The sequence below is a fragment of the Aliiroseovarius sp. xm-d-517 genome, assembly GCF_013283135.1.
Classification (GTDB): domain Bacteria; phylum Pseudomonadota; class Alphaproteobacteria; order Rhodobacterales; family Rhodobacteraceae; genus Aliiroseovarius; species Aliiroseovarius crassostreae.
In genome coordinates, this window is record NZ_WBXT01000001.1 from 2,387,672 (window position 1) to 2,502,353 (window position 114,682).

The window sequence follows — 114,682 nt, forward strand, 5'->3', positions numbered from 1 at the left end:
GCCTACCGGTACGAGGGGCAGCAGCCAATCGGCCAACTCAGGGTCGGTCATATCCAGAACGCCGGCGAAGATGGGATTCTTCTTCGCGATATCATTGGCGCATTTTGCGAGCGTTTTGGTCGCCGCAATCCCGACCCGAACGGGTACGCCAACGCGGCGCAGCACATCTCGGCGTAGTGCCTTCGCATGGATTACGCGGTCCTTGAACCCGCTGAAATCGAGAAAGCATTCATCGATCGAATAGATCTCGACGTTCGGTGTGTAGTCTTCATAGACCTCGACCACACGGCGGCTGATATCCCCATAAAGCGTATAGTTCGATGAAAACACCCGAACCCCATGTGCTGCGATCTTGTCACGCAGCAGGTGCAGCGGCTCGCCCATTTTGATGCCCAGCGCTTTCGCCTCATCGCTGCGTGCCACAGCGCAGCCATCGTTGTTTGACAGAACGATGACCGGGACGCCGTTCAGGCTTGGATCAAAAATTCGCTCGGCGCTCACATAGAAATTAGCGCTGTCGCTGATGGCTATGGCTCGCATTACGCCAGGTCATAGCGCCGCACGACGCCCGCAATGACGCCCCAGATCTCACTGTTTTCTGTGAGCTCAATGTCGGGAAAGGCTTCTTGGCTGTTGGCGGGCGACAAGAAGTATTTGCCATCCCTCTTGCGCAGTATTTTGGCGGTGACTGCGCCATCTACGACTGCGAGAACTGCACGGCCGAGACGGCGTTTTCCGGCTCGATCAACAGCAATTATATCGCCATCACGAATTCCAACATCCCATAGACAGTCGCCCTCAACACGCCACCAAAAAGTCGATGTGGGATGCCGTACGACCCAAGCGATGGGATCAATCTCGTCCTCGAGGTCGTCCCCGGCCGGCGAGGGGAAGCCCGCGCTGACCAGGGGCAGGTGGATGGGTATGGTTTGCCCAGATGCGAAAATGGGCGCTTCTATCGGATAGACGGGCATGCACGGTTCCCTCTTGTTCGCTGTTTGTTCTCATAGGTCGCGCATTTAGGTATGTGAGTCAAGCGGTGACAGCGTCCGTAGATGGAGGTGTGTGTGGTTAGGCAGATGTTAGCGTGGTTGTTCGGTAGAGCCTCTATGTCAGCGTAGGCGTTCAAAGTCGTTCGCATCCAGGTTGAGGCGTATGCCCAGAGTTCCGCTACCATCTTTCACAGGACGTTTGTGCAAGCCAATATTGAGACCAGTGATCTCTGTGTATGCAGCACATGCTTTTGCAATCCTGCTTACAAGCCATTCTTGCGTCTCGTAATGACCATCACGCGCCAATCGGTCAATCTCTGCAATTAATGGATCATAATCAAAAACGTGGGTCATTCCGTCTTCTGACACGAGCACTTTTTCTGCAGCGATCGATAAGGTCATATCTAGGATATGGGCCTCCGGAATCGTGTCATTTTCGCCGTAAGTTCCAATGGCTGCTTGCAGCACCAAGCCTTTCAGTTCGATTGTGGCGGTGGCTACCAATTGAATGCTCCTTGAGTTTTTAAGCCTGCTCCTGGCGCGAAACGGTCAGGCAAAAAGTTGTTATTTTGATGATGCGTTAAGGTGATCTTAGGCGGGTTTGTTTCGGCTTCCAAGGTCGCTGTGCCGGCAGGGGGGCGGCTATTTCAACTTCCCGCAGCATATTCCCGATTTGTAGGCCTTTTTGGATCCATTCCAGCGCCTTCCACCAGTCGTTATACGCTCGTCTCGCCGCTGCAATCTGCTCTGGATGGGGCGAATAAGTAACGGGACAGGCCCGCACCTCCATGGTCCGCCACTTCCCTTTCACCAACACGCGCTCGGCCCCAACGACAATGCTGACAGCGCGATCCCCGTGGCGGTTCCGTTTGATGTCCACTGGAACGCAGCGTGGCACAGCCCCCGGCATCCAATCCGGCGTGAGCCCAGCGCGCGCGAGCTCGGCCACCCGGACGGCCATGCGCTTGCCACCGAGGTTGTCAGGGATCCCGGCTACGGTGGCCGCTATGACCTCAGCTTCCTCGTGGGTGGAGGTGCCCATCTTGTACTGGCCGCCATCGATTTTGCAGCCCAGAACTGCGCGTTGCATGAGGACATATTCGAGGCCGAACCCAAACCCCTGGCCGCGCTCTGGATCAGGTGGTTCGGGCAGCTCAAGCTGAGCGCATTCGGTGCGAAAGGCCCATTCCAGCGCCTGCTGTACAGTCATCACGCGCTTTTGGCGCCCATTGCGGGATTGGAGCCCCCCTTTATGCGGTGAGGCGGGCGGACGCCCGTGGAGTTTGCGATCAATCCGGCTCATAGCACCCCCCGCATCCGCAGTTGGTCATGGGTCACCAGTCCTCGCTCCAGCATGGCTTGGCACATGGCGGTGCTGATCATGCTGGTTGGCAAGTAGCCGTCGCCCTTCACTCGGTCTGCATAGAATGCTGCCAGCTCGTCGATGCTGGGAGCCGGCGCTGAAGTCGCCTTTCCCCGCCGCCCTTTTCCGTCCTGGCCCTTGGATCTGTTCGAAGCCGCTTTTGGCTGCGCCTTACGCTGGGCTGTGCGCTGCATGACGCGGTCCAGCGCCTTGGGTCCGTCAGGGGGCTCAGGGTGGTCGTGCCGGGAGTTTTCAGCAGTCTCGAGGATTTCGATCTCGGTCAGCCCAAGATCGTCAATCCATCGCTTTACATGCTCTCGGGGTGGCCAACCCTGCCACCAGCCAGGAAGACGCCCGGCAGGATCGAAGCCCAGCACTTTGAGCAGCTTTCCAAAAAAATCATCAAAAGCCGTTTCGCGCGCTCGCGCGTCCTCCTCCTCCTTTACTGGTTTACTTAAAGGTTCCCTTACAGGGTTAGTCTCCGAATTTCGGAGATGGCTTTGGCGATTTTTCGGAGATGGAACTGCCCCAAATTCGGAGTTGGCTCCGTCTCCGAATTCTGGACACGGCTCGGCGTCATTTTCCCAGTCTGTGCCTTGCGGGCCGTCTCCGATTTCTGGAGATGGGTCTTGTGGGTCGATCATTTCAAACCCCAAGATGTAGCGTGTGGCTTGGCGGCGCTTGGTTCGATGATCTTTGCATTGAATGCGCTGAATGAGCCCGAGCTCTTCCAGCTTCTTGAGGTGATCGTTGAGCGAAGAGATCGACATTTCGGCGTCCTCGGCCAGACGGACCTGCGTCGGAAAACAGCCAAAGTCTGGATTGTGGCGATCGCACAGATGCCAGAGAACGATTTTCGTCGCAGGCTTCAGCCCCCGCTGCTGTATCGCCCAGTTGGTGGCGGCATGGCTCATGGCGCAGCCCTCCGACCTGGAGCGGCCACGCGCGTTGTTAGGCCATGATCCGCCAGCGCGCCCAGCGCATCGTCCAACGACTGCACCAGCGCCCAGCCAAAGCCTTGCGCCTTCATGGCATCACGAAACGCTTCCTGCGCTGGGCTGAGCCGCCCCTTGGGGGATTTCAGCTCAAGAAACAGTACGCGGCCGTCACATAGGATGACCAGGTCGGCAAAGCCGGGATGGACACCCATGCCGACCAAGATCGCCTGCCGCTTTGCGCCACGCGGGCCGGCCTCGGTCACCTCATTGGCGCAGTGATGGATGATGGCGCTCTTGGGGAGAGCAAAGCGCAGCGCGGTTACGACAGCGCGCTGCAGGTCTGCTTCTGGAGTTCCGCGGCGCTTCATGTGCGGTCCTCCCTATCTGGTGCGGGCAGCCGCCCGGGCGTTTTGGCGTCGAGGACGACAAGCAGGATACGTGCGTCCTCGCGCTCCTCAGGGGTTTCACCATGCTGAACCAACACATTGCAGGCGAGCCGAACGAGATAGTCTGAATGGTGAACCATATCGGCGACCACCATTCGCGCTTCGCGCCGACGCTCCTCAATCCACTCCTGGCGGACACGGTCCCGGGCGCTGGGCTTGCGGAAGGGAAGGGGGATGCTCATCGGCGTGACCCCGCACGGCGCGGTGCAGGGGCTTCCTGCAGCATCAACCATTCCTGCACGGCATCTCGGCGATAATAGATCTTCCGGCCGGCGCGTACGCAGGGCGGGCCGAAACGGATCTTCTCCCAGCGGTGTAGGGTTTCGACGGTGACCCCGAGCTCAAGGGCGAGGTCGAGGCGGCTGATCCAACCGCTCATAACGCGCTGGGGGTTACTGGATCGGGGGGCATTTCCAATGTCTGGCATCTGGGTTCTCCTGAGTTTGGCCCGGCAAGGGCAGAGTTCAGGTGTTCAGAAGCGCAGAGCGGAAAGGGTGGCGGGAAGGCAGAAACCGGCGGTGATGCGCCAATTGGCTGCCGGTTATTGATTTCATTGAGGTTTTACGGTTTTGGCGCCGGTCGAGTTTGCGGCGCAGGGCGTTGCAGAAGCCGAGCAAATTGGCTGGAGAAGAGTCGTGACGGCCCAAAATCGGCCAATTTACAAGATTTCGCCGTGTTCCAGCGGGTTTCACGGGCGTTCAAAGGTATTCGCCGAACCGGCAAGGGGTCGGGACCCTTGCCGGTCATTGATTTTAAACGGAATTTACAAAATCAGGCCCATTTTTAGGAGCAAGATGGCCTTCAGTGCGCGCTTTGGGGCGCGAGATCGAGACCGCTGGCCCACAGATTCGCCCAGCGCGATGGACGCTGCCCGGCATTTTCTTCCATGTTTTCAACGACCGGCAGGGTTTTGGCGCATCACCGCCGGTCACCGCCTATGTGCCGCCCAAAGCCTCATGCTTCGCTTGATAAGCCTGCGCATCTACGCCTGTGTCATGCGCATGAAGGAGGTGTGAATATGGTCAACAGATTGCGATTAAATGATAAAACGGTGCGTGAGCAGATCCCGGAAGAGGATCGGGCCTACCAGGTTTTCGATACGGAGATACGGGGGCTTTCCATCCGCGTGATGCCCTCAGGCGAGCGCTCCTTCGTGATGGATTACCGCTTTGCCGGACGGCAGCGCCGCATGGCGATTGGACGCTGGCCCGAATGGAGTGTCACCGCGGCCCGAGAACGCGCCCGAGACCTGCGCCGCCTGATCGATGAGGGCACAGATCCGATGGAGGAACGCGACACGCTGCGAGAGGCGCCCCGTTTCAACGACATGATCGAGCGGTATTTGATCGAGCATGCCTCAACGCTGACGCCTTTGAGCGCGTCCGATCATAAATCTTTCCTGACCAAGCTCGTCGCACCGCATTGGGGCAACAAGCTGGTCACGGAGATCACGCCACATGATGTGACAAAGCTTTTGAACCTGATTGCAGAGGGCAGGGCGCGGCCATCGAAGGCGAAGCCGAACAATCGTGCGCGCAAGCTGCAAGGGCGCAAGCCCACGCCGGTGCGCGCCAACCGCGTTGGCGAAGTACTGCGTAAGATGTTCAATCTCGCCATCCAATGGGGCTGGCGCACGGACAATCCTGCCGCCGGATTCAAAAAACGCGTCGAGACGGCGCGCGAACGCTTTCTCTCCCATGACGAAATCGGCCGACTGGCTGAGGTGCTGGATGCGGCCGAAGATCAACGTGCGGCGGGCATCATCCGCATCTGTATGCTGACAGGCTCCCGCGTTGGAGAGGTGCGACAGGCGAAGTTCGAGCAATTCAATCTGGAACTGGGGATTTGGTCAAAGCCCGCTGCCACCACCAAGCAGCGCAAGATCCACCGGGTGCCGATTTCCGCTGACGTCGCGGCGATCGTGCGCCAACGGGCGCTTGTGGTACCCAAGGGCAATCCATGGCTTTTCCCGGGCGATGTGCCGGGACAGCCCGTCAAAGAAATCCGCCGGTTTTGGGTGAAGGTGCAGCGCGAGGCAGACCTGCCGGATGTGCGCATCCATGACCTGCGCCATACATTCGCCTCGCTCTTGGTCAGCGGCGGCGCTTCACTGGAAATGATCGGCAAGCTTCTCGGCCACAGCCAAATGCAGACGACCCTGCGTTATGCGCATTTGATGGACTCGCCGCTGCGCGCCGGGGTTGATGCCGTGGCCGGCATGTTCCGGCCACGCCCGAAGATTGTGCATGACGCGGATGCCGAGAAAGAGGCAAAGCGGGCTTGAAAGCTGGGGCCTGCTTACTTCTCGCCGCGCATGGCGCGCCAGAAGGGGCGCAAGCGACGCCGAATGGTGCTCTCGTCGGGGATTTCCCCGTTCTCGGCCACATCGGCGAACCAGTCCTGAAGATAACCGATCAGTTCGGCCTGGGTCTCTGGAATGCCATGTTCGTGGACGCGCTTCAGCAGGGCCACATACATGCCTTCCCAGTCGTAGGGCGAGAGCGCGCCGGTGCCGCCGCCAATGCGGCGCAGCAGGTCATATTCGTCTTCGAACCGAAGCACGTCCTGACCGGTGATCAACAGGTCCGCGATGGACACCTCGACCCCATCTGCGGGCTCGGTGACGTAGCACCACTCTTCGGAGTGCTCGGGCTTGATCCGCTGCAGCTTGATGACCGTGGGGCCGGTGCCCGCGCGGCGAAAGAGGGGCAGCATGTCCATCGGCGAAATCGTGATCTTACCAGAGACCTTCTCATCGCCGCAGATCGCGAGAGAAACCCCTGTGATGATGTCCAGCTTGCCCTCGCTGGCCCAGCCGCCAATGTCGGCGATCGTGCAGCCCCATCGGGATGCGGTTTCGTGCAGGGTGAAGAATGCTCTTTGAGGTAGTGCCATGTGGGCTCCAGTTCTGATGTCGAGGTAAGACAGCGGGCGGCCTGGCAAGTTGCTGACGCCGCCCAAGTGGCAGCGAGGCAGAAACTCCGGGGTGCTGGCCGCATGAAGCTGCACCCCCGCACTCATGCTCATGCGGCGACTGCCAAATTCTCCAATCGATCGGCATCCTTAGGACGAATCGTCCTCTCTCGGGTTATAACCCAGGCACTACGTCAAGAACTGTCGGGGATGCGCGCCATGTCGTTCCAAAAGGCACAAGACCTGTTGAAGCTCGCTGGCATGTCGGCCAGCCGGCACGGCGGCATCACTGTAAAGGAGGTCGCCGAAGCGTTCAGCGTGAATGAGCGGACCGCCCAGCGCATGATTGCTGCCCTGAAAGATGTCTTCCCAAGTATCTCGCATCAGACGGACAGCCAGCGCCGCCGACGGTGGAAGCTGCGCGACACCAGCATGCTCGGCATGCAAGGGCTCTACCGCCGGGAACTCGTCGCGCTCGAGGCCAGCATCACGCGGGCTGAGCGGGAGGGCGCGCATATGGAAGTGGAGGCGCTACGGTCCCTGCGGGACCGCTTGGTGGCAACCTTGCCGTCAGCGCAGGCCCGGAGCATGGAGGTGGATGCTGAGGCGATCCTCGAGGCCAAAGGCTATGCCTGCCGCCCAGGCCCAAAGGTCAAAACCTCTCCGGCTGTGCTGAACATCGTTTCGGCTGCCCTCAGAGGGCCGTTCCGGCTCATCATCCGGTACCAGGGGGCGCAGGATGCTAAGCCGCGCAAGCGCGTGATCGAGCCCTATGGAGTCTTGCTCGGCACACGGCATTACTTGATTGCCCGTGATACGGCCAAGGATCACAATCTGCGTCGCTTCCGCTTGGATCGCATAGAAAAGGCCGAGATCACCAACGACTGGTTCGAAAAGGACAAGGACTTCGATCTTGAGGCCTATTCGGCGCGGTCATTCGGGTCGTTTCACTCAGACGACGAGTTCAGCCGGGTCGTGTGGCGGTTCAGCCCAGCGGCCGCGGCTACGGCCCGGGAGTTTGAATTCCATCCCAAGCAAGACATGATCGACTTGGAGGATGGCGGGTTGCTGGTAAGCTTCGAGGCCAGCGGGCTGGTGGAGATGGCCTGGCATTTGGCCAAATGGGGGAGGGAGGTTGAGGTGCTTGAGCCTCGGGAGCTGCGTGAGACGGTAGCAGGATACCGGAATGCTTCCGTTCAAGTATTGCCATGATGCAGGGTCTACCACGGTCCGCGAAGGAGCTTCTATACTCGATGATGAGGGCGGAAAGCGGTCGTTCGCTGCGACCGCAAGTTCGCTCTTTGGCAATTAGTCAAGTATCAGTTTGTTTAGATATAGGCTCTTAGTGCAGCACGTGGCGTATGTCACAATGCAAACTTGTCATGACTCAATCACCGCGGCGGTGACGATTATCTCGACCCTAAGGTCTGCATCGGCCAGCTTGGCTTCGCCGCATGCGCGCGCCGGGGCAGATCCTCGTGGCACCCAAGCATCCCAAACGGCGTTCATTTCGTCGAAGTCAGCCATGTCCGCCAGCCAGACGATCGCCTGCAATATATGATCACGCGAAGAACCTGCTTCGCGGAGCAACCTATCGACGCGGCCAAGGCAATCTTCGGTCTGCTCGGCAACGGTGGCACCATCGCCGACCTGTCCGCAGAGATAGACGACCCCATTGTGCTTGACGATTCTACTCATGCGCTGATTGGTCTGGTGGCGTTCGATCATGGTCATATTCTTTCAGCTGTAGGAAGGGCGACCGCATCGGATGAAGCAGTCGTCGCGCGGCGGGTTAGATGGCGCAGATAGCGGCGTTCGATGCTGCGGAAGATCCATGTGATGCAAAGAACGATCAGGAAATAAAGCACAGCGGCGGTGATGAAGCCTTCGTAGGCGAGATAATAGCGCCCGTTGAGCCAGCGCCCGACGCCGAGGATGTCTTGAAGCGTGATCGTGCTGGCAATGACCGATCCGTGCAGCATGAAGATGACCTCGTTTGAATAAGCCGGGATCGCGCGGCGAAAGGCCGAGGGCAGAATGATACGACGCATGCGCGAACGATAGGAATGCCCCGTGGCGATGGCTGCCTCGACCTCGCCCTTGGGCGTATCTGCGATGGCGCCGCGCAGTAGCTCGGTCGTGTAAGCTGCAGTGTTGAGCGTGAAGGCGATGAGTGCGCACCACCAAGCCGACGACAGGATTGGGTCCCAGAGAAAGCTCTGGCGGATCACCTCGAACTGCCCGACGCCGTAGTAGATGAGATAGGTCTGCACCAGAAGCGGCGTGCCTCTGAATACATAGGTGTAACCTTGGACGAGCGGGTTAAGGACCGCATGCCCTGAAGCGCGGGCAATCGCCATAGGGATCGACAACAGTCCACCCAGCACAAGCGACAAGAAGGTCAGATTGAGCGTCACCCAGACGCCATAGAGGAAGCGGTCGAAGTTAGCAGCAATGAGGGCAACATCGAGTGGAATATAGGTCAGCACAGTTTCCATGATCACGCCCTCACCACGCCACGGTTGTAATGACGCTCCAGCGCGCGCAGAGCTAAATCGGAGACGCCGGTCAGCAGCAGATAGATAACAAAGGCCGCCGCCATGAAGGTGAAAAGCTGGCCGGTCGAGCGGCCGGCGGTGAAGGCATTGTAAACCAGATCCTGAAGCCCGATGACCGACACCAGCGCCGTGGTCTTGAGCTGCACCAACCAGTTGTTGGTGAAGCCCGGCAGTGCAAAGCGGATCATCTGGGGCCAGATGATATGGCGAAAAATCAGCGATCTGCGCATTCCGCAGCTGATCCCCGCCTCGATCTGGCCACGGGGAATGGCCATGATGGCGCCGCGAAACGTTTCGGTGAAATAGGCGCCGAAGATCACCCCGATGGTGCCCGCACCAGCCGCGAACTGGCTGACCTCCACATAGCCCCAAAGCCCGGTTGCCGCGCCGAGATTGTTAAGGGTCACCTGTCCGCCGAAGAACACCAGCAAGATCAGCACCAGATCGGGCACGCCGCGCACGACGGTCGTATAGGCGCCGGCCAGCCGCTGCGCCGCGCGATTGGATGAGAGTTTTGCCCAAGCGCCCAGCAGGCCGAAGATCAGCGCGATCACCAGCGATGTCAACGCCAGCTTGATGGTCATGATCGTGCCGTCGATCAATTGGTCTTGGTAGTCCAAGAGCAGGTTCATCGCGTGTCCTCCGTTGGATCATCAGGGCGGCGCTCTGCCGCCCCAAAGCAAAGCTTGTTCTTCAGGTCATTGCCCTTCAGGGCGACCGCCGTAGATGTCGAAGGGGAAGTATTTGTCGTTTATCTCGGCATAGGTGCCGTTCTCGCGGAGCGCAGTGATGGCCTCGCTGAAGTCTTCACGCAGCTTATCCTCACCCTTGCGCACGGCGATGCCAACGCCTTCACCGTAGCAGTCGACATCGGTGTGATCGCCGCCGAGAAAGGCGTAGTCCGCGCCTTCATCGGAACTCAGGAAGCTCTCCTGCGCGATAAGACTGTCGGACAGCTGTGCGTCCACCCGGCCAAGCGCCAAGTCACGAAACACTTCGTCCTGAGAGCCATAGAGCACGATCTCGGCCTCGGGGAACATCTTCTCGGCGTAGCACTGGTGAGTGGCACCGCGCTGGACACCGATGCGCTTGCCGGCCAGTCCATCGGGAGTGCCTTCGAAACCGGCACCCTTCGGGGCAACCAGTCGCGCCGGGGTCTGGTAGTATTTTTCGGAGAAATCGATCTGGCGCTTGCGCTCTTCGGTGATCGACATGGAGGCGACGATGGCATCGAACTTGCGCGCCTTCAGGGCCGGGATCATGCCGTCCCACTCCTGCTCGACCAGCTCGCATTCGCGCTGCATTTCGGCGCAGAGCGCTTTGGCAATGTCGATGTCAAAGCCCACCAGCGTGCCATCGGACTCTTTGGAGGAGAACGGAGGGTAGGCCCCCTCGACGCCGATGCGCAGCGTGTCTTGGGCGGCAAGCGGTAAGGCGATGGCGGCCAGTGCGGCGGCCGCGACGGTGCTCAGGATGGTTCTACGAAACATGGTTTGGTCCTCTCTGTGGTTGGTCAGTTCATGCGTGACAAGAACGCTTGAAACTCGGGGGTTTGCGGGTTGGAAAACAGCTCTGCCGGCGGACCCGCTTCGCAGACCTCGCCCTGATGCAGGAACACGGTTCGAGTGGAGACATCGCGGGCAAAGCCCATCTCATGGGTCACCACAAGCATGGTGCGGCCTTCTTCGGCCAGATCCCGCATGACGCCCAAGACCTCGCCAACCAGTTCGGGGTCCAGGGCCGAGGTCGGCTCGTCGAATAACATCACGTCGGGGTCCATCGCCAGCGCCCGGGCGATCGCCACCCGTTGCTGCTGGCCACCGGAAAGATGCGCCGGGTAGTAGTCCGCCCGGTCAGACAGACCTACCTTTGCAAGCAGGGCCTCGGCTTTCCCGCGCGCCTCGGTTTTCGAGATACCTTGAACGTAAAGCGGGCCCTCCATGATGTTGTCCATCACGGTCATATGCGACCAGAGATTGAAGCCCTGAAATACCATCGCCAAACGGGCGCGCATGCCCTCGACCTGCCGCAGGTCTGCCGGGACGATCTCGCCCCGGCGGTTCTTCGTCATGCGCATCTGTTCGCCGCGCAGCCAGACCTCACCGGAATTCGGGGTCTCAAGCAGGTTGATGCAGCGTAGGAACGTGCTCTTTCCTGAACCAGAGGCACCGAGGATCGCGATGACCTCGCCTTTCTGTGCCTCGAGCGAGATACCCTTAATGACCTCGTGGGAGCCGAAGCTCTTGTGCAAATCCTTGATTTTCAGGGCGGCGGGAGCGCTCATGCCGGGTCCTCCTTGATGGGTGAAAGTGCGGCCATTTCGCCCAAGGCGATCGGCTTGATCGGGCTGCGCGCGCGCGGCGGCGTGATCGGGTGGTTGCCCTTCGCTTCGGCGCTCAGGAGACCGCGTAGGGTGGCGTCGCACATGCGGCCCTGACAGGGCCCCATGCCGCAACGCAAAGAGGTCTTGATCTGCCGGTGCCCGTGAGGACCTTCGCCTATCGCCTGACGGACAGCGCCGGCGGAAACCTCCTCGCAGCGGCAAACAATCGTGTCGTCTGCCGGGGCGAGGATCTCTGCCGGGGGAGCATAGGCGGCATCAAGAAACGGGCGGATGGCTCGGGCGCGGAACAGGGCGGCTCGCGGGCTCGCCGCACGCTGGTCGCGCGCATCGGCGTCGCATTTGCCAAGCTGACGCAGGATGTTCAGCGCCGTCAGTTCACCCGCCGCCGCGGCGGCTTCCGCCCCTCCGATTCCGGCGCCGTCGCCTGCGGTATGCAGACCGGGTTGATTGGTGGCGCCCCAGCGGTCGCATTCGGGTTGGTAGGCGCCCTGATCCTTGTTCCAGCTGTGCGAAATACCCGCCGCCCGCGTGATATGCGTTCCCGGCACCACCCCTTGGTGGGTCAGCAGCAGGCCGCAGATGAGAGATTGTGCCTCTCCCGCGGCGCGGAAGGAAAAGCGGATATCACCGCTCCTCTCCGCAGTAGCTCGGAAGTCCGAAGCAGCCGTATAGCGCGGCACGCCCGCCCGGCGGATCTTCGCGATCAGGCCCAGTCCCTTCAGCAGGGTCGCCGCCCCGAACATCGCCCGGGGCAGATGCCGCATCGCGCCGAGCAGTCCGCGGGTGGTCTGTGTTTCGACAAGCGCCTGCGGCGCGCAGCCGGCGTCAATCATCTGTGCCGCGACGAGGTAGAGCAACGGTCCCGAGCCTGCGAGCACGGCATTTTGGGGGAGCATGCCGGCGGTTTTCATCAATATCTGTGCTGCACCAGCGGGCATGACGCCCGGAAGCGTCCAGCCCGGAAAGGGCACCGGACGTTCCTGCGCGCCGGTCGCAAGTAGCACATGAGCCGCCGAGGATGTCTGGCTCGCCCCGCCGCGCGACCACGTAACCCGCGGCCCCTTGTCCACCTTCCAAACGGTCGCGCCTGACAGCAACTCGATGTTCGGATGTTCAAGCGCCTCAACAAGGCCCGCCCCCTGCGCATAGGCCGTGCCGAGCCAACTACGGCGGCCCTGGTTCTGCGCGACGTTGCGGTAAATTTGCCCACCGGCCTGCGGCTGTTCATCCAGCATCAGCACCCGAAGTCCGCTGCGCGCCGCCACAGCGGCCGCTGACATGCCCGCCGGTCCGGCCCCGATGACGATGAGGTCCACATCAGTCATGTTGGCCGCCGTTCAGGCTGCGCAGACCCAACTGGCGCCGCACTACCATCCCTTCGCGCACCGGCGTCATGCATGCCTGGGTATTAGGCGTGCCATTAACGTTCACGAGGCAGTCGAAACAGATGCCCATCATGCAAAACGCCGTGCGCGGCGCGCCCTGTGCGGTTTGCCGCGTCCAATCTCCCGAATGCGCCAACAGCGCTGCCGCCAGCGTCACACCGGCGGGGGCCGTGACCGGCAGATCGTCAAGGTAAAATTGCACGCAGTCTCCCGTGTCAGGCAGCGTGCGAAAGCGCGAAGCGACGCTCATCGAAAGCCTCCATATCAGGGGTGGGAGATGTGTTCAGAATCCATTCGGCAAGGACGCTGGCGTGCAGAGGTGCGAGCGTGACACCGCTGTGACAGGTCACAAGAAAGGCGCCAGGGTGCGCCGCAGACTTGGCATAGACGGGGTAGCCGTCAGGAGACATTACCCGCAGCGCGCCCCAAGCGCGGACGACCCGCACGCCTTCAAGCGCGGGGAACACGGTCACCGCATGGCGCGCGAGGCCTGCCATGACGTCAAGGCTCTCGCTGTCGTCCATCCCTGTTTCCGCCTTGGTGCCACCGATCTGGATACCACCTTCGTCGACCTGACGGATGGTGCTGGAAAGGAACGGCAACCGATCCCCAAGTTTTTCGGTAATCAGGAGCTCGCCACGTTGCGGCCTTACCTGAGTCTCAAACCCGAGCCCCCTGGCCAAAGCGGTTGAGCCAAGTCCGGCGCAGAGCACAACAATCTCGGCCCCAAGGGATTGACCATTCGCCAAGGTAAGCAAGAAGCCACCGTCCGGCTGTGGCGTGATCGTGGAAACTGTCGCGCCCATGGTCACGCATCCGCCCAAGACATGCACGGAACAGCGGAGGGCCCGAAGAAAGCGAAGCGGGTTCACATGTCCGTCACGGGGCGAAAAACTCGCTCCGACGACTTTCGGCCCGATGCCCCCCAATTGACTGCGCAGGTCATCTCCGGTCAGAATTTCAAAGCTGGCACGGTCGTTTAGGTGGGCGGCTTGCTGTTCAAGCTGCGCTGCAAAACCGGCCATCTCGGCTGAATCGGTAAAGAACTCATACCCACCCGACTGATCCAAAGCCACATCAATGCCCGAAAGCTCCTTCAGCTGGCGCGCAAAACCCGGCCAGGCGGCCAGCGCATCCATCGTCCAGTTCGCATAGGGCGCGAAATTCCAGCCCTTGCCCTGTCCCCAGATAAGCCCGAAGTTCCCTTGCGAAGCCCGCGCGTCCCCGTCAGCACCGTCCAGCACCCGCACTCGCCTTCCGGCCGAAAGCAGACCGAGCGCGACAGATAGGCCGACAAGGCCGCCGCCGACGATTGTGATTTCAGGGTCGCTGTGCTGCATGTGATTCCTCCGAGTCCAAGATCGCAGGGTTGATCACATAAGAATAATCGTAATATTTTCATTATTCATTCTCTGAGGTTATATATCACCATGATCGGCCGGCTCACACATCGACAAATTGAAGCCTTCCGCGCTGTGATGGAGACCGGCAAGGTCACCTCCGCCGCGCAGGTGCTTGGGACGACACAGCCCTCTGTCAGCAAGCTTATTGCAGATCTGGAGCATGCGGCCGGTTTCGGGATGTTTGAGCGCCAGGGGCGGCAGGTCGTGCCCACTCCGGAAGCCCGGGCGCTCTATGAAGAGGTCGAGCGATCTTTTGTCGGCATGGCGGAAATTTCACGGGTGATCGAAGATATCCGAGATTTCCGGACAGGTAGCTTGCTCATCGCCGGAATGCCGGCCCTCGCGCTGAAGTTCCTTCCCGATGTTATCGCCGAGTTTATCGCCGAAGAGCCGGGCATCGCCGTGTCACTACGCACGCGCAGTTCCCAAGCGGTGCTACGCCATCTCAGTTCGCAACAGTTCGACCTCGGCTTTGCAGCTCTGGATAATGATCATCCCGCCGTTCTGCGCCGTCCGCTGTTTACGGGGGCAATGCTGGCTGTGCTTCCGCCCGGACATGAGCTTGAACGAAAAACCGTGCTTGAGCCTAAGGACTTCGATCAACGGCCCTTCATCGCACTTGGGGCAGAAATTGGCACACGGTCGGAGACAGATGCCTTTCTATCACTTCGCGACGTCCGCCCCCGGATTGTCGCCGAAGCGCAATTGTCCGCTTCGATTTGCGAGATGGTCGCGGCAGGCGCGGGAGTTTCGATCGTGGAGCCAGTGACTGCGAGACATTTTGCCGAACTCGGACGCTGCGTCGTGCGACCACTGTCACCGGCCCAGCCCTTTCGCTACGATCTGCTGCTTCCCGCGACCCGTCAGCCTTCACGCGTCGCCGGCCAATTCTTGAGGTTGGTGAACGCACGTTTCGAGGCATTTCCTCGCACTCAATTTTAGTCACCTGGGCAATAGGTGTTGCGTTGGCACCCCGCGAATATGAACTCATAAACTTGATCGCTGCACTGCGGCAGCGCATGGTGTAGCGAAAGGCCGGTATGGGCCGAAAACGATTATCTTCCCATCGGTCGAACGATCATCATGTCAACGCCATGTCAACGAACGTACGTCATTTTTTAAGTGTGAGACACGGTGGATGTTGGCCGATGTAAGCGAGTTTCAGGGCTGAAAATTTGTGAATTCAAAGGGTTGCCGCCTATGCTCTTGAAATTATTAAGTTATTGGAATCGCTCAATAATGGGCTCATAACCTGAAGGTCGTAGGTTCAAATCCTACTCCCGCAACCAAATACTGACATTGGTCAGACATAAGAAGGTCGCTCTTTGGGCGACCTTCTTTGTTTTGGGGATCAGAGGGTGAGAGCTGCTGGTGGGATTTGTTCAGGCGGCGTGCTTTCTACAAGGCAAGACAGCAAACGTTCCAATGCCGGGGCCATTTCCTCTTCGCAACAGCTGCAGAACCCCAGGATCAAGCCATTGAGGTCGCACTGTTCAGCCACATATGCGGACAAGGCCTGAACCTTAACCCCCTTTTCCTCAGCGCGTTTGGCAATTCCGCGGTCCCTGAATTCGGACCTCAGCTGAAAAACAATCTGCATCCCGGCGTGATGATCCGCAAATGACCCAAAGCCCGAGAAATCCCGGCGCAGGCGCTCCAGAAGGAACTGCCGACGATCGCCATATGTGCGCCGAACACGTCGCAAGTGCCGGTAAAACTCTCCCGAGGTCATGAATTCTGCAAGCGCCTGTTGCGGCATATAGCTGGCGTGGTGTCCAAACCGTCTCAGTGTTTCACGAAATTGCGGAAGCAGCTCTTTTGGAGAGATGACGTAGCCAAGGCGCAAAGTGTTTGAGAAGATCTTTGAAAAACTGCCGACATAGATCGTGCGGTTCAGGCAATCGAACCCGGCCATCGCCGGTATTGGTCGGCCTGCATAGCGGAACTCACTGTCATAATCGTCTTCGATAATCCAGGAATCGGCGGCTTTGGCCCAGGACAAAAAGGCAAGCCGACGATGGGGCGACATGGCCCCTCCAAGGGGATATTGATGGGAGGGGGTCAAAACGGCCAGACGGGCAGGGGGATCAAGGTCAGGCAGTTGAGCGCCCTGATCATCCAGCGGAAGGTTCTGTATGGACAGCCCGTGTTCATGAGCAAAATGGCGCAAGGGCGGGTAGCCTGGACTTTCCAGCCCGATCTTGTCACCTCGTGAGGTCAGGGTGCGCAGGCAGATCTCCAACGCGTCGGTTGAGCCGGCGGTTATAAAGATCTGGTCAGGAGAGGCAGCTATGCCCCGCCATTCCGAAACATGTGCTGCGATGGCCGCGCGCAAATCGTGATTGCCAAAGTGATCCCCGCCCAACAGCATCGCTTCGGGATTTGCCCGACAGACGCGCGCCACCGCTTTGGCCCATTGCCGATGTGGAAACAGGCGCATGTCTGGCTGCCCGGCTGCAAATGGCATGGGGGTGCGCTTGGATTGTGTGACCGGCGGAGCGGGCTGCGGAACATGATGCGGGTTGGAGGGCGCGGTCGGTGTGGCCCGGCTCAGCTCAACCTCCCCCAACGCACAGACGCGATAGGCAGACCCCTGTCGGCTGCTGACATATCCCTCAGCGATCAGCTGTTCATATGCGGTCACAACGGTTGAACGCGACACGCCCAACTCGGTTGCAAACGCGCGGGTCGGCGGAAGGGCGGTTCCTTCCACCAAGGCACCGGAAATGGCGCGTCTACGGATTTCTGCGCAGATTTGTTCAAAGACCGGTGTTTTGGAACTGCGGTCTAATGCGAACCCTAACCAGGCTGTGTCTTGCATATTGGTCCGTTGGTATCATTCACTTCTTGATAATAGGATCAAACCAAACTTCGCGCAAACTTGCCGGGCATCCGGTTCGAACGGGGCTGGCTTTACCCGATGTGTTCCGACCGCCGGACATCGACGTAGGTTTCGTGATAGCAGGCCCCATCTTCAATATCGGTGCGCTGATCGGCCGGGATCAGGGCATTGACGGTCAGGCCGGTTTGCGACGTGGCGCGCCAGGTGCCTTTGGGGGAGTAAAGCACGCCGGGAAGCGTGGCATCTGTCACCTTCAGGGTTAGCGTGACCTCTGCCCGATGGTTGAACACGCTCAGAAGCTCTCCGTCTTGTAACCCGCGCTGTGCGGCGTCTGAGGGATGCATTTCGACCTGCTCGGGCCCGCGCGAGGCATCCAGCCCGCCAAAGGTGGAGTTGGTGCGCTTGTCCGAACTGGGGCTGATCAACACAAATGGAAGATCTTGCGCGCATGGGTCATACCGCGGCACGCCAAACCCGAACCGATCCTCAAGATCCCGGCTGAACAGTTCGATCTTGCCAGAGGTGGTTTGTGGCGTGACCGTCTGGCACATGATCATATCGTCCCCAGCGTCGGTGCGCATTTCAAGTGCGCGGTCGGTCGGAAGGGCGCTGCCCTTTGTTCCCTGAAGCAGTGGATGCTCCGAGAGGAGAGCCTCATCCATCAACTGTTGATCGCTGGCCTTGAAAACCGGGTCATCATAGCCAAAGCGGGCCGCAAGCCGTCTGAAAATCTCGGTGTTTGGAAGGGCTTCCCCGATAGGGGGGATGACCGGCTCCGCACGTTGCAGGTAGTTTTGCCCATATGCGCCGAAAAGATCGTCATGTTCGAAATGTGTGGCGGCAGGCAGGATGACATCACACAGGGCCATGCTATCAGTCATGGTCACGTCACACCCGGCCAGAAACAGATCTTCGCGCATAAGGCCCCTGATAAGGTTGGACTGATCAGGATGTGTTGCAACCGGGTTGTGGTTGTAGATCATTGCAGCGGTGATTGGCGGGTCGAGCGTCTTGTCCTGTAGGGCAGCACCCAGATCAACGATATTGAGCACCCGCGTGCCGGGTTTCAGCAGATGGTTCCCGTGAAGGCGGCTTTGGTTTTTCGGTGTCGCGAGGCCTGACTTGGCAACAACCCCGGCCCCCAGGCGCCCGTGATGGCCGGTAAGCGCGTTCAGGGCCATGGCGGCGCGAAGACCCGAGCCGCCCGACCGCCCCCGCTCGATGCCATTGCCAAGCGCGCAAGCCATGTTTCGTGCGGCTTTCATCATGTCGATGACGGTCTGAAATTCACGGGCTGGAATGCCACAGATCTCTTCCATCCTCTCGATCGAATAGGTGCGGGCCTGAGCCAGATAGCGGTCGCCCCCGTCCACCCATTGTGAGATGAAGTCAAAATCCAGCGCCGCCTGACGCTCCAATTCGGCAGCCAGAGCCATGGCAAAGACGACATCGGTATTCGGTCGGATCTGGATATGCAGATCACATTGTTCAGCGATTTTGGTCCGCTTGGGGTCAATGACCACCAGTTTGCCCCCACTTGCCCGCATCTTTTTCAATAGGGGTGCAAGGTGCAGGTTCGACACCGTGACATTGTTGCCCCAGACCAGAACCAGATCGGAATGCAGCACTTGTTCCGGTGGCATTCCGGGGGCGTTGCCAAACAGGCTGGCATAGGCCCCACCACGCACACCGCCACACAGGGGGCCGCGGTTCAGCAAGGTGGCCCCCATGTGATAAAAGAACCGCCGGTCCATTGAGCCTCCGGCAAGCTCTCCATGGGGGCCGGCATAGTTGAAGGGCAGGATGGTTTCCGGGCCATGCCGGGCGATAGCTTGCGTAAACCCGTCATGGATCAGGTCAAGTGCTGCGTCCCAGGTGATCGGTTCAAATTTGCCCTGTCCACGCGCCCCCACGCGCCGTAACGGGTGGGTCAGGCGCGCGGTTCCATGCACAAACTCGGGATAATACCGTGCCACCTTGTTGCAGATCACGCCATCCGTATAGGGATTTGCTTTTGATCCTTTAACGCCAAGCAAAATGCCCCCCTGAACCCTGGCTGACAGGCTGCAGGTGTCAGGGCAGTCCAATGGGCAGACGCTGGGGAGGGATAGGGTATCGGTTTGTCGGGACATGGGGAACCTCTAAAGAACAAAGACCCCATGACGCTACCCACGAAAGGGTGGCCCAGAAAGCGCCAAAACCCAACCAAACAACCATACCAATTCACGTGTCCTGTGGCGTGAAGCCCCTAGGCAGATACCATCCGGGATCAGTTCAGATCCTTCAGGAGGCGCGAATGCGTTTTCGCCTCTGCCACGGCCTCGGCGAGGGTGGCAATGCCCCGAGATTGCAGCATTGCCAGCATCTTGCACAGGACCTCTGCCGTGGCATGGGCATCGCCCAAGGCGGTGTGACGCAGCTCGGGCGGGATGACCACATCCAGACGTTCACACAAGGCATCCAGCGTGTGAACTTCCGTGCGGCCAAACAGAACGGCAGACAGAAGAACGGTGTCGAGGATCGGGTGGTTCCAGTCCAGCCCCGCTTCCTTTTCGTGATTGTGCAAAAAGGCCATGTCAAACGGGGCGTTATGGGCGACCAGAACGGCACCTGACGCAAAGCTGTAGAGCTTTTGTATGGCTGGAATCACGGTGGGAGCGCCGGTGACCATTGCGTCGCTGATCCCATGCACTTTTGTTGACGCTGCTGGAATTGGCCGCTCTGGATCAACCAGCATGTCAATCTGCTCACCGGGGACGATTTTGGACTTCATCACGCGCACGGCCCCGATCTGCACGATCTCATCTTTGTGCGGCTGCAACCCGGTGGTTTCGGTATCAAACACCACAAAGGTCAGATCGTTCAGGTTGGCTGTCCACAGATCGCCTGTGGCTTCGGACTGCATGAGTTCAAAGTCGAACACCACCGGACGGGCTGCGTCTGGTGAGAAATCGGCGTGGGTATCGTCAATCACCAGCATGTATCCATCACCGCTGTCGAGCGGTTTGATCCGCACGTCAAAATGAAACTGGAAATGTGCGGAACGATCCGAGAAGCCCTGCTCATTGCCGGTTTCCAGCATCTTCTCATAGGCCTCCATAAAGGGACCTTTCTGGAAATACTCAAAGATCGAGGCGTTCAGGCGGGGCGGGGAAACCTGTGACAGGATGCCCGCCGCCTGGCTGTCATAAAGAACAATCTGGTGGTTGGGGTTGACCAGCACCATGGCCACGGGAATTTCCGACAGAAGCGCGGTCAGCCTGGCCTTGTCCGCATTCAGGCGGGCCGTTTCATGGGCGACCGCACTGGCCTGATCCATGGTCGAGGTCGAGAGCTGTCTGGTGACGCTTTCCGTGGCTTCGACCAGATCACCAAGATAGCGCCCGTCATGTTTGTCGATACCGCCCGCCTTGGCGTGAACTTTTGCGCGCAGATTGGCGGCCAGCCGCTCGATCGGGCGGGCGATGTTCTCATCAAACAGGAACCAGATCCCCGTGATGATGGCCAATTGCGAAAACAGGGCGACGACACCTGCAAAGGTAAAGGCCGATGCGGTGCCAAACTCGTCTGCACGCCGGTAGCCCAGATAAAGTGCCCCAAAGGTTGCCATGATCACCGCCAGGGCCAGAAACGCGAAGAACAGGAAATTCCTGAAACGTAGTGACAGGCGGTGAAGCGGTTTCATGGATCAGCCTCCCTTGTGGCAGATATTGGACAGGAGCGGGTCCGTCATGTCGACCGAAACCCAGTCAACGCCGCTGAGACTTCCGTCATCCCCAATTGTGATTGCGTCACTTAGCGGCGCGCGGGTATTGGCGGCACAATCAATCAGGACCGGGACCTTGTTCGGTGCCGACCATCGGCCAAGAAACAGGGTATCGACCACGCGCAGGTTGGGCTGGTCGGGATGGGTGCGTTCGGAAAACGTGTCGACAACGACAAAGCGGTCGATAAAGGGCGTGACATAGGTCCAGGGGCGATAGGCCACCCGGTTTTCGCTCTCCATGATGACCGTCAGCCCCTCCGGCAGCGAGTCCACCGTGCGCCCATACCAAGCATACTCATTTGCGATGGTTGCAGCGAGCATCGCCAGCCCCGCCGCAACGGGCATGACCCATTTCGGCAGTCGGCCGCGAATTGTATGGTTCACGGCCATCACAATCCCGGCCATGGCAAGACCGGCAAACACGGTGGCGATTGATTCAAAAAACATGCGTTTCTGTCCGTCCTTGCATTTTATCCAAGTGTGCCCCGGCCATGCCCGATTGAGCTTTGCAGCGATTTCACCACCACAAACGCATCCCTTAGGTGGCTGCGCTCGAAATCTGAAAGGTCAGAGGGGGTGAGGAAATTGTCAGGGGCATCGCCGGCCCGGATCTGTGCGGCCTGATGTTCCAGCCGGGTGTCGGCGATCAGGTCATAGGCATCCAGCAGATCACTGCCGCCAGAGGAGCTCAGCACGCCAGCGCGCTGGGCCGCCTCCAGGCGCGCGCGGGTGTTCACTTCGCTCAGCTTTCCCTGAAGCGCATAGATCCGCCCCAGATCGACAACCGGCACAACACCATTATGTTTCAGATCCAGCTGGTTCTTGTGCTCCCCCGAGCGGATCGTGGCAAACCCGCGCAACAGGCCAAGGGGGGGCGTGTGTTTCAGGCTGTTCGAAATCATATGCGCCACAAAGATCGAGTTCTTGGCGGCCAGCTCCAATGTTGTTTTCTGAAGACCATCAAACAGCGTGTCATCACCGCCGATTGCGCGCAGATCGAACATCACCGAGGCAAGCATCTGTGCCTCGGGGTCGGGTTTGTTGATCCACCCGGTGAAATAGCTTTTCCACACGGATAATGGCTGACACCAGCGCGGATTGGTCGCCATCATATCGCCCGGACAATAGACATACCCGCAGGTATCCAGACCATCACAGACAAAACGGGCAAGTTGGGCGAAATAGCCGTCGCGGTCAGCCTCTGTCACATCGTCATGCAGGATCAGGCAATTGTCCTGATCGCTGACCCCTGTCTGCTCCTGACGTCCCTGACTGCCGCAGGCAAGCCAGAGATACGGCACAGGAGGAGGGCCCAGCTTGTCTTCGGCCAGCGTCAGCAAACGTCTGGTGACGGTATCCGCCACATCTGTGATCAGCCGGGTCACAATCTGGTGCGACAGGCCCGACCCAACCAGCTGAACCAGCAGCCGCGGGATGCGGGCGGTGATGTGCTTCATGTCCTCAGCAGAGTGCGCCACGGCAATCTCGCGCACCAGTTCGGCAGAGCTGACGGTTTGGAACCGGGTCAGGTCGGTCTGGGTGACGATTCCCACCAGCTTGTCCGCCTCGACAATCGGCACATGGCCCACGCGTTTTTCCATCATCAGGTGCAGAACATCCGATCCGATGGCGTTGGGGCTGAGGGTGATCGGGTCTTGCGCCATGATATCGGACACGGGACCGGAAATGTCACGGGCCTCGGCGACCACGCGATGGGCAATATCGCGGGTGGTGACGATGCCGGTCAGGGTCTGGTCATCAAGCACGCAGACCGAGGAAATCTTATGTTCGCCCATTTTCCGCGCCACGGCCTGAATGCTTTGATCCGGCGCGCAGGTGATCGGGTTCGGGGCCATCAGGCTGTCAACCGTGACGGTGGACAGGTTGTTCGGCTCATCTTTCTGTCCACGATTGCGGTCAAAGAAGCGGCGGACTGACATGTGGGCACCGTGCAGGTCCCAAAACGTTTCCGTGGGCAGCAGCAGAAGCGTGCTGTCGCTTTCCGCCATGGCACGGGTCACAGCCTGTCCATCCCGCAAAAGCCCGCGCTCACCAAATGAGTTTCGCAGATGCAGGTGGCTGATCAGCCCGCCATTTTCATCCCGGACTTCGACGTCACCTTCATGGATGATGTAAATCCCGCCCAACGTATCCCCGACGTCATAGATGACCTCGTCCTTGGCATAGGAGCGCGCCACCATGGCGGGCACAAGCGACTGCAGGGCCTCAGCCGGGAGGCTGTCATAGGGGTGTACGGATTTCAGGAAACGGTGGATCTGATCAGGAGAAAGCGGCATGGGTCAGCCTTTGAAATTCTTGTTGCCGTCAAAGGTTTACACCCTTTGGGGCAAAAGGGAAGAAGGCCGCCCCAAGAGGCGGCCTTCGACGTAGTTTTTAGTGGTCTGCAGCAGCAGCGCCTGCCCCTTTCGGGATGCGGACGTTTTCCACCAGTTCGTTGATCTCGGCCGGAATGGCTTCCGACGATTTCGATACCAGGAAGGCCACAATGAAGTTGATCATCGCGCCAACAGCACCGAACGAGGTCGACTTGATGGTGCCCAACAGCGGGTCAGCATCCGAGAACGAGTTGGTGCCCGGGATGAAGAACCAGCCTTTGTGCAGGAAGATGTAGATCAGGGTCACAACCAGACCGGCCAGCATGCCAGCCACGGCGCCTTTGTTGTTCACCTTGGTGAAGATCCCCATCATCAGAGCCGGGAAGATCGACGCAGCAGCCAGACCGAAGGCCAGAGCCACGGTTTGTGCGGCGAAGCCCGGAGGGTTCAGACCCAGATAGGTTGCAACTGCGATGGCCACAGCCATGGCAATACGCGCCGACATCAGCTCGCCTTTTTCCGAAATATTCGGGCTGATCGCACCTTTGATCAGGTCATGCGACACGGCCGACGAGATTGCGAGCAGAAGACCCGCAGCGGTCGACAGAGCAGCAGCCAGACCACCGGCAGCCACCAGAGCAATCACCCAACCCGGCAGGTTGGCGATTTCCGGGTTGGCCAGAACCAGGATGTCGCGGTTGAACTTGACCAGTTCATTTTCGCTACCCAGACCAGCGGCTTCCATGGCGGCAACCTTCTCGGGGTTCTTGTCGTTGAAGTAGGCAATTTTGCCGTCGCCGTTTTTGTCTTCCCAGTTCAGAAGACCAGTCTTCTGCCAGGTTGCCATCCAGGCATAACGCTCGTCGGTTTCCATCATCTCAACCGAAACAGGCTCAGACGAGGTGCCGTTCGGCCACATCATGTCCGAGATGTTCAGACGTGCCATGGCACCAACAGCCGGAGCGGTCAGGTAGAGCAGCGCGATGAACACCAGGGTCCAACCAGCCGACCAACGGGCCGAAGACACGGTGGGAACGGTGAAGAAGCGCATGATCACGTGCGGCAGGCCGGCGGTACCGATCATCAGCGACAGGGTGAACAGAACCATGTTCAGCGTGTCAGCATGGTGGGCGGTATATTCCTTGAAGCCCAGCTCGGTCACGATCTGGTCAAGCTTCATCAGAAGCGGTTCACCCGAAGCAGCGTGGTCGCCGAACAGGCCCAGGGCCGGGATCGGGTTGCCAGTCAGCTGCAGCGAGATGAAGATCGCCGGGATGGTGTAGGCGATGATCAGAACGCAGTATTGGGCCACCTGGGTGTAGGTCACACCCTTCATGCCGCCAAACACGGCATAGGCGAACACAACAGCAGCACCGATCAGAAGGCCGGTGGTGTTGTCCACTTCCAGGAAGCGGCCAAAGGCCACCCCAACGCCGGTCATCTGGCCGATCACGTAGGTGGTCGACGCCACGATCAGACAGATCACGGCCACCAGACGTGCGGTGGGCGAATAGAAGCGATCACCAATGAATTCCGACACGGTGAACTTGCCGAACTTGCGCAGGTAAGGCGCCAGCATCAGGGCAAGCAGCACGTAGCCGCCGGTCCAACCCATCAGGAAGGACGAGTTGTCATAGCCGGTGAAGGCGATCAGACCCGCCATCGAGATGAATGATGCCGCTGACATCCAGTCAGCGCCGGTTGCCATGCCGTTGACGACGGGGTGAACCCCCTGGCCAGCCGCATAGAATTCAGATGTCGAGCCCGCGCGGGCCCATACAGCAATACCGATGTAAAGCGCAAAGCTTGCACCGATAAAGATCCAGTTGAGTACAAACTGATCCATGTGTCCCTCTATCCCTCTTATTCGTCCACGCCGTGTTCGGCGTCGAGTTTGTTCATGCGCCAGGCGTAGAAAAAGATCAGCGCCAGGAACACAAGGATCGAACCCTGCTGGGCGAACCAGAAGCCCAGATCAGTTCCGCCGACGGCAATGCCGCTCAGCATTGGGCGCAGCAGAATGCCGAACCCGAAAGAGACCAGCGCCCAAATTACGAGGCTGATCTGAATGATGCGAATATTGGCTTTCCAATACGCGTTGTTGGATGAGTTGTCAGACATGAAGCCTCCTCCCTCTTCTCCGTTCAGAAAAGCGATATCCTCCTGATATCGCCGGTTTCCCTTAGCGTGTTGCCGATGTGACAATCTCGCTCAGGGTGCCTGCGATTTCGTCGATTGCTCCCATGGCATCGACTTTTTGCAGGCAGTTGGCCGCGTCATAATACGCAACCAGCGGTGCCGTTTGTGCGTGGTAGGCCGTCAGGCGGCTTGCCACGGTTTCGGCATTATCGTCGGCCCGGCGTTTCATGTCCGTGCCGCCGCATTTGTCGCAGACACCGTCTTTGACGGGCTGCTTGAATGTGTCGTGATAGCCTTCGCCGCACCCTGCGCAGGTGTAGCGACCGGAAATGCGCGTGACCATGTCGTCATCGTTCACTTCAAGGCTGATGGCTGCGTTGATACGCTGCCCGGTTTCCGACAGCAGCGCGTCCAGCGCTTCGGCCTGAACCGTTGTGCGGGGGAAGCCATCCAGGATCACACCTTTGGCGCAATCGGCTTCGCCCAGCCGGTCGCGCAGGATATTGATGACGATCTCGTCGGAGACCAGCTCGCCAGCTTCCATCACGGCTTTTGCAGCCTTGCCCGCGTCGGTGCCAGCCGCCACAGCGGCCCGCAGCAGATCACCGGTCGACAGCTGCACCAGACCATATTTCTCCTCAAGCATCCGCGCTTGCGTGCCTTTGCCGGCCCCGGGGGGGCCGAGCAGGATCAGGACAGGAGCAGCGGATTGGGTATTCATGCCGTCCATCTGATCAATCCTTGTTCATGCGGTTGTCGATCAACTCGTCAACCACAGTCGGGTCGGCAAGGGTCGAGGTGTCACCCAGTGCGCCATAGTCGTTCTCGGCGATCTTGCGCAGAATACGGCGCATGATCTTGCCGGACCGGGTTTTCGGCAGGCCTGGGGCCCATTGGATCAGATCGGGGCTGGCGATCGGGCCGATTTCGGTGCGCACCCAGGTACGTAGCTCTTTGCGCAGCTCTTCGGTCGGCTCGACACCGTTCATCAGGGTGACGTAGCAATAGATGCCCTGACCCTTGATATCATGCGGATAGCCAACCACGGCGGCTTCGGCCACGGCCTCATGTGCCACCAGCGCGCTTTCCACCTCGGCGGTGCCCATACGGTGGCCGGACACGTTGATCACGTCGTCCACACGGCCAGTGATCCAATAGTCACCATCTTCGTCACGGCGGCAGCCGTCACCTGCGAAATAGTAGTTCTTGTAGTCCGAGAAATAGGTCTTCTCGAACCGTTCATGATCACCCCAGACGGTGCGCATCTGGCCCGGCCAGCTGTCCTTCATGCACAGAACGCCCTCGGTCGGGTATTCGTGGATTTCTTCGCCCGAAGTGGGTTCCAGAACCACCGGCTGCACACCGAAGAACGGTTTCATCGCGGCACCCGGCTTGGCGGCATGTGCGCCCGGCAGCGGGGTCATCATGTGACCACCGGTTTCGGTCTGCCACCAGGTGTCAACAATCGGGCAGTTCCCCTTGCCGACGACCTCGTGATACCAGGTCCAGGCTTCCGGATTGATCGGTTCGCCCACGGTGCCCAGCACCTTCAGGTCGCTCAGGTCGCATTTCTCGACAAACTCATTGCCTTGACCCATCAGCGCACGCAGCGCGGTCGGAGCGGTGTAGAACTGGTTGACCTTGTGCTTTTCACAAACCTGCCAGAAGCGGCTTGCGTCCGGATAGGTCGGGGTGCCTTCGAACATCACGGTGGTCGCGCCATTGGCCAGCGGGCCATAGACGATATAGCTGTGACCGGTCACCCAGCCCACATCAGCGGTACACCAGTAGATGTCACCATCATGGTAGTCAAAGGTGATCTCGTGGGTCATCGAAGCCCAGACAAGATAGCCGCCCGAGCAATGCACAACGCCTTTCGGCTGGCCGGTTGAACCCGAGGTATAGAGGATGAACAGCGGATCTTCGGCATTCATTTCCGCAGGCGGGCAATCGGCGGATGCGGTTTCCACCAGCGCGTTGTAATCGTGGTCACGACCATCAACCCAGGTCACGTCGCCACCGGTGCGGCGCACCACCAGCATCTGCGGGTTGTTTTCAGCGTGATCCAGGGCAAGGTCGGCATTGGCCTTGAGGGGGGTCTTGCGACCGCCGCGCGGTGCGAAATCTGCGGTAATGACCAGCTTGGCTTCGCAGCCATCAATCCGGGCGGCCAGCGCGTCAGGCGAGAAACCGGCGAAGACGATCGAGTGGATTGCGCCGATCCGGGCACAGGCCAGCATCGCATAGGCAGCTTCGGGGATCATCGGAAGATACAGGATCACCCGGTCGCCTTTGCCCACCCCAAGATCCTTGAGGATATTGGCCATCCGGCTGACATGTCCGTGCAGCTCGCGATAGGTGATATGCTGGGCTTCTTCGGTCGGCTCATCCGGCTCAAAGATGATCGCGGTCTGATCGCCACGGGTTTCCAGGTGGCGATCAACGCAGTTGGCCGAGACGTTCAGCGTGCCGTCCTCAAACCATTTGATCGAGACATTGCCCGGCGCGTAGCTTGTGTTCTTTACAACCGAAAATGGTTTGATCCAGTCGATGCGCTTGCCGTGCTCGCCCCAGAAGGCGTCCGGGTCATTGACCGATGCGGCATACATCTCGTCATATTTGGCTGCATCGACATGGGCGTTAGCAACGAAATCCGAATTTGGTGCAAATACTTGCTTTGTAACGTCGTCCAAGGACATGGTCTCCTCCGGTAATCTCTCTTTCTGTATTTGCGCGCAAAGTGATTTACTTTGCAAATACAGCCCTCCTGTCGCGGAAAATACTGTTGTAACCCGATGTGTAGCAACAGTTTTTTGGTAAATTTATTTCCATTTCAAGTGTGAATTTTGTAAATTCCTTTAACTGTGAAATAAAAAGGGATGTGTTCTTAACGTAATGTCAGGTGTTGCACCGGATCCCGGCCGGGACATCTGGGGGCAAGCTTTTTGTTTTGGGTCCTGAAAATGTCAAAAGAAACGGGGGTGGCTGCGCGATTTACAGGGCGGATTTCGAAAATTCAGGCCAAATTATCTGGGGATTCGTCCGGGTTGATTGATTGGAGCAACCAGCCACAGAAAGCCTGAACGTCAGGGTTTGTGTTGTTGTGATCTGGCGCAACGGCATAAAAGCTGCGGCTCAGTGGCAGACGATGGGGCAATGGGCAGATGACGTGCCCCCGGTCCAGAAAGTCACGGGCAAAATCTTCGGCGACAATAACCGCCCCTGACCCGGTGGTCAGAACCTGAAGGGCCATCAGCGAACTATCGACCTTCATGATGGGAGGGGTGTGTGGACAGGGCCGTCCCAGCAGGGTCGCCATCTGCCCCCAGTCGGTTTCTGATCCGATGATGTGGATGGCCCGTTCAGCCAGTTTGTCAAACCCTTCGGAGGGGGCGAGGTTCTGTGCCAGATCCGGGGTGCAGACCAGGATCCCGAACCGATGCCCAAGAGGCCGGATGTCCCGTTCGGCCCAATCCCCGTGACCATATCGAATTTCCAGATCCACCGGTTCTTTGCCCGCAGCAGGCGTCCAGACACTGGTGCTGACTTGCAGGTCGATATCCGGGTGGTCTTTTTGAAATGCGCCAAGGCGCGGGGCAAGGATCAGGGTGGCAAAGCTGATCGAGGCCCGTATGCGGAGCGGACGTTTGGCAGGCCGGGCAAATAACCCATTTGTCGCCTCCTGCATATCGGTAAAGGATTTACGGATCGGTTGAGCATAGGCGTGACCAATATCGGTCAGGGCAACACCGCGGGGCAGGCGGGTGAACAGCGGGGCACCAAGATGTTGTTCCAGCAACCTGATTTGCTGGCTGATCGCAGCCGGGGTAAGGTTCAGCTCCTGTGCGGCGCTGGTAAAACTGCCAAGACGGGCGGCCGCTTCGAAACTGCGCAACCAGATCATATGCGGTAATATTGTCATGCCAGTGCCTGGGTTGGAGATATAAGCATTAAATATAGTTTAGGCAAAGGCGTCAAAACCATTGTTTGAATTGTGGCTTTGCTTGGCTTCTCATGATCTTGACGCCAGCCAGATGGTTTTGGGGAATGGAATTTGATGTTGTCATTGTCGGGGCCGGCAGCGCGGGATGCGTTCTGGTTGAGCGCCTCAGTGCGGAGGGTGCGCTCAGCGTGCTTGTTTTGGAAGCGGGCGGAGAGGCACGCAATCCCTGGATCAAACTGCCGGTGGGATATGCGCGGACATTTGCAGAGCCTCGTTTGAACTGGGGATATGTGGCATCGGCTGATCAGGGCCTTGCCGGGCGTCAGGCTTACTGGCCGCGTGGACGGGTGATTGGTGGGTCCGGTTCGATCAATGCCATGGCCTATGTGCGGGGGCTGCCGCGGGATTTTGCAGATTGGGAACAGGCTGGCGCTGTGGGGTGGGGCTGGGACACGGTCCGCCGCAGCTATGACCTGATGGAAACTCGTGTGACCAGAGACCAAAACGGGCGGATGTTGCTGACGGGATCGGGGCCGGTTTTTGTGTCCGACCTCAGCCGGGACATGCATCCTTTCAGCAACCATTTCCTGCAGGCGGCAATGGAAATGGGCTGGCCGGTTGTTGATGACATGAATGAGGTCGAAACGGAGGGAGTGGGGCGGTATCGAAGCTCGGTATGGAAAGGCAGGCGCTGGTCGGCGGTGGATGCCTTTCTCAATCCTGCCCGAAAACGGCCAAATGTCAGGGTTATTTCGGGCGCCATGGTTGAACGTATTTCGGTAAAGGAAGGTCGGGCGAACGGCGTTTATTTCCTCTCGAAGGGTCAGCGCCAGTTTGCGCACGCGCGTGCCAGCGTGATCCTGAGTGCAGGGGCCATCAATTCGCCCCAGTTGCTACAGCTTTCCGGCATCGGGCCCGGTGACCTCTTGCAAAGGGTTGGTGTTGAGGTTGTGAAAGATCATCCCGGCGTGGGGGCCGGGTTGCAGGATCATCTGGCGATCACCCATCATTTTGCCGCGACCAAACCGACGCTCAACAACCGTCTTGGGTCGTTTGTGGGACTGGGCATTGCGGCGCTGCAATATGCCCTGACGCGTGGTGGTGCGCTGAGTGTGCCGGTCAATCAGGTGGGGGGATATATCCGGGACAGATCGGGGGCCGGACAATCCACTTTTCAGCTGTATTGCAACCCGGCCACCTATTCGATCCCCGAGAACGGCAAACCGAAAATGGGCCGTGATCCGGGGTTTATTCTATCGGTGCAGCCCTGTCGTCCGACCAGCCGTGGACATATCCAGATCACCTCTGCCGACCCCCGATCTCCGCCCCGGATATCGCCCTGTTCCCTCTCGACCCCGCACGATGTGACCGACGCCATTCTGGCCTCGCAGCTGCTGAAGACACTGGCGAGCACGCCGACGATGAAAACGGTCACCAAGGCCAGATATGAACCGGACCTGCTGACGATGACGGAACAGGAGATGCTGGAGAACTTCCGGCAACGGGCCGGCACGGTGTTTCACCCCTGTGGAACCTGTGCAATGGGTAAGGATGATGGCCTTTCTGTGCTGGACCCTCGCCTGCGGGTGCGCGGTTTGCGCGGTTTGCGGGTGGTTGATGCCTCGGCCTTTCCAAACATCACGTCGGGCAACACCAATGCGCCGACCATGATGCTGGCATATCGGGCGTCTGAGCTGATTTTTCGGGACCTGTGCCGTAGAGAGGAATGAACCATGCAGCTTGATAAAATTGAAACCTTTGTCGTGGGCAACCCGCCACCGCGCCATGGGGGGCGCTATTTTATCCTGCTGCGCCTGACCACCAGATGTGGTGTGACCGGTGTGGGTGAGATTTATAACGCAACCTTTGGTCCAGACCTGTGCGCGGCCATGGCGCAGGACATGTTCGGGCGTCACTTCCATGGGTCCGATCCACATCATATTGAGCACATGTGGCGATCAGCATATGGCGCTGGCTACTCGGCCCGCCCGGATATCACCATCATGGGGGTTCTCAGTGGGCTGGAGATGGCCTGTTGGGATATCATAGGTAAAGCCGCTGATAAGCCCGTCTACGACCTTCTCGGCGGCAAGATACATGACAGGTTGCGCAGCTATACCTATCTGTACCCGCCGGAAGGGGATGTTTACCCGGATGAGACCCAGCCCAACGTCTATAACAATCCCGATCTTGCGGCCGAAGCGGCGCTGAAGATGGTCGAGCAGGGATTTACGGCGGTCAAGTTTGATCCCGCTGGCCCGTATTCAATTTATGATGGGCGCCAGCCCCGTCTGGAAGATCTCGAGCGGAGTGAGATGTTTTGCAGACGGATCCGTGAAGCGGTGGGGACGCGTGCGGACCTGCTCTTTGGAACCCACGGGCAGTTTACCGTGTCGGGTGCCAAGCGGTTGGCGCGGCGGCTGGAAACCTATGATCCGCTCTGGTTCGAAGAACCTGTCCCCCCGGAAAACCCAGCCGACATGGCCGAAGTGGCGCGTTTTACGTCCATTCCGGTTGCGGCAGGGGAACGCCTTTGCAGCAAGCATGAATTCGCCCGGCTTCTGGAAACAGGGGCTGCGTCGATCCTTCAGATGAACCTGGGACGCGTGGGCGGCATCCTTGAAGCAAAGAAAATTGCCGCAATGGCAGAGACCCGACAGGCCCAGATTGCACCGCATCTGTATTGTGGCCCCGTGGTGGCCGCGGCGAATATCCAGATCGCAACCTGTAGTCCCAATTTCCTGATTTTGGAAAGTATCGGGCGTTTTGACGTGCCCTATACCGATGTGATCTTGGGGGGGATCGTTTGGCAGGACGGCTATGTCATTCCGCCCAGCTCTCCGGGACTGGGGGTGGAACTGGACGATGCGGCGATTGCAGCAATGCCCTATAACGGTCAGGCGCTGCATCTGGAGCCGCGGACAAGCCCCGTGCAGGTTTGACGTATCAGAAGTAACTTCGGACCAGCGCCCCGGAAATCAGCGTCCAACCATCGGCTACGACAAAAAAGGCAAGCTTGAACGGCAGGGACACGATGGCTGGTGGTACCATCATCATCCCCATTGACATCAGGATGGCTGCGACAACCAGGTCAATGATGAGGAATGGTAGAAACACCAGAAAACCGATCTGAAAAGCGCGTTCCACTTCGGACAGAAGGAAGGACGGCACAAGGATCGACAAGGGGGATGAGGCTGCCAGCTCTCCCGTTTCATCAGGGCGCAGTGAAGCAAGATGTTGGAACGTGTCGGGGTCGATCCGGTTTGCCATGAAACCGCGAAAGGGTTCCAGCGCGGCATTGAATGCGGGCTCCAATGCCATTTCACCCGTCGTGTAGGGTTCCGCCCCAAGGCGCCAGGCTTCGTTGAACACCGGCTCCATCACAAAGTAAGTCAGGAAAAGGGCCAGGCTGATGATCAGCATGTTGGGGGGGGATTGCTGCAACCCGATGGCCTGACGCAGAATTGACAGCACGGTCACGATGAACGGGAAACAGGTGACCATGATTGCCAGTCCGGGAACCAGACTGAGCAATGTGATGAGAATCATCAGTTGGATGGAACGGGTTGCAAGCGATCCATCGTCGCCAAGGCTGATGGCGATATCCTGTGCGGACAATGATGTTGGAAGCGCCAGCATCATGGTTAACAGGACAGCCCATGCAAATCCCTTGTGAATGGTCCGAGCTGGGGTCATCGTCAGAGACCGGTTGAGAGATCGGCAACTTCCGTCAATCGGACCGCAAGCTGGCCCGACCCTTCGCCACCAACTTCTTCCAACTCGCCACGGGCGATCAACTTGTCCCCGACATAAAGCTCAACCGGATCTTCGAGCTTTTTGTCCAGTTGCAGGATGCTGTCGTTTTTCAATCGCAGCAATTCGTGCACTGTTGGTCGGGCTTTGCCGACAGAAATCATGATTTCAATAGGCACCTGGGTGAAGGGGCTCGTCTGAGCTGTGTTTTGAGTGTCATCAGCCATTTTGTTTTGCCTTTTCGTTGATTTGATACAGACCCGAAATTGCCTCTCCGATCCGGTGTATGGCACCACTCAGGTCGATCTGTTTTTCAGTGGCCCCCATGCGGATGTAGACTTGCCCTTCGGCAAGTGTCTCTTCTTCAATAAGCTCAATGGGGACCGAGGTATTTTGCGACAGCAATGCTTCGAGCATGTCCCGCCCACCAGGGTAAATGACGACCTGCATGGGAGAATCTGCCGCATCTGCGGCCAGCGGCAGGATTTCTTCTACGATGGCATGGCCGATTGTGTCAGAGACAAGGCTGGGAAGGACCTTCTCGACCATGTTGGCCAAAAGGGGTTCCAGTGATTTCATGATATGACTGCGAGCCTCGTGAAAGGTAAAGCCGAGATCCTGTAAGTTGCGCGCAAACTCGGCACTGATCTGGGACTTGTCTTCGTCACCTGCTCGGATGGCGTCATCCCAACCCGCCTGATAGCCCACTTCATATCCTTCCAGCCGCGCTTTCTCCAGATCTGCCGCTGTTGGGTTTGCAGCGGGTGTGGATGCCGGATTGATTGGTTGCGGACCGGAGAGGGGCGTGTCGAAATCTTGGAGCGGAAAAATCGGCGGCATCAGACAGTCTCCTCATCCATCCAACCCCGGAGGATTTCGAGGGTTTCACTTTGCCGTTCTTCGATCAGATTGCGCAGGCGTTTAACCGGATCATCGGACCTGCCAAGGGGGTCTTCGTCGAAGTCGATGTCGGAAACTGTCGCCATTTGTGGCGCCGGAAATTCCCCGTCATCAATTTCACCCGATAGCGACGGCATATCCGAAAAATCGGTATTGAACTGAATTGGGGCGGGAGCCAGCATGTCCGATGGGGCTTCTGCTGCAGGGGAGGGCTGTTGACCTCCGGCCAGCTGGGGGCCGGGCAGGGCGCCCGCTGAGGGCGTATTCTCCAACGCGCCCTTTGAATTGGCGAGGATCGGCCTGATTACAAACAGCCCGAGAATGAGGGCCACAACGGCCAGAACGGCAAGTTGAATGATGGACATGAGGTCAAATTCGACGCCTTGCATCAAGGACGACGTCACCTCAGTGCCCGCCTCCGAAACCGGCTCGAACTCCATGGTTTTAATGGTAATCGTATCGCCGCGGGACTGATCAAAGCCGATGGCGGAGGCCACCAGGTCGCGCAGGCTGTTCAGCTCTTCCTCCGAGCGCGGCTGCCAGATTGTTTCACCCGCCTCATTCACGCTACGCAGCCCATCGACCAGAACGGCCACGGTTATACGTTTGGTGGCACCAGGGTTGCGGATAATCTCACGGGTTGTTTCTGATACCTCATAATTGATCCGCTCCCGTGTCTCACTGTTTTGGGCTGAGGATGAGGCCCCCGCGCTGCCCTCCCCGTCTGGAAGGTTGGATGCAACGGTCACGCTGCCATTCCCACTGTCAGAGCTCTGACTGGAATTTTCCTGGGTCTCGGTGGAAATCGCGACGCGGCTGTTGGGGTCGAATGTTTTTTCCAGTATCGATTCGCGTTCTGTCGCCGTTTCCAGGCTCAGCTCAACCACCGCATTCCCAAGGCCCACACGCGCTTCCAGAAGGTGTTGAATATTGGCCTTCATTTCCTCGGCGCGATTTCCGACAGAGGATTGTGCGGTTTCAGTTTCATCCCCTGCGGTTATCAGACCTCCGCGGCTGTCGATGATGGAAACATCTTCCGGGGACATGCCCGGCACTGCAGATGACACAAGGTATTTGAATGCCTTCGCCTGTGCCGAAGAAATGGTGCCGGACGTGCTGCTCAAGGTCACCGACCCGGTTGGCTTCGCGCGCCGCCGCAAACCCTGTTGGACAGATTGGGCAATGTGAACCCGCGCGCTTTGGACAAAGGGGCTGGAGACGATGGTGCGTGCCAATTCGCCTTCTTTTGCACGCCAATAGGCGGCATCAAACATCTGAGAGGTCGTCCCAAAGCCGGACAACCCATCAAGCAACTCATATCCTTTGGCTGAATTTGACGGCAACCCTTCGCTGGCGAGGGTCATTCGTAACCCGTCACGTTGAGAGGCATTGACATAGATTGCGCCGTTGCGGACCTCAAAGCTGGCAGACTGTGCCTCTAACGCCTTGATCACTTCACCAGCGGCACCCGGTTCCAGCCCCGCGTATAAAAGACTCATCGACGGCTTGCTGGCCATACGTGAAATGCCAAGCACGGCAGCAAACATTGCCAAGGTCGCCAGAACGACAATCACTTTTTTACGCATGTCCAGTGCAGACCAGACAGTTTGGATCTGTTGCAAGACGTAACTCCTTCTTCGAGCGGGCTTCTGCCCCCGTCATGCCAACAGTTTTCTACGACCAGCCTTAACAATCGGTTAGTGCCCGCCGGTCTATAACGATTCGTAGAAAATAAATCTGGTGATGAGATGGCAGAAGCTGAAGAACCGGTAGACGGCGAAGAAGATGCGCCGAAGAAAAAATCCAAAAAGGGCCTGATCATCGGGCTGATCCTTTCACTTGTGCTGGGAGGGGGAGGGTTTTTTGCCGTTTATTCCGGCATGATTCTCGCTCCGTCCACTGAGGAAGAGATGGTCGAAGAGGCGGAGATGGTGCTCGATCTGCCCAGCGTATCTTATGTCGAACTGGATCCGCTGGTCATTTCCCTTGGCACATCCGGTAGCAACAAACACCTGAGATTTCGTGGTTCCCTCGAGGTGGATCCGGCCTATGCCGAAGATGTGGTTCAAGTGCGCCCCAGGGTGCTGGATGTTCTCAACACCTATCTCAGGGCCGTTGAGATGTCTGATCTGGAAGACCCCAGCATGCTTGTCAAATTACGCGCCCAGATGTTGCGGCGCATCCAGCTTGTAACAGGAGAAGGGCGGGTGCGAGACCTGCTGATTCTCGAGTTTGTTTTGAACTGATTTCCGGAGGGACAAGAAATGGACCTTATAGCAGATGTACTTTTGGCGGCTGGCGCGATTGGTGCGGCGATCTATTGCATTGTCCTGGCGCGTCGTCTGAAGCGGTTTAACAATCTGCAGAACGGGATGGGGGGGGCGGTTGCCGTCTTGTCCGCGCAGGTGGACGATATGACAAAGACCCTGGAAAAAGCGCAATTGGCGGCAGGTGCAAGCGCTGCTCAGCTGTCTGATTTGACCCAACGGGCCGAGGCTGCATCGCGTAAACTTGAGCTTATGATGGCAAGTCTTCATGACCTTCCTGACGCGATGCCCCCAGTTGCACAATCCTCATCTGCCGAACCGGAACCAGATCCCATACCCGAGCCCAGGGCATCTGACATTCCGATGTTTCTAAGTCATCGCCATAACCGCATGGAGGCCGCAGAGTGATGTTTGGTCGAAAGAAAAAGGCGGCCTCCATCCCTCCGCAGCGAAAGAAAGCGGCGGGCCGAGGTGTTTTATGGGTAATTGCTGTTTTGTTCCTGTCATCAGGGATGCTGCGCCTTGGCGAGCACGGGGTTGCAGTTGCCAAGGAAGTGGGGGCGCTCGCGGGTAAGGTTGCCCATGATGACAAAGGGGGCGAGGTCTGCGAGACGGAAGAGGATATTGCGCATGTTTTGGGGCTTCTGCGGGAGCGGGAAACCGTTCTGGAAGAGCGGGAAAAAAACCTCGAAAGCCGACTGCAGGTTTTGAAGGCGGCTGAAGAACAGATCGAAAAGAAAATGTCGGCCCTTGTGGATGCTGAGGAGGCTTTGAAATCGACAATGGCCTTGGCAGATGGTGCTGCCGAAAGGGACCTGACCCAGTTGACTCAGGTCTATGAAAACATGAAACCCAAGCAAGCTATCCCACTGTTTTCACAAATGGACCCTCAGTTTGCGGCAGGTTTCTTAGGCCGTATGAGGTCCGAAGTTGCAGCACAGATCATGGCTGGGTTGGAGCCGCAAAAATCATATGCCATCAGCGTAATTTTGGCAGGGCGTAACTCAAATGTCCCAACCAACTAAGATCTGCGCACGGTTTATTAATGGACGTTTGCCATGTTCTCGGTGTCGGGACCAGTTTTGTGGAGACAGTTGAATGATTGGTATCATTGGCATTGCCCTGATTTTTATCATGGTGTTCGGTGGTTATTTGGCCGCTGGCGGAAAAATGGGGATTATTCTGAAATCTCTACCCTTCGAATTTACCATGATTGGGGGGGCGGCGGCTGGCGCTTTTGTCATCTCAAATGATGTGCCGGCGATCAAACATACGCTCAAAGATGTCGGAAAGGTTTTCAAAGGGCCAAAATGGGTACATGAGGATTACCGTGATCTGCTGTGCCTGCTTTTCGAACTGATCCGCCAGGCCCGCCAGAATGCGGTTGCGCTGGAAGAGCATATCGAAAACCCCGAGGAAAGTGCCATCTTCAACCGTTATCCCAAAATCCTGGGTGACAAGGAGGCCATCGAACTCATCTGCGACACGCTGAGATCGGCATCCATGAATTACGATGATCCGCATCAGGTGGAAGAGGTGCTTGAAAAGCGGATGGAGGCGAATTTGCACCACGCATTGCACGGCAGTCATGCGCTGCAATCGGTTGCGGATGGGTTGCCTGCACTGGGGATCGTGGCGGCGGTATTGGGGGTTATCAAAACCATGGGTTCCATTGATCAGCCACCTGAGATCCTTGGGAAAATGATTGGGGGCGCGCTTGTTGGGACATTTCTGGGGGTGTTTCTCGCTTATGGTCTTGTAGCACCATTTTCCTCGAAGGTTAAAACCGTGGTGGAAGAGGATTCTCACTTCTACCAACTGATCCGTGAGGTGCTTGTTGCGAATCTCTACAATCACTCAGTCAATATCTGTATCGAAGTCGGACGCCAGAACACTCCAGGTCATTGCCGCCCAAGCTACTCGGAGCTTGAAGAAGCGTTGAAGGAAGTCAAGAAAGCGGCGGCGTGATGAAACAACTTTGGGTAATGATGATCGTGTTATTGACGGTGCAGCCTGGCATTGCTCAGGATTTGGCCGTTCGGTCAGGTGAGCATGATCAATTCACACGTCTTGTGGTCTATACCCAGCAACCTTCGGGTTGGAAATTCGGCCGCGTGCCTGGGGGGTATGAGCTAAGGCTGGCCACAGATGGTGTTGGTTTTGATTTGTCCCGGGCATTCAACTTGATCCCCAGATCACGCATCAAAAATCTCGAAGACCGGGGAAGGGGCACGCTGTTTCTGGACATTGATTGCCAATGCTATGCGGATGTTTTCATTGCCTCTGGGGGCCAAATTGTTGTCGATATCCGATCCGGAAAACCGGGAGAAGAGAGTGCCAAATATGAAGCCTTTCTGGATCAGCTACCACTGCAGGTTTCTCCCGGGACAGAAAATAGCGCAATCGCCCGGTTAGGCCTGCCTTTATTTCCCAGACCCCAGTCGGATCTGGCAAAATATCTGCAACCAGAGAATGAGAAACTGGAGGAAACACAGGGAAGTTCAGAGCAAGATGAACCGCTCTTGTCCGATGAACATATTCGTGATGATCAGAGTGAAGTGGTGTCCCCCGAAGAACGAGTAATGCAGACCGAGCTTGCACTGATTGAGCAAATTGGGCGCGCTGCTGCACAGGGATTGGTTGATGCCAATCTTTCCACACTGGAAGCAGAAGTGGATAGAATAACGCGCCCAATCAAAGCTCAGGAACCCGAAGAAACCGCCCCGGTTCCAGACCTGCAACCGGTTCGGACGATTGATGCCAATGATCACATCGCGGTGCAGACCTCTATTGACCGAGAAACGAGCCTGCGGAAGTCGGAAGTCCTGTCTACACAAGAGGGTTTTGCCTGTATCCCCGATACCGAATACGACATTGCAACCTGGGGCGGAGATATCAGAAATGGCGCGGAACTCGCCAAATACGCGTCTTTGATATTAGGGGAGTTTGATCGGCCAAATCCCGACATGTTAAATGCCTATATTCGCCACCAACTGTATCTGACCTTTGGTGCTGAGGCGATGCTCCTTGCAAACGAGTTTCCTCAGGCGGTGGGGCGGCCGGAAATTATTCAACAGATTGCAGAAATCATGGACTGGCACAAATCGGCGAGCTTTGGTGAATTCGCACCACAAATGGGCTGTGACGGCAAAACTGCGCTGTGGGCTGCTCTTGCACAACCGGAGTTTCGTCCAGGGCAAGAGATTAATCAAAAGGCGATTATTTTGTCATTTTCTGAATTGCCTTTGCATTTGCGCCGCCATCTTGGCCCGGACTTGGCACATAAATTTCTGACATTTGGGGATATGGGCACCGCCAACGCCCTGCGCAATCTCCTGGATCGTGCTGAAGGGGACCATGGCCCAGGTTTCAATCTCTTGGAGGCGCGTCTCGCATTGCAATCTGGGGGGGTTGAAAATGCTGAACATACGCTCACGCAACTCGTTAACGAAGACTCAGATATAGCTCCGGTTGCAGCCTTAGAATTTGTGAACTCCCGCATTGCTCAGGACCAGCCTATCCCCGAAAGATATTTGGAAATTCTCTCCACTTATGCTTTCGAACAAAGAGACCTGCCCCTGGGTGCTGATCTAAAATCTGCAGAGATCAGGGCGCGGGTCATGGCGTCTGATTTTAGTGAAGCTTTTGCCCAGATGAAAATGGCGCAAAAAGAAAATCTGTTTGACGACGAAGAGCTTGGAAATTTGCAGCAATTCGTGTTTTCAAAGCTAGAGAAGAACGGCTCGGATGCTCAGTTTTTAAGATATGTTTCGGGAGCATCTTCAGTCTTGGGTTCCCTTGGTGAAGGCCTGAAAACATCTCTGTCTGCACGGTTGTCTAACTTGGGGTTCTCGTCACAGGCAAGAGCCCTCTTGAACACGGCAACCGTGGTTCCCGATCCTTCACGCCGGTTGGTTTACGCAACAATTGCACTATTGGAGGGGAAGTCTGAGGTGGCGCTTGGTTATCTAGCTGGGCTGGAAACGCCAGAGGCAAACCTGTTGCGCGCGCGAGCATGGGAAGCTTCGGGTGATTTTGACGCAGCGGCAGAAATATATCGAACTCTGGGCGAGACTGAAAAGCAGATCAAAGCAGAACTGCGTGGGGGGAATTGGGGCGGCCTTTCACAGTCTGGTCCTGCGGCGTTGCAAGACATGGGGCGCCTTATATCTGCCTCGTCGACACAAGGTCTGGATCAAAACGTCGGCTCGCTGGCGCGCAATGCCAGCATTTTGACGGAAAGTGCAGCGATGCGGACAACAATCGAAAACCTGCTCACGGAATTGCCGCATCCCTAATGTGATTACGTTTTGTAAATACATGACCGCTACGTTGGGGTTAACCAACATCGGCAAGAAGTGCGCGAAAAATGACAAGAAATGTCAATAGCCTCAAGAAGGTTAAAATGTTTATTGGGAATACTGCCAGCAAGGTGGCTTTCCTACTGATTTTCAGCTCTTTACAGGTCCAGGCTGAAGGGGATGACTCTTACATTTGCGACCAGATTGCAGCAGCTGCATCAGCGCAAACCGGCGTTCCCATTTCTGTCCTGAAGGCAATCTCCCTTACGGAAACCGGTCGGAAAAGGGGGGGGGCGATGCGACCATGGCCCTGGACAGTTAATATGGAGGGGAAAGGGGTTTGGTTTGACACTGAAGATGAGGCCAAATCCTATGTTTTCAAACACTTTAAGCGAGGCGCGCGTAGCTTTGATGTCGGGTGTTTCCAGATAAATTATAAATGGCACCACCAGAACTTTAGCTCTTTGGAGGAGATGTTTGATCCGCTTGCCAATGGATTATATGCGGCAAAATTTCTCAATGATCTCTTCGTGGAAAAAGGAAATTGGCGGGATGCGGCAGGCGCTTATCACTCGCGCACTCCGAAATACGCAGATAAGTATAAAGCACGGTTTTCAAAGTTCCGATCTCGGTTTGCGGCGCAGGACAAAAACCCACCAGTTCTGGCTCTCGCAGATGCGGGAGACCTAACCGTAGCCCCCCCCCCTATCCCCGAATTGTCATTGGCGCCGCGCGTCAATAATTTCCCACTTTTGCAAACAGGAACTGGCACAAAATCACTCGGTTCTCTGGTCCCAGCCGGCCGGGGGATGATCAGGCCCTTTTTCTCAAACGGTAACGGGTAACCAATCATGACCTTTAGCCTGTCAGAGATTTTCAAACCCACCATTTTGCTCGCATTGGCTTTGATGGCTATCATCGTAATGATGATTTTGCCAATGCCCGCTTGGGTGTTGGATATCGGGCTGGCCACGTCATTTGCCTTGGCCATCTTGATGTTCACGGTGACCCTGTTTATCGAGCGGCCTTTGGATTTTTCCGCATTTCCCACCGTCCTTCTGGCCTCGTTGATGTTGCGCCTTTCGATGAATGTCTCATCGACAAAACTAATTATCGGTCAAGGGCACACCGGGACGTCCGCTGCTGGTGATGTGATCGAAGGGTTCGCCAATTTCGTCATGGGCGGAAGTGTATTTCTCGGGCTGGTGGTATTCTGCGTTCTCCTGATCGTTAATTTTATTGTCATCACCAAGGGTGCGACCCGCATGGCTGAAGTCGGGGCGCGGTTTGCATTGGATGGAATGCCCGGTAAACAGTTGGCCATTGATAGCGATATGTCCGCCGGGGCAATCGACCATGCTGAAGCCAAGGCGCGCCGGGAAAAAGAGCAGGCAGAAACCACGTTTTTTGGGTCACTTGATGGTGCGTCCAAGTTTGTGAAGGGGGATGCCATTGCTGGCCTGCTGATCACACTTCTGAACATCGTGATGGGGTTGGTGATCGGAGTGGCGATCCATGGTATGGATCTGGGGCGTGCGTTTGAAACTTACGCGATCCTGACGGTTGGTGATGGGCTGGTCAGCCAGATCCCTGCCGTGATCATTTCCATCGCTTCGGCATTGCTTTTGGCACGGGGTGGGGCGACAGGCTCCACCGATCTCGCCCTGTTTTCGCAATTGGGTGGCTATCCTGCCGCCTTGGGAACGGTTGCCGTTTTGATGGCGTTGTTTGCTCTTGTGCCGGGGTTGCCGTTTTTACCCTTTGTTTCCGGGGCGATTGCGCTCGGCATTGCCGCCTGGCTTGCCCACCGCAAACAACTTGAAAAGGCGCAAAAGATCCAGTCGGAAGAGGTGCTTGAGGCTGATGAGAAAAAAGAAGAGAGCATCGGTGATATTCTTGATCTTGACGACATCCACGTTGCGTTCGCGCCGGACCTCATCCCGATGGTGCTTGATCCTGCGACCGGGCTGGATGCCCGGATCAACAATATGCGAAGCCATGTGGCGGGTGCTTTTGGGCTTATCCTACCCGAAATTCGCCTGACAGATGACGGATCCCTCCAACCGGGAGGGTATGTCATTAAAATTCAAGGTGTTATCCAGGCTGTCGACCGTTTGGAAATGGATAGGGTCCTGATGATCCTCAGCGGGACCGAGATTGATCTTCCTGATGGGGATGATGTGCGCGAGCCGGTTTATGGCGCTCCTGCAAGGTGGATCAACGCGGATGATCAGGAAGATGCCGCCTTGCAGGGGGGCACAATTGTCAGCCCGACAGAGGTTCTGGCGACACATTTACTGGAAGTGATCAAACGCAACTTCCCGCGGCTGCTCACGCTCAAGGCGTTGCGCCGGCTGATGGATGAATTTGTCAACCTGTCCGATCCTGTGCGGGCCGAAGCCAATAGGCGGCTTCTGGATGAGCTTGTGCCGGAAAAAGTGCCTCTGGATCTTTTGCTATCGGTCCTGCGCCTGCTGTTGGAAGAGCGGGTTTCCATTCGAAACCTTCCGTTGATCCTGGAAAGCATCGCTGAGGCCCGCCCGATGTTGCCAACACCAGAAAGCATTTGTGAACATGTCCGCCACCGTCTCGGGTTTCAATTGGTCTCGGAGTTGAAACGTCCAGATGGCACCATTCCCCTCGTGCAGCTTGCACCGGAATGGGAGGAGCGGTTCTCGACCTATCAGATCGAGAGTGATCGTGGACCACAGGATGTCGCCTTGCCGCCGGATGAGTTCAATCGGCTTGCCACCTCAATCGCTGACCGTATTGCCAAGGCAGGAGAAACTGGGATCTATCCTGCCCTGGTGACGTCCACCCGCCGCAGACGCTTTTTGAAAACCGTCATGGTGGCAAAAGGAATTGCCAATCCGGTTCTGTCTTTTGAAGAGATAGGCACTGAGGCCCGCCCGTCGCTGGTGGGAATGGTGCCAGTGTGAGTTTTCAACTGGCAGAGCTGTTGGGGTTCGGGCAATCTGCGCTGATTGTTGGATTTTTTGTGTTCTTGCGCGTGGGTGCCGCAATGGCGCTTTTGCCAGCCTTTGGTGAACGATCAGTGCCGGAACGCGTGCGGCTCTTTCTGGGGTTTGCCTTTACCTTGATTGTGGCACCTGCCAGCGCCCTGCAGATTGAAACCGCGCTTGCCGATCCTATGCGTGCCAGTGCAATGGTATTTTCAGAGCCGATTGCCGGACTGGTTCTGGGCGGAGCGGTGCGCCTGTTTATCTTGGCACTGCAAATAGCGGGCAGTATGGCGGCGCAATCCACGTCGTTGGCGCAGATTTTTGGTGGGGCAAACTCGGATCCTCAGCCTGCGATTGGCCATGTGTTGCTTGTTTCTGGTCTGGCCCTGGCGGTGATGCTGGGCCTGCATGTGCGGTTGGCTGAACTGTTCATCCTGTCTTATGAAGTCATGCCGGCAGGGCAGTTTGTTGCGGGCGATATTCTCAGCCAATGGGCCTTGGATCTTGTGGCCCGGATTTTCGGTTTGGCCTTCACACTGGCGGCCCCCTTCCTGATTGCATCATTGATTTACAACGTGGCGCTGGGTGTCATAAACCGTGCGATGCCCCAGCTGATGGTAGCGTTTGTTGGGGCGCCAGCGATTACAGCGGGCGGCCTGATTTTGCTGTTTGTTTGTGCGCCGCTTTTGCTGCCTTTATGGGTGGATGCCTTGGTTGCATTTCTTGACCGGCCATTTGGGGAACCGTGATGGCAGATGGTGAAGACGACGATAAGCAACATGAGGCGACACAGAAGAAGCTGGATGATGCCCGCAAACGTGGCGAGGTGCCGCGTTCTCAGGACCTCACGACAACTGCCGCTTTTGGGGGAGTGTTGATTGTAGGTGCTGCGCTTGGCGCGCGTAGTTTGGAGGCATTGGGAACCTTCCTCGCAAACCTGCTTGCACGTGCCGATACCTTTTCGATGGATCTGTTCAATGGCGGTGGCCCCACCGGCATTGGTACGTTGCTATTGGGTGTCTCACGAAACATGGCGCCGTGGTTTGCAATACCTGCGTTGGCGGCAATACTTCTGACCATTGCCACCAGAAGTTTTGTTGTGGCTCCAGAAAAGCTCAAACCAAAGCTTTCAAAGATCTCGCCACTGTCCAACGCGAAAAACAAGTTTGGGCGCAACGGGCTGTTTGAGTTCGCGAAGAGCTTCACCAAGCTATTGATTTATTCGGTCATTCTCGGGGTTTTCCTTTTTGCGAAGCTGCCCCAGATTGTCGGGACGCTTTACCTGACGCCTGCGATGGCAACAGCCACTTTGCTTGACCTGTCGATGCAGTTTTTTGCCCTGGTTTGTGTGGTCATGCTGGCAATCGGCGGCGTGGACTACTTGTGGCAGTGGCAGGAACATCTTCGCAAGAACCGGATGTCGCATAAAGAGCTGATGGATGAGGTCAAGCAGAATGAGGGTGATCCGCATGTGAAAGGGCAGCGTCGGCAGAAGGGGTATGAAATAGCGATGAACCAGATGCTGGCGGATGTGCCTGATGCGGATGTCGTGATTGTGAACCCGACCCATTATGCCATTGCGCTGAGGTGGTCTCGTCTGCCCGGTGAAGCGCCTGTCTGTGTCGCCAAAGGGGTGGATGAGATTGCGGCGCGCATTCGTGAAGTTGCGCAAGAGGCAGGGGTGCCGATCCATCGGGATCCGCCAACAGCGCGCGCGATACATGCTTCGGTCGAAATTGGACAAGAGATTTTGCCGGAGCAGTACCAGGCTGTTGCGGCGGCAGTTCGGTTTGCAGAAGCGATGCGCAAACGGGCCCGTGCGTTTGGAGGTCGCAAATGAAGAAGCAACTTCAGCAACTTGGCGAGGTGTCGAACATGATCCTCGATCTCAAACTGGCGGATCTTCAAACGGTGGCACAGCAGATTGGTGCCCTGCAGGCTGAAAACCACAAGGTAAGGCAGGATCAGGAAAGGCGTGCTCATGAGTTAGGTCAGACCGAGGCGCCAGACCTTGCTCAATATGCCGGTCAGGATGAGCGATGGAACGCCTGGGTGCAGACCAAGATAAAAGCCCGGAATATCGAACTGGCGAAACTCAGTGCGGAGCGGGAGGACAGAATGGCGGCTGCCCGCACCGCAATGGGAAGAGCCGAAGTCATCAAATCCCTTTTGAGAAAAAATCAATCATAGCCGCGCAAGGAAAAATGGGGGCCGCGTTTCCGGCGACCCCCAAATCGTTTTCTGGATCAAACGGCTTCGATCTGCCGGGTGGTGGTTGCCAAAGACACGGTTCCGGAACCGAAATCACTGACAGGAATTTTAAGGTCAACTGACCCGTTGGCGGCGGCACTCATGGCTGCAAGCGGCACTGGTTGCATCGACACCCCTGCGAACCAGACCTTATGGGCCGCGCCCGTATCGGGATGCCCTGCAAACCCGCCTGATCGGTTGGAGTAGTTGGCCTGCCAGAACACGCGAACATAGGTCGTGCCGGGAGCGAAGTTGAAGGGGGCGTTTGTTCCAGATGTGTCAATTCCGCCAATATGGGCAGATGCATCATACCAGCTGTCCACCGCCGGGATGTAATCACCTTCCAGAACCACGTTCTTGTCGTTGCCAATACCGCTATTGGCAATTGACGTGCCCGCGGGCCAGATCCCCGAAGGATCGTCGGGGTTGCCCAGGCTTGCGGGCAGCGGCTGGTTCAGTGTGACGACATGGGTGGTTTTATTGACCTGTCCCAGATCAAACAGACCAGCTTCAACAAGACGAGAGTAATGCGCATATCCCCGACCGTTGCTGTCCTTGTAGCCGAAAATAATCACCCCCTGCTGGTTGGCATCTGCGCTGCTTTCATTCCATCCGGCGGAATTTGTCAGGGTGATGGTGGTGTCGCCCGGCTGGAGCGGTGCGGCCAGAGTGGTCAGGCTGTCGGTGCCACCATGATAATAGCGCATGTGATGTTTGCTTTCGATCACGTTCTGGTCGGCATCCAGACATGTCAGGCCCATATATTGCTGGTGTCGTTCGCCCTCGGAATAGCCGGACCAGTCACCCGCTACGCTTTCTTGTCGAACATAGGCCCCAAGGCGATAGGCGCGGTTTGGATCAACCGCGATCAGCTCACTCATCGCAATCGGCCCGACATGATGACCGGTAAAACAGACTGCGCCGCGCAGATCCGGGGTGCTTTGCCCGTCAAAAACCAGCTCTGCGGGGAAATTGTAGGCATTTCCAAGCCCACATCCGCCGTTCGTCACCAGATCGGTGCCGCGCGCCAGGGCATATCCAGAGGTGATCAGATCTCCGGTCAGAGCTGCTGGGGCAAGGCCGCTCACTCCTGAGGGAAAGCTGATGGATCCCGTGGCGCTGTCCGCGACAAGGGCCTGGTGAAACGAACTGCCATCCGCGCTGACCTTGATTTCAAAATTGTCAGACCCGGTTGTGCCCATTTCTGCGCGACCCGACCAGTTGGTCTGGAACAGAAGGCTGGCAGTGTCTCCGCTTGAGGCCTTGTTCACTTTGATCTGGTGGCCGTTGCCTTCGTTGTTGAACAGCGACGCCGGGGATGACACGGACAGGCGGTTGGTGGGGTTGGCGGAGGCGTTGACACCAACCAGCGGCAGGTTTTGGGTGTCGGGTGTGGTGCTCAGCTCAACCCAGTTGGCGCCATCAAAAACCTGCGGTTTGGCTGTATCTTCCACGAATGAGATCCAGCCCGTAGCCGGAGACAGGAAAACCCAGGCATTTTCTTCGAAAACTGCGATGTTGCCGGTCTGTCCGGCCCAATCACCAGTGGCGCCTGAGGGAATGATAAACCGTTGGCCGTTCTCGGGAGAACCGGGTGGGGTGGCAGAGCTTGCGCTGGTTACGCTCAGTTGAACGACGGCATCCAGTCGGCGCATCCCCTCATTATGGGTGACATGCTTTTGGGCTTGTGAAGCTTGAATATATGGCAGGGACAAGTTGGCGGAAAAGGACATAGCACCCTCGAATTGCGGAAAATCGAAGGGAGTATCGTCACCAGATTGTTAAGTTCAGGGCAAAGCAGCGTACGGTGGGCAGGGTGCGCAACGGGTATTCAGTTGGAAATGGAGGGAAACAGCAGCACAGGGTCGCCTTCTTTCCAGGGGGTATACTTGGCCATCACGTTGAGAAGGCGCTGACTATTGATGAAACTGTCCAGCCATTCCCGCGTCGAGGCGTCTGCTTCGCGATCAAAGCGCGGTTTGTCGATCATGGCGAACTGGCGCAGAAACGGCAGGATCGCAAAATCCGCCAAACTTGGGGTGGCGCCAAATAGCCAGGTATTTTTTTCCAGCGACTCGGTCAGCTCATCGATGATTTCCATGGCGCGAGCGCGCTCTGCCTCCGGGTCGCGATCCGGGTGCCGCACGACATATTTTGTATGATCCAGTGCCTTTTTGAAGGGGCCGTCAAACCGGGCAATCAGGGGGTGACCCTCCTGTGGCATTTGCAGCAGACCTTCCGGGTCTGACTGATCCAAAGCCCATTTCATAATGTCCAGGCTTTCGTCAATCACCCCGTCTTCCGTGACCAGACAGGGGACCGTGGCGCTGGGCGACTTGGCCAGAAATGCAGGGGGTTTCTCACGCAAGAGGATTTCACGCAGCTCGACCTGGATGCCGGCGCTGGCAATCGCGAGGCGGGCGCGAATAGCATAGGGGCAACGTCGAAAGGAATAGAGGAGCGGGCGCATTTATTGACCTTTGAAGACGGCCGGGCGCCGCTCCAGCAGGGCGTTGACGGCTTCGTCATGGTCTTCTGTCTGGTGGCATTCCCCCTGATAGATGGCGGCCAGTTCCAGCAGCTGATCCAGACGCAGGTTCATCCCCTCGCGTAAAAGGCGTTTGTTCAGACGGAGTTGCTGCGGAGGATTATAGGCGATGCGCTGGGCTAGAGACCTGGCTTCGGGCAGAAGGTCCTCGGCGGTGGTCACCTTGCTGACCAGCCCCCAATCCGCCGCAAGCTGGGCTGAGATAGGCTCCCCGGTAAATGTCATTTCTGCCGCGCGGGATAGCCCGATCTGTCTGGGCAGCAACCATGCTCCTCCATCACCGGCAATCAGGCCAACGCGGGCAAAATTCTCGGCAAAGACGGCGTTGTCCGAGCACAAACGGATGTCGCACATGCAGGTCAGATCGCAGCCTGCCCCATAGGCCGGACCGTTCACGGCGGCGATCATGGGCACTTCGCAGTCCCAGACTGCACGGGCCACTTTCTGGATGCCCGATTTATAGGCGTTGCGGATCTCCAACGCGTTGCCCGCAAAGATTGAACTGCGATCCCGCATGTCTTTGAGGTTGCCGCCTGAGGAAAACGCCTTTCCCGCGCCTGTCAGAATTGCGCATCGGATCGACATGTCCCCGTTGATTTTCGCCATGGCTCTGATAATGGCGTCCATCATTTCCTGATCGGTCAGGGCGTTGCGGGTTTCCGGGGCGTTCAGGGTCAGGGTTGCCACATGGCCGTCCTGTTCGAATAGGAGTTTGTCGCTCATCTCGGTCCTCATGGATTGTGGGATCGGTTTAGACCGCTGAGCCCGGTTTCGCAAAATGTAACGCTGCGGCTTTCGGTGCAGGGGGAGGCTGTGAAATTGTTTTGGCAGAAAAAGCAAAACACGTTAAGAAAAACCGGGTGAGCTGATGGTACGGTGTGCCTTGCGAAAGGAATGTGACGATGGATTGCGAAATGGCTGCGGACAATGAGCGCCCCTGGAAGCCCGCGGTTGCCAAAGGGTTGCGGCTGCGCTGCCCGAAATGTGGCAAGGGTAAGCTGTTGCACTCCTATCTCAAGGTGAATGACCAATGTGCAGAATGCGGTGAGGAATTGTTCCACCAGCGTGCGGACGATGGCCCGGCCTATCTGACCATCCTGATCGTTGGCCACATTTTGGGGTTTGCCCTGCACTTCATCTACACGCAGTTCAAACCTGAACCGCTGTTTTTTGCCCTTTGGCTTTCGGCGATCGCGGTTGTTTCGTCGCTTTTGCTTCTGCCGCGGATGAAGGGGTTGATGGTGGCGTATCAATGGTCACAGCGCATGCACGGATTTGGCAAAACCCCCTGATCACAGGTTTTGCGAGGGGCGTAGAATCGATCAATACCTGTTGAAACGTGGGTTTCAGAGGGTTTGGGGAGAATCAGTTGCCCTTTGCCAGTATCCTCAATGCTGCTTGGCCTGTTTTTGAGGGAATGCCTTATACAAGTATATGAAATTATGAATAAATAACCCTCTGACAGGATATCCATACTAATCAAATGAACTGGCATTCTGCGAAAAATAGCCTTTTTTGACTAACCTTTTAGACAAGTTGTCGAACGCATATCACCGTCTAAACTATTAATTATTGTTAAGTATCTTAGCCATTTTAAGGCCAATCGATATTTCGAGATAGGGTTTGTCCTGTCAAGAAGTCGCTGCTGTCAAACGATTTTAGGGAGATGGTATATGTTTCGTGGGGAGAATAGCGCGTTTGCGTCGAAAGATTACGTTTCAGAGGAAGCAACCCAACCAAGCGTTGCTTTTGTCGGGAGCTCTTTGAGTTTCTCAGATCAGATTATTCGGATTGCCAATATCGAATTTGAAGGGGTTGCGTTCAAACGATATGATACGATCGCCGATTTCAGGGCTTCCAATGCCGCCCAGGGAAACCTGATTGCGGTCATCGTGGAAGAAGCCCTTGCCGGTCAACTGGGTGATCTTCTGGAAATGTTCCAAGAGCTGGAAGCAACATGTCAGGTTGTCCTCGGCTATCGGGATGCCAAGCTGGCGGTTTCCGTTTTTCAGAAACTATCCGGGCAGGGGGATCAATGCGAGGTCAGCTATTTGCCCATGGGGTTGCAGTTTGACATCTGGCTGTCAGTTCTGCGCCTGCTGCTATGTGGCGGGAAATTCATTCCGGTTGAGATGGTGGCGGATATGTCCGGCGGACCGGAAGACAGTCTGCGGATTGCACATGCTGATGCCGGTCTTTCCGAGTGGACCGAAAGGGAACGGGAAGTTCTGGCTCTTGTGTCCGAGGGCAAGCCCAATAAAACCATCGCAACCGAGCTTGATCTTTCCGAGCATACAATCAAGCTTCATATCCACCATGTGATCAACAAGCTTGGCGTGCGCAATCGGACCGAAGCGGCGATCCTGTTTCTGGGGGGTGGACGGGCAGCGTGATGGCGTGCCCGTCACGACTGTCCCGCAACCCGGAAGCGAATTGGGGGATGGCGCGCAAGATACCTAAAGCGTTTAGGACGAGCGAAGCATCCGAGGCTGTTTTTTAACCGCGACGCCGCTTGGAAAGTGCCAGGCTCAAGGCGTCGATAGCGATTTGCTCGGCACCTTCGATATGGCTGATGGATGGCATGATGGTTCCCTCAAACCCTCCCATCTTCAAAGCTGCGGGAACGTCCAATCGCACATGGTCACCCTTCATGGCAAAGAACGGCAAACAGATTGCGCCGGGTCCCAGGGCCTTGGCCTTATCGCCGATTGATGGCTCCTGTTCCAGAAAGCCAAGTTCGATCGTGAGGTCTGGCAACTCAGCCTGTAGCCGGTCTGTGAACAGGCGGGCCGAGGCCGCAGGGGCGTCACCAAATGCCGACCCATGGGCCACTACCAGCAACTTGTCCGATCCGGTTGCGGCCAGTTCTTTGCGGACATTTTCCGCGGCTACTTTTGGCAGGGACGAAGCCAGACCGTAGGGGGGCATGATGCTGACCACGATCCCAAGCGCCGCTTCTGAAATCCGTTTGATCAGAGCGGTGCGCACGAACCAGCCATCTGCCATGAAAAGGGGGTAAATGACCCCTCCATCTTCCATTTGTGCAAGCTGCGCCTCCAGCTTTCCGGGGGCTGCCAAAGTGGCCGAACGGATCACATGATCCGGGAGAGCCGCCTGGATAACGGCTGCATATTCCGCCAGCGCCTGTTCCGCCGGTTCCGGGTCCGAGGGCTGGCCGTGTGAAACGATCAGCGCCTCGATCGGTGCTTGGTCTTCATCAGTGGCTGGTGCCTTCGGAGAAGGTGATTTTGTTCCAGACATTATATTTCCCTGATGGTTTGCGCATGGGCAGGCGGTTTACGATTTCCAGCGTCTTTGCGTCATAGATCAATACTTCGCCTTTGTCTTCCCAAACTGACACCAGCGCGTGGCTGCCATCCTTGGTGAACTCAACATGGGCCACGGTCGCGCCGGGGACAGGTTGAAGCGTTTTGACGATCTCAAGCGTTTCCTTGTCGATGATATGCATCTTGTCCTTGTTGGGGCCAAAGAACACATCCGCCCAGACATAAGGCGAGTTTTCATGGCTGCGCATGAAGAACCCGGGTCCTTCCGTCTTGATCTGCTTCACGGTCTCCCAGCTTTCCATGTCGATGACAGACACGGTTCCATCTCGTAGATGTGGGGTGGCCATCACGGTTCGGTCCCCGCGTTTCCAGGTGATGCCAGATCCGAGATGCGGCATGCCGGGCAGGTCAAGATCAGCGACTTTCTGGCCAATCACCAGATCGATCACCAACCCGCCGGTCCCTTCGCGCGATGCGCCCATCACGTATTCGTAAGATTGGTCAAAGAAGAAATCATCCAGGAAATCCGGTGTGGTGATCCGGCGGATGGGAAATCTGGTTTCCTGTGGAACCGGGCCTTCGATCTTCCAGTCATGGGCAAGCCCACCGGCAAAATAGTTCATGTCCGGGTATTCTGCATAGGACACTTCCCAGATTTCCGGCACGTCCTTCAGCGCCAGAACGAAACTTTCGCGGGGGGGGGCCTGATAGACGGCAGACACGCGCGAAGGGGTTCCATCCTTGCCCACGACCTCATGCACCTCGGCCACTGACAGGTCTTCGGTCGACAGGATGGTCAGTGAATTGGGCAGGTAGCTGGCCACCGCAAGCCATTTCCCGTCGCCCGACATGGCGATGTTGCGACTGTTCAGGCCTGCCCGAACCCGGCCGACCTCCTGCAAAGACCAGATGTCATATTTCTGCACCCAGCCATCGCGTGACATGATGAAAACATAATGCCCATCCGGGCTGAATTTCGGTCCGCCATGCACGGCGAAAGGTGTGGCGAAACGATCAAGCCGTTCAAAGGTATCGCCATCCAGAACCGACACGTGGTGATCACCGGTTTCCACCGCCAGCGTGATGTTCATCGGATCGGATTTCCAGACCGGCGCAGGGGCGGCCACATAGTCTTCGTTCATCACGCGGCTTGCCATGATCTCGGCTTTGCCCCAGGGCGGGATCTCATCCAGCGGAGATTTGAGGTATTCCGCCAGCGCCTTGATCTGCTCATCCGACAGGTCTTCGCCAAAACCGGGCATCTGGGTGGCAACACGTCCTTCGCGGATGACCGCTTCGATTTTTGGTCCCCTCATGCGCTTGAGCGTTTCCGGGATCAAGGCGGGGCCAGCGGCGCCAAGACGGTTTTCCAGATGGCAATCGGCACAGTATTCCTTGTAATCCGCGACCGGATCGGCGCTTGCGGTGCCACTCAGCACCAATGCCCCGAGACCGACCAGCCAGGCGCGTGAGCGTTTAAAAGAACTGATGTTTCGGATCATTGCTCTTTCCTCGGAACGGAGTGGTTTCAAGACGTTCGGCATCGGCCACGCCGATCTCGTCATTTGTAAGGTAACAGGCGGGGTCTTCCGCCCAGGGATCACCGGTCACCTGCAGGGCGCGAATGCGGGTGTTGCCGCCGCAGATATCCTTGATCTTGCACGCGCCGCAACGTCCCTTGAGCGGACGCGGGCGGGTGCGCAATGTGGCCAACATCTGGTCATCGCTGGTCCACCATTCGGAAAACTTCTTCTTCTTCACATTCCCAATGGTGTAATCGGACCAGTAGGTGTCGGGGTGCACATATCCCAGATAGTCGATATTGGCGACGCCCAGACCAGAGGAGTTCCCCCCCCAGGCGGTCAGGTGTTCGCGCAGATTGGCCACCTTGTCGGCGTCAAACCGCTCCTCTGCCCATTGCAGGAAATAGCCCGCATCGGCGTCATTGTTGCCGGTCACGATGTCCAGGGGCTTGTCTTCCGACACGGCCTGCCAGGCGCGTTCCAGCAGCATGTCCAACCCTTTGCGGGTCATCTGGTGATGCGCATCTTCGCCACGGTGCTTGTCGCCCCGCCCGGCGTAAACCAGGTGCGAGAGGTAAAACTTGTCCACCCCTTCGTCGTCACAAAGCTTCAGCAGATCTGGCAGGTGGTGCTGGGTGCCTTCGGTCAGGCAAAAACGCAGCCCCACCTTCACGCCGCGCTTCTTCAGCTCGCGCACACCGCGCACGGCGGCATCATAGGCGCCGTTCACACCGCGGAACCAGTCATTTGTCTCACCGATCCCGTCGATCGAGATACCTACATAGTCAAACCCGATCTCGGCCACCTTGTCGGCGGTTTCGCCAAAAATCTTGGTGCCGTTTGTCGACAGCGCCAGCACACGTACCTTGTCGCGCGCGGCTTTCGCCAGCGGGAACAGGTAGGGGCTGTCGAGCGGCTCGCCGCCTGAAAGGATCAGCGCGGGGACCTTGAAATCACCCAGGTCGTCCAGCACGTTCATCGCCTGCGCTTCATCGAGTTCGCCGGGGAAATTCACATCCGCCGACACGGTATAGCAGTGACGACACCGCAGGTTACACCGGCGGGTCAGGTTCCAGATCACCACCGGTTTCACCATTCCCGAACCGCGGCGCTGGCGCACCGGGGTGGGATTGACAAGTTGGTTCATATATTCGGTCAGGCGGAACATTGGCTCACCCTTTCTTACGAAGCCGAAGCCCCGTCTTTTTCAAAATGCGGGTGGAATAGAGAATGTCTTTGCCGCGCAACGCGCCGCCCAGAATGCTTGCGATTTCAGCGCGTTTCTCTTCCACTTCGCCTGCGGTTTCCCCATGGATCATGGCAAACAGGTTATAGGGCCAGTCGGGCAGCGCCCGCGGGCGTTCATAGCAATGGGTCACGTAAGGAAGTGCACCAATTTTCTGCCCCAGCTTCGTCAGCTGATCGTCCGCCACATCCCAGACGCTCATCCCGTTTGCGGTCATCCCCAGCTTGTAGTGATTGGGGGCGGCGGCAATGCGACGGATCACGCCGCTGTCCTTCATGGCGGTGATCCGCTCCATGATTTCGGCTTCATCCAGTCCCAGAATGGCCCCCAGATCAGCATAGGGCGTGGGCGATAGCGGCAGACCCGACTGGGTTACCTCAATGATCTTGCGGTCTGTTGCGTCGATAGTCATGCCGCCACCCGGAAGCCGATGTAGAATTCTTGCAGTTTGGGGAATTGGTGGACCGTCAGTCCGGTTTCCCCTTCGATCACATCCGCGATCTGGCCAATCCCTTCCGGCGTTTCGCAGGCCAGAACAAACCACATGTTAAGCGAATGCTTGCGTTCATAATTATGCGCCACCTCGGGATGTGCATTGACCTTTGTTAGGACCGCTTCAAATTTGTCCTCGGGCACGGCCATGGCGCAAAGGCAGAAGGCGCCCCCCATGGCGGCGGCATCAAAGAACGGGCCAAAGCGGGTCAGAACACCGGCATCCTTCATGGTGCGGATCCGGTCCAGAAGCTCGGCCTCGGTGATGCCCAGATCGTCGGCCAGCGGCTGAAACGGGCGGTGGGTCATGGGCAGGTCATCTTGCAGCGCGTTGATGATCTGGCGGTCAATCTGGTCCAAAGTCATGCGGGGACCTCCGTATTGCGGGCGCGGTCGATCAGCGCCCCTTTCTGTTTGAAGCAGCGGGTGGAAAAGAGCACCTTGCGGTCTGTGCCGGAAAGTTCGGGCAGGCTGGCCGCCCTCTCGATATTTTCCAGCGCCACTTCGCGGGATTTTGCGTGGAACATGGTGTAAAGGCGCCAGGGCCAGACGTCCTCGACCGGGCGGCGTTCATAGCAGAGCGTCACGCCCTTTTGCGCGGCCAGTTTCGGGCCGATGGTTCCGATCTGATCTGCGTCCACATCCCAGACCACCATTGCGTTTGAGGACCAGCCGAGTTTGCGGTGGCGCACGATCACCCCCAGGCGTGAGATAAGCCGGGCCTCTTGCAGGATGCGGATGCGCGCAAGAAGATCCTCTTCGTCCCGGCCCAGTTCGGTGGCAAGGTCGATATAGGGTGTCGCAGAGAGGGGCATGCCCGAGGACAGCGCCGCCATGATCGGCCGGTCGCCCTCTGTCAAAACAGAGCGGTCCACCTTGCGGGCGGGCGGCATTGCCTCACCCTTGCCGGTCAGTTTGAAGCCAAGGTCGATGTTGAACGGGCGCACCAGCCGCAGGTCAAGCACTCGCAGCCCGGTGCGTTCACTGATCCGCTCCAGTGCCGCGTCCACATCTGCGCGATCCGGGCCGGTCATGACAAACCAGATGTTCCAGATATCTTCGCGCAGATAGGAGTGATTCACGCCGTCTTCTTCATTGATCAAAGCAGCGATGTCTTCGATCCGGTCCTCGGGGGCTGCCACGGCGGCGAGTGTTGACGCCGAAACAGTGTTGGGTGCGCAGGTGGCGCCGATCCGGCTGATCTGCCCGTCATCAAGCAGGTGTGCATATCGGCTCAGAACGGCATCTTCGCCAATGCCCAACGCGCTGCCAATGGCCTGAAACGGCCGGCGCGAGAGGGGGAACTCCCGTTGCCACCCGTCCAAGAGGGCGCGGTCAATGTCATCAAAATGGTCCACGGGTCACAGCCCCGTGCGGTGGGCGCGGGCGGTAAAGAATATGCCTGAGGGGCTGTCGGCTTCAATTTCACGCAACAGCTCAAACGTGCGCGTGTCGTAGATCTTGACCTTGTTCTCATCGCGCACCGAGACCCAGATTTCATTGCCGCGCGGGGTGAATTCCATGTGCAGCACGGCGGGGCCGGGTTTGAATTCGTGAATGATCTCTTTCGAGACACTGTCGATCACCTGGATCGTGTCATTCAGCGGGTGGGCAAAGTTCACCCAAACCTGCCGCCCATCGGGGCGCGCCATCGCAAAAACAGGCTGGCCATAGGTTTTGGTGCGTGCAGTTTCTTCAAGCGAGTTTGCGTCGATCCAAAGAACCTCGTGGTGGCCCACAGCGGGCAATACGAATTCGGCGCCGGTATGCGCCCAGCCTTCGAGGTGGGGCATTTTATAGACGGGCATTTCTTCTTGTCCGCGGCCATAGTTCGGCAGCACACGGATCGGTTCGGGTGTCTCATCCCAAAGGTCCAGCGCAGTCAGCCCGTCCTCACCAAACAGTCCGGTGATATAGGTGCGACCATTGGCAGTGACCAGCGCATCATAGGGGTTTTTGCCCATATCGGGGATCTTGGTGATCTGGGCTTCTCCCCCCGTGGCCACGGCCGACATGTCGGCAATCCAAGTCTCCCCGGTGTCCCACATGGTAAAGACGAAACGGCGACCTGGCGCATCCACAAGGCCAATGGTTTTCGACCCGGTGGGAATATCCGCGACGAGGTCCAGCGTGTCTGCGTCAAAGATCTTCACGCCGCCGGGTTCATAGTTTGACACCGCCACGAGCTTACCATCGTCAGAGATGGCGCCGCCGATCGAATTGCCACCCTGAACAACGCGGTTGGCCACTTTGCGCTCGACGATATCGACCTTGGTCAGCCCCCCGTCACGTCCAAACACATAGGCATAACGCTCATCCGGCGAATACACCATTGATGCGTGGCTGAGATCACCCAGCCCTTCGATCCGGGCAAGGGCGGCGCGGTCGGACTGATCGATCAGAACCACCGACCCCTTGGCGCGCTCGATCACCAGCCCCAGATCGCCAGTGGCGATGGTTTTGGTTTCGGCCACCGCCGTGGTGGCCATCAAAAGCGAAAGTGCGAGCGCGGTGCGGAACGGTTTCATTGCGCGTCTCCATTCAAAAGGTAAAGGGCGATCCACTGGGCTTCCTCTTGGGTGATGAGGGGGCGCCATGGCGGCATTGCCGTGTCCGGGATCCCGTCAAGGATCACCATTTCCAGAATGTCCGGGTCGTAATGGGTGAGGTTTTCCGGACGGATATCGGGGCCAAGCCCCCCTTTGAGCGTCAGCCCGTGACAGGACCCGCAGTCCTGGTGCACCAGGCGCTTCAGCTCTTCGGTATTCAGCCCCCGATCCGCACCGGCACTGCCTGCCAATGCGACCGGGGGGGTAAGCGCCGCCAGTGCCGCAATCGCCATTGCGGGCAGTAGGGAGAGAAGGGGCAGCGCATTAGCCATTGGCAGAGATCCCTTCGGGCTCCACCTGTTCGGATTGGTAAAGTGAGACCACGCGCCCGATGATAAACAGGGTAGGGGGCTTCAGGCCGGCGTCACGGGCATCCTGTGCCACCCGGTTCAGCGTAGAGACCATGCGGCGTTCATCAGGTGTGGTCGCGCGGGAAATCGCAAAGACCGGGGTGGCGGGATCCAGCCCTTCGGTCATGAGACCAACGGCGATCTGACCAATATTGGCCACGCCCATATAGACCACCAGCGTGGTCATCGGATCGGCCAGACGTTTCCAGTCCAGGTCGAGTTTTTCATCGCGGGCGCGGTGGCCGGTGACATATTGCACACCGGTGGCCAAATCGCGATGGGTCAGCGGCACGCCGGAAATAGATGCGGCGCCCTGGGCTGCGGTGATCCCCGGAACATATTCGCATTCCACACCCTCAGCGGCCAGATCTGCCGCCTCTTCGGACCCGCGCCCAAAGATCAGCGGGTCGCCGCCTTTGATCCGGGCCACATTGTTGCCCGCCTTGGCCTCACGCACGAGAATGGCGTTGATTTCGTCTTGGGGCACCGGGTGATTATGGGCAGATTTTCCAACGAAAATCATCTTGGCCTGTTTCGGAGACATGGCGATGATTTCGTCCGAGACCAGCCGGTCATAGACCACGACATCCGCCTCTTGCAGCAGGCGCACGGCCTTCATTGTCATTAGCTCCGGGTCGCCGGGCCCCGCGCCGATGAGATATACTTTACCCGTCATATCTGGTCTCGCTCGTCCTATGGATGGCTGGACGCCGGACCCTCTCCGGTTTGGCGACATGGCTGCCTGTGGGTGGGGGTGAGGGGCAGCGATGAGAACGGAGCCTTTGAGGGCCAGGCTTTATGACCACAGAATTAACGGCTCGTCGGTGTGATTCCTTGACATGTGTTAAGGTGGCCCGGTTTTTGGGCGGCTGCGCTTGTTAACGGTGAAAATATTTCCCCAAAACCGGCTCAATTGCCGGATGTGTCAACGGTAATGCGGCCAATCATGTCCTGAGTTTCCCAATGGGGGCCGCAAAGAATCTCCTGCGGGCCGTCGGTCAGGAAGGTGAATTCAAGGAATTCTTCCGGAAAGGCGCGGTCGCTTTCCGGTTCGCCGGAGCCTTTCACGATCACCGAATGGCTGGTGCGTTTGTCCACATTGACCCAGCGCACGGTGGTTCCGAGTGGGACGGTCAGGTCAACCGGGCAGAAGCTGTATTTATACATCTTCACAACCGTCACCCCTTCTTCTTCGGAAGACGGATGGCCGAACAGCTCGACGTATCGCTCTTCGGCTTCGCCGCAGATCTTTGCCATGTCCTTTTCCTTGGCCCAGGTCGGGGCCGCGGCCAGACAGGTCAGCAACAGGATCGGTAGGGATTTCGTCATCTGCATCATTGTTCTCCTGTGTGTGATGAAAAGCCGCTGGGTGGGGCGTCTTCGCATCATAGAACGCTTTGATCTGTGGGAACGCACAGAGAAGTCCGAGTGCAAATCTATACGGGTTTCAGGGAGGTATCAAACAAAACGGGCCCCGCGTGATGCGGGGCCCGGTTGCTGGCCGGAGGGGGATCCGGCCAACCCTCTGGGGTTATTGTCCAGCCACGTTGATCTGGGCGTCTGCGTTGTCCAGGGCCATGGTGGTGTTCAGCGTGACATGGTGGAAGCGCGCTGCGGCAAAGTCGTCATGGATGGCAAAGCCAACCGTGTAGGTTTTGCCTGCTTCCAGAGCAACGTCGCCTACGGCACCGGCCAGCGGACGGGCGAAGGTGACGGTCCACATACCGCCGGACAGGTTGGCAGAGGCGGTGATCTCACCGTCATTCTGCACCCGGCGATCCAGAAGATAGCCGTTTGAGGCAGAGCCGTCGGCATAGACTCGCATCAGGTCCATAAAGGTTCCATCTGCCAGCATCTGCTCGATCTCTTCCGGTGACTTCAGCTGGTCCCAGCCACCTTGTGCCTTGCCGCGACGCCCCTTGATCTCGATCTTGGTGCGGGTTTGCGACAGGTATTTGGTGATCGACCCCTGAGCCTGCAGTTGCGCGGCCACAGTATCATTGGCGGCAATCGCATCTGCGCCCGGATCAAACGGCATGTAGGTGTTGTCTGCATGGCAGGTGGCCCAGCAGCCGACCTGATCGCCCATTTCGACACTGTCACCAGAGATCATCATGGCCACTTTGACCTGATTTTCCGGGTCCATTTTGCCACCATCCACGAAGGGGGCGGGGTTGTGACCGGTATCTGCCCAGCTGAGTTGGACATACATGTTGTCCGCATCATGAGCCGCTTTCAGGGTTGCGCTGATGATGCCCGGCTTGCCCGGGATCGGGGTCGGTTCCAGCTCATCTTGCTTGCCGCCACCGCCAGCAACGATCTTGCCGCCGATTGCGTCAAGTTCCTTGGCGTGACAGGTGGTGCATTGGTCGCCACCCTGGGTCAGCGGGCGTGCGCCGCCGTGCTGTTTACCGTTCTGCACCCATTCAAACGAGGCTTGTCCCGGATAGAACAGGGTCAGGTCGGTCGACGGGACAGCAGCCCAGTCAATGCCGGGGGCCACATCTGCGCCACCGCCAGCTACTGCCGGGGCTTCCCCAGCTGCCAGCGCGCGCTCTTCAGCCACTGCTGCATCAACCGCCGCGGCGATTCGCGCCTGCAAGGCCTCTTGCTCGGCTGCTTTTGCGGCCTTTGCTGCTTCTGCTTCGGCGGCTTCCTTGGCTTCTACCCGTGCAAGGCTCTCCATATACTCCTTCGGAATTTCACGGATGAAATCCGGGTTCGGAGCCTCGAGAACTTCGAGATATTCATCTTCGGCCCGGTCACGAATGTTCTTGTGTGCGATGCCCTTGTGGCAGTCGATACAGGTTTGACCCGTGGACATGGCGTTCAGGTGCTGTTGGCGTGCACGCGGTCGCTGGAATTCCGGCATCATCGATTCGAAATCGTGACAGTTGCGGCATTCGCGCGAGTCGGTGGCCTTCATCCGCTCCCATTCGTTCATCGCCAGATGCAGGCGTTTGGCATCAAACTTCTCGGGGGTCGAGATCGTGCCGGTCAGCTTGCCCCAAACCTCTTTCGAGGCTTTGATCTTGCGGATGATCTTGTGGGTCCAGTCTTTTGGCACGTGACAGTCGGAACAGACCGCGCCGACGCCCGATCGGTTCACATCGTGGATCGTGCCTTTGTATTCTTCATAAACGTAATCCTCCATCTCGTGGCACGAGATGCAGAATGGCATGGTGTTGGTTGCTTCCATGGCGGTGTTGAAACCACCCCAGAAGATGATCCCGGCGACAAAGACACCGGCGATTCCGGCAACGGGCATTCCCCAAAGGAAATAGCGTCGCCAAATTGGCTTTTTCGGTTCAGCACCGTTGGTCTGGGTCATGTCCCGGCTCCGTTTGGCTGTGTTTGGTTTTGTTGGGCGCGTGAGGGGCGCCAAAAAAAGGGGCGGGCGTAAAGCCCGCCCCTTTATAGGCTCGCCCTAAGGGGCGATGTCTTGACTTAGGTCACGTGGTTCGAACGGTTGTAGACGTTGAACTTACCGGTCGGAGCATAGAGCCCTTTCACGCGGCCGATTTCTTCCAGAGTTTTGGCGTCATAGATGACCATTTCGCCATTCGGCTCTTTCGACGTTGCGCGGTTCCATTTCGAAACCCAAACCTCGGTGCCGTCCTGGTTGAATTCGAAGTGAACAGCAACGTTGCCTTCTTCTTCGGTAATCTGGATCGTTTTCACGATCTCACCAGTCTCTTTCGAGATGACCTGAACCGATTGCTGCACTTCGAGATCCGGAGTTTTGGTCTGGTCAGCCCAGATGTAATCCGATTTCGGGTGCGTCCGGATGAACAGGCCCGGGCCGTCGGTTTCAACCTCGTAGCAGGTTTTCCAGGCTTTGTCCGGGGTGCCTTCGGGGTCGTTGCCCCAAACGGTCACAGTACCTGCGCCGAGGTGGGTGGTGCCAGCCACCGGACCGCAGTTCGGGTCGTTCCAGTTGGCGCCCGGGCCGGGGTGCGGCAGGGCAGCGGTGTCGATCAGGGCCTCAAGCTTGCGCTCTTTGGTGTCGACAACAACCATTTTGTTCGATGCGTTAGCAGCGATCTGGAAGTAACGACCGGTCGGATCAAAGAAGCCATCGTGCAGGAACTTGGCCGAGTTGATCTTGTCGATGCGCAGGTTGTCCAGGTCCGAGTAGTCAACTTGCCACAGCTGGCCAAGTTCTTTCACGGCAACGATCCAGGTCGGTTCGTTCGGGGTGGTGTAGATGGCTGCCACGCGGCTTTCTTCCACATAGTCACCGTCAACGTTCACACCGCGGGTCGAAACAACTTTCAGCGGCTCCATGGTCATGGCATCAACGATGGCGAAGTGCGGAGGCCAGTAAGCGCCACCAATCACGTATTTACCGTCGCCGGATACAGCCACGTCACGGGCGTCATAGCCAATGGTAACTTCCGAAACCAGCATCTTGTCCGGCGTCTGCCAGAGGTCGATCTTGGTCATTTTGCCGTCGCGGCCCATGGTGTACCAGAAGCGACCCGGGTTTTCCGGCTCTTCCAGTTTGTGGTGCTCAGAGGCTTTCAGCACGTGCACAGCATAACCGGTCGGGATGTGTGCCAGAACTTCTTTGGTGTCGCCGTCGATCACGGCCACCTTGCCTACGTCACGCTCGATGACGACGAAGAAGTTTTCCCAGTTGCGGCCGTGCAGCGGCTCGGTCGGGTAGTCAGCTTCTTCGACATAGACCTTGCGGGTCTGTTTCATCTGAGCAAGCGACATTTCTGGCGGCTTCGGCGGATCCATCTGGATGTAGGTCGCCATGTCCTTGATTTCCTGCTCAGACATGATGTCCGAGAAGTTGTTCATGCCGCCTTCGGTCCCCCAGGAGATGATTTTCTCCAGGCGTTCCTGGCCCAGTTTCAGCGTGCCGCTGATGGTCTCGGTGCCGTCGGCGTTCTTTTTCTTCACAACCGGCTCAAGGCTTTTACCGGTGGCGCCTTTGCGCAGAACGCCGTGACAACCGGCGCAACGTTCAAAGTAGAGTTGTTTCGAAGCTTCAAATGCTTCCTCGCTCAAGGTCGGACCTTCAGCAACAGCCGGCAGAGCGACGCTGCCGAGCAGGATTGCGAAACCGATCCCTAGCGTGTGGCGTGTTTTGTTGGTGATTCCAAGTGACATGATCACTCTCCGTTTGCTTGGTAAGGCTGAGGGAAAGATGGGCGGTGGGACCTTGGTGAGTCTTGACATTTGTCAACGAGGCTAACGAAAATTTGAACTTTCGTGCGCGCCCCGGCATTGACCGGAAATCTGGTCTATTAACTGGCTCGCGTCACGCGCGCGCGGACAACATGTGTAAACGGCTCCGCCATTTTTCAGACAGAGTGCAGGTATGACGCCAGTTTTCCCCCGATCAAAAAAATTGCACGAACTGCGACAATCTTGACTTTCGTTAAGAACGCACCGGGGAAAGCTCGTCATGCTGCAGGTAGGTTTACACCGGCCGTGGGGTGAAGTCTTGCGGCCTTCAGCAAGGAGGAATTGATGGGGTCACCCCAAAGGCACGTGGGTCGCTCCGGGTTTGCCCGGTGCAGACGACATCTGCCGATTGTCCCCGCTTCTTTCATTTCGAACACCCCGTCTTGCCACTCTCTCCTGCGATTTCGACCTCCCACACGTCATTCGCGAAATCGAGTATTCCCGGCAGGTTCGTGGGTCAGGCGCCAGCTGGCTGCGTCCCTTGTCCGGCTGGCGCCGACGCATTTTCCGTCCTTCGGGGCGCGTTTGTCATCGCAAACACGGAATGCGGCCTCTTCGTTTCCAATCCTGCTGTCTTTGGGTGAGGCCAGCAGCCACCGGGAACGATCATGTGCAATGTCCCGTGAAGGAACGGTCATGGGCGAGCCGCACATACTGCCAGCCGTCTGACTGCATCTAGGTGCAAAATGAGGCCGCTACCGATCTTGTATCGGTGGGCGGCTGGCCTTCTTTTCCCCCTGTTTTGGCCCGCACATGCCCCGTGTCTATCGCACGCCACTTCCCGTGTATTCGTGAAGGGTTTTAAATCTTGGGTTGCGTTGTTTGGGGCAGCTTTTAGGATTGTTCAAAGTTTTTGAGTATAATTTACAATGAAAACGCTCCACGCCCGCCTCAGATCCGTTCTGTTGCTGTTGGCTTTGCCCACGGTGGTTCTGGTTGTTCTGCAGGCCTTTTTTGAACGTCGAGAGGTCCTGATCGGGATCGGTGAAGAGGCAGAGCGGACTGCTGGCGCATTGGTGTTGGAGCAAAAGCAGTTCATGGATGAAACGCGACAGTTTCTGATGCGGTTGGCGCGCTCCCCGCAGGTGCAGGATGCCCAGCAATGCTCAGCGTTCCTTGCTGAGGTGGTTGATCTGAACCCGACCTATGTCAACCTTGCGGTGGCGCGCGCGGATGGGGAGCTTTTATGCAATGCCCCTGCGCCGCCCCGCGCTGTCAACGTGCAGGACAGGCCCTATTTTCGTCAGGCCCGGGACCAGCGCCGTTTTTCGGTGTCCATGATGCAGGAGGAGAGGCAGGGGGAGCGCGCGGCGGGTTTGCCAGACATGACTTTTGCGTATCCGATTCAGTCGGACGGGGCGGATGGGCCGGTTGTTGGCGTAGTGGTGGCGGCGGTCGCGCCGAAGCGATGGGCGCCGCAGCGCGATCTGTTAACCGCGCCGAAGGCTGTCATTTCCTATGTGGTTGAGGAGGCGCAACGCGTTGTGGCCCTTGCGCCTCGACGCGGAGAGATATTGGGGCAAGCCCCGCCACCGCCCGAGGGGGGGCGGGGACAGAACGGGGCTGAGAGGAATGGCGTTGTCGCAGGATCTGATGGTCAGCGCCGCCTGTTTCGCCACGAGCGCGTGTTTGAGGATGATGCGGGGGCTGTGCTTTACGTGGGGGTGGGGCTGCCAATTGATGCAGCACTTGCCGCAGCCAATGGGCGAGCGTTTCTCAGTCTGGCCCTGCTTTTTGGGTTTGGCGGGGGCCTGCTTTGGCTGGTCAGGCACGTGACGCAGCGGGCAATCTTGCAACCCCTGCAGGACCTGAAACAGGAAGTTGCGAGTGACGCGGTGTGGGCCCCTCACGCCTCGTGCTCTGCCAATGTGGAGGAGTTCGGCTTTCTGAGCGCGGAATTTGCGAAGGCAAAAGGGGGGCGTCTCGCGGCAGAGAAGGCGGAGCACATGCGCCAGGAACAGCTTGAAGCCGTTCTGGATGCCCTGCCTGATCTCTATTTCCGTCTGGATCAGAATTACGTGGTGCTGGATTACAAGGCCCGTGAACATGATGACCTCCTGCATCCGCCAGAGGAGTTTCTGGGCCGGAATATGGAGGATCTTCTGCCGTCGGAGGCAGCACAGAAATTCCGGGAAAACATCGAAAGACACCAGCAAAGCCAGGATATGGTCAGTTGGGATTACAGCCTGGATATCAACGGAGAGACACGTCATTTCGAGGCACGAGCCTGCCCTGTTCACGGGGGCCGGGAAACCATCCTCATCGTGCGTAATATTACCAATCGGCGCAATGCAGAGGAGGCAATGCGCCTTGCTGCAATGGTGTATGAAAGCAGCTCTGAAGGTATGATTGTTACCGATGCCGCGCACCATATTCTGACAACCAACCCGGCATTGACAAGGCTGGTTGGGCAGGATGACAAGGCCCTGATTGGTCGCAATTTACGGTCCATGCTGCCCGCCCCGATGCGGCGCAAGCTGCGCAATGGGTTTGCCCGTGCCAGGGCCGGGGGAAAAGGTTGGGGGGGTGAGGTGCAGATCCTGTGTCGCGAAGGGCGATCCATTCCGGTCTGGTTGACGATCAACGCCATTTTCGACAAGATGCATTCCCCTTATCGCTATGTCATTCTGGTGCGTGACATGACCGCTCAGAAGAAGGCAAATGAAACGATTTGGAAGCAGGCGCATATCGATGTGTTGACCGGCCTGCTGAACCGTGCGGCGCTGGGCGAATATCTTGAGGATGTGATCCGGGACGCCAGCGCGGGCCGCAAGGAAATTGCGCTGTTGTTCATGGATCTCGACGGGTTGAAACAGGTCAATGACCGGTTGGGTCATGCGGCCGGCGATCAGGTGTTGAAGCGCGTTTCCGACCGGCTGCGCAACTGTTTGGCACAGGGGGTGACAATCGCGCGCTATGGAGGGGATGAGTTCATTGTGGTGCTGGATCAGGACCATATTGCTGAGCAGGCGCAGATTGTCGAAACCTTGCTCGAAGAGGTTGCGATCCCGTTCGGGATTGAGAAAGACGTGGTGCATCTGACCGGCAGCCTGGGCATTGCGCGCTATCCGACGGATGCGGTCACCGCAGAAGATCTGATCTCTGCCGCGGATCAGGCGATGTATGTTGCCAAGTCGGGTGGACGGAACCGGGCGGTTCCCTTCAGTTCCGGAATGCGCCGGGCTGCAGTGGAAAAGATGAACCTCGTGTCCGCATTGCAAAAGGCGGTGCACAGCAGGCAGATGGATGTCCATTTCCAACCGATCATTGATTTGAAAACCGGAAAGATCTGCAAGGCGGAAGCCCTGTTGAGATGGCACAGCGACTCACTTGGACAGGTGCCGCCTGCGCAGTTCATTCCGCTGGCCGAAGAAGCGGGATTGATCGACCGGCTGGGGGATCTGGTGTTTGAGCAATGCTGCGAAGCTTTGCCGTCCTTGCGTCGCTGCTTCGGGCCCGCCTTTCAGATCAGCATCAATGTTTCCCCATTGCAGTTGATCTCTTCCATAAAGGGTTTCCAGAGCTGGCTGCAAAGGCTGGAGGAAAGTGGGCAGAGGGGAGATGGGTTCATCATCGAGATCACCGAAAACGCTTTGCTGGAAACGCAAGGCCCGTTGGTGGGCAAGCTGGACACCTTGCAGCGGGCAGGTTTCCAGCTTGCGCTGGATGATTTTGGCAAGGGGTATTCCTCGCTTTTCTATTTCCTCAAATACAAGATCGACTATCTCAAGATTGACCAGGCCTTCGTGCGTGATCTGTCGGGGAACAACACGGCCGAAACCCTGTGCCGATCAATGGTCGAAATGGCCCATCGCCTGAATGTGCAAGTTGTCGCTGAAGGGATCGAAACAGAAAACCAATGCGCCTTTCTGGCACAGATTGGCGCTGATTTTGGCCAGGGCTATCTGTTTGAGCATCCCGTGCCGTTGAAGGATCTTCTGAACAGCCGAGAAGGTGAGCGGGTGACCCGTGTTGCAAAGGCGAAAGCCAAAGCGTTTCGGACCTGACCTGAGGCAGGGGAAACGGCCTTGCCTTAAAGTGTTTCGACTTATTGTTGAGACACAATAATGAGGCGAAACGCTCTAGCTTTGGTTTGCAACGATTTGTGCCACATCCTTCAGGGATGTGCCGGTGTGATGGGGCGTCACATCCAGCTGCTCAAGGGGCAGGCCGTACCGGTTCAGCCAGATCGTCTGATACCCAAACCAGGTTGCGCCACAGGCATCCCAGCAATTCGAGGATACAAACAATATGTTCTCTGCAGGCAGGTCGAACGCATCCGGCCCCAGTTGATAGGTTTCCGGGGCTGTCTTGAACCTGCCGACACTCTCAACGCTCAGCACATGGTTGAACAGGTCTGAAAACCCGGCATTCTGCGTCACTCGTTGCAGCATGTCAGCTGTGCCGTTCGACAGGATGGCAAGCGGTATGCCTTCTGCCTTCAGCTCCAAAAGCACGGACCTGTTTTCGGTGAAAGCCTCCAGCCTGTCATATTGCCCCATCAGCTGGTTTCTTGTGTCGGTTGTCAGGTCCAGATCAAGCAGCGCGCAGGTATAGACCAGCGCATCCTGCGTTACCTTCCGAAAGTCCGCATGGCGGTTGCTAAGGGTGCGCAGCCGTGTGTATTCGATCTGCTTGTCGCGCCAGATTTGCGCCATTTCGCGCCCTTTTCCCGGAAACAGATCCTCTGCAAGTTTGGCGATTGAAAAGACATCAAACAGGGTGCCGTAGGCATCGAAAATGACGGCTTTGATCTTTTGTGGCATGAGGCCTCCGGTAAAGCGTTTTGAAACGCCGTAAGAGCTATCGATAGCTGGTGCCTTCGAAGGGTAGCGTTTCCACCCGCTGCAAAGCAATGCTTGTGGTCGAGATGATTGGAGGGCTCACGCCTCGCAGACCCGGATCTCCGTGTGCCAGTCGGCACAACGCGCAGCAAGCTGTTCCGTGACGGGCTGATCGGTGAAGAAGGTGTCGATCTCCTGCAAAGAGGCGATCCGGGCGGGGGCGCTGCGATGGAATTTCGAATGATCCGCCACAAGGAAGGAGCGGCGCGCCTTTGACAGGATCACCCGGCTCACATTCACTTCCTGCAGGTCGAAATCCATCATGTCACCCTCTGTGTCCAGCGCTGAACAACTGGTCACGGTGTAATCGAACTTGAACTGCTCGATCGCGGCTATGGTCAGATTTCCCACCAGACCCGCGTCGGTGCGGCGCAGAACCCCGCCTGCCACAATGATCTCACATTGGGGATTGGCGGCCAAAATTCGGGCAACGTTCAGATTGTTTGTGACCACCAGAAGATCCCGGTGGGACAGCAGCTCTTGCGCAACCGCCTCGGTGGTGGTGCCGATGTTCAGGAAAACGGATGCCCCGTCCGGGATCGCCTCGGCGCAGGTGCGGGCAATATCGGCCTTCGCGGTTTCATGCAGGCCCCTCCGATCCGCATATCCGATATTGGACACGCCTGAACTCAGCACTGCCCCTCCATGCACACGTTCCAGCTTGCCCGCGTCAGCAAGCTCGCTCAGATCGCGGCGAATGGTTTGCACGGTCACATCAAACCGGGCGGCCAGCCCTTCCACCGTAACCCGCCCATCGGTCTTGGCGATTTCAAGAATATCCGTCTGGCGAAATGAGAGGGACATGGGGGCACCTTTGGTGAAGGGAAAAGCTGGCGCATTGTGCGGGATTGTTCGGATTGTTTCAACCCGCCTGAGATTCCGGCATATTTTGAGAAATCTGACAGGAATACCACACAATAACGAACTAAAAACGTAAGAAGCGAAGAAAAGCGAAAAAAGAAGTGGAGAATCGCGCAATCTCGGTGTTAGGGTTTCAGGCATATGAAATAACGGCACTGCAGGAGCCCCCTTGGCCAGTTCTTCCCCCAACTCTTCCACGCCCGAGATCTGCGACCTTTTTGTCATCGGGGGCGGCATCAACGGGGCCGGGATTGCCCGCGATGCTGCCGGACGGGGGTTGTCCGTGATGCTGGCCGAAAAAAACGATCTGGCTTCCGCCACGTCCTCTGCGTCAACAAAGCTGTTTCATGGCGGGCTGCGCTATCTGGAATATTTTGAACTGCGCCTGGTGCGCGAGGCGCTGATTGAGCGTGAAACCCTGCTCAGGGCGATGCCGCATATCTCATGGCCGATGCGTTTTGTGCTGCCGTATCATGACGATATGCGATTTGATGCGGAGACACCGGTGTCCCGTCTGCTGCGCATCGGAATGCCGTGGATGAAGGGGCGGCGGCCCGGCTGGCTGATCCGGATGGGCCTGTTCCTGTATGACCATCTTGGTGGACGCAAAATTCTGCCGGGCACCACCTCGATCAACCTGCGTCAGGCGCCTGAAGGCAAACCGCTTCAGCACCGCTTTGCCAAGGCGTTTGAATATTCCGATTGCTGGGTTGAGGATGCCCGTCTGGTGGTCCTGAATGCCCGGGATGCCGAAGCGCGTGGGGCGCAGATTCTGGTGCGGACCGAGGTTGTTTCCGCGATGCGAGACGGACCGCATTGGGCCGTGACCTTGCGCGATGGGGTCACCGGGCAAACCCGCGTTCAAAAAGCGCGCGCTCTGGTCAATGCGGGTGGCCCATGGGTCGGGGACGTGATCCAGTCGCGCATCCATGTGCCCTCGCGCGAAAACGTGCGCCTGGTGCGGGGCAGCCATATTGTGACCAAACGTCTGTTTGACCATGACAAATGCTATTTCTTTCAGGGGCAGGACGGGCGGATCATTTTCGCAATTCCCTATGAGACCGACTTCACCTTGATTGGCACCACGGATCAGGATCACCCGGATCCGGACACGCGCCCGGTCTGCACCGAGGCCGAGCAGGACTATCTGTGCAACTTTGCCTCTCAGTATTTCGAACGCTCTGTGACACGCGATGACATTGTCTGGACCTATTCCGGCGTGCGTCCGCTTTATGACGATGGGGCATCAAGCGCCACTGCGGCCACGCGCGACTATGTTTTGACGCTGGATGATGCGGAGGGCGCGCCGGTTCTGAATGTGTTTGGCGGTAAGATCACCACCTATCGCAGGCTGGCAGAGGCGGCGATGGAGAAGCTTGCCCCGCATTTTGCAGGGCTGCCCGGTACGTGGACCGCTGGTGTGGCCTTGCCGGGGGGGGATTTTGCCGTCGATCAGGTTGACCGGTTGGTCGAGCTGCTGCGTGCGGAATACCCGTTCCTGTCCGCCTTCTGGGCGCGGCGCCTGATCCGGGCCTACGGCACTGAGGCGTGGCAGGTTTTGGGCAATGCCATCAGCGCAGATCAGCTGGGTGAAGATTTCGGCGCAACCCTGACCGCGCGTGAGGTGACATGGCTGATCAACAAGGAGTTTGCACGCAGCGCGGAAGACGTGATCTGGCGACGCAACAAACTTGGCCTGCGTTTGAGCGAAGATGAAATCTCCCGGCTCCAGAATTGGATGGAGACCTATCTGGAAACGCCCGCGCGGAGCGGATGAAATCAGGGTTTGGGAAAATATCCTCTCCGGTGTAAACCCATAAGGAACAACAGAAAACAGTCGAGGTCCCCATGTCACATATTCTGGCGATTGATCAGGGCACCACCTCCTCGCGTGCCATTGTGTTTGATCAGGCGATGCGTGTGCAGGCTGTGGCGCAACAGGAATTCCCACAGCATTATCCCGCTTCCGGCTGGGTGGAGCATGATCCGGCAGACCTGTGGGAGAGCACTCTGACAACCTGTCGTGAGGCGTTGGACAAGGCGGCAGTGCCCGCCGGGGATGTCGCGGCGATCGGGATCACCAACCAGCGCGAAACCACCTTGGTGTGGGACCGGATCACCGGTGCACCCGTCTATAACGCCATTGTCTGGCAGGATCGGCGCACCTCGGCTCTGTGCCAGACCCTGCGTGAGGCTGGCCATGAGGAGATGGTGACAGGGCGCACTGGCTTGCTGCTGGATCCCTATTTCTCGGCCACCAAGCTGGCGTGGATCCTGGACAATGTTGATGGCGCGCGGGCAAGGGCAGAGGCAGGTGAGCTTCTGTTTGGCACGGTGGATTGCTATCTGATCTGGAAGCTGACCGGTGGTAAAAGCCATGCCACAGATGCCACCAATGCCGCGCGGACGCTGCTTTACGATATCCACAAAGGGCGGTGGAGCAAGACCATTTGCGCGCTTCTGAATATCCCGATGGGCATGTTGCCCGAGGTCAAGGATTGTGCGGATGCGTTTGGTGTCACTGACCCCGCTTTGCTGGGGGCTGCCTTGCCGATCCTTGGTGTGGCGGGGGACCAGCAGGCCGCGACCGTGGGGCAGGCCTGTTTTGAACCGGGGATGATGAAATCCACCTATGGCACCGGATGTTTTGCGTTGCTGAACACCGGGGAAACGCCGGTCCGCTCCGGGAACCGCCTGCTGACCACCATTGCCTATCAGCTTGATGGAAAGCCAACCTATGCGCTGGAAGGGTCGATTTTTGTGGCGGGTGCGGTGGTGCAATGGCTGCGCGACGGGGTGAAGCTGATTGATCAGGCAGGTGATACGCAGGCATTGGCTGAGGCGGCAGACCCGGCGCAGGGCGTGGTGCTTGTGCCGGCTTTTGTCGGGCTTGGTGCGCCCTATTGGAACGCTGATTGTCGCGGGGCGATCTACGGGTTGACCCGGAATTCCGGGGCGGCGGAACTGTCCAGGGCGGCGCTGGAAAGCGTGGGGTATCAGACCCGCGATCTGATGCAGGCCATGGTGGCGGACTGGAGCAGCGATGGCGGTGATCAGGTGCTGCGCGTGGATGGCGGGATGAGTGCGTCGGACTGGGCGATGCAGTTCCTGTCCGATATTATCGGCGCCCCCGTGGATCGGCCGGAGGTGCTGGAAACCACCGCTCTCGGTGTGGCATGGCTCGCCGGTATGAAGGCGGGCATCTACCCGGATCAGGCGGGATTTGCACGGGAATGGGCGTTGGAGAAAAGGTTCACCCCGGTGATGTCCAGCCAGGAACGGGAGGCAAAATATGCCCGTTGGAAACGCGCTGTGGCGGCAACATTGTCGGTCTGATGTCAGGCAAACCGGGCGCGGGTTCGATTTGCAAATCCCACCAGTGACAGCATCACCGGCACTTCAACCAGCACACCGACAACGGTGGCAAGGGCCGCTCCGGAATGCAGGCCAAACAGGCTGATAGCAACGGCCACCGCCAGTTCGAAGAAGTTTGACGTGCCGATCATGGCACAGGGGGCGGCAATGCGATGCGGCACTTTCAGCGCATAGGCGGCGCCATAGGCCAGGGCAAAGATGCCATAGCTCTGGATCAGGATCGGCACGGCGATCAACCCGATGACCAGAGGGCGTGACAAGATCACCTCCCCCTGAAGGCCAAACAGGATGACAACGGTGGCAATCAGCCCGATGATGGAGATCGGTTTCACGCGGGCAATGAAGCGGCTGATCGCTTCCTCAGATCCCAACGCCCGGCGGGTAAGCAGACCCGCGATCAGTGGCAGCACCACGTAAAGCACCGTGGCCAGAACCAGGGTCTGCCAGGGGACCGTGATTTCGGTCACGCCCAGCAAAAACGCCACGATCGGAGCAAAGGCCACCACCATGATCAGGTCATTCACGGAAACCTGCACCAGCGTGTAGGTGGCGTCGCCGCGGGTGAGCTGTGACCAGACAAACACCATTGCCGTGCAGGGGGCGGCCCCCAGTAAGATCAGCCCGGCCGTATACTGGGCGGCGTCTTCGGGGGTGATCCACGGCGCAAAGACATAATCGAAAAACAGCACCGCCATCAGGGCCATGGTGAAGGGTTTGATCAGCCAGTTGACCACAAGGGTCACGATCAGGCCTTTCGGCTGACGGGCCACGCCGGCCACGGCCCCGAAATCGACACCAACCATCATCGGATAGACCATCGCCCAGATCAGCACGGCGACCACAAGATTGATCGAGGCGAGCTCTGCACCCGCCACAATTCCGACAAGGCCGGGGGCGATGGCGCCCAGTGCAATGCCCCCTGCCATTGCCATCGCGATCCAAAGGGTCAGGTAGCGTTCGAAAAAGCCCATGGCGCTTTCGGTATGCTGGCTGTTGTCGCTCATGGGGGCTCTCCGAACGGGTAAGGTGGTCGCTTGTGTCGCAATAGGAGGAGCACCCCGTCCGGGTCAAGGCCCCATGGTGGCCGGGCCGGAGTGGCCTTGGGGGGGGTGTGAAAAGGGGTGGGTGTGAAAACGACCCCATGAGGCGGGGTCGTTTTCTGTGGTCATGTTGGGATCAGGCCGGGGTCAGGCGGCGAGCCCTTCCAGTTCCCGTTTTTCGCCGCGCTTGAAAAAGATGTAATAAAACACCGGGGCCGCGACCAGCGTGAGCACCGAGGCGAAGGCAAGCCCGCCCATGATTGTGATCGCCATCGACACGAAGAACGCGTCCCCCAAAAGCGGCACCATGCCGAGGATCGTGGTGATTGCCGCCAATGCCACCGGGCGCACCCGCGAGGCCGAGGCGTCGATGATGGCCTTGCGCAGTGCCACCCCGTCTTCGCGTACCAGATCAATCTCTTCCACCAGAACAATGCCGTTCTTGATCAGCATGCCCGACAGGCTGAGCAGCCCCAGAAGCGCGGTGAAGGTAAAGGGCAGCCCGGTGCCAAGAAGGCCAATCACCACCCCGTTTACCGACATCGGCACCAGAAGCCAGATGATGATCGGCTGGCGGATCGCGTTGAACAGAAGGATCGAAATCATCACCATGATCAGCAGGCTGATCGGCAGTTGCTTGCCAAGGCTTTCATTGGCTTTCGAAGAGTTTTCAAACTCGCCGCCCCACTCCATCGAATAGCCAATCGGCAGATCCATGGCCTCAACTGCGGCGCGGATTTCGCTATGAACTGATGCGGCGGTCAGGTCGGCAGGGATGTCGGCCCCAACCGTGATGGTCGGCACGCGGTTCCAGCGGTTGAACTGGGTGTTCTCGACCCGAAGGTCGAACCCGTCCGTGACCTGCTCAATCGGCAGATACCCCCCTTTGACCGAAGAATAGACCAGTTGGTTGTTCAGGTTGTATTCGCCATCTGCGGGCCGGCGTGAAATGATCGGGATCAGCCGCTCGCGTTCACGATAGGTGCCCGCGCGCACCCCGTCGGTTGAAAAGGCCAGGGCCTGTGCGATGTCATCGCGGCTGACGCCCGCAGATTGTGCCCGGTTGGTGGCGTAGATCGGGGTGATGGTCAGTTCCTGTTCGCGCCAGTCGATGCGCATGTTCAGCAGGTTGTCAGAGGCGTCCCGCATCACCTGTGCGGTCTGCTCGGCCAGGTGGCGCAGCATTTCGGGGTCGCTCCCGGACAGGCGCACCTGAATGGGGGCACCGCCGCCGGGGCCAAAGATCAACCGTTCAACCCGGAATTCCCCTTCTGGGAAGGTTTCCGCGCCGAAGGTTTCCAGCCGTTGGCGCAACGGGGGGATCTCGGCGATGCTGTCGGTGCGGATGATCAGGTGCCCGTAGCCCGGATTGGATTTCCCGGCATCATAGGTGAGCATGAAACGTGTTGCCCCCTGACCCGCATAAGAGGCAACCGAGACCACCTCGTCCTGCGCCAGCAGCCAGTCCTCCATGATCTTCAGATCGTCCGAGGTTTTCTGGATCGAACTGCCCTGTGGCAGCTGGTAACGGACAAAGAACAGTGGCGTGTTGGAATTGGGGAAGAATTGCTGTTTCACCAGCCCAAAACCTGCATAGCAGATGACAGTGACGGCAATCAGACCCGCGACCACCAGCCATCTCAGGCTGAGCGCCCAGTCGAGTGACGCCTTGTAGATGCGGAAAAACGGGCCGGAAAAGGCGTCCTCCGCGCTCTGATTTCCGTGTTTGAACAGAAGATGGCCCAGATAGGGGGTTACGGTCAGGGCGAGCAGCCAGCTCAGCATGAGCGAAATGCCGATCACGGCAAAGAGCGAGAACAGAAACTCGCCGGTGCTGTCCGGGGACAGGCCGATGCCGGAAAAGGCCATGATGCCAATCACGGTGGCCCCCAGAAGAGGGATCTGCGTTTTCTTGGCGGCATCGTCTGCGGCCTGACGCGAATTGCGCCCGCGCAGCATCGAGATCTGCATCCCCTCGGCCACCACAATGGCGTTGTCGACCAGCATCCCCATCGCAATGATCAGGGCGCCCAGCGAAATCCGTTCCATCTCGATGGAAAAGAGCCACATGAACATGATCGTGCCCACCACGGTCAGCAGCAGCGTGGTGCCGATCACGATTGCCGCCCGCCAGCCCATGAACAGGCCCAGAACCACAATCACGATGCCCACCGACATGGCGAGGTTGACCAGAAAGTCGTTGGAGGCCTGTTCGACCACCAGATGCTGTTGGTAAATCGGGTGCAGTTCGACACCATAGGGGATGTCCGCATCCAGTTCCGCCAGCTTGGCGTCAACCTTGTGCCCCACCTTCACGATGTCTTCGGTTTCCAGCCCGGCCACGGCAAGGGTAAAGCTGTCCTGCCCGTTGAAGCGGATGATCTGGGTCGGATTGGCGTCTCGTGCACGTGTCACATCCGCAAAATCGACAAGGTTCAGAAGCTCTCCATTCACCCCCACGCTCAGTTCGGCAATGGCCGAGACCGTATCGGAGCCTTCCGGTGTCTCAAGCCGGGTTCGATTGGTCGGACCGCTGATCGCCCCTGCGGACGCAACCGAGTTGGCATCACTCAGCGCGCCGTTGATCGCATTGGGGGGGATGCCCTGATTGGAGGTCAGCGTCATGTTGGGTTCGACATAGATCACCTCTTCAGGAAGCCCGGAGACATCAACATCGGCCACCCCATCAACGGTCAGAAGCTCCCGTCGCAGAAATGTGCCCAGCTCATGTAATTCCGCATCAGAAAACCCCGGTGCGGTGACCGCAAAATACAGCCCGAACACATCACCGAAACTGTCATTGACCATCGGGGTGGAGACCCCCTGAGGCAGGCCACGTGCCGCGTCCCCGACCCGGGCGCGCAGCCGGGTCCAGATCGCTGGCAGTTCATCGGCCTTGAACGTGTCGCGGATCTCGACGTCGATGCGGGAGATGCCGGGCTGGTTGTCCGAGGTGATCTTATCCACCTCTTCCATTTTCTGGATGGCGCTTTCCAAAGGTTCTGAAACCTCTGTGGCGACCTGTTCGGCGCTTGCGCCGGGATATTGGGTAATGACCACCGCCTGTTTGATGGTGAAGGCCGGATCTTCCAGCCGTCCAAGGTTGAAGAACCCGTAGATGCCGCCGAGCAGCATGGTCAGGATGACAAGCCAGGTGTAAAGCGGCTTGTCGATGGATGCTTTTGCAATATTGACCATGGGATGTTCCTAGTTCGAATAGCCGGTAAACGGACGCACGGTTTCTCCGTCAGAAACCTGTCCGGCCCCGGCGGCAACGATGGTCTGGCCTGCCGCCAGTCCCGAGGTGACAACCATGTTGCCGTTTTCAGCAGGGGTGGCCTGAATGGGGGTTTTGTGCACAATTCCGGACCCGGCTTCGGTTTCCGTGTAGGTCATCACTGAAAGGGATTTGTCCGAATTGGTCACGAGTGCGGTGACCGGCACGATGATTTCGCGATCATCGGTCTCTGCATGGGCAATCACTTCGGCCGAGGATCCCGGCAGGATCTGCAACCCGACAGGGGCCTTCATCCCAAGCGTCAGCCGGTAGGACTGCCCCACCCCCGATGCATCTGCGTTGAACTCTCGCAATACAAGAGGATACTCGGTGTCGTTGGCGGGAAAACGTGCCGTCAGGCGGACATTCTTGTCGCCGCTGGCTTTCTGAAACAGGATTTCCGGCACGTCAATGTCAATGCGAATTTCGCTCATGTCGTGCAGGCGCACAACCGGGGTGCCTGCCGCCGTGGTGACGAAATTCCCGACATTGCGTTCAGCCACCAGCGCGTCAAACGGCGCAACAAGGGTGGTGTGTTCCAGATCGAACTCTGCCTTGCGAACGGCCACATCGGCCAGGTTGGCCTGGGTGGCGGCATCATCCAGCGCCACCTGGCTGACGGTCTGGCCGCGCAGCTTTTCCAGCCGGGTCAGAGTGCGGTCGGCCTGATCCTTCTGCAAAACCGCCTTTTCCAAAGCAAGCGCATATTGCTCCTGATCCAGCTGTGCAATCAGCGAGCCCTGTTTGATGACATCCCCTTCGATCACCGGGAAGTCGATGATTTGCCCCCCCACCTGAAAGGACAGATCAATGGTCTGGCGGGCCACCACCTTGCCAAAAAAGATGCGGTCAAGATCGGCGCTGCCTTCAACAACCGTCATCAGTTTGACCGGTTTGATCGGGTCTTGGGCAAAAGCCGGGGTGAAGGACAGGCCAAGGGCAAATGTGGTCGCTGCCAGAACGGGTTTCAAAAATGTCATGCTGGGGTTCTTTCCAGGGAAGAGGTGTCAAGCTCATCAATCAGCTGGGGGTTCTGCACCACATGCTGAATGTTGGTGTGTATTTTGGTGCCGATCCGGGCAAGCGTTTCAAGTTCCGCATCATCAAGATGCAGAAGGTCCTGCAGCAGGAGGCGTGACAGGCGGGTGTATTCCTGACGCAGCTGCTGCCCGGCCTCGGTGAGGGCCAGCAGCCATGCGCGCCGGTCGTTCGGATCGCGCTGGCGGCTGACCAGACCCATCCGCTCCATCTGGTCTGCGACGGCGGTCATGGTCGAGGGGAGCGAGCTGGTTTCACGGGCCAGCTGGCCAAGGCGTTTGGGGGCTTTCAGCCGCACGATAATGCTGGATTGCAGCTTGGTCAGTTCCGCCCCCGGATGATGGTCGCACATCTGGTTTTCCAGAAAAGAGTGAAATGCCATGATGCCCATGAAGGCCCGAAACTCTGGTTCAAGCTGCGGGTCGGCCTGGTGCATGTGAATACGGTCGTCGTTGCGGGAACTCATCTGTGCCTCTGTGATCTGCAATCCTGCCAATATAGTTCATTTGATGAAATATCCAATAGGGAAAATAAAACCCCTGCCAAACCGAGGTCAGCAGGAATGGCGTTAAAAGTGGCCGTAACGTCAACTTTTTGGTCTTCTGCGGGCGAAAAAAGGCCCGGGCCAGAAAAACAAAGCGGTTGCGCCTCCAATTATGGGGTGTGCGTTGCAGGTGGGGTGAATTGGTAAAGCCACCTTACCAGATCTGGAATTTATCAATTGAAATCTGGACCGACTTCCGTAGTAATGACCATGGCAATATGGCTGATTTCGGACAGATCTGCGGGATTGGCCGCAATTGACTATAAAATGAACTGAAGATCTCGGAGGAGGAATTTTCATATGGAACGCCGTAAGTTTCTGACAGGCGCCGCGCTGGGCGCAGGTGCAACCGCACTGGCGACGCCGGCACTGGCGCAAAGTGGTAAAACCCTGACCATCGTGTCGACCTGGCCGCGCGATTTCCCGGGCCTGGGTATTTCGGCGCAGCGCCTCGCTGCGCGTATTGCACAGCTGTCGGATGGCGCCCTGAATGTGGAATATTTCGCCTCGGGTGAGCGCGTGGGCGCGTTTGACGTGTTTGACGAAGTGGCCTCTGGCAACGCGCAGGCCTATATCGGCGCCGAATATTACTTCACCGGCAAACACCCTGCCTTTGCCTATTTCACCTCTGTGCCGTTTGGCATGACCAACCCGGAATGGAACGCCTGGATCAAGTTCGGCGGCGGTCAGGAGCTGTGGGATGAAGTGTCGGGTGAGTTCGGCCTGAAAGCCTTTACCGCAGGCGCGACCGGCACCCAGGCCGGCGGCTGGTTCAACAAGGAAATCGAAAGCGCTGATGACCTGAAGGGTCTGAAAATGCGTATTCCGGGCCTTGGCGGTCAGGTGATGTCGAAACTGGGCGCCTCAACCGTGTCGCTGCCGGGGTCGCAGATCTATGAAAACCTCGTCTCGGGTGCCATTGATGCGACCGAATGGGTGGGTCCGTTCAACGACTATTTCATGAAGTTCTACGAAGCCGCCAAATTCTATTATACCGCAGGTATGCATGAGCCGGGTGGCGGTCTGTCCTTCTCGATGAACAAGTCGTGGTTCGACGGCCTGTCCGACTGGGAAAAAGCCGTGATCGAAGCCGCCTGTATGGAAGAAAACGCAGCCGCTTACGAAGAAAACATCGCCAAAAACGGTGAGTATCTGGCCAAGCTGGTGGATGAGCAGGGCGTGCAGATCCGCAACTTCAACGACGATGTCTGGGACAGCTTTGGGGAAGCCGCCGCGGAAGTGTTCGAAGAAACCCGCGACCATTCGGACCTTGCTGCACGCGTCGATGACTCGTTCCAGTCCAAGCTGCGCGAGATGGGCACCATGAACGCCAATTTCGAAATCGGCTATGTGAACCAGCGCAACCGCGTGCTGGGCCTCGTCTGATAGACGATCGGGTTGAAAACACGAGAGCGGGGCTTCGGTCCCGCTCTTTGCAATCGTGCGGCGGCCCTGTGCCAGCGCGCGTTTGAGGGGAGCATATCGTGACGGATTTCACTGACATTCCACGGACCGGAGAACCTGCCATTGCCGCGCGCCTGTTTGCATGGGGCATGCTGGGGTTCCTGTTTGCCTTTCTGGTCAATAACGCGCTTGAGGTCGGCTTTGGGCTGCCCGGGGCCAGACAGATCCTGACGGGAAATGGCGCCGCCGGGGCCTGGGTGAATGTGGCGGTTTATCTGGGGTCGATTGCGCTGGCGGCCGTTTACGTTCTGGGACGTCGCGCCACGTCCCTCAGGTGGGACGCCATGGCAATCCACCGGTTCAATGTCTATCTGATCCGCGCCTGTTTCTGGTCGGTTCTGTTCATCGGTGTGGCTGACAGTGCCATTGCCTTCATGCGGGTAGAAGGCCTGCTGGAGGTTTTCTTTTCGCAAGACACCACCAAGCTCTTCGCCAAATCCCGCTGGGTGGCCCCCTATATCCACATCCCGCTGCTGATCGCGGGGTTTGTCATGGCGGCATTCACTCGCACGCTGGGCTTCACATGGCTTGCGCTGATGATTGTTATGGCTGAGCTGATCATTGTGCTGTCGCGCTTTGTCTTTTCCTATGAGCAGGCGCTGATGGGGGACCTCGTGCGCTACTGGTATGCGGCGCTGTTCCTGTTCGCTTCGGCCTATACGCTGTTTGAAGAGGGGCATGTGCGGGTTGATGTGCTTTATGCCGGTTTCGGCCGCACCACCCGTGGCTTTGTCAACGCGTTCGGCTCGATTGTGCTGGGCATGTCGACGACATGGGTCATCCTCATGGTCGGGCTCAGCGGCAAAACCTCGATCATCAACAGCCCGGTGGTCAATTTCGAGATCTCGCAGGCCGGGGCCGTGGGGATGTTCATCAAATACCAGATGGCGGCCTTTCTGGGCATTTTTGCCATCACCATGCTGATCCAATTCGTCAGCTATTTCCTTGAGGCCGTTGCGGATAAACGCGATGAACCCGGCCATCGGGAAGTCGCCCCGGCGGCGCATTAAGAGGATAGCAGATCATGGAACTTTATTTCCTCGCCCTTCTCATCCTGATCATGGCCGCCGCTCTGGGCTCGGGCTATCCCGTGGCCTTCGCGCTGCCCGGTGCCGCGATCATCACCATCGGTCTTGCGGCCGGGGCCGGCTATATGTTTGCCGGATCGACCGACGCCTATTTCCATTCTGGTGGCCCCAGTCAGTGGCTTTCTGCGGGGGTGACAAACCTCAGGGGGGTTTACTGGGAGGTCGAGCGGGACACGCTGATCGCCATTCCGCTGTTCATCTTCATGGGCATCATGCTGCAGCGGTCCAAGATCGCCGAAGACCTTCTGGTCACCATGGCGCAGCTGTTTGGCCCGGTGCCGGGGGGGCTGGGGATTTCGGTTGTCTTCGTGGGGGCGCTTTTGGCGGCCACCACAGGCATCGTTGGCGCCACCGTGGTGGCGATGGGGCTGATTTCCCTGCCTGCCATGCTGCGCAACAATTATTCTTCACCTCTGGCAACCGGGACAATTGCCGCCTCGGGCACGTTGGGGCAGATCATCCCGCCGTCGATTGTGCTGATCATTCTGGCAGACCAGCTGGCCTCGGCCACGGATCAGGCCTCAACCGCGCGCAAACTGCTGCACAAGGATGCCACCGGTGAGCTGTCGATGCCGTCCGTGTTCGACGTGGCGTCCACCTCAGCCGGTGAGATGTTCCTTGGGGCCTTTGTGCCGGGCATGTTGCTGGTTGGGCTTTACATGGCCTATATCCTGATCTTCGCAATTCTGCGTCCGAAACTGGCCCCGGCCGTGCCTTACGAGGGCAAATACGACCTGAGCTTTGTCAAAAACGTGGCCATCACCCTTGTGCCGCCACTGGCGCTGATCTTCCTGGTTTTGGGGTCGATCATTGCCGGGATTGCCACCGTGAACCAGGCCGGGGCGATCGGGGCCGCTGGTGCGATGATCATGGCAAGCTACCGCCTGCCCAAAGGGGGCAAGACGCTATACTACCCTGCGTTTCTGGCCATTGCGGCGATGGTGCTTGTCGGCGTTGCCCTTGCCAATTTCGATATGAATGTGAAGTCGATCGAGGACGGGACCGACCGTCTGGGAATCGCGCTGGGTGTTATGGCCACGGTGCTGTTGCTGATTGCGCTGATCTGGTCAGGTATCCGCATTTTCAAGATCGACAACACATTGCAGGGGGTGATGCTGGAAACGGCAAAAACCACCTCGCTCGTCTTCATCATCCTTTTGGGGGCCGCAATGCTGACCGCCGCCTTCCGGGCCTTTGGGGGCGAAGAGCTGGTGAAGGAGTTCCTGCTGGGTCTGCCGGGTGGGTTCTGGACACAGTTCATCATCGTGATGCTGGTGATCTTCATCCTGGGGTTCTTCCTCGATTTCATCGAGATTGCCGTGGTGGTGGTGCCGATCGTGGCGCCGATCCTGCTGGCGGACCCCTCGGCAAACATCACGGCCGTTTGGCTTGGTGTGATGATTGGTCTGAACATCCAGACCAGTTTCCTGACACCTCCCTTCGGGTTTGCGCTTTTCTATCTGCGCGGCGTGGCGCCTGCGGTGGTGAAAACGGTGCAGATGTACAAGGGCGTGATTGCCTTCATCCTGCTGCAGATCTCGGCCTTGGCCATCGTCGGACTGTATCCGCCGCTGGTGAATTACCTGCCGAACCGGGTGAGTTTTCTTTCCGAAAGCAGCCCGCCGCCGCGCAACCCGAAACTGCAGCTTTGTCTGGAAGATTATGTCGGGCAGCAATTGGCGGAAAGCAGCGCCACGCGGGATGCCATCAAGCTGGCCCGTGGAATGGATCTGTCCGTCCTGCCCAAATCCCTCGCCAAGGATCTGACCGAAGGGTTTGATCAGGCCGATCTGGCAGTGGCGAAGCTGAACGAAGCGTTTGACGCTGCGGCGACGGTTCAGGCCGCCGCCCCCGCCTATCGCCCAATGCATGGAGAGGTGCGTGCTGTTGAGAAACAGATCCGTAATATCGAAGCACATGCGCGGGACCTTGAAACCACGATCAGCCGTATGCGGGATGAAAGCGAGGCACAGAAGCGGGCGAAGCTGCAATCGCAACTGGACCTGCTGGTTGCCGAGGCTGATGCGCTGCGCGCAACCATCCCTGCGGAATGGGCCGAAAAACAGGCTGAGTTCCTGAAGCTGACACAGGCCGAAAACAAGGCGCGGTCGCTTTATCGTCGCGCTGCGGATGCCTCTTACGAGGGGCCGGAGGAGGTGCTGGCGGTGCTGGATGCCAATGCGGCCTACACCAAGCTGCACGTGGATCTGCTGGCCCTGCGCCAAAGCATCGAAACCCTGTCCGAAAAAGAAGGGGAAGGGGTTGTGAAAGACTTCGCAAAGCGGGTTGGTGACGTGGAAGGGGCAGGTGATGTGAAAAAGGCGCTTGGCAAAGTCCGCAATGCGCTGAAATCCAAGACCCCGGATCGCGAAAAAGCCCTGGCCGAATACGAAAAGGCGCTGAAAGCCTATGAAGCGCAGCTGACGTGGCGTCAGGATGCCGAGGCCAAATTGCGCCCCGGAATTGAAGCCTATCTCGAGGGGATTCGGGGCACTCTGGGCGTGCGTTTGCAACCCAGATTCACCCGCGATCAGGCGCTCTCGATGGCGTCTTGCACCGCCTATCACAGGGATATCTCACTGAATTTCTGATATCTCACGAGAAATTAATGAAAAGACCGGGCACGCTCCCGGTCTTTTTTATTGCGCAGTGGGTGTTTGTCGCGAACAATCATCCCTGTGTCGTATAAATGACATGGCTGGTCGGTTACGACCCTTGTCATCCGCTAACTTCTGAGCAAAGTTTTGATCAGACAGCAAGAAAATATGTAGGTCGAACTGACCTCGATCTAGGGAGAAATAAATGTCCAACGAACTCGAATATCTGTCCAAACGCGTGGCCCAACGAAAGATGTCGCGCCGCGACTTCATGGGGCGTGCTTCTGCGCTTGGCGTTTCTGCTGCCGCAGCCGGGTCGATGCTGTCCACCGCTGCGCTTGCCGAGGGGCCAAAGAAAGGCGGCACCATGAAGATCGGTATGTTGGGGGGCGAAAGCACCAACACGCTTGATCCGGCCGTCGCTGCCACCCAGGTTCCCGGCATGAACCTGCGCCTTTATGGTGATCAGATCGTGGATGTTTCACCTACGGGTGAGATCGAACTGCGCCTGGCCGAAAGCATTGAAAGCTCGGCTGACGCGCGCGAGTGGCGTTTCACGGCCCGTGAGGGTGTGGAATTCCACAATGGCAAGACCATGACCGCCGAAGATCTCAAACGCACCGTTGAGCGTCACGCCAATGAAGAGTCGAAATCCGGTGCGCTCGGTGTGCTGCAAGGCATCGAAAGCCTGAGCGTCGACGGCAACGACTTTGTCGTAAAAATGGAAAACCCGACTGCTGACCTGCCCTACCTGATGGCGGACTGGCACCTGGTTGTGCAGCCGGACGGCGGGTTCGACAATCCGACCGCAGGCGTCGGCACCGGCCCTTACATGGTCGAGGTGGATGAACCGGGCGTGCGCCACGCCTTCAAGAAAAACCCGAACTACTGGGATGACACCCGCGGCCACGTGGATGAGGTTGAGGTGCTGGTCATCAATGACAACACCGCCCGTATGTCCGCTCTGCAATCGGGGCAGGTGCACATGGTCAACGGGGTGGACCCGAAAGTGGCCAGCCTGCTGAACCGCGCGCCGAACCTGGAAGTACGCAATGTGGCCGGTCGTGCCCACTATGTGTTCATCATGCATTCGAACACCGCGCCGTTTGACAACAAAGACCTGCGTATGGCGCTGAAATACGCGATTAACCGCGAGGAAATGGTTGAAAAGATCCTGCGTGGCTTTGGGTCTGTCGGAAATGACATGCCGGTTAACGCAGCTTACCCGCTGTTTGACGATACGATTGAACAACGCAAATACGACCCGGAAATGGCGGCTGAACTTTACAAGAAGTCGGGCCATGACGGATCGCCGATCATCCTGCGTGTGTCGGATGCCGCCTTTGCGGGCGCGGTCGATGCCGCCCAGCTGTTCCAGCAATCTGCCGCTGCTGCCGGTATCCCGCTGGAAATCAAGCGTGAACCGTCGGATGGCTACTGGTCGGAAGTCTGGAACAAACAGCCGTTCTGCGCGTCTTACTGGTCGGGTCGCCCGGTGCAGGATCAGATGTACACCACCGCTTACCACTCGCAGGCGGACTGGAACGACACCCGCTTCAACAACGCCGAGTTCGATGATCTGCTGATCAAGGCGCGGGGCGAGCTGGATCCGGTTAAGCGCAAGGCGATGTATTCGCGTATGGGCCAGCTGGTGCGTGACGAAAGCGGCCTGATTGCGCCGATGTTCAACGACTTTGTGGATGGCGTGTCGAAAGACGTGATCGGATACGAAGATGATCCGAATGGCTTCCTGATGTATTCCTGGGCACCGATCAAGTGCTGGTTGAATGCATAAGGCGAACTCATGCATCCTATCTTAAAATTGGTGGCTCAGCGCTTGGCGCTGAGCACCCTGCTTCTTCTTGCGGCGTCGGTGCTGATTTTTGTCGGCACCACGATCCTGCCAGGCGACGTGGCCCAGAGTATTCTGGGGCAGGCCGCCACGCCGGAAAGCCTTGCCAATCTGCGCAAGGAACTCGGCATGGATGTTCCCGCAACTCAACGATATTTCAACTGGCTGTTCGGCGTGATGCAGGGGGACCTTGGAACCGCGCTGACAAACGGGCGTGACATTGCCGACAGTCTGGGCGGACGCCTGAAGAACACCCTGTTCCTTGCGTTCTGGGCTGCTGTCGTGGCCGTGCCGCTGGCCATTTTCCTTGGCCTTCTGGCGGTGCGCTATCGTGAACGCTGGCCGGACAAGCTGATCTCGGCGGTAACGCTCGCCTCGATTTCGGTGCCCGAGTTTCTGATCGGTTACGTGCTGATGTTCTATGTCGGGGTAAAGCTGGGCTGGGCCCCGACCGTCTCGACGATCTATGACAGCATGTCGCTGGGCGAAAAACTTTCGGCCATTGCGTTGCCTGTGACCGTTCTGACCATGGTGGTTTTGGCGCATATGATGCGTATGACCCGTGCCGCGATCCTGAACGTGATGCAGTCTGCCTATATCGAAACGGCGGAACTGAAGGGTTTGACCAGCTTTCAGGTGATTGCGCGCCATGCGTTTCCAAACGCGATTGCGCCGGTTGTGAACGTGGTGATGCTGAACCTGGCCTATCTTGTTGTTGGTGTTGTCGTGGTCGAGGTGGTTTTTGTCTATCCGGGCATGGGCCAATACCTCGTGGATCATGTTGCTAAACGCGACGTGCCGGTTGTGCAGGCCTGTGGCCTGATCTTCGCTGCCGTCTATATCGGGCTCAACATGGTGGCTGACATCGTGTCCATTCTGGCAAATCCAAGGCTGAGGCATCCGAAATGATGAGAATACCTCCTGCGGCCTTGATTGGCCTGTTTTTCACCGGGCTCTATTTCTTTATGGCGATCTTCGCCCATTGGATTGCGCCCTATTCCATGACCGAGATTGTGGGGGATGTCTGGGAACCTGCCTCGGCTGAACATTTGCTTGGCACTGACAATATCGGTCGCGATCTGCTGACGCGGATGATCTATGGCGGGCAGACGACGATTTTCATCGCAACCGCCGCCACCATCCTCAGCTTTGTCACCGGGTCGATCCTCGGCTTTAGCGCGGCTGTGATCGGAGGCTGGATTGACCAGGTTCTGTCGCGTTTCGTTGACCTGATCATGTCGATCCCGACACTGATCTTTGCCCTTGTGGTGCTGTCCGTGATGCCGGTGACCCTGCCGATCCTGATTGTCGTGATGGGTCTGCTGGACTCCACCCGTGTCTATCGCCTGGCGCGTGCTGTTGCGGTGGATATCAATGTGATGGATTTCGTCGAAGCGGCCAAGCTGCGCGGCGAGGGTAATCGCTGGATCATCTTCCGTGAAATCCTGCCCAACGCGTTGTCTCCGCTCGTGGCCGAAATGGGGCTGCGCTTCATCTTCGCCGTTCTGTTTGTCTCGACCCTGTCGTTCCTTGGCCTTGGCGTGCAACCGCCGAATGCGGACTGGGGTGGCATCGTGAAAGAAAACAAAGACGGGATTGTCTATGGCATCCCGGCAGCGCTTGTGCCTGCCGTCGCCATCGCCACGCTTGCGATTTCCGTGAACCTTGTGGCCGACTGGGTGCTCAATCGCACCACCAGCCTGAAAGGGGGCCGCGGATGAGCGAGACACTTCTGAAAGTCAAAGACCTGAAGATCGGGGCTCGGATTTATCCGCCGGGTGAAAAGCCCAAGGATATTGAGATCGTGCATGGCGTGTCATTTGAGCTGGAGAAGGGCAAGGTGCTTGGCCTGATCGGTGAAAGTGGCGCTGGCAAATCCACCATTGGCCTCGCCTCGATGGCGTATGGCCGTGGCGGGGTTGAGATCACCGGCGGCGAGGTCTGGGTCAATGGGCGGGAAATCCTGCACACCAATCTTCGCGATCTGCGCAAGCTGCGTGGGCTTGAAGTGACCTATGTGTCGCAATCTGCGGCGGCGAGCTTCAATCCGGCCAAGAAGATCATGGAGCAGGTGGTTGAAGCGTCCCTTCACGCGGGCAAATTCTCGAAAAAGGACGCCGAAGCCCGCGCGGTGGAGCTCTTTACCAAGCTTGGTCTGCCGGATCCCGAAAACATCGGGGACCGCTATCCGCATCAGGTGTCGGGTGGTCAGCTGCAACGCTGCATGACCGCGTTGGCGCTGTGTCCGGAACCGGATCTGGTGGTGTTCGACGAACCCACCACGGCGCTGGATGTGACCACGCAGATCGACGTGCTGATGGCGATCAAGGACGCGATCCGGGACACCGGCGTTGCCGCGCTCTACATCACCCACGATCTGGCCGTTGTGGCGCAGGTGTCGGATGAAATCATGGTGCTCAAGATGGGTGACATGGTGGAACATGGCACCACCGATCAGATCATCAACAACCCGCAGGAAGAGTATACCCGTGACCTCGTCTCGGTGCGCTCGACCCAGCATGAGGGCAAACCGCCCACGGATAATCCTGTGTTGCGGGTTGAGAATGTGACCGCGCGCTACAAGGGCACCAGTTTCGACGTTCTGCACAATGTGGTGATGGATCTGCATCCCGGCCAGACCCTTGCGGTTGTGGGCGAAAGTGGCTCGGGCAAATCCACCACCGCCCGGGTGATCACTGGCCTTCTGCCGCCGCGTGACGGCAAGATCATCTTTGATGGTCGCGAACTGTCACCGGATCTGGAAGGGCGCTCGCGCGAGGACCTGCGCGAGTTGCAGATGATCTACCAGATGGCGGATGTGGCGATGAACCCGCGTCAGACCGTCGGCACCATCATCGGCCGTCCGCTGGAGTTCTATTTCGGCATGAAGGGCAAGGAAAAGCGCAAGCGGATCATTGAGCTTCTGGACGAGATCGAACTGGGCGAAGCCTTTATGGATCGCTATCCGGCGGAACTGTCGGGCGGGCAGAAACAGCGTGTCTGTATTGCCCGCGCGCTGGCCGCCAAACCCAAGGTGATCATCTGTGACGAGGTGACCTCGGCGCTGGATCCGCTGGTTGCGGACGGCATCCTCAAGCTTCTGGAAAACCTTCAGAAAATTGAGGATGTGGCCTATCTGTTCATCACCCATGACCTGGCGACCGTCAAGGCAATCGCCGACAGTATTGCGGTGATGTATCAGGGCAAGGTGGTGCGCTATGGCACCAAGGCCGAGGTGCTCAGCCCGCCGTTTGACGACTACACCGACCTGCTGCTCAGCTCGGTGCCGGAAATGCGTTTGGGCTGGCTGGAAGAGGTGATTTCCCATCGCAAGATGGAAAGCGCCGGGAACTGATCTGTGGGTCAGTTGACCGGGTGAAAATCGACCGGGGGCGTCCGACCGCTGCCCCCGGTTTTTCTTTTGAAATGGTCAAAAACCGACCGGCTTTTGGCGTGTCTGTTACATAAATCAGCGACACCACCGCCCAATCTGACCGGAACGAAATGCGCAATGGGAAAGGCGCTGACATGGATAGAAAACTTCTGCTGCTCATCATCGACGGGGTGCCGCTTCGCAATTGGCTCAAGCTGTTTGGCAATATGGAAGGCTGGGCGCAGTCAGGCGAGGCGAAGCGCTTTACAATGCGCGCGGTGCTGCCCTCGACCTCGGCCAGTTGCTATGCGTCGATCCATACCGGCGTGACCCCGCAGGAACATGGCTGCACCGGCAACAACAATGTGTTTCGCCTGTCCCACGATGATATCTTTTCTCAGGTGCGCAAGGCGGGGGGCGTGACCGGGGCGGTCACCCATTCTTTCTGGTCTGAGTTCTTCAACCGTGCGCCCTTCGATGTGGTGCGCGACATTGAGTATGATGAGCCGGAAAGCGACACGATCAACCATGGCCGGTTCCACACCATGACCGGCTATAACCTGATCAATCAGACCACGCCCGCCGACACCGACCTGTTTGCCACGCTGACCATGCTGTGTGAGCGCAAGGGCATCGACTACGGTATCCTGCACACCTGCACCCTCGACAGTATGGGGCATCGCTTTGGCCATGAATGTCATGAGATGGATCATGGCTGTTTTGCCCTCGATGAGCAGATGGCGCCCTTTATCCGGCGTTGGCGTGATCTGGGCTATGACATCATTGTCACCGCCGATCACGGCCAGTCGGATCGCGGGCATCATGGCGGTCATGAGGATGTTCAGCAGGACGTGGCGCTTTATTATTTCGGGGATGCCGAGGTGGCGGATGACAGTGAAATCCTGTGCCAGACCCAGCTTGCCCCCACCGTGTTGTCGTTGATGGGGGCTCAGATTTCCGAGACGATGAAAGGCAAGGTGTTCCTGAAATGAGTTGGGTGTTCGCCCCGTCGCCGCGCCCTGCGCTGCCTGTTGTCGGGACCGAGGAGCAATTCCCCGTGCGGCGCATCTTTTGCGTGGGCCGAAACTACGCCGCCCATGCGCGCGAGATGGGCCATGACCCCAAGCGTGAACCGCCGTTTTTCTTTTCGAAACCTGCGGATGCTCTGGTGGGCGACGGGGTGGACATCCCCTATCCGCCCGCCACGAAGAACCTGCATTTCGAGGCAGAGCTGGTGGTGGCGATTGGGCAGGTCGGGGCAAATATCCCGTCCGGCACCGCGCTGGAACATGTGTTCGGCTACGCCATCGGCAACGACCTGACCCGCCGCGATTTGCAGGCGGTGGCGAAGGAAATGGGGCGCCCATGGGACATGGCGAAAGGGTTTGACCTCTCTGCGCCGATCGGTCCGGTCCATCCGGTAAAGGGCGGACAGCATCCCGTATCGGGGCGCATCGCCCTGAGCGTGAATGGTGAAACCCGGCAGGAGGCAGACCTCTCGGATATGATCTGGTCGGTGCCCGAAGTGATTTCGTTTTTGTCGGAGATGGCGAGATTGCAGCCGGGGGATCTGATCATGACCGGCACGCCGGCAGGGGTCGGGCAGCTTGTGCCGGGGGATGTCTGCCGGGTCGAGATTGATGGGCTGGGGCAGTTGACCACCCGTATTTCTGCACCTGCCTGATGACCACCCCGCCCGTGCGTCGCACTTCCCTTACATGGTGAAACCTCGAATTAACCAATACCCCTCATGGTGACGGTGTATTGAAATGAAAGAGGTATTCATGCGGACCTTTTCAATCATTGCGGCCCTCATGTCCGGGCTGTTTCTGTCGACCGCTGCCGGTGCAGAAGGGGGCTTTGTGGTGGATATGGAGAGAAAGGACATTCAACGTCTGGATGGCAGTCGTTTTCTTTCCGATATTTTAGTGGGCGAAACGGCTGAGGTATCATACCTGCCAATGTGTCTAAAGGATCGGGCTATGGTTTTATACGAACGTGTTACACTGAGTGAAAAGCCAAGTCATGCAATTCGGATTTTTGTTACCCGCGAAACCGAAACGGATGTGAAAATCGAAATGACAGCTACAGATCAGGCTTCGCCGCGTGATATCCGGCGACACGTCACAAGGTTTTCATCGCTAACCTGCAAAGAAAAAGGAGAGGAGGCTGCTTACTGGGGTGCACCACAATTTCGTGTCCTCAGCATCAATGGGGCGACCAGCTTTACCGTGCTACTGAAAACCCCACCCTTTGCCGGGGCCATGTTGGGGCAATAGATGCGTTACAACTTGCTGAGGTTCTTCAGCAGGCTGTCTTTGGATCCGAGGATGTGCTGGCGGGTCAGCTCTGCGGCGGTGTCCGCATCGCCCCGTTCGCAGGCGGCCAGAATGCGGATATGTTCATCATTGGCGCGGATCATGCCGTCGCTCAGAACCAGTTGCGCGCGCAGATATCGGTCAATCCGGTCCAGCGCGCTCTCGATGGCTTCCAGATGAAAGCTCAGGCCGGATGCATTATAGAGAGTTGCGTGGAACTGCCGGTTCAGGTTGCCCCATTCCATCGGGTCTTCCGACTTGGCAAACGCCTCAAGATAAGCGCGGGCCTCGGTCAGAATGGCCGGGGTCATGTTGGGCACGGCTGCGCGGATCACGTGGGGTTCAAGCAGGGAGCGGTAATCGAAGATCTCATCCGCTTCCTCCGCTGACAGGCCAGAGACCACCGCCCCCTTATAGCGCTGCGACTTGACCAGCCCGTGTTCTTCCAGCCGTGAGATCGCCTCGCGCACGGGTATGCGGGACGTGCTGAACATGCGGGCAATCTCATCCTGGCGCAGCGGCGCCCCTTCCTCCAGATCCCCTTCGATGATCGCCTTCTTCAATGCGTTGAAGATGATCGAGGCGGCAGAGGCCGTTTTGGAGATATCAACTGGATCGACTGACTTGAGCTGCATGTTCCCTCACGTTTTCAGAGAGGCTAGCAGGTTGCCTCGCTCAGATGAAGAGAGTTGGAGGGTGAAAATTGCATGTTGGATCCAATTTTATCGCAGATTGTTCGAAATCCCGCATCAGCGAAAAACGGTAGGGAATGGTCTGAAATCGGCAGAGCTTCGCCAAGACCTATCCGAAAGGTTAGGAATGCCTCAAACACGCCCTATTCTTATGACAAAACAGTTCCAAAGATGCGAATCGGAGGAAAGACGTATGCGCCCCCTGAAAGGTATTGTCGGAGTAATGGTTCTGTCCGCAGTTGGACTGATGGCACCCGAACTGGTGTCAGACACATTGGATGGATCCACCGCACAAATCGGCGCGGCCCATGCCAAGAACGGTAATGGCGGTGGCAATGGTGGCGGCGGTGGTGGTGACCGCGGCGACCGTGGCGACCGCGGTGGCAAGGATCGTGATGGCAAAGATCGCGGTGGTAAAGGTGGCGGTCGCAAGGACTGGAGCGCAAAAGGTTCCAAATCCGGCGGCGCAAAATCTTCTGGCGCGCCCGCGCCCAAGGCGGCGACAAAAGCCCCCCGTAAAACGGCCCCGAAATCTTCTGTCCGACCCGCCGTTAAGCCCAAGAACATTCACGCGCAGCTCGGCGGGCTCAATTCGCTCAACCGCAACATCAATGGGCTTATGAACAGCTCTGATCCCAAGATGGCAGGGTTCCGCGACTATCTTGAGGCCAAGGCCGCCTATATGGAGCAGCAAGCCGAGATCGAAGAGATGGAAGCCGAGCTGGAGCGGATGAAGGACATCGAAGAGCCGGTGGCGCCTGATGCCGGTGCCTATGAAGATGAAGCGGCATACAATGACGCGATGGCAGCCTATGAAGAGGCCCGCCAGGGCTGGGAAGATGCGCAGGCGGCAATTGAAACCGCAGAAGCCGAACTGGAAGCCGCCAAGGCTGCTCAGGAAGAGCAGGCAGCCGAGCTTGATGCCTCCCTTGATCAGGCCATCGTCGATGGTCTGAATGCAACCGGCAACAAAACCGTGACGGATGCCGATGTGACCGACGAGATGCGGGACTGGGTCGATGGCCAGATGGAACGGCTCGAAGGGGAATATCAGGAGTTGCAGGAGAAAGCCGCCGAAGAAGTTGCCGATGGCGATGCGGAAGACGGTGAGGGTGACGCGGACGAGGGCGATGGCACCTCGGACGACGAAACTGCCTGATCCGATACTCAGGACATATCAAATCAAAGCCCCGGTCGAACTGGCCGGGGCTTTTTGTTTGGCTCAGGTCAGCCGTCAATGGGCAAACGGATCAGGCGCATTCTTGAAAGAAGTTTCGCAGATCCGCCACATTGCCCAGATGCACTTTCCGACCCTGGCTGGCCACCCCAAAGGGTTTAAGCTGGCGAAATGCGCGCGACAGACTTTCCGGTTTCATGCCGAGCTTGCTGGCCAGAACCTTTTTGCCAAAGGGCAGGGTCAGCTCTTCTCCGCCATCATTCGCGCCGATCAGGTCCAGCAGGAAACCGGACAGGCGTTGTGCCCCGGTCTGGCCTTTCAGCTGCTCGATATGGTGGATCATGTCATGGGCGTGATCATGCGCGGCCTGCAGCACAGCAAGATGCAGTTCCGCGAAGGCATTTTTGCAGGTGCAGATTGCGCTGAGGTCGAGATGCAGCACCGAGCAGTCGGTGATTGCTTCCGAGGATTGAAAGGCGGCGCTTGAGGACAGGGCGGGCACCTCGTCAAAACTTTCACCATGTTTCAGCATCGCCAAGGTTGCCTCTTCTCCGCTTTGGGTGAGGCGGTAAAGCTTGACCCAGCCAGAGATCACAATTTTCAATGTGGGGTTCAGATCGCCTTGCAGGGCGATAAGCTCTCCGCGCTTATGGCTGCGGATGGTGGATTTCTTGATCAGGCAGGCGCGTACATGGGGGGACAACTGGGAAAAGAACGGAAGTGACGCCAGGGTGTTGGTGGGCTTTTCGCGCATGGGGTGTTCCTTGATAATAGAGGAACATCTTAACGAGTGAAATGTAACAATGGATTGACGCAGATCAAAATTTTCAAATTGGTTTCTCAGCTGAAAGAAGATTGCAAAATCAATCTTTTAAAGCCTGAGCATGGATGGCCACGACACCCATCAGGGTTTCCATCTGTTGGAAGGCGCGCAGGTCATCGCGGGCCAGAACCGCATCCATGACCGCGATATGGCCCTGTGCCAGACGCTCCATGCTGTCGCGGGAGAAATAGCGAAACCAGAAGCGGCGCGAATGGGTTTGCAGGGGGGCCAGGATATTGGTCAGATAGGGGTTTTCGGCCGCGCCCATCAAAGCCTCGTCAAACCCTTTATCCGCTTTGAGGTAAAGTGAGGCATCCTGATCTGGCAGGCTGTCCAGCATCATTTGCCGATATTGTTGAATGTCATCCAGCAGATTGGGGGTGGCGAAACGTGCGGCCGACCGGGCCAGCCGTGGCTCCAGCACCTGCCTCAATTCCGTGACCTTGGCGCAATCTTCGGCGCGAATATCGGCAATTTTGATCCCGGCTCGCGGGCGCACTTCGATCAGCCCTTCCCAGGACAGCCGTTGCATCGCCTCGCGCACCGGGGTGCGGCTCAGCCCGATCATGTCAATCAGACTGCGTTCGGAAATCAGCGATCCGGGTTCCAGCACCAATGTCACGATCCGTTCCTCGATCGCGAGATAGGCCTGGGTGGCAAGATTGGGCGGGTTGGACATGGGGTTGATTCCGGCTGCTGGCCGCGTGTTGGCGTGTCACTAATATATCAGTAACGCCGCAATTTTGAAGACCTTTCCGTAAAGTCAGGTGAATCACTTTATGGTGGGTGCTTTATCAAAAGATCAAAATACCCCATGGTGGCGGTAACAATATTGCGTAAACGCATGTTAATGCGGCAAATATTTTGCTGATATATCAGTGTTGATTTGCGTTAATCTTCCTCATAAGCTGCCCCCATTCCGCGCCGTTTGGCGCGTAGACCTGATTGGGAGGAACTCATGAAAAAACAATTCACGCTGGCCGGCTTTGCCGCGGCCGCAATCATGACTGCGTCGACGGCCCTGGCCGGTGGCACGCTGGTCTATTGCTCGGAAGGCTCGCCGGAAGGCTTTGATGCAGCACTTTACACCTCGGGCACCACGTTCGATGCATCGTCGAAGGCGATCTACAACCGTCTGACCGAATTTGAAACCGGCACCACCAATGTGATCCCCGGACTGGCCGAAAGCTGGGAAGTTTCCGAGGATGGTCTGGAATATACGTTCCACCTGCGTTCGGGTGTGAAATTCCACTCCACCCCCTACTTCACCCCGACCCGTGACATGAATGCCGACGACGTGATCTTCACGTTTGAACGCCAGGGTGACGAAGCGAACCCGTATAACAAAGTGTCGGGTGGCACCTGGGAATATTTCAACGGCATGTCGATGCCGTCGCTGATCAAAGAGATCGTTAAAGTCGACGACATGACTGTGAAATTCGTGCTGACGCGCCCCGAAGCGCCGATGGTCTCGAACCTGGCCATGGATTTCGCGTCGATCGTTTCGAAAGAATATGCAGATGCGATGCTGGCAGCTGGCACGCCTGAAAACCTGAACCAGCAGCCGGTGGGCACTGGTCCGTTCCAGTTTGTGGGCTATCAGAAAGACGCCGTTGTGCGCTATGCCGCCAACCCGGACTTCTTCCGCGGCAAAGCGGATGTGGACAACCTGATCTTTGCGATCACCCCGGATGCGGCTGTGCGTTATCAAAAGCTGAAAGCGGGCGAATGCCACGTCATGCCTTACCCGAACCCGGCTGACATTGACGCCATGCGTGCAGATGCTGACGTCAACCTGACCGAGCAGGAAGGCCTGAACGTGGGCTATCTGGCGTACAACTCGATGGTTGCGCCGTTTGACAAGCCGGAAGTGCGTAAAGCTCTGAACATGGCGATCAACAAGCAGGCCATCATTGACGTGGTGTTCCAGGGCGCTGGCAAAATCGCCAAGAACCCGATCCCGCCGACGATCTGGTCCTATAATGACGCGATCGTGGACGATCCCTATGATCCGGTGAAATCGAAAGAGATGCTGGCAGCCGCCGGTGTGACCGATCTGTCGATGAAAATCTGGGCGATGCCGGTTCAGCGTCCCTACAACCCGAATGCCCGTCGCATGGCTGAGCTGATCCAGGAAGATTTCGGCAAGGTTGGTGTGCAGGCCGAGGTTGTGTCTTACGAATGGGGTGAATACCTGTCGCGTTCGAAAGACAAGGACCGTGACGGTGCTGTTCTGCTGGGCTGGACCGGTGACAATGGCGACCCCGACAACTTCCTGGCCGTTCTGCTGGGCTGTGACGGTGTAGGTGGCTCGAACCGCGCGCAATGGTGTAACGATGAGTTCCAGTCGCTGATCGAACAGGCCAAGCAGGAAAGCGATCCGGCCAAGCGGACCGCGCTTTATGAAGAAGCGCAGGTTGTGTTCAAGCGTGAAGCGCCCTGGGCAACCATCGCGCACTCGATCGTGCACATGCCGCTGCGCAACGAAGTCAAAGGCTATAAGATCGACCCGCTGGGTGGTCACATCTTCTACGGTGTAAGCCTCGAAAACTAATAAGTTTTTCAATGAAATAAGGGCCGGGCGCATCATGCGCCCGGCCTCGCCAGTTCAAGCGAGCCACAACCATGCTGTCCTTTCTGCTGCGCAGACTGCTGACCTTCGTGCCCACGTTCATCGGGGTGACGATCGTCTCTTTCCTTTTCATCCGCCTGCTTCCCGGTGACCCGATCCTGCTTTTGGCAGGGGAACGGGGTGTCGGCGAAGAACGTTATGCTGAGCTGGTCAAACAGTTCGGTTTCGACCAACCGATCTGGCGACAATATATCGACTATCTCTGGGGCGTCATGCAGGGCGATCTGGGCACGTCTTTCGTGACCAAGAAACCTGTTGTGTCCGAGTTTTTTGCGCTGTTCCCCGCAACGCTGGAGCTGTCGATCTGTGCGATCATTCTGGCCATTGTGGTGGGCATTCCGGCAGGTGTGATTGCAGCCGTCAACCGGGGCAAGTTCTTTGACCAGGCGCTGATGACCGGCGCGCTGATCGGGTATTCCATGCCCATTTTCTGGTGGGCTCTCCTGCTCATCATCGTGTTTTCCTCCGGCCTGGGCTGGACGCCTGTTTCAGGGCGGATCTCGTTCCTGTACTTCTTTGACGAAGTGACCGGCTTCATGCTGATCGACAGTTTCCTGTCGGGACAGAAAGGCGCGTTTGCCTCCGCCGTGAGCCACCTGATCCTGCCGACCATTGTGCTGGCCACCATCCCGCTGGCCGTGATTGCACGCCAGACACGGTCGGCGATGCTGGAAGTGCTGGGCGAGGATTATGTGCGCACCGCCAAGGCCAAGGGGTTGTCACCCTTGCGGGTGAACGGCCAGCACGCGCTGCGCAATGCGCTTATTCCTGTCGTGACCGTGATCGGCCTTCTGGTCGGCACGCTTCTTGCCGGTGCGATCCTGACCGAAACGATCTTTTCCTGGCCGGGCATCGGCAAATGGATGGTCGACAGTATTTTCCGCCGTGACTACCAGGTGGTGCAGGGCGGGCTTTTGCTGATTGCGTCCATCATCATGATCGTGAACCTGACCGTGGATGTGCTCTACGGCTGGATCAACCCGAAAATCAGAAAGGGCTGAGCGAGATGACCGATACCTCCGCAACCCAAACGATGCAGCCGCCCAGCCCTCTTCGCGAGTTCTGGAGCTATTTCCGCGAAAACCGGGGTGCCGTGATCGGCATGTATGTGTTCATGGCGTTTTTCATCATCGCCCTGATTGCCCCGCTGATTGCCCCCTATGCCCCGAACGAACAGTTCCGTGACCACCTGTTGCAGCCGCCATTCTGGCAGGAAGGCGGATCAGCCGAGTTCCTTCTGGGCACCGATCCGCTTGGCCGCGATATGCTGTCGCGCCTGCTGCACGGCGCACGGTTCTCGTTCTTCATCGGTGTGATTGTTGTGTCGATCGCCTCATTCTTCGGGGTGATCATCGGCGTGATCTCGGGCTTTGCGCCGAAATGGGTCGATACGCTGATCATGCGCCTGATGGACATCATCCTGTCCTTCCCGTCGCTGCTTCTGGCGCTGGTGCTGGTGGCCATTCTTGGGCCGTCCCTGATCAACGCCATGATCGCCATCGCGCTGGTTCTGCAGCCGCATTTCGTGCGCCTGACCCGCGCTGCGGTGATCTCGGAACGCACCAAGGATTACGTGACCGCTGCCAAAGTGGCAGGCGCAGGGCGTCTGCGCACCATGTTCGTGACCGTGCTGCCGAATTGTCTGGCACCGATCATCGTGCAGGCTGCGCTGTCGTTCTCAACCGCCATTCTGGACGCGGCGGCCCTGGGCTTTCTTGGCATGGGCGCGCAACCCCCCACACCGGAATGGGGCACCATGCTGGCCGAGGCGCGAGAGTTCATCCTGCGTGCCTGGTGGGTGGTGACCCTGCCCGGTGTCTGCATCCTCGTGTCCGTGCTGGCCATCAACCTGATGGGCGACGGGCTGCGCGATGCGCTTGATCCCAAGCTGAAACGGAGCTGACGCATGAGCCTTCTCGAGATTAAGAACCTCACTGTCGAGTTTCGCACCGCAAACGGGCCTTTCCGTGCGGTGGACAGCGTCGACATGACTGTGGATGCAGGTGAGTTGGTTGCCATCGTGGGCGAAAGTGGCTCCGGTAAATCCGTGTCGATGCTCGCTATGATGGGGCTGTTGCCCTGGACCGCCAACATCACCGCCGACAAGATGGAGTTTGATGGCAAGGACCTTCTGACCCTGTCGCCGAAAGAGCGTCGCAAGATCATCGGCAAAGATGTGTCGATGATCTTTCAGGAACCGATGTCATCGCTGAACCCCTGCTATACGGTAGGCTTTCAGATCAAAGAAGTGCTGCGCCAGCACACCGATCTGAGCCGGGCCGAGCGGCAAACCCGCGCGGTGGAACTGATGGAGCAGGTCGGCATTCCCGACCCGAAGAAACGCCTGAACGTGTTCCCGCACCAGCTCTCGGGCGGGATGAGCCAGCGGGTGATGATCGCCATGGCGCTCGCGTGCAAACCCAAGCTGCTGATTGCGGATGAGCCCACCACCGCGCTTGATGTGACCATCCAGGCGCAGATCCTTGATCTGCTCATCGATCTGCAGAAAACTGAAGGCATGGCGCTTATTCTGATCACCCATGACATGGGTGTGGTTGCGGAAACCGTGGAACGTGTCAGCGTGCAATATGCCGGCCAGCGGGTGGAAGAGCAGGAGGTGAACTCCCTCTTTGCCAACCCGCATCACCCCTATACGGCGGCCCTGCTTGCGGCCCTGCCGGAACGGGCCACCGGGCGGCATTTGCCGACCATTCCGGGGGTTGTGCCGGGGCAGTTTGACCGCCCGCAGGGCTGCCTGTTCTCGCCCCGCTGCGCTTTTGCCGATGACCTGTGCCGCACCAAACCGCCGGTCGCGGCCCATGCGGATCTGGGCAAGGCCCTGTGTCACCGCCCGCTTGAGCAGGGTGAACCACAAGAACTCAAGGAGGTCCTGGCATGAGCGCCCCGATCCTGACCGCAACCGACCTGCGCCGCCATTTCGAAGTGAAATCTGGCCTGTTTGGGCAACCCCACACCGTGCGCGCGCTGGATGGCGCCAGTTTTGAGCTGGTGCCGGGTCGCACCCTTGCCGTGGTGGGGGAAAGTGGGTGTGGGAAATCCACCCTCGCCAACCTCGTAACCATGATCGACACACCCACCTCGGGGTCGTTTTCCATTGACGGGCAGGACATCCAGCCCGGTGATGAACTGCGCGACAAGGTGCTGCGCGCCAAGGTGCAGATCGTGTTCCAGAACCCCTACGGTTCGCTCAATCCACGCCAGACCATCGGCAAGATCCTGATGGAACCGCTGCTTCTGAACCGCCCGGAGATTTCCGCCGAAGAGCGCGAACGCCGGGCCCGGGAAATGGTGGAGCTGGTGGGGCTGCGCCCCGAGCATTTCAACCGCTACCCGCATATGTTCTCGGGTGGACAACGGCAGCGGATCGCGGTGGCCCGGGCACTGATGCTTGAGCCGGAAATCCTGGTCCTTGATGAACCTGTCTCGGCGCTGGACCTGTCGATCCAGTCGCAGGTTCTGAACCTGCTCACCGATCTGCAGGACAAGTTCAACCTGGCCTACCTTTTCATCAGCCACGACCTCTCAGTGGTGCGTCATTTCGCGGATGATGTGATCGTGATGTATCTGGGCAAACCGGTGGAGCAAGGGGCCAAGGAAGAGGTGTTCGAAAATCCGCGCCATCCCTATACCAAGGCACTTTTGTCCGCGACCCCCATGGCCGATCCGACCCGCCGACAGGAGCGGATCAAACTGGAGGGAGAGCTGCCCTCACCGCTCAATGTGCCCGTAGGTTGTGCCTTCAACCCACGTTGCTGGAAGGCCACGGAAGACTGTCGTGCCTCACGTCCGGATATGAGTGATGGCGCACATCGGTTTGCCTGTTTCCACCCGGAAAACGGTGCAACCTAAAGGGAAAGGGGTGCCAACCGGCGCCCTTTTTTCTTGCCCCAAATACCTCCGCCGGAGGCACAGGCTCAAACCGCAGGTTTGAGCCACCCCAAAGCCTGTCGACCGCAGGGAGAAAAGGCGCGGGCGCAACGGGTGGGTAGAGGGCGCTTTTACTTACGTTCCAGCGCGCTTTTGGTGGCTCACTTCGTGAGCCTGAGGGGCGCTGCCCCTCACCGCGTGCGCGGCTCACCCCGAAGTATTTCTGGCAAGGAGAAAATGGTTCAGTTGAGGATGACCATGTCGCGGGGGAGGTTGGAAAAAACCTCGGGGCCGGTGGCGCGCAGGATCACAATCTCTTCTAGGCGGATGCCGAACTGATCAAGAAGGTAGATGCCGGGTTCAATCGAAAAGACATTGCCTTCTTCGAGCACGACATCTGAGTTTGACACGATGTCGGGCTTTTCATGCAGATCAAGCCCAAGCCCGTGACCAACGCGGGCCGCGAGGGTTTCGCCGTAGCCTGCGGCAATGATCACGTCCCGTGCGGCCTTGTCGACGTCGCCCGAGGTTGCGCCGGGTCTGGCTGCGGCCAGTCCGGCTTTGACAGCCTGCTCGACGATGGCAAAAATCTCTTTGTAGTGATCGGTTGGTGTGCCGAACCAGCCGCATCTGGTGTTGTCGGCGGGATATCCCATGTGGCGGCACCCGCAATCAATCTGCACGGCCATCTCTCGGCTGAGCGTGGTTGGGCCAGTGTGGTGATGGGGGAAGGCGCCGTTGGGGCCGAAGGCCACGTTGATGAACTCGACCTCTGCGCCATGTTCGGCGTAGGTGGCGGCAATGATCGCGGCCACGTCCTCTTCGCTCATCCCTTCGTGCAGCCCGTCAAAGGCGCGGGTCAGAGCGATGTCGTTGGCAAGGTGACTTGCCTTCAGCGCCTCATATTCGGCGGGTTCCTTGACCTTTCGCAGCGCCCCGATTGTGTCTTGCATGAAGCCATGTGTGGCCCCGGGCAGTTTGTCCAGAAGCAGGAAGGAGAAGTCGGAGCGCATCATTTCGTCCAGAGCCAGTTTCGGCCGGGCGGGCAGGGTGAGGCGGGTGAGGATATCCTCCAGCGCGCCGTGCGGCCCGTCAGCGTCTTTCCAGGTGGTGAAGGGCAGTGCTGTGTGCTGGCGCACGCTGTCGGCATTCAGGGCAGGCATCAGAAATTCGGCCTGATCCTGTGTGATCAGCAACAGCACCGGGCGCTCATCCCCGTGCGGATCCAGCCCGGTCAGCCAGGCCAGATGGCTGGTTGGCCCCACTGCCACCAGATCGGTTCCGGTGTCATGCATTTTCTGGCGCAGGCGGGTCAGGCGGGCGGAGTAGTCCATCAGCAGTCCTTCATGTGATCGTGGGTCATGGGCGCATGACGGGGCGCTTTCGTCAAGTGGATTTTGGATCCAATTGAGGTGTGCAAGAAAAACGGAGGCCGAAGCCCCCGTTTCGCAGCGCAGATTTTATGCGTTCTTACTGGAGGCCCCATTTGGCGGCGGTGGCCGCGAAGAACCCCTTCTCCTGTTTCAGCTTGATCCAGTTGTTCACATAGTTGATCCAGACCTGATCAGCCTGCGGCAGGATCATTGCAATTGGCGTGGGGCGCGCGGGGGCGTCGACCTCCATCCGGCGGATCTGCGGGAATTTCTCGGTCAGCGTGGCGCCTTCGATGTTTGAGGTGATGAAGACGTCAGCCCGGCCTGCGATCACTTCCTGATACCCGCGGGCCGGGGCCTCAACCACCTTGATATCTGCGTTTGGGAACCAGTCCCGCACCATTTTCTCAAATGAGGTGCCCAGGGTGGTTGCCACTTTCACGTCCGGTGTGTTGATCGAGGCGAAATCCGTAAACCGGCCCAGCTTGTCTTCGGTTGTGTAGGGCCCGATCTGCACCGAGATATAGGGGTTGGAAAAGCCCGCCACTTTCATGCGGGAGGGGGAGATCGAAGCGGATCCGGTCATGTGGTATTTGCCTGCAACGATCCCGTTCACCAGCGTCTTCCAGTCGGTTGGTACAAATTCCAGCTCAACTTCAAGATCCTTGGCCAGCTCGGTCATGACATCAATGTCATAGCCTTTATAGCTTTCCGTGGCCGGGTCGCGCACGGACATCGGGTTCCAGTCGCCGGTGGTGCCAACTTTCAAAACACCGTTGGACAGAATGTCATTCAGGGCGGACTGGGCCTGCGCTGGGGCGGCAAAGGCCAGACCAGCGATCAGGGCTGCGCCGAGGGTTCGTAGAAATGCCATGGAAGGGTTCCTTTTCTTATGTGCGACCCCGTCTGTTTGGCCTGTCTGTTTGGCCAGCTCCAAGGGTGAGGTGCAGGTATCATATTCATGTTGCACGCATTTTGTCACAACCCTGTGAAACGGTGCGCCGTGAAACGCTTTGGGCTATCAGATGCGGTTCGTTTCTTTATATTAGAACAAAATGTGAATTGTCGTCACCACCTCACGGATTGGTGATCACTTGTAAGGAAGCGCGATGCAGGCTGCGGTGAGGGTGAACGGGCTGAACAAATGGTTTGGCGAGTTTCAGGTGCTCAAGGATGTGACGCTTGAGGTGGCGGCTGGTGAGAAACTGGTGATCTGCGGACCGTCCGGGTCGGGCAAATCCACCGTTGTGCGTTGCATTGCCAATCTCGAACCCTTTGAAGGAGGAGAGCTGCGTGTGCTTGGCGGGGGCCCCGCCGATGTTGGGCGCGGGGATGTTGGCATGGTGTTTCAGCAATTCAACCTGTTTCCGCATCTGAGCGTTCTGGACAACCTCACCCTGGGGCCGATCCGTGCAATGGGCCTGACCCGCCACGCGGCAGAGGAGCGGGCGCGGGCGCTTTTGGAACGGGTGAAGATCCCCGATCAGGCGGCGAAAAAACCGGGGCAGCTGTCGGGGGGGCAGCAGCAGCGGGTGGCGATTGCGCGCGCGCTTTGCATGGAGCCCAAGGTGATGCTGTTTGACGAACCGACCTCAGCCCTGGACCCGGAAATGATTGCCGAGGTGCTGGAGGTGATGGAGGAGCTGGCGGCAGATGGCATGACCATGATCTGCGTGACCCATGAAATGGGGTTTGCCCGCCGGGTGGCGGATCGGATTGCCTTTATGGATGGTGGAGAACTGGTTGAGGTGGGGACGCCGGACCAAGTGTTCACGGCGCCAAAATCCTCCCGCTTTGCGGATTTCCTCAACAAGATCCTGAGCCATTGAGGGCGATATGATGAAACGAATTCTGCCCTTTGCCCTTCTGGCCTTGCTTGCGGGCTGTGCAAGCCAACCCGGCAATTGGGGTTGGTATGTGATCGACCCGACCACAAAGGCGGGCTGGACCAATATCCAGTTTCTGATGCGCGGGTTTTCCTCGACCATTCAGGTGTCCTTGCTGGCGGCGGGGGCCTCGATCATGATCGGGCTTTTCGTGGCCCTGCCCAGCCTGTCGCCCAATCGCTGGATCCGTCTGCCCAACCGGATTTATGTTGAGTTCGTCCGTGCGATCCCTTTGCTGCCAATGTTGTTTTGGGTGTTTTACGGCCTGCCGGTTGTGCTGAAATCCGTCGGCATCTCTTTGAATATCGATCCATTCTGGGGGGCCGTGATCACCCTGGCGATCTCGGATAGTGCTTTTACGGCCGAGATTTTCCGATCAGGGATCCAGTCCGTGCCCCGCGGGCAGAGCGAAGCGGCGCAGGTTGTTGGCCTGACAAAGGCGCAGGCGATGCGCCATGTGATCTTGCCACAGGCGGTGCGCCGGATTCTACCGCCATTGGCCAACCAGTTTATCTATATCGTGAAAATGTCGGCCTTTGCCTCGGTGATCGGCATGCAGGAACTGACCCGCCGCGCCAATGAGCTGGTGGTCACGGAATATCGTCCGCTGGAAATCTATTCGTTGCTGATTCTCGAATATCTCGTGCTGGTGCTGATCATCTCCTCCGCCGTGCGCTGGCTGGAACGGCGTATGGGGGCGGATGAGCGCGGGGTCTGATCGCGCAGTGCCACCGGGGTGATCACGTCCCTGTCACCTCTTCGTCACCGGACTTCCCTTCGCCTCTTTTCCCGCCAATATGGGTGAGTGCAGAGAAGACCAGAAGGAGTGGTGGGATGGATTCATGGCAGAAACCGTGGGCAATATTGGCCGTTTCGGCAAGGATGTGCCGGACACGATGAAAGGGTTCACCCAAATGGGTGTGGCCGCCAAGAAGGACGGGGCACTTTCGGAAAAGACAAAGGAATTCATCGCATTGGGGATTGCGATCGCAACCCGCTGTGACAGTTGCATTGGCTTTCATGTGCAGCATCTGGTGCGGCTGGGGGCCTCGGTCGAGGAATTGAACGAGGCGCTGGCCATGGCGACCTATATGGGTGGTGGCCCGTCGCTGGCCTATTCCGCCAAGGCGCGCGCTGCGTTTGACCATTTCAGCGCGCAGGGCTGATCTCGGAAGACCACGCCTGCCCCATCTGCGTGACGCGGGTGGGGCTTTCTTTCGAAAAAATCGTTGCAAATGAAATGAACTTGACAGGCGCCACATGGATCCCGATAGTGCACCCGTTAAGAATGCCCGCCGGGAGAGGAGACCGCACCCATGAAAATCGAACAGATCCACCACGTTGCCTATCGCTGCAAAGACGCCAAAGAGACCGTGGAATGGTATGGAAAAATGCTGAACATGGATTTCATTCTGGCGATTGCCGAAGACCATGTGCCCTCGACCCATGAACCCGACCCCTATATGCATATCTTCCTGGATGCGGGCATGGGCAATGTGCTTGCCTTTTTTGAACTGCCGACAAAGGCGGAAATGGGCCGGGATCTGAACACGCCGATCTGGGTGCAGCATATCGCCTTCAAGGTGAAAGATCGCGCCACGCTGATCGAGTTCAAAGAGCATCTGGAAGCAAATGGCGTTGAAGTGCTCGGCGTGACCGACCATTCGATCTTCCACTCGATCTATTTCTTCGATCCGAACGGGCATCGTGTCGAACTGGCCTGTCCGGACCCGGAGGAAGAAGCCATGCTGAAGCGCATGGATGAGGTGAAATGGGACATGCTGAACGAATGGTCCGTGACCAAAAAGGCGCCCAAACACGCCGATTGGCTGCACGCGAAAGAGCTGAACAAAGACGGCTGATACGGATGGGAAAAGGGGGCTGCGGCCCTCTTTTTCTTTAGGGTCAGGCCGGGGTGGTAACGTCTGCCAGCAGGTCAAGCAGCCGTGTCTCGCGATATGCGATGTGATCAGCCGCGGCAATCACCGCTTCGGCTGGCTCATGCACAAGCCCACAGGCAATTGACAGGTCTGCCAGGCGCATTGCCCCGGCATCATTGTCCCCGTCGCCCACAAAAACCACATAATTTCCGCGGGCCTGCAAATCCGCCACGACATCGGATTTGCGCAGGATATGTGTGACGCCAGATACTTTGCCATCAACAACCTGCCCGCGCGAGCTGTGAACCTGGCAACCAAAACGCATGAGCAGGGTGGAAATCCAGACATCCAGATTGCCCGTGGCGACGATGCAGTCACTTTGCCGGCGCTGAATGAACTCAAGCAGCCCCTCGAACAAAGGGATATCCGCCAGCAGCTGATCCACCTCACTCACGGGAAACTGCCCGAGGATCCCAACCCGTTTCAGAAAGCTGTCTTCAAACGGAATATGGCCGCGAATGGTGCGTTCGGTCAGCTCGGCAATCTCTTCCTCAATATGGAAATGGCGCGCGATCAACGGCAGGGTCTCCACCCGTGTCAGGGTGCCGTCCAGATCAAAGACATATTTGACATCCTGTGCCAATCTGCGCCCCGCCCCTCTGTTCAGGTTCATTCCGTCTTGCCAAACAGGCCCGGTTGGGTCTGAGGCGCCGTTGAATTAGCACCCAAAGACAGCTTTGTCACCGCCAGCAGCGGCATGTTCCCGTGTCCAAACGTCAGTCCCGCGACAGTTGCCGTCTCTTGGCGGCGCGCTCTTCGCGCAGCTTTTGCTCCTGACCGAGGCGAAAGCTGGTTTCCACGAATTTCAGATGGTCCCGCGCGGCCTTTTCTGCGCGGTCGGGGTCGCCGTCCAGAATGGAATGCACAATCTCGCGGTGTTGATCCAGAAGCATCCGTCCGCTGCCGTCCATCGTGCGTAGGAATTTGCGATTGTAGAAAATCCCCTGTCGGGTGAGATCGTAGATTGAACTCATCATGTGGATCAGCGTGGTGTTCTGGCTGGCATCCACCACCGCCACATGCAGCGCGAGATCGGCCTCGCTTGAGGCCTCGGCATCGCCGGTTTCCCACGCGGCCTGAAGATCGTTCATGATGTCCTTCAGACGTTCCTTGTCTGAGGAGGTGGCGCGCTCAGCAGCAAGGCGGCTGGCAAATGCCTCCTGTTCCGAGCGATATTCCAGATAGTCGTAAAAGGCGCTGCCATGGCGGGCATAAAGGGCCAGCATGGCAGGGGACATGGCGCGGCCTGAAAGGGTGGCGATGAAGGTGCCCTCGCCATGGCGCACATGGACCAGTCCGCGATCTTCCAGTGTCTGCAATGCCTCGCGCAGCTTCGGACGAGAGACACCCATCGCCTCGGCCAGCTCACGTTCCGAGGGCAGTTTGCGCCCTTCTTTCAGGATACCGTCGACGATCATCTGCTCGATCTGGTGCACCACGGCTTCGGCAATCGATTCGTGCCCCACCTGCTCAAATGGGCTTGTATCCCCCATGTCCTGCATCCCCTGAACTGTGCCGGTTGTCATTTATCTTTACCGCTTTTGCCCCGGATCTCAAAGGAAAGTTGGGGGAATTTCCTGCGGCAATTCTTGCTTCAATGCGCTGATGCAGATCGGTTTTTTCGGGATTTCCCGGTCCTTCCTCCATCCGGCCGGGATGAGCACGTGGCTCGGGTGGAAAGGTTTAACTGGTAAATTAATTTGTTGACATAAATTGGTGGTAAAGAATATTGACCAATTTAGGGAGTGCCAATGGCACAGGGCAGCCGTGGAGGCGGTCTGCTTGCATCTTGGAGGAGATACACATGAAAAAGACCCTGACATCGGTGGCCATTGCCGCCACCATGCTGACCGCACCGATTGCGGAAGCCGCTGATAAACTTCTGTTGAAAACCCCGATTGCTTTCTCGACCGCTCTGCCCGGTCTGGGATCGCCCATTCCACGTGTGGCCGAACAGCTGCAGCTCATGTCGGGCGGTTCGCTCAAGATGAAAGTGTATGAGCCGGGCAAGCTGGTGCCGCCGTTTGAAATCCTTGATGCAGTCAGCTCGGGCAAGATCAATTCGGGTTACACCACCGCCGGATATTGGGCCGGCAAGATCCCGGCCGCACCGCTGTTTTCGGCCGTGCCCTTCGGCCCCGAAGCGGGGGAATATATGGCGTGGCTTTACTATGGCAACGGCATGACCCTGTATCAGGAAATGTATGATCAGGCCGGGTTCAACGTCAAAGTGCTGCCCTGCGCGATCATCGCCCCGGAAACCTCGGGCTGGTTTGCAAAAGAGATCAACCAGCCGGGTGATCTGGACGGGTTGAAGATGCGTTTCTTTGGCCTGGGCGGCAAAGTGATGCAACGTCTTGGCGTGGCGACCTCGCTGCTGCCGGGCGGTGAAATCTTCCCGGCGCTTGAGAAGGGCGCCATCGACGCAACCGAGTTTTCTATGCCCGCCATCGACGCGCGTCTGGGGTTCCACAAACTGGTCAAATACAACTACTTCCCCGGCTGGCACCAGCAGGCCACCGTGTTTGAACTTCTGGTCAACAAGGACGTGTGGAACGAAGCCTCTGACCAGCACAAGGCCATCATTGAAAACGCCTGTAAGGCTTCGATGACCGACAGTTTTGCTGAAGGGGAAGCGATCCAGCACGCGGCCCTGATCGACAACGTGGAAAACAACGGTGTCGAGATCAAGAAATGGAATGATGAGATGCTCGCCACCTTCCGCGAAAACTGGGACGCCGTGGCACAGGAAGAGGCGGCAAATGACGCCTTCTTCGCCAAGGTTCTGGGTGACATGACCGAATTCCGCGATGGCTATGCCATCTGGAAGGAAAATGCCTTCCTCCCGCGCAAGTAACCCATTCTTGCGCCAATAAGGCAAACGGGGGGCGGTGGCCTACCTGCCCCCCACACCTTAGCGCGGCGCCTTTCTGCCGCGCCCCTTTTCCCGCATTTGTTTGTGACTTTTCCATCCTGTGACCCGCGCCATTTGCGCGCAAGTTTCTGAGGAGGACGCCCCATGGCCCAGAACGTGACCCAGAATATTCCCGCCCCAAATGATCCCGATCTGGATCCGATTGATGTGTATGAGCACATCCTGGAGCATGAAGACCGCGACACGCAGGTGACCGCCGTTGCCATCGACAAGACCGTCAAAACCGTTGGCAATCTGGTGATGTGGGCGAACCTTCTGCTGGTGGCCGCGATCGTGACCCAGGTGGCGCTGCGCTATCTGTTCAACGTGAACCTGCCCAAGCTCGACGAGGTGCAGTGGCATTTCTACGGGTTGGTGACGATGGTCGGTATTTCCTATGCGCTGGTCACCGACAGCCATGTGCGCGTCGATATCCTGCATATGCAGCTGAGCCGCCGGGCCCAGCGGGTGATTGAGGTGATCGGGATCCTCGCTTTGCTGGTGCCGTTCATCTACCTGATGGTCGATCAGGGCTATGATTACTTTTACGAAAGCTGGCGGGTGAATGAACGCTCCGACAGCCCCACTGGCCTGCCGGCACGCTGGGCGCTGAAAGCGGTGATCCCGGCGAGTTTCGTGCTGCTGGCGCTGGCTGCCATCGCGCGTCTGATCCATGACGCCCACGCCATTTTCGTCGCCCATAGCGAGGAACGCGAGGGCAAGGACCTGCGCCTGATCCTCTGGGCGCTGGTGGGTTTTGCCGTGGTGGCCACCGGCCTGACCTTCCTGGTGGAAAGCACCGAGGAAAAGCTGGTCATTGCCATGTTCCTCACCTTTATTGCGCTCCTGTTCACCGGCTTTCCGGTGGCCTGGACCCTAGCCGGGGTTGGGGTGGCCTATTGCGGGCTGGCCTATCTTTTCGACAATGACCTGATGTTGTGGACCGGGTTGGAAAGCACCTTTACCGGGCTGGATTACCTGACCCTTGGCGCCGTGGTGAACCGGGTTTATGCCACCATGTCGAACGCGGTTCTGGTGGCCCTGCCAATGTTCATCTTCATGGGGCTGATGCTGGATGAAAGCGGTGTGGCGGAACGCCTTATGACCGCGATGCAGCGCCTGTTTGGCACCGTGCGCGGCGGGCTGGCGATCACCGTGACCATGATCGGCATCATCCTTGCAGCCTCGACCGGCATTATCGGCGCCTCCGTCGTGCTCTTGGGTGTTCTGTCGCTGCCGTCGATGATGGAGCAGAAATATTCGCCCAGCCTTGCGGCCGGTGTGGTGTCTGCCTCGGGCACGCTGGGCATCCTCATCCCGCCCTCGATCATGCTGGTGATCATGGCGGACCAGATGGCGCTGTCGGTGGGGGATCTGTTCATGGCAGCCGTCTTCCCCGGTGTGATCATCGGCGCGCTGTATCTGACCTATATCTTCGTGATCGCCCTGATCAAACGCGACGTGGCCCCGGTGCCCGAGGGTGCAACCCGCCCGGACTGGGCTGCTGTAAAAGACGTGCTGATTGCGGTCTTGCCAACGCTGGGCCTGATCCTCGCCGTGCTGGGTTCGATCTTTGCAGGCCTGACCACGCCGACCGAAGCCTCTGGCGTGGGCGCGCTTGGCGCGACCCTTCTGGCGCTGGGCTATCGCAAGCTCACGCTGCGCAAGCTGTTGAATGTGCTCAAGGCCACGTTCAACACCACCGCCTATATCTTCGCGATTTTCCTTGGCGCGACTGTCTTCAGCTATGTGCTGCGGGAACTGGGGGGCGACGCGCTGATCGAAGATATGATCCACGGCGCGGGGCTGGGTGCCAATGGCACGGTCTTCATGATCCTTTTCATCGTCTTCCTTCTGGGGTTTGTCCTGGACTGGATCGAGATCACCCTGATTGTGCTGCCTTTGATGCGCCCGATCGTGAACGCGCTGGGGCTGGATATCCCCGGATTTGGGGCGATTGATGAACCGGCGCTGGTGTGGTTCGTGATCCTTGTGGCCGTGACGCTTCAGACCTCGTTCCTCACGCCGCCGGTTGGCTTTGCGCTCTTTTATCTCAAGGGGGTCTGCCCGCCCGAGATCCGGCTGACCGACATCTATAAGGGCATCATTCCCTTCGTGCTCTTGCAGCTCTTGGGCCTGATGCTGGTCTTCCTCTGGCCCGCGCTTGCCACCTGGTTGCCATCGGTCGCCTATTGAGAAATGGTGGGACCATGACCGATCAGGATCTCATCGCGCGATTGCAAAACATCTGTGGGCGCCGGCATGTGCTCACAGGTGCGCGCCGCACCGCACGCTTTCGCAAGGGGTTTCGTTCAGGAGAGGGCGAGGCGCTGGCGGTGGTGCAGCCGGGCACGCTGCTTGAACAGTGGAAGGTGCTAGAGGCCTGCGTGGCGGCGGACAAGATTGTGATCATGCAGGCGGCCAATACGGGTCTGACCGAAGGGTCGACCCCAAAGGGGCGTTATGATCGCGACGTGGTCTTGATCAACACGCGCCGCATGGATCGGTTGCAGCTGATCAAGGATGGCACGCAGGTGATTTCCTTTCCGGGGTCCACCTTGTTTGCGCTTGAAAAACTGCTCGCACCGCTCAAGCGTCAGCCCCATTCGGTGATCGGGTCCTCCTGCATCGGGGCGTCCGTGGTGGGCGGCGTGTGTAACAATTCCGGCGGTTCGCTGGTGGAACGCGGCCCGTCCTATACTGAGCTCTCCCTTTTTGCCCGCATTACCGAAGAGGGGCGGCTGGAGCTGGTCAACCATCTTGGGATCCAGCTGGGAAAAACTCCGGAAGAGATCCTGACCCGGTTGGAACAGGGGGATTATTCTTCCGCGGATCTGGAAAGCTCAAACCGCAAAGCGTCAGACACGGATTATGCCCGCCGGGTGCGGAATGTGGAGGCGGACACACCGGCGCGGTTCAATGCCGACAAGTCCCGCCTTTACGAGGCCGCGGGCTGTGCCGGGAAACTTGCCGTGTTTGCCGTGCGGCTCGATACCTATCCGATGAATGCGGATGAGCGGACCTTTTATGTCGGCACCAAGGACACCGCCGCCCTGACAGAGCTGCGCCGCCGGATCCTGGCCGATTTCGACACGCTGCCGGTCTCCGCCGAATATATGCATGAAGAGGTGTTTGACCTCTCGGATCGTTACGGCAAGGACACGATGGTAATGATCGACAAGCTGGGCACCGATCGCTTGCCGATGTTCTTTGCCATGAAGGGTGCGGTGGATGCGCGGCTGGCGCATGTGCCGGGGATGGCAAACTTCACCGATAAATTCATGCAGATGCTTGCCCGGATCTGGCCGGATATCCTGCCTGCGCGGATGCGTGATTTTCGTGGCCAGTATCCCCACCACCTGATCCTGAAAATGCGCGATGGCGGCATTGAAGAGGCGCAGGCGCTGCTGGCGGAGATGTCCGGGCAAGGGCGGCTGGACTATTTCGAATGTGACCCGCGTGAGGCCAAGATGGCCGGGCTGCACCGCTTTGCCGCTGCGGGTGCCGCGGTGCGGTATATGAATGTGCATCGCGATGAGGTCGAAGACATCCTTGCGCTTGATATCGCTCTGCGCCGCAATGACCGGGACTGGTTTGAAGAACTGCCCGCCGAGATTTCCGACCAGCTTGTGAGCAAGCTCTATTACGGCCATTTCATGTGCCATGTGCTGCATCAGGATTACATCGTGAAAAAGGGGGCGGATCCCAAGGCGCTGAAAGCGGCGATGCTGAAGATCCTGGATGCGCGCGGAGCGGAATATCCGGCTGAGCATAACGTGGGGCATCTTTACCCGGCCAAACCCGATCTTGCGGCGTTTTACAAATCGGTCGATCCGACCAATTCGATGAATCCGGGGATCGGGAAAATGTCGCGCCGGAAGAATTACGGGTAAGAGCCGGGGGCTTCCTGTTTCGGACAAAAGAAGACAAAAGAAAACGCGCGCCGGATGGGCGCGCGTTCTTGCTTTGGATATTGCTGTGGTTATTCGGGTTTCTGACGGGGTAGGAACAGGTTCAGGACCAGCCCGGCCACACCGGACAGGCCAATGCCGGCCAGGGTGAAGCCATCTCCGAATTCCAGCGTCAGCCCACCGATGCCGATGATCAGCACGGTCGAGACAATCACCATGTTGCGCGCGTCCTGCAGATGGTCGCCCAGGCGGATCAGAACAGTCAGGCCCACGACGGTGACCATCCCAAAGAGCAGGATCATGATGCCGCCCATGACGGGCATCGGGATGGTGCCAAGTGCGCCGCCCAGCTTGCCGACAAATGACAATGCGATGGCAAAGATGGCAGCCCAGGTCATGATCGCCGGGTTGAAGGCGCGGGTCAGGGTCACGGCGCCGGTCACTTCGGAATAGGTGGTGTTGGGGGGACCGCCCAGCAGGCCCGCTGCGGTGGTGGCAAGGCCATCCCCCAGCATGGTGTTCTGGATGCCGGGGTTCTCGATATAATCCTTTTTGGTGACTGATCCGATTGCGAGGATATCGCCGAAATGCTCAATCGCAGGGGCGATGGCCACGGGCAGGATGAACAGGATGGCCGCAAGGTTGAACTCGGGCGCGACAAAACCCGGCACCGCGAACCACGCAGCACCTGCCAGGGGCGCGGTGTTGATCAGGCTTTCGCCGGTGATCGCCCCGATGATGAGCGCGGTGACGTAACCCGCAATCACACCGACAATGATCGGCACCACACGCATGATGCCACGGCCGAGAATGGCGGTGATCATGGTCGCCCCAAGCGAGACCGCGGCAAGGATCAGGGCAATGCCCTTGGGCACGATCTGCGCATCCCCGGCCACACCGGTGGACATGTTGACCGCAACCGGCGCCAGCGACAGGCCGATCACCATGATCACCGGACCAACTACAACCGGCGGCAGCAGCTTGTGCAGGAAATCACTGCCAAAAATGCGGATCGCAAAGCTGAGTGCGACATAAAGCAGACCGGCGGCCGCAAGCCCCCCGGTGGTGGCAGCCATGCCCCAGGTCTGCACCCCATAAATGATCGGTGCGATAAAGGCGAAGGATGAGGCCAGGAAGACCGGCACCTTGCCGCGGGTGGTGATCTGGAAAATCAGCGTGCCAAGCCCCGCCGTGAACAGCGCCACGCTCGGGTCCAGCCCGGTCAGAAGCGGCACCAGCACCAGGGCCCCAAAGGCCACGAACAGCATTTGCGCGCCGATCAGCGCCTGTTTTGCGCCAAAGGAATATTCAGTGTTCGACAGGTCGTTTGCCCCGCGAACGTCGGTTGTATCAGTCATCTTCCCCTCACTTCTTCAATGGGTGATATGTGCGCGATACAGGGTCTGTGCCCCGCTTGGAGCCGCGACAAACTGCCCCCTTCTGAAGCATTGTTGGCGCTAAATCCAGCCTTTGTTGAGCGGAAATGGCATTTTCCTGACGGGGGTGGTTGGGCTGCTTCCAACGCCGAAAAAAGGTCAGAATATTCCCATGGCCAGCCCCGCGCCCAGCCCCAGACCCAATGCACGGCATTGTTCCAGATCTGTGTCGGAAATGGTTTTTGGCGCGAGGATCTGCTCAGGTGTCTGGGCATGGGTGCAGATGATCAGCCCCGGCTGAACCTCTTTGAGCCGCCACCCGGTTGCAATGCGCGCCATTTGCCGCAACGCGTTTTCGCCATCTGATCCGGCACAGACCATCAGCGCATATGGCCGCCCTTCGATCCGGCCCAGCACCGGGTAATAGCAGCGGTCAAAAAACTCTTTCATCTCGCCGGAAATGGCAGCGAGGTTCTCGGGCGCGCAGAAGAGATAGCCATCAGCCGCCATGAGGTCGTCCGGGCCGGCCTCATGGGCTGGTTTCAGCACCACTTCCACCTCGCCACGGGCGGCCTGACAAGCGGCCTGCGCCATCTGCTGGCTGCCGCCGGTGCGGGAGTGATAGACAATCAAAAGCCGGGTCATGCGGCGATGCTACAGCCAATTTCACCAGCTTTGAAGCGCGGTTTCAGCTTTCGGGCAGGCTGCGTCCCTCCGGCCCTGCATAGGCCCGTTCGACCTTTGCCACGCGCAGTTCGAAATGGCTGTACCACCGCTCAAGCCCCAGTTTCTGGGCCACGAGGTGTTTGGCATTGGCTTTCCAGGCGCGGATGCTGTCTTCGCTGTCCCAATAGGAGACGGTGATGCCGAAATTGGCTGTGTCGCGGGTGCTTTCTGCGCCCAGGCAACCGGGTTCTTCCAGCGCCAGCGCATACATGCGATCGCCCATTTCGGCGTAACCCGCATCCTCTTTGCTAAGCTGATTTGTGAAAATCACCGCGTAGTAGGGCGGTTCGGGGGTGCGGGCAAAACGCTCGGTCATCCGGGGACTCCTTGCTGGGATGCGTTATGCCTACAGCGTTTCGGGAAAAACCTGAAACACATGTTTGTTCCGCAACGCATTCTGCGCAGATGATCTTGGGCCGGGCCTGTGCCGGGACAGTTCGGAACGCGGGGCAGAGGAACACAGGGAAAGGAGAGGGCAGACGGGCCGCCCCCTCCTGTGAAAATGCTTCAGCGTGGGCCGGGATTGGCGATCAGGTCGCGGGAAATCACAAGGCGCTGAATGTCGCTGGTGCCTTCATAGATTTGCGATACGCGCACGTCGCGATAGATACGCTCAA

At 58.1% G+C, this 114,682-nt stretch carries 106 protein-coding genes (2 of these 106 cut by a window edge); 43 read left to right on the forward strand and 63 right to left on the reverse strand.

What is annotated here, in order from left to right; translation table 11 throughout:
* The 8 genes from XMD517_RS11355 to XMD517_RS11390 form a co-directional block, all read right to left on the reverse strand.
* Positions 1-540 carry the 5' end (the start) of a Y-family DNA polymerase gene (locus XMD517_RS11355; RefSeq protein ID WP_173486863.1) on the reverse strand. The gene continues 726 nt to the left of window position 1, outside the view, so 540 of the gene's 1,266 nt are visible here — the first part of the coding sequence; its start codon is at positions 538-540; its stop codon lies beyond the left edge, outside the window.
* On the reverse strand, positions 540-974 hold the full coding sequence (locus XMD517_RS11360; RefSeq protein WP_173486862.1) for a LexA family transcriptional regulator: 435 nt from the start codon (positions 972-974) through the stop codon (positions 540-542). Before XMD517_RS11360 ends, XMD517_RS11355 begins: the two co-directional genes overlap by 1 nt.
* A gap of 138 nt (positions 975-1,112) precedes the next feature.
* Complete coding sequence (locus XMD517_RS11365) at positions 1,113-1,496, reverse strand: dihydroneopterin aldolase (RefSeq protein ID WP_173486861.1); 384 nt, start codon at positions 1,494-1,496, stop codon at positions 1,113-1,115.
* Positions 1,497-1,572: 76 nt separating this feature from the next.
* Entirely contained in the window at positions 1,573-2,202 is a 630-nt protein-coding gene (locus tag XMD517_RS11370) for a hypothetical protein (RefSeq protein ID WP_254449739.1), read from the reverse strand.
* A gap of 89 nt (positions 2,203-2,291) precedes the next feature.
* Positions 2,292-3,269 (reverse strand): helix-turn-helix domain-containing protein, encoded by a 978-nt coding sequence (locus XMD517_RS11375; protein WP_173486859.1) that lies wholly within the window; start codon positions 3,267-3,269, stop codon positions 2,292-2,294.
* Positions 3,266-3,661, reverse strand: a complete 396-nt coding sequence (locus XMD517_RS11380) for a VRR-NUC domain-containing protein (RefSeq protein ID WP_173486858.1) — start codon at positions 3,659-3,661, stop codon at positions 3,266-3,268. The genes XMD517_RS11375 and XMD517_RS11380 overlap by 4 nt, the downstream gene beginning before the upstream one ends.
* Complete coding sequence (locus XMD517_RS11385) at positions 3,658-3,921, reverse strand: hypothetical protein (protein ID WP_173488001.1); 264 nt, start codon at positions 3,919-3,921, stop codon at positions 3,658-3,660. Before XMD517_RS11385 ends, XMD517_RS11380 begins: the two co-directional genes overlap by 4 nt.
* Positions 3,918-4,166, reverse strand: a complete 249-nt coding sequence (locus tag XMD517_RS11390) for a transcriptional regulator (RefSeq protein WP_173488000.1) — start codon at positions 4,164-4,166, stop codon at positions 3,918-3,920. The genes XMD517_RS11385 and XMD517_RS11390 overlap by 4 nt, the downstream gene beginning before the upstream one ends.
* Positions 4,167-4,757: 591 nt before the next feature.
* Between XMD517_RS11390 and XMD517_RS11395 the strand changes: the two genes are divergently transcribed.
* On the forward strand, positions 4,758-6,023 hold the full coding sequence (locus XMD517_RS11395; RefSeq protein ID WP_173487999.1) for a site-specific integrase: 1,266 nt from the start codon (positions 4,758-4,760) through the stop codon (positions 6,021-6,023).
* 14 nt (positions 6,024-6,037) lie between these two features.
* Here the strand turns inward: XMD517_RS11395 and XMD517_RS11400 are convergent, their stop codons facing one another.
* The gene (locus tag XMD517_RS11400) at positions 6,038-6,634 is read right to left on the reverse strand and encodes a hypothetical protein (RefSeq protein ID WP_173487998.1); all 597 of its coding nucleotides are present in this window, start codon (positions 6,632-6,634) and stop codon (positions 6,038-6,040) included.
* Between the two features lie 237 nt (positions 6,635-6,871).
* On the opposite strand from XMD517_RS11400, the gene XMD517_RS11405 reads away from it, so the two are divergent.
* Entirely contained in the window at positions 6,872-7,864 is a 993-nt protein-coding gene (locus XMD517_RS11405; protein WP_173487997.1) for a YafY family protein, read from the forward strand.
* A 168-nt stretch (positions 7,865-8,032) separates the two neighbouring features.
* On the opposite strand, the gene XMD517_RS11410 is transcribed toward XMD517_RS11405, so the two are convergent.
* The 8 genes from XMD517_RS11410 to XMD517_RS11445 all read right to left on the reverse strand — a co-directional run bounded on the left by XMD517_RS11410 (position 8,033) and on the right by XMD517_RS11445 (position 14,279).
* The gene (locus XMD517_RS11410) at positions 8,033-8,380 is read right to left on the reverse strand and encodes a RidA family protein (protein ID WP_173487996.1); all 348 of its coding nucleotides are present in this window, start codon (positions 8,378-8,380) and stop codon (positions 8,033-8,035) included.
* 2 nt (positions 8,381-8,382) lie between these two features.
* Positions 8,383-9,150 (reverse strand): ABC transporter permease, encoded by a 768-nt coding sequence (locus XMD517_RS11415; RefSeq protein WP_173487995.1) that lies wholly within the window; start codon positions 9,148-9,150, stop codon positions 8,383-8,385.
* Positions 9,151-9,152: 2 nt separating this feature from the next.
* Positions 9,153-9,842: an ABC transporter permease gene (locus XMD517_RS11420; RefSeq protein WP_065335004.1), complete on the reverse strand. Its 690-nt coding sequence runs from the start codon at positions 9,840-9,842 to the stop codon at positions 9,153-9,155.
* Positions 9,843-9,908: 66 nt separating this feature from the next.
* A complete protein-coding gene (locus XMD517_RS11425; RefSeq protein ID WP_173487994.1) occupies positions 9,909-10,700 on the reverse strand; it encodes an ABC transporter substrate-binding protein in 792 nt (263 codons plus the stop codon).
* A gap of 23 nt (positions 10,701-10,723) precedes the next feature.
* Positions 10,724-11,494: an ABC transporter ATP-binding protein gene (locus XMD517_RS11430; RefSeq protein WP_048531648.1), complete on the reverse strand. Its 771-nt coding sequence runs from the start codon at positions 11,492-11,494 to the stop codon at positions 10,724-10,726.
* Positions 11,491-12,879, reverse strand: a complete 1,389-nt coding sequence (locus XMD517_RS11435) for an NAD(P)/FAD-dependent oxidoreductase (RefSeq protein WP_173487993.1) — start codon at positions 12,877-12,879, stop codon at positions 11,491-11,493. Before XMD517_RS11435 ends, XMD517_RS11430 begins: the two co-directional genes overlap by 4 nt.
* A complete protein-coding gene (locus XMD517_RS11440) occupies positions 12,872-13,141 on the reverse strand; it encodes a (2Fe-2S)-binding protein (protein WP_276155382.1) in 270 nt (89 codons plus the stop codon). The genes XMD517_RS11435 and XMD517_RS11440 overlap by 8 nt, the downstream gene beginning before the upstream one ends.
* 13 nt (positions 13,142-13,154) lie before the next feature.
* Positions 13,155-14,279, reverse strand: a complete 1,125-nt coding sequence (locus XMD517_RS11445) for an FAD-binding oxidoreductase (RefSeq protein WP_173487991.1) — start codon at positions 14,277-14,279, stop codon at positions 13,155-13,157.
* 90 nt (positions 14,280-14,369) lie between these two features.
* Here XMD517_RS11445 and XMD517_RS11450 point away from each other — a divergent pair, with 90 nt between their 5' ends.
* Entirely contained in the window at positions 14,370-15,284 is a 915-nt protein-coding gene (locus XMD517_RS11450; protein ID WP_173487990.1) for a LysR substrate-binding domain-containing protein, read from the forward strand.
* Positions 15,285-15,693: 409 nt separating this feature from the next.
* Here the strand turns inward: XMD517_RS11450 and XMD517_RS11455 are convergent, their stop codons facing one another.
* From XMD517_RS11455 to XMD517_RS11500, 10 genes are all read right to left on the reverse strand, one after another.
* A complete protein-coding gene (locus XMD517_RS11455) occupies positions 15,694-17,163 on the reverse strand; it encodes a PLP-dependent aminotransferase family protein (protein ID WP_173487989.1) in 1,470 nt (489 codons plus the stop codon).
* 92 nt (positions 17,164-17,255) lie between these two features.
* The gene (locus XMD517_RS11460; protein WP_173487988.1) at positions 17,256-19,316 is read right to left on the reverse strand and encodes a molybdopterin-dependent oxidoreductase; all 2,061 of its coding nucleotides are present in this window, start codon (positions 19,314-19,316) and stop codon (positions 17,256-17,258) included.
* Positions 19,317-19,453: 137 nt separating this feature from the next.
* A complete protein-coding gene (locus XMD517_RS11465) occupies positions 19,454-20,869 on the reverse strand; it encodes an exonuclease domain-containing protein (protein ID WP_173487987.1) in 1,416 nt (471 codons plus the stop codon).
* 3 nt (positions 20,870-20,872) lie between these two features.
* Positions 20,873-21,397, reverse strand: a complete 525-nt coding sequence (locus XMD517_RS11470) for a hypothetical protein (protein WP_173487986.1) — start codon at positions 21,395-21,397, stop codon at positions 20,873-20,875.
* A 23-nt stretch (positions 21,398-21,420) separates the two neighbouring features.
* Entirely contained in the window at positions 21,421-23,247 is a 1,827-nt protein-coding gene (locus tag XMD517_RS11475; RefSeq protein WP_173487985.1) for a DUF294 nucleotidyltransferase-like domain-containing protein, read from the reverse strand.
* A gap of 97 nt (positions 23,248-23,344) precedes the next feature.
* Positions 23,345-25,132, reverse strand: coding sequence for a sodium:solute symporter family protein (locus XMD517_RS11480; protein ID WP_173487984.1), 1,788 nt, complete (start codon positions 25,130-25,132; stop codon positions 23,345-23,347).
* Positions 25,133-25,149: 17 nt separating this feature from the next.
* On the reverse strand, positions 25,150-25,407 hold the full coding sequence (locus tag XMD517_RS11485) for a DUF4212 domain-containing protein (RefSeq protein ID WP_173486843.1): 258 nt from the start codon (positions 25,405-25,407) through the stop codon (positions 25,150-25,152).
* Positions 25,408-25,468: 61 nt separating this feature from the next.
* On the reverse strand, positions 25,469-26,155 hold the full coding sequence (locus XMD517_RS11490) for an adenylate kinase (RefSeq protein ID WP_173487983.1): 687 nt from the start codon (positions 26,153-26,155) through the stop codon (positions 25,469-25,471).
* Between the two features lie 4 nt (positions 26,156-26,159).
* Entirely contained in the window at positions 26,160-28,124 is a 1,965-nt protein-coding gene (gene acs, locus XMD517_RS11495; protein ID WP_173487982.1) for an acetate--CoA ligase, read from the reverse strand.
* Between the two features lie 317 nt (positions 28,125-28,441).
* Positions 28,442-29,347, reverse strand: coding sequence for a LysR substrate-binding domain-containing protein (locus XMD517_RS11500; protein WP_173487981.1), 906 nt, complete (start codon positions 29,345-29,347; stop codon positions 28,442-28,444).
* Between the two features lie 125 nt (positions 29,348-29,472).
* Between XMD517_RS11500 and XMD517_RS11505 the strand changes: the two genes are divergently transcribed.
* Together XMD517_RS11505 and XMD517_RS11510 are read left to right on the forward strand one after the other, a co-directional pair.
* Positions 29,473-31,098, forward strand: coding sequence for a GMC family oxidoreductase (locus XMD517_RS11505; protein ID WP_173487980.1), 1,626 nt, complete (start codon positions 29,473-29,475; stop codon positions 31,096-31,098).
* 3 nt (positions 31,099-31,101) lie between these two features.
* Positions 31,102-32,310, forward strand: coding sequence for a mandelate racemase/muconate lactonizing enzyme family protein (locus tag XMD517_RS11510; protein WP_173487979.1), 1,209 nt, complete (start codon positions 31,102-31,104; stop codon positions 32,308-32,310).
* A 4-nt stretch (positions 32,311-32,314) separates the two neighbouring features.
* Here XMD517_RS11510 and fliP read toward each other — a convergent pair whose 3' ends face one another.
* Genes fliP through fliF form a run of 4 tightly spaced genes read right to left on the reverse strand, consistent with a single transcriptional unit; the run spans position 32,315 to position 35,643 of the window.
* Positions 32,315-33,064, reverse strand: coding sequence for a flagellar type III secretion system pore protein FliP (gene fliP / locus XMD517_RS11515; protein ID WP_173487978.1), 750 nt, complete (start codon positions 33,062-33,064; stop codon positions 32,315-32,317).
* A gap of 2 nt (positions 33,065-33,066) precedes the next feature.
* Positions 33,067-33,348 carry a FliM/FliN family flagellar motor switch protein gene (locus XMD517_RS11520; RefSeq protein ID WP_173486837.1) on the reverse strand — a complete coding sequence of 94 codons (282 nt, stop codon included), beginning with the start codon at positions 33,346-33,348 and terminating at the stop codon, positions 33,067-33,069.
* Complete coding sequence (locus XMD517_RS11525; RefSeq protein ID WP_173487977.1) at positions 33,341-33,961, reverse strand: flagellar biosynthesis protein; 621 nt, start codon at positions 33,959-33,961, stop codon at positions 33,341-33,343. The genes XMD517_RS11520 and XMD517_RS11525 overlap by 8 nt, the downstream gene beginning before the upstream one ends.
* Positions 33,961-35,643: a flagellar basal-body MS-ring/collar protein FliF gene (gene fliF / locus XMD517_RS11530; RefSeq protein ID WP_173487976.1), complete on the reverse strand. Its 1,683-nt coding sequence runs from the start codon at positions 35,641-35,643 to the stop codon at positions 33,961-33,963. The genes XMD517_RS11525 and fliF overlap by 1 nt, the downstream gene beginning before the upstream one ends.
* Positions 35,644-35,769: 126 nt before the next feature.
* On the opposite strand from fliF, the gene fliL reads away from it, so the two are divergent.
* The 10 genes from fliL to XMD517_RS11580 all read left to right on the forward strand — a co-directional run bounded on the left by fliL (position 35,770) and on the right by XMD517_RS11580 (position 45,742).
* Positions 35,770-36,267 carry a flagellar basal body-associated protein FliL gene (fliL, locus tag XMD517_RS11535; RefSeq protein WP_173487975.1) on the forward strand — a complete coding sequence of 166 codons (498 nt, stop codon included), beginning with the start codon at positions 35,770-35,772 and terminating at the stop codon, positions 36,265-36,267.
* An 18-nt stretch (positions 36,268-36,285) separates the two neighbouring features.
* Positions 36,286-36,696, forward strand: coding sequence for a hypothetical protein (locus tag XMD517_RS11540; RefSeq protein ID WP_173487974.1), 411 nt, complete (start codon positions 36,286-36,288; stop codon positions 36,694-36,696).
* Complete coding sequence (locus XMD517_RS11545) at positions 36,696-37,313, forward strand: MotE family protein (protein ID WP_217360575.1); 618 nt, start codon at positions 36,696-36,698, stop codon at positions 37,311-37,313. The genes XMD517_RS11540 and XMD517_RS11545 overlap by 1 nt, the downstream gene beginning before the upstream one ends.
* 73 nt (positions 37,314-37,386) lie before the next feature.
* Positions 37,387-38,256 carry a flagellar motor stator protein MotA gene (gene motA, locus XMD517_RS11550; protein ID WP_173487973.1) on the forward strand — a complete coding sequence of 290 codons (870 nt, stop codon included), beginning with the start codon at positions 37,387-37,389 and terminating at the stop codon, positions 38,254-38,256.
* Complete coding sequence (locus XMD517_RS11555; RefSeq protein ID WP_173487972.1) at positions 38,256-40,586, forward strand: hypothetical protein; 2,331 nt, start codon at positions 38,256-38,258, stop codon at positions 40,584-40,586. The genes motA and XMD517_RS11555 overlap by 1 nt, the downstream gene beginning before the upstream one ends.
* Before the next feature lie 107 nt (positions 40,587-40,693).
* Positions 40,694-41,434: a lytic transglycosylase domain-containing protein gene (locus XMD517_RS11560; protein WP_254450031.1), complete on the forward strand. Its 741-nt coding sequence runs from the start codon at positions 40,694-40,696 to the stop codon at positions 41,432-41,434.
* 6 nt (positions 41,435-41,440) lie between these two features.
* On the forward strand, positions 41,441-43,528 hold the full coding sequence (gene flhA / locus XMD517_RS11565; RefSeq protein WP_173486830.1) for a flagellar biosynthesis protein FlhA: 2,088 nt from the start codon (positions 41,441-41,443) through the stop codon (positions 43,526-43,528).
* Complete coding sequence (locus tag XMD517_RS11570; protein WP_173486829.1) at positions 43,525-44,301, forward strand: flagellar biosynthetic protein FliR; 777 nt, start codon at positions 43,525-43,527, stop codon at positions 44,299-44,301. The genes flhA and XMD517_RS11570 overlap by 4 nt, the downstream gene beginning before the upstream one ends.
* The gene (locus XMD517_RS11575) at positions 44,301-45,392 is read left to right on the forward strand and encodes a flagellar biosynthesis protein FlhB (RefSeq protein ID WP_173486828.1); all 1,092 of its coding nucleotides are present in this window, start codon (positions 44,301-44,303) and stop codon (positions 45,390-45,392) included. Before XMD517_RS11570 ends, XMD517_RS11575 begins: the two co-directional genes overlap by 1 nt.
* Positions 45,389-45,742: a hypothetical protein gene (locus XMD517_RS11580; RefSeq protein ID WP_173486827.1), complete on the forward strand. Its 354-nt coding sequence runs from the start codon at positions 45,389-45,391 to the stop codon at positions 45,740-45,742. Before XMD517_RS11575 ends, XMD517_RS11580 begins: the two co-directional genes overlap by 4 nt.
* Positions 45,743-45,798: 56 nt before the next feature.
* Here XMD517_RS11580 and XMD517_RS11585 read toward each other — a convergent pair whose 3' ends face one another.
* The 3 genes from XMD517_RS11585 to XMD517_RS11595 all read right to left on the reverse strand — a co-directional run bounded on the left by XMD517_RS11585 (position 45,799) and on the right by XMD517_RS11595 (position 49,073).
* Positions 45,799-47,457 (reverse strand): DUF2793 domain-containing protein, encoded by a 1,659-nt coding sequence (locus tag XMD517_RS11585; RefSeq protein ID WP_173486826.1) that lies wholly within the window; start codon positions 47,455-47,457, stop codon positions 45,799-45,801.
* 176 nt (positions 47,458-47,633) lie between these two features.
* Positions 47,634-48,272: a glutathione S-transferase gene (locus XMD517_RS11590; protein WP_173486825.1), complete on the reverse strand. Its 639-nt coding sequence runs from the start codon at positions 48,270-48,272 to the stop codon at positions 47,634-47,636.
* Positions 48,273-49,073 carry a crotonase/enoyl-CoA hydratase family protein gene (locus XMD517_RS11595; protein WP_173486824.1) on the reverse strand — a complete coding sequence of 267 codons (801 nt, stop codon included), beginning with the start codon at positions 49,071-49,073 and terminating at the stop codon, positions 48,273-48,275.
* Between the two features lie 191 nt (positions 49,074-49,264).
* Between XMD517_RS11595 and XMD517_RS11600 the strand changes: the two genes are divergently transcribed.
* On the forward strand, positions 49,265-49,642 hold the full coding sequence (locus XMD517_RS11600; protein WP_254450032.1) for a DUF983 domain-containing protein: 378 nt from the start codon (positions 49,265-49,267) through the stop codon (positions 49,640-49,642).
* A gap of 471 nt (positions 49,643-50,113) precedes the next feature.
* Entirely contained in the window at positions 50,114-50,743 is a 630-nt protein-coding gene (locus XMD517_RS11605) for a helix-turn-helix transcriptional regulator (protein ID WP_173486822.1), read from the forward strand.
* A gap of 103 nt (positions 50,744-50,846) precedes the next feature.
* Here the strand turns inward: XMD517_RS11605 and XMD517_RS11610 are convergent, their stop codons facing one another.
* The 12 genes from XMD517_RS11610 to XMD517_RS11665 form a co-directional block, all read right to left on the reverse strand.
* Positions 50,847-51,611, reverse strand: a complete 765-nt coding sequence (locus tag XMD517_RS11610) for a sirohydrochlorin chelatase (protein WP_173486821.1) — start codon at positions 51,609-51,611, stop codon at positions 50,847-50,849.
* Positions 51,568-53,139, reverse strand: a complete 1,572-nt coding sequence (locus XMD517_RS11615; RefSeq protein ID WP_173486820.1) for a nitrite reductase — start codon at positions 53,137-53,139, stop codon at positions 51,568-51,570. The genes XMD517_RS11610 and XMD517_RS11615 overlap by 44 nt, the downstream gene beginning before the upstream one ends.
* Positions 53,114-54,328, reverse strand: coding sequence for a heme d1 biosynthesis radical SAM protein NirJ (nirJ, locus tag XMD517_RS11620; RefSeq protein ID WP_055192833.1), 1,215 nt, complete (start codon positions 54,326-54,328; stop codon positions 53,114-53,116). Before nirJ ends, XMD517_RS11615 begins: the two co-directional genes overlap by 26 nt.
* A gap of 4 nt (positions 54,329-54,332) precedes the next feature.
* Positions 54,333-54,818: an AsnC family transcriptional regulator gene (locus XMD517_RS11625; protein WP_173486819.1), complete on the reverse strand. Its 486-nt coding sequence runs from the start codon at positions 54,816-54,818 to the stop codon at positions 54,333-54,335.
* On the reverse strand, positions 54,815-55,264 hold the full coding sequence (locus XMD517_RS11630; RefSeq protein ID WP_173486818.1) for an Lrp/AsnC family transcriptional regulator: 450 nt from the start codon (positions 55,262-55,264) through the stop codon (positions 54,815-54,817). The genes XMD517_RS11625 and XMD517_RS11630 overlap by 4 nt, the downstream gene beginning before the upstream one ends.
* Positions 55,261-56,256: an AsnC family transcriptional regulator gene (locus tag XMD517_RS11635; protein WP_173486817.1), complete on the reverse strand. Its 996-nt coding sequence runs from the start codon at positions 56,254-56,256 to the stop codon at positions 55,261-55,263. Before XMD517_RS11635 ends, XMD517_RS11630 begins: the two co-directional genes overlap by 4 nt.
* A gap of 3 nt (positions 56,257-56,259) precedes the next feature.
* Positions 56,260-57,426, reverse strand: a complete 1,167-nt coding sequence (locus XMD517_RS11640) for a cytochrome D1 domain-containing protein (RefSeq protein ID WP_173486816.1) — start codon at positions 57,424-57,426, stop codon at positions 56,260-56,262.
* Positions 57,423-57,779, reverse strand: a complete 357-nt coding sequence (locus tag XMD517_RS11645) for a cytochrome c (RefSeq protein ID WP_254449735.1) — start codon at positions 57,777-57,779, stop codon at positions 57,423-57,425. Before XMD517_RS11645 ends, XMD517_RS11640 begins: the two co-directional genes overlap by 4 nt.
* Positions 57,772-58,593, reverse strand: coding sequence for a uroporphyrinogen-III C-methyltransferase (cobA, locus tag XMD517_RS11650; RefSeq protein ID WP_371734351.1), 822 nt, complete (start codon positions 58,591-58,593; stop codon positions 57,772-57,774). The genes XMD517_RS11645 and cobA overlap by 8 nt, the downstream gene beginning before the upstream one ends.
* Positions 58,594-58,766: 173 nt before the next feature.
* Positions 58,767-59,195 carry a copper-binding protein gene (locus XMD517_RS11655; RefSeq protein WP_254449734.1) on the reverse strand — a complete coding sequence of 143 codons (429 nt, stop codon included), beginning with the start codon at positions 59,193-59,195 and terminating at the stop codon, positions 58,767-58,769.
* A 193-nt stretch (positions 59,196-59,388) separates the two neighbouring features.
* Entirely contained in the window at positions 59,389-61,188 is a 1,800-nt protein-coding gene (locus XMD517_RS15815; RefSeq protein WP_173486814.1) for a NapC/NirT family cytochrome c, read from the reverse strand.
* Between the two features lie 116 nt (positions 61,189-61,304).
* Complete coding sequence (locus XMD517_RS11665) at positions 61,305-62,978, reverse strand: cytochrome D1 domain-containing protein (RefSeq protein WP_173486813.1); 1,674 nt, start codon at positions 62,976-62,978, stop codon at positions 61,305-61,307.
* A 947-nt stretch (positions 62,979-63,925) separates the two neighbouring features.
* Here XMD517_RS11665 and XMD517_RS11670 point away from each other — a divergent pair.
* The gene (locus XMD517_RS11670; protein ID WP_173487971.1) at positions 63,926-67,063 is read left to right on the forward strand and encodes an EAL domain-containing protein; all 3,138 of its coding nucleotides are present in this window, start codon (positions 63,926-63,928) and stop codon (positions 67,061-67,063) included.
* A gap of 75 nt (positions 67,064-67,138) precedes the next feature.
* Here the strand turns inward: XMD517_RS11670 and XMD517_RS11675 are convergent, their stop codons facing one another.
* Both XMD517_RS11675 and XMD517_RS11680 read right to left on the reverse strand, forming a co-directional pair.
* The gene (locus XMD517_RS11675; protein ID WP_173486811.1) at positions 67,139-67,822 is read right to left on the reverse strand and encodes a haloacid dehalogenase type II; all 684 of its coding nucleotides are present in this window, start codon (positions 67,820-67,822) and stop codon (positions 67,139-67,141) included.
* Positions 67,823-67,939: 117 nt separating this feature from the next.
* Positions 67,940-68,704: a DeoR/GlpR family DNA-binding transcription regulator gene (locus XMD517_RS11680; RefSeq protein WP_173486810.1), complete on the reverse strand. Its 765-nt coding sequence runs from the start codon at positions 68,702-68,704 to the stop codon at positions 67,940-67,942.
* Between the two features lie 226 nt (positions 68,705-68,930).
* On the opposite strand from XMD517_RS11680, the gene glpD reads away from it, so the two are divergent.
* Together glpD and glpK are read left to right on the forward strand one after the other, a co-directional pair.
* Positions 68,931-70,538, forward strand: coding sequence for a glycerol-3-phosphate dehydrogenase (gene glpD / locus XMD517_RS11685; RefSeq protein WP_173486809.1), 1,608 nt, complete (start codon positions 68,931-68,933; stop codon positions 70,536-70,538).
* A 71-nt stretch (positions 70,539-70,609) separates the two neighbouring features.
* Positions 70,610-72,097 carry a glycerol kinase GlpK gene (gene glpK / locus XMD517_RS11690; protein WP_173486808.1) on the forward strand — a complete coding sequence of 496 codons (1,488 nt, stop codon included), beginning with the start codon at positions 70,610-70,612 and terminating at the stop codon, positions 72,095-72,097.
* A 2-nt stretch (positions 72,098-72,099) separates the two neighbouring features.
* On the opposite strand, the gene arsB is transcribed toward glpK, so the two are convergent.
* From arsB to XMD517_RS11710, 4 genes are all read right to left on the reverse strand, one after another.
* On the reverse strand, positions 72,100-73,140 hold the full coding sequence (gene arsB / locus XMD517_RS11695; protein WP_254449733.1) for an ACR3 family arsenite efflux transporter: 1,041 nt from the start codon (positions 73,138-73,140) through the stop codon (positions 72,100-72,102).
* A 183-nt stretch (positions 73,141-73,323) separates the two neighbouring features.
* Positions 73,324-76,374, reverse strand: coding sequence for an efflux RND transporter permease subunit (locus tag XMD517_RS11700; RefSeq protein ID WP_173486807.1), 3,051 nt, complete (start codon positions 76,372-76,374; stop codon positions 73,324-73,326).
* Positions 76,375-76,383: 9 nt separating this feature from the next.
* Positions 76,384-77,433, reverse strand: coding sequence for an efflux RND transporter periplasmic adaptor subunit (locus XMD517_RS11705; protein ID WP_173486806.1), 1,050 nt, complete (start codon positions 77,431-77,433; stop codon positions 76,384-76,386).
* A complete protein-coding gene (locus XMD517_RS11710; RefSeq protein WP_173486805.1) occupies positions 77,430-77,957 on the reverse strand; it encodes a MarR family winged helix-turn-helix transcriptional regulator in 528 nt (175 codons plus the stop codon). Before XMD517_RS11710 ends, XMD517_RS11705 begins: the two co-directional genes overlap by 4 nt.
* A 378-nt stretch (positions 77,958-78,335) precedes the next feature.
* On the opposite strand from XMD517_RS11710, the gene XMD517_RS11715 reads away from it, so the two are divergent.
* The 10 genes from XMD517_RS11715 to XMD517_RS11760 all read left to right on the forward strand — a co-directional run bounded on the left by XMD517_RS11715 (position 78,336) and on the right by XMD517_RS11760 (position 90,688).
* Positions 78,336-79,421, forward strand: a complete 1,086-nt coding sequence (locus XMD517_RS11715; RefSeq protein ID WP_173486804.1) for a TRAP transporter substrate-binding protein — start codon at positions 78,336-78,338, stop codon at positions 79,419-79,421.
* A 98-nt stretch (positions 79,422-79,519) separates the two neighbouring features.
* Positions 79,520-80,509: a TRAP transporter small permease subunit gene (locus XMD517_RS11720; protein WP_259785058.1), complete on the forward strand. Its 990-nt coding sequence runs from the start codon at positions 79,520-79,522 to the stop codon at positions 80,507-80,509.
* Positions 80,510-80,523: 14 nt separating this feature from the next.
* Positions 80,524-83,178, forward strand: a complete 2,655-nt coding sequence (locus XMD517_RS11725; RefSeq protein ID WP_173486803.1) for a TRAP transporter large permease subunit — start codon at positions 80,524-80,526, stop codon at positions 83,176-83,178.
* Between the two features lie 211 nt (positions 83,179-83,389).
* A complete protein-coding gene (locus XMD517_RS11730) occupies positions 83,390-84,979 on the forward strand; it encodes an ABC transporter substrate-binding protein (RefSeq protein ID WP_173486802.1) in 1,590 nt (529 codons plus the stop codon).
* A gap of 9 nt (positions 84,980-84,988) precedes the next feature.
* The gene (locus XMD517_RS11735; protein WP_055192810.1) at positions 84,989-85,945 is read left to right on the forward strand and encodes an ABC transporter permease; all 957 of its coding nucleotides are present in this window, start codon (positions 84,989-84,991) and stop codon (positions 85,943-85,945) included.
* The gene (locus tag XMD517_RS11740; protein WP_055192809.1) at positions 85,942-86,757 is read left to right on the forward strand and encodes an ABC transporter permease; all 816 of its coding nucleotides are present in this window, start codon (positions 85,942-85,944) and stop codon (positions 86,755-86,757) included. The genes XMD517_RS11735 and XMD517_RS11740 overlap by 4 nt, the downstream gene beginning before the upstream one ends.
* Complete coding sequence (locus XMD517_RS11745) at positions 86,754-88,391, forward strand: ABC transporter ATP-binding protein (RefSeq protein ID WP_173486801.1); 1,638 nt, start codon at positions 86,754-86,756, stop codon at positions 88,389-88,391. Before XMD517_RS11740 ends, XMD517_RS11745 begins: the two co-directional genes overlap by 4 nt.
* Before the next feature lie 173 nt (positions 88,392-88,564).
* A complete protein-coding gene (locus XMD517_RS11750; RefSeq protein ID WP_173486800.1) occupies positions 88,565-89,401 on the forward strand; it encodes an alkaline phosphatase family protein in 837 nt (278 codons plus the stop codon).
* Entirely contained in the window at positions 89,398-90,093 is a 696-nt protein-coding gene (locus XMD517_RS11755) for a fumarylacetoacetate hydrolase family protein (RefSeq protein ID WP_173486799.1), read from the forward strand. The genes XMD517_RS11750 and XMD517_RS11755 overlap by 4 nt, the downstream gene beginning before the upstream one ends.
* Positions 90,094-90,178: 85 nt before the next feature.
* Entirely contained in the window at positions 90,179-90,688 is a 510-nt protein-coding gene (locus tag XMD517_RS11760; protein WP_173486798.1) for a hypothetical protein, read from the forward strand.
* Positions 90,689-90,693: 5 nt separating this feature from the next.
* Here the strand turns inward: XMD517_RS11760 and XMD517_RS11765 are convergent, their stop codons facing one another.
* Entirely contained in the window at positions 90,694-91,362 is a 669-nt protein-coding gene (locus XMD517_RS11765) for a GntR family transcriptional regulator (RefSeq protein ID WP_173486797.1), read from the reverse strand.
* 250 nt (positions 91,363-91,612) lie between these two features.
* Between XMD517_RS11765 and XMD517_RS11770 the strand changes: the two genes are divergently transcribed.
* Positions 91,613-92,578: a hypothetical protein gene (locus XMD517_RS11770; RefSeq protein ID WP_173486796.1), complete on the forward strand. Its 966-nt coding sequence runs from the start codon at positions 91,613-91,615 to the stop codon at positions 92,576-92,578.
* A gap of 91 nt (positions 92,579-92,669) precedes the next feature.
* Here the strand turns inward: XMD517_RS11770 and XMD517_RS11775 are convergent, their stop codons facing one another.
* A complete protein-coding gene (locus XMD517_RS11775; RefSeq protein WP_173486795.1) occupies positions 92,670-93,350 on the reverse strand; it encodes a Crp/Fnr family transcriptional regulator in 681 nt (226 codons plus the stop codon).
* A 109-nt stretch (positions 93,351-93,459) separates the two neighbouring features.
* Complete coding sequence (locus tag XMD517_RS11780; RefSeq protein ID WP_173487970.1) at positions 93,460-94,098, reverse strand: GntR family transcriptional regulator; 639 nt, start codon at positions 94,096-94,098, stop codon at positions 93,460-93,462.
* A gap of 279 nt (positions 94,099-94,377) precedes the next feature.
* Here XMD517_RS11780 and XMD517_RS11785 point away from each other — a divergent pair, with 279 nt between their 5' ends.
* From XMD517_RS11785 to XMD517_RS11805, 5 genes are all read left to right on the forward strand, one after another.
* Positions 94,378-95,973 carry an ABC transporter substrate-binding protein gene (locus XMD517_RS11785; RefSeq protein ID WP_173486793.1) on the forward strand — a complete coding sequence of 532 codons (1,596 nt, stop codon included), beginning with the start codon at positions 94,378-94,380 and terminating at the stop codon, positions 95,971-95,973.
* A 71-nt stretch (positions 95,974-96,044) separates the two neighbouring features.
* On the forward strand, positions 96,045-97,052 hold the full coding sequence (locus tag XMD517_RS11790; protein ID WP_173486792.1) for an ABC transporter permease subunit: 1,008 nt from the start codon (positions 96,045-96,047) through the stop codon (positions 97,050-97,052).
* 5 nt (positions 97,053-97,057) lie between these two features.
* Positions 97,058-97,954 carry an ABC transporter permease subunit gene (locus XMD517_RS11795; protein ID WP_055192798.1) on the forward strand — a complete coding sequence of 299 codons (897 nt, stop codon included), beginning with the start codon at positions 97,058-97,060 and terminating at the stop codon, positions 97,952-97,954.
* A 3-nt stretch (positions 97,955-97,957) separates the two neighbouring features.
* Positions 97,958-98,950 carry an ABC transporter ATP-binding protein gene (locus tag XMD517_RS11800; protein ID WP_173486791.1) on the forward strand — a complete coding sequence of 331 codons (993 nt, stop codon included), beginning with the start codon at positions 97,958-97,960 and terminating at the stop codon, positions 98,948-98,950.
* Complete coding sequence (locus XMD517_RS11805) at positions 98,947-99,921, forward strand: dipeptide ABC transporter ATP-binding protein (protein WP_173486790.1); 975 nt, start codon at positions 98,947-98,949, stop codon at positions 99,919-99,921. The genes XMD517_RS11800 and XMD517_RS11805 overlap by 4 nt, the downstream gene beginning before the upstream one ends.
* 260 nt (positions 99,922-100,181) lie before the next feature.
* Here XMD517_RS11805 and XMD517_RS11810 read toward each other — a convergent pair whose 3' ends face one another.
* The gene (locus XMD517_RS11810) at positions 100,182-101,273 is read right to left on the reverse strand and encodes a Xaa-Pro peptidase family protein (protein ID WP_173486789.1); all 1,092 of its coding nucleotides are present in this window, start codon (positions 101,271-101,273) and stop codon (positions 100,182-100,184) included.
* A gap of 136 nt (positions 101,274-101,409) precedes the next feature.
* Positions 101,410-102,186: a transporter substrate-binding domain-containing protein gene (locus XMD517_RS11815; RefSeq protein ID WP_173486788.1), complete on the reverse strand. Its 777-nt coding sequence runs from the start codon at positions 102,184-102,186 to the stop codon at positions 101,410-101,412.
* Positions 102,187-102,421: 235 nt separating this feature from the next.
* On the opposite strand from XMD517_RS11815, the gene XMD517_RS11820 reads away from it, so the two are divergent.
* The 4 genes from XMD517_RS11820 (at position 102,422) to XMD517_RS11835 (ending at position 105,060) form a co-directional block, all read left to right on the forward strand.
* Positions 102,422-103,141 (forward strand): amino acid ABC transporter ATP-binding protein, encoded by a 720-nt coding sequence (locus tag XMD517_RS11820; RefSeq protein ID WP_173486787.1) that lies wholly within the window; start codon positions 102,422-102,424, stop codon positions 103,139-103,141.
* Between the two features lie 10 nt (positions 103,142-103,151).
* On the forward strand, positions 103,152-103,916 hold the full coding sequence (locus XMD517_RS11825) for an amino acid ABC transporter permease (RefSeq protein WP_173486934.1): 765 nt from the start codon (positions 103,152-103,154) through the stop codon (positions 103,914-103,916).
* 124 nt (positions 103,917-104,040) lie between these two features.
* Positions 104,041-104,364 carry a carboxymuconolactone decarboxylase family protein gene (locus tag XMD517_RS11830; RefSeq protein ID WP_254449732.1) on the forward strand — a complete coding sequence of 108 codons (324 nt, stop codon included), beginning with the start codon at positions 104,041-104,043 and terminating at the stop codon, positions 104,362-104,364.
* Between the two features lie 150 nt (positions 104,365-104,514).
* Positions 104,515-105,060 carry a VOC family protein gene (locus tag XMD517_RS11835; protein WP_055192792.1) on the forward strand — a complete coding sequence of 182 codons (546 nt, stop codon included), beginning with the start codon at positions 104,515-104,517 and terminating at the stop codon, positions 105,058-105,060.
* A 43-nt stretch (positions 105,061-105,103) separates the two neighbouring features.
* Here the strand turns inward: XMD517_RS11835 and XMD517_RS11840 are convergent, their stop codons facing one another.
* Positions 105,104-105,721, reverse strand: a complete 618-nt coding sequence (locus XMD517_RS11840; RefSeq protein ID WP_217360500.1) for an HAD-IB family phosphatase — start codon at positions 105,719-105,721, stop codon at positions 105,104-105,106.
* Between the two features lie 133 nt (positions 105,722-105,854).
* Positions 105,855-106,664: a FadR/GntR family transcriptional regulator gene (locus XMD517_RS11845; protein WP_254449731.1), complete on the reverse strand. Its 810-nt coding sequence runs from the start codon at positions 106,662-106,664 to the stop codon at positions 105,855-105,857.
* Positions 106,665-106,942: 278 nt separating this feature from the next.
* Between XMD517_RS11845 and XMD517_RS11850 the strand changes: the two genes are divergently transcribed.
* From XMD517_RS11850 to dld, 3 genes are all read left to right on the forward strand, one after another.
* On the forward strand, positions 106,943-107,995 hold the full coding sequence (locus tag XMD517_RS11850) for a TRAP transporter substrate-binding protein (protein ID WP_173486784.1): 1,053 nt from the start codon (positions 106,943-106,945) through the stop codon (positions 107,993-107,995).
* Positions 107,996-108,157: 162 nt separating this feature from the next.
* Complete coding sequence (locus tag XMD517_RS11855) at positions 108,158-110,248, forward strand: TRAP transporter large permease subunit (RefSeq protein WP_173486783.1); 2,091 nt, start codon at positions 108,158-108,160, stop codon at positions 110,246-110,248.
* A 14-nt stretch (positions 110,249-110,262) separates the two neighbouring features.
* Positions 110,263-111,945: a D-lactate dehydrogenase gene (gene dld, locus XMD517_RS11860; RefSeq protein ID WP_173487969.1), complete on the forward strand. Its 1,683-nt coding sequence runs from the start codon at positions 110,263-110,265 to the stop codon at positions 111,943-111,945.
* Between the two features lie 89 nt (positions 111,946-112,034).
* On the opposite strand, the gene XMD517_RS11865 is transcribed toward dld, so the two are convergent.
* From XMD517_RS11865 to XMD517_RS11880, 4 genes are all read right to left on the reverse strand, one after another.
* Complete coding sequence (locus tag XMD517_RS11865; RefSeq protein ID WP_055192789.1) at positions 112,035-113,321, reverse strand: uracil-xanthine permease family protein; 1,287 nt, start codon at positions 113,319-113,321, stop codon at positions 112,035-112,037.
* Between the two features lie 177 nt (positions 113,322-113,498).
* The gene (locus XMD517_RS11870) at positions 113,499-113,984 is read right to left on the reverse strand and encodes a flavodoxin family protein (protein WP_173486781.1); all 486 of its coding nucleotides are present in this window, start codon (positions 113,982-113,984) and stop codon (positions 113,499-113,501) included.
* Between the two features lie 43 nt (positions 113,985-114,027).
* Positions 114,028-114,381, reverse strand: a complete 354-nt coding sequence (locus XMD517_RS11875; protein ID WP_173486780.1) for an antibiotic biosynthesis monooxygenase — start codon at positions 114,379-114,381, stop codon at positions 114,028-114,030.
* 191 nt (positions 114,382-114,572) lie between these two features.
* Positions 114,573-114,682, reverse strand: the 3' portion of a protein-coding gene (locus XMD517_RS11880) for an acyl-CoA dehydrogenase family protein (RefSeq protein WP_055192786.1). 1,036 nt of this gene lie beyond the right edge of the window; the window shows 110 of its 1,146 coding nt (coding positions 1,037-1,146); the start codon falls outside the window, past its right edge; it ends in the stop codon at positions 114,573-114,575.

Bases quoted from the DNA above. Each gene is read 5' to 3' on its own strand.
- XMD517_RS11790 (WP_173486792.1), top strand. From the start codon at position 96,045: ATGCTGTCCTTTCTGCTGCGCAGACTGCTGACCTTCGTGCCCACGTTC.
- XMD517_RS11425 (WP_173487994.1), bottom strand. From the start codon at position 10,700: ATGTTTCGTAGAACCATCCTGAGCACCGTCGCGGCCGCCGCACTGGCC.
- XMD517_RS11665 (WP_173486813.1), bottom strand. From the start codon at position 62,978: ATGTCACTTGGAATCACCAACAAAACACGCCACACGCTAGGGATCGGT.
- XMD517_RS11430 (WP_048531648.1), bottom strand. From the start codon at position 11,494: ATGAGCGCTCCCGCCGCCCTGAAAATCAAGGATTTGCACAAGAGCTTC.
- XMD517_RS11625 (WP_173486819.1), bottom strand. From the start codon at position 54,818: ATGACTATCGACGCAACAGACCGCAAGATCATTGAGGTAACCCAGTCG.
- XMD517_RS11480 (WP_173487984.1), bottom strand. From the start codon at position 25,132: ATGGATCAGTTTGTACTCAACTGGATCTTTATCGGTGCAAGCTTTGCG.
- XMD517_RS11815 (WP_173486788.1), bottom strand. From the start codon at position 102,186: ATGGCATTTCTACGAACCCTCGGCGCAGCCCTGATCGCTGGTCTGGCC.
- XMD517_RS11800 (WP_173486791.1), top strand. From the start codon at position 97,958: ATGAGCCTTCTCGAGATTAAGAACCTCACTGTCGAGTTTCGCACCGCA.
- XMD517_RS11680 (WP_173486810.1), bottom strand. From the start codon at position 68,704: ATGTCCCTCTCATTTCGCCAGACGGATATTCTTGAAATCGCCAAGACC.
- XMD517_RS15815 (WP_173486814.1), bottom strand. From the start codon at position 61,188: ATGACCCAGACCAACGGTGCTGAACCGAAAAAGCCAATTTGGCGACGC.
- XMD517_RS11505 (WP_173487980.1), top strand. From the start codon at position 29,473: ATGGAATTTGATGTTGTCATTGTCGGGGCCGGCAGCGCGGGATGCGTT.
- XMD517_RS11385 (WP_173488001.1), bottom strand. From the start codon at position 3,921: ATGAGCATCCCCCTTCCCTTCCGCAAGCCCAGCGCCCGGGACCGTGTC.
- XMD517_RS11360 (WP_173486862.1), bottom strand. From the start codon at position 974: ATGCCCGTCTATCCGATAGAAGCGCCCATTTTCGCATCTGGGCAAACC.
- XMD517_RS11630 (WP_173486818.1), bottom strand. From the start codon at position 55,264: ATGACTTTGGACCAGATTGACCGCCAGATCATCAACGCGCTGCAAGAT.
- fliL (WP_173487975.1), top strand. From the start codon at position 35,770: ATGGCAGAAGCTGAAGAACCGGTAGACGGCGAAGAAGATGCGCCGAAG.
- XMD517_RS11670 (WP_173487971.1), top strand. From the start codon at position 63,926: ATGAAAACGCTCCACGCCCGCCTCAGATCCGTTCTGTTGCTGTTGGCT.
- XMD517_RS11870 (WP_173486781.1), bottom strand. From the start codon at position 113,984: ATGACCCGGCTTTTGATTGTCTATCACTCCCGCACCGGCGGCAGCCAG.
- XMD517_RS11795 (WP_055192798.1), top strand. From the start codon at position 97,058: ATGACCGATACCTCCGCAACCCAAACGATGCAGCCGCCCAGCCCTCTT.
- XMD517_RS11740 (WP_055192809.1), top strand. From the start codon at position 85,942: ATGATGAGAATACCTCCTGCGGCCTTGATTGGCCTGTTTTTCACCGGG.
- XMD517_RS11575 (WP_173486828.1), top strand. From the start codon at position 44,301: ATGGCAGATGGTGAAGACGACGATAAGCAACATGAGGCGACACAGAAG.
- XMD517_RS11645 (WP_254449735.1), bottom strand. From the start codon at position 57,779: ATGGCTAATGCGCTGCCCCTTCTCTCCCTACTGCCCGCAATGGCGATT.
- XMD517_RS11590 (WP_173486825.1), bottom strand. From the start codon at position 48,272: ATGCGCCCGCTCCTCTATTCCTTTCGACGTTGCCCCTATGCTATTCGC.
- XMD517_RS11490 (WP_173487983.1), bottom strand. From the start codon at position 26,155: ATGGACGGCATGAATACCCAATCCGCTGCTCCTGTCCTGATCCTGCTC.
- XMD517_RS11470 (WP_173487986.1), bottom strand. From the start codon at position 21,397: ATGTTTTTTGAATCAATCGCCACCGTGTTTGCCGGTCTTGCCATGGCC.
- XMD517_RS11595 (WP_173486824.1), bottom strand. From the start codon at position 49,073: ATGAGCGACAAACTCCTATTCGAACAGGACGGCCATGTGGCAACCCTG.
- XMD517_RS11600 (WP_254450032.1), top strand. From the start codon at position 49,265: ATGGCTGCGGACAATGAGCGCCCCTGGAAGCCCGCGGTTGCCAAAGGG.
- XMD517_RS11835 (WP_055192792.1), top strand. From the start codon at position 104,515: ATGAAAATCGAACAGATCCACCACGTTGCCTATCGCTGCAAAGACGCC.
- arsB (WP_254449733.1), bottom strand. From the start codon at position 73,140: ATGAGCGACAACAGCCAGCATACCGAAAGCGCCATGGGCTTTTTCGAA.
- XMD517_RS11370 (WP_254449739.1), bottom strand. From the start codon at position 2,202: ATGACTGTACAGCAGGCGCTGGAATGGGCCTTTCGCACCGAATGCGCT.
- XMD517_RS11770 (WP_173486796.1), top strand. From the start codon at position 91,613: ATGCGCCCCCTGAAAGGTATTGTCGGAGTAATGGTTCTGTCCGCAGTT.
- XMD517_RS11555 (WP_173487972.1), top strand. From the start codon at position 38,256: ATGAAACAACTTTGGGTAATGATGATCGTGTTATTGACGGTGCAGCCT.
- XMD517_RS11380 (WP_173486858.1), bottom strand. From the start codon at position 3,661: ATGAAGCGCCGCGGAACTCCAGAAGCAGACCTGCAGCGCGCTGTCGTA.
- motA (WP_173487973.1), top strand. From the start codon at position 37,387: ATGATTGGTATCATTGGCATTGCCCTGATTTTTATCATGGTGTTCGGT.
- flhA (WP_173486830.1), top strand. From the start codon at position 41,441: ATGACCTTTAGCCTGTCAGAGATTTTCAAACCCACCATTTTGCTCGCA.
- XMD517_RS11845 (WP_254449731.1), bottom strand. From the start codon at position 106,664: ATGACAACCGGCACAGTTCAGGGGATGCAGGACATGGGGGATACAAGC.
- XMD517_RS11640 (WP_173486816.1), bottom strand. From the start codon at position 57,426: ATGAAACCGTTCCGCACCGCGCTCGCACTTTCGCTTTTGATGGCCACC.
- XMD517_RS11395 (WP_173487999.1), top strand. From the start codon at position 4,758: ATGGTCAACAGATTGCGATTAAATGATAAAACGGTGCGTGAGCAGATC.
- XMD517_RS11435 (WP_173487993.1), bottom strand. From the start codon at position 12,879: ATGACTGATGTGGACCTCATCGTCATCGGGGCCGGACCGGCGGGCATG.
- XMD517_RS11450 (WP_173487990.1), top strand. From the start codon at position 14,370: ATGATCGGCCGGCTCACACATCGACAAATTGAAGCCTTCCGCGCTGTG.
- XMD517_RS11475 (WP_173487985.1), bottom strand. From the start codon at position 23,247: ATGCCGCTTTCTCCTGATCAGATCCACCGTTTCCTGAAATCCGTACAC.
- acs (WP_173487982.1), bottom strand. From the start codon at position 28,124: ATGTCCTTGGACGACGTTACAAAGCAAGTATTTGCACCAAATTCGGAT.
- XMD517_RS11560 (WP_254450031.1), top strand. From the start codon at position 40,694: ATGTTTATTGGGAATACTGCCAGCAAGGTGGCTTTCCTACTGATTTTC.
- nirJ (WP_055192833.1), bottom strand. From the start codon at position 54,328: ATGTTCCGCCTGACCGAATATATGAACCAACTTGTCAATCCCACCCCG.
- XMD517_RS11520 (WP_173486837.1), bottom strand. From the start codon at position 33,348: ATGGCTGATGACACTCAAAACACAGCTCAGACGAGCCCCTTCACCCAG.
- XMD517_RS11765 (WP_173486797.1), bottom strand. From the start codon at position 91,362: ATGCAGCTCAAGTCAGTCGATCCAGTTGATATCTCCAAAACGGCCTCT.
- XMD517_RS11410 (WP_173487996.1), bottom strand. From the start codon at position 8,380: ATGATCGAACGCCACCAGACCAATCAGCGCATGAGTAGAATCGTCAAG.
- XMD517_RS11585 (WP_173486826.1), bottom strand. From the start codon at position 47,457: ATGCGCCGACTGGATGCCGTCGTTCAACTGAGCGTAACCAGCGCAAGC.
- XMD517_RS11850 (WP_173486784.1), top strand. From the start codon at position 106,943: ATGAAAAAGACCCTGACATCGGTGGCCATTGCCGCCACCATGCTGACC.
- XMD517_RS11820 (WP_173486787.1), top strand. From the start codon at position 102,422: ATGCAGGCTGCGGTGAGGGTGAACGGGCTGAACAAATGGTTTGGCGAG.
- cobA (WP_371734351.1), bottom strand. From the start codon at position 58,593: ATGTCGCCAAACCGGAGAGGGTCCGGCGTCCAGCCATCCATAGGACGA.
- XMD517_RS11455 (WP_173487989.1), bottom strand. From the start codon at position 17,163: ATGCAAGACACAGCCTGGTTAGGGTTCGCATTAGACCGCAGTTCCAAA.
- XMD517_RS11750 (WP_173486800.1), top strand. From the start codon at position 88,565: ATGGATAGAAAACTTCTGCTGCTCATCATCGACGGGGTGCCGCTTCGC.
- XMD517_RS11715 (WP_173486804.1), top strand. From the start codon at position 78,336: ATGGAACGCCGTAAGTTTCTGACAGGCGCCGCGCTGGGCGCAGGTGCA.
- XMD517_RS11525 (WP_173487977.1), bottom strand. From the start codon at position 33,961: ATGCCGCCGATTTTTCCGCTCCAAGATTTCGACACGCCCCTCTCCGGT.
- XMD517_RS11580 (WP_173486827.1), top strand. From the start codon at position 45,389: ATGAAGAAGCAACTTCAGCAACTTGGCGAGGTGTCGAACATGATCCTC.
- XMD517_RS11825 (WP_173486934.1), top strand. From the start codon at position 103,152: ATGAAACGAATTCTGCCCTTTGCCCTTCTGGCCTTGCTTGCGGGCTGT.
- XMD517_RS11705 (WP_173486806.1), bottom strand. From the start codon at position 77,433: ATGACATTTTTGAAACCCGTTCTGGCAGCGACCACATTTGCCCTTGGC.
- XMD517_RS11830 (WP_254449732.1), top strand. From the start codon at position 104,041: ATGGCAGAAACCGTGGGCAATATTGGCCGTTTCGGCAAGGATGTGCCG.
- XMD517_RS11610 (WP_173486821.1), bottom strand. From the start codon at position 51,611: ATGTCTGGAACAAAATCACCTTCTCCGAAGGCACCAGCCACTGATGAA.
- XMD517_RS11485 (WP_173486843.1), bottom strand. From the start codon at position 25,407: ATGTCTGACAACTCATCCAACAACGCGTATTGGAAAGCCAATATTCGC.
- XMD517_RS11745 (WP_173486801.1), top strand. From the start codon at position 86,754: ATGAGCGAGACACTTCTGAAAGTCAAAGACCTGAAGATCGGGGCTCGG.
- XMD517_RS11810 (WP_173486789.1), bottom strand. From the start codon at position 101,273: ATGGACTACTCCGCCCGCCTGACCCGCCTGCGCCAGAAAATGCATGAC.
- XMD517_RS11805 (WP_173486790.1), top strand. From the start codon at position 98,947: ATGAGCGCCCCGATCCTGACCGCAACCGACCTGCGCCGCCATTTCGAA.
- XMD517_RS11855 (WP_173486783.1), top strand. From the start codon at position 108,158: ATGGCCCAGAACGTGACCCAGAATATTCCCGCCCCAAATGATCCCGAT.
- XMD517_RS11760 (WP_173486798.1), top strand. From the start codon at position 90,179: ATGAAAGAGGTATTCATGCGGACCTTTTCAATCATTGCGGCCCTCATG.
- XMD517_RS11415 (WP_173487995.1), bottom strand. From the start codon at position 9,150: ATGGAAACTGTGCTGACCTATATTCCACTCGATGTTGCCCTCATTGCT.
- XMD517_RS11545 (WP_217360575.1), top strand. From the start codon at position 36,696: ATGTTTGGTCGAAAGAAAAAGGCGGCCTCCATCCCTCCGCAGCGAAAG.
- XMD517_RS11730 (WP_173486802.1), top strand. From the start codon at position 83,390: ATGTCCAACGAACTCGAATATCTGTCCAAACGCGTGGCCCAACGAAAG.
- XMD517_RS11675 (WP_173486811.1), bottom strand. From the start codon at position 67,822: ATGCCACAAAAGATCAAAGCCGTCATTTTCGATGCCTACGGCACCCTG.
- XMD517_RS11865 (WP_055192789.1), bottom strand. From the start codon at position 113,321: ATGACTGATACAACCGACGTTCGCGGGGCAAACGACCTGTCGAACACT.
- XMD517_RS11465 (WP_173487987.1), bottom strand. From the start codon at position 20,869: ATGAAACCGCTTCACCGCCTGTCACTACGTTTCAGGAATTTCCTGTTC.
- XMD517_RS11445 (WP_173487991.1), bottom strand. From the start codon at position 14,279: ATGCAGCACAGCGACCCTGAAATCACAATCGTCGGCGGCGGCCTTGTC.
- XMD517_RS11500 (WP_173487981.1), bottom strand. From the start codon at position 29,347: ATGACAATATTACCGCATATGATCTGGTTGCGCAGTTTCGAAGCGGCC.
- XMD517_RS11375 (WP_173486859.1), bottom strand. From the start codon at position 3,269: ATGAGCCATGCCGCCACCAACTGGGCGATACAGCAGCGGGGGCTGAAG.
- XMD517_RS11735 (WP_055192810.1), top strand. From the start codon at position 84,989: ATGCATCCTATCTTAAAATTGGTGGCTCAGCGCTTGGCGCTGAGCACC.
- glpK (WP_173486808.1), top strand. From the start codon at position 70,610: ATGTCACATATTCTGGCGATTGATCAGGGCACCACCTCCTCGCGTGCC.
- dld (WP_173487969.1), top strand. From the start codon at position 110,263: ATGACCGATCAGGATCTCATCGCGCGATTGCAAAACATCTGTGGGCGC.
- fliP (WP_173487978.1), bottom strand. From the start codon at position 33,064: ATGACCCCAGCTCGGACCATTCACAAGGGATTTGCATGGGCTGTCCTG.
- XMD517_RS11875 (WP_173486780.1), bottom strand. From the start codon at position 114,381: ATGACCGAGCGTTTTGCCCGCACCCCCGAACCGCCCTACTACGCGGTG.
- XMD517_RS11655 (WP_254449734.1), bottom strand. From the start codon at position 59,195: ATGATGCAGATGACGAAATCCCTACCGATCCTGTTGCTGACCTGTCTG.
- XMD517_RS11780 (WP_173487970.1), bottom strand. From the start codon at position 94,098: ATGTCCAACCCGCCCAATCTTGCCACCCAGGCCTATCTCGCGATCGAG.
- XMD517_RS11785 (WP_173486793.1), top strand. From the start codon at position 94,378: ATGAAAAAACAATTCACGCTGGCCGGCTTTGCCGCGGCCGCAATCATG.
- XMD517_RS11390 (WP_173488000.1), bottom strand. From the start codon at position 4,166: ATGCCAGACATTGGAAATGCCCCCCGATCCAGTAACCCCCAGCGCGTT.
- XMD517_RS11510 (WP_173487979.1), top strand. From the start codon at position 31,102: ATGCAGCTTGATAAAATTGAAACCTTTGTCGTGGGCAACCCGCCACCG.
- XMD517_RS11710 (WP_173486805.1), bottom strand. From the start codon at position 77,957: ATGAGTTCCCGCAACGACGACCGTATTCACATGCACCAGGCCGACCCG.
- XMD517_RS11540 (WP_173487974.1), top strand. From the start codon at position 36,286: ATGGACCTTATAGCAGATGTACTTTTGGCGGCTGGCGCGATTGGTGCG.
- XMD517_RS11725 (WP_173486803.1), top strand. From the start codon at position 80,524: ATGGAACTTTATTTCCTCGCCCTTCTCATCCTGATCATGGCCGCCGCT.
- XMD517_RS11400 (WP_173487998.1), bottom strand. From the start codon at position 6,634: ATGGCACTACCTCAAAGAGCATTCTTCACCCTGCACGAAACCGCATCC.
- XMD517_RS11420 (WP_065335004.1), bottom strand. From the start codon at position 9,842: ATGAACCTGCTCTTGGACTACCAAGACCAATTGATCGACGGCACGATC.
- XMD517_RS11775 (WP_173486795.1), bottom strand. From the start codon at position 93,350: ATGCGCGAAAAGCCCACCAACACCCTGGCGTCACTTCCGTTCTTTTCC.
- XMD517_RS11615 (WP_173486820.1), bottom strand. From the start codon at position 53,139: ATGATCCGAAACATCAGTTCTTTTAAACGCTCACGCGCCTGGCTGGTC.
- XMD517_RS11700 (WP_173486807.1), bottom strand. From the start codon at position 76,374: ATGGTCAATATTGCAAAAGCATCCATCGACAAGCCGCTTTACACCTGG.
- XMD517_RS11755 (WP_173486799.1), top strand. From the start codon at position 89,398: ATGAGTTGGGTGTTCGCCCCGTCGCCGCGCCCTGCGCTGCCTGTTGTC.
- XMD517_RS11405 (WP_173487997.1), top strand. From the start codon at position 6,872: ATGTCGTTCCAAAAGGCACAAGACCTGTTGAAGCTCGCTGGCATGTCG.
- XMD517_RS11460 (WP_173487988.1), bottom strand. From the start codon at position 19,316: ATGTCCCGACAAACCGATACCCTATCCCTCCCCAGCGTCTGCCCATTG.